A 115,343-nucleotide genomic window follows, 5' to 3' on the forward strand; every position below is an offset into this window, starting at 1 on the left:
AATAAGATAAATAACTTAAGTAGAGAAATTTGCAATGGAGACTCTATTGTTGTTGGCACAATTATATATAAAGAACAAGGCACATATACACAAATATTAAAATCATCAAAAGGTTGTGATAGTACAGTAAATTTAGACTTAATTGTACATCAACACAAAACTACATCAATAGATACATCAATATGTTTTGGAGATTCAATATTAGTAGGAAATAATTATTACAAAACAAATGGTCAGTTTATAGAAAATCTTCAAACATCTAAAATGTGCGATAGTATTGTTACACTAAACTTAAATGTATATCCAGAAATAATAATTAATGCAACAACAGACAAAGCAATTATTGAAAAAGGAGAAGTTGCTCAATTAAATGTAGAAGCTAATCAAGAATTAGGATATCTTTGGTCACCATCAAATACATTAGATAATTCAATAATAAAAAATCCAATAGCATCACCAACTACGCCAACATGGTTTGTTGTGGAGGCAACTAACACAAGTACAAATTGCAAAGTATCAGATTCAGTATTTGTAGATATTTTAATTTTACCATGCAATGAAGAATATATATATATACCAAATGCATTTACGCCAAATGGAGATAATGTTAATGATGTATTTATAGTAAGATCTAAAAACTTAACTAGTGGCACTATGCTTATTTATGATAGATGGGGAAATAAAGTTTTTGAATCTGATGATATTAATGTTGGTTGGAACGGAATGTACAAAGGCGAAATGCAACAACAAGAAGCTTATGGATTCTATTTTACTGGCATTTGTGATGGTGGTGCAACAATTACAATTAAAGGCAATGTTACACTATTAAAATAATCAACAAATAGCGAATAACTAATGCGTAGCTATCTTAGCTAATAAAATATCTTTGCATTATGCAAGATACATTTAGACATCAAGGATTGAGAAAACAATTAGTAAGAGAACTTAAAGAATTAGGAATTAAAGATGAAAAAGTATTAGCAGCAATTCAAAATATTCCAAGACATTGGTTTATCGAGGCATCATTTGAAGATAGAGCGTATGAAAACTCTCCATTTCCAATAGGTTCAGGACAAACAATTTCAAATCCATACACTGTTGCATACCAAACAGAACTTTTAGATGTACAAAAAACAGATAAAGTACTAGAAATTGGAACAGGTTCTGCCTACCAAGCTTGTGTATTAGCATTATTGTGCAATGAAGTACATACAATAGAAAGGCACAAGCCATTGGTGCAAGATGCGACAACAATTATTCAAGATTTAATTCTCAAAAATATATTTCAATATTATGGTGATGGTTTTGAAGGCATAGAAAGTCAAGCACCATTCGATAAAATAATAATTACTGCAGCAGCACCAGAAATACCCAAAAAGCTACTAGAACAACTAAAAATAGGTGGAGTTTTAGTCTTACCATTAGGAAAAGATGAAACACAGCAAATGCTTAGAATACAACGAAAAGATAAAATAACATTTGAAAAAGAATATTTTGATTATTTTACATTTGTACCAATGTTGAAAGGCGTGAAATAATTTCGTTTCTTAATTCATTGATTATAAATTATTAAAGTATATTTTAAATGAAAAATTATTCTAAGTTATTAGTATTTATATTTATTATTTTAATGTGCAATATCACATATGCACAAAAAGATTTCTCGAAAGATTTGAACAAACAAAGTTTAGAAGAATTTGGAATCAAAAAAGATAGCATCAAGAAAAATTTCAATTTACCAAAGGCAGAACAGCCAGTAATTGGAAATAATCAACAAGACTTGAATAAGCAAAGCTTAGAACAGTTTAAAAATATAAACACCAAACAAAAAAATACTACAAATGCCGATTCTTTACAAAAAATAAATGCAGAACAAATAAAGAAAAATTACGCAGATTCTATCTTAAAAATTAAACAAAGACACATTGAAGATTCTATTAAAAATATTAGAATAAAACAAGTAGCAGATTCAATCAAAAATTTAAAAACATCTATAAAAGAAGAAAAAATACCAGAACCACCAAAAAAACCAGAACCAGCAAAAATTATAAACACAGAGCCAATTGCAAAACAACCTGAAAAACAAAAAAATGATGTCGTTATAGAAGCACCAAAAAAATCAGAGTTTAGCAATGAGCCAATTGTACAGCCAGTACAAAAACCAAGCAAACCAACTGCTGTAGTAGAAACACAACCAACTATAAAACCAAAAATAAATTATGATTCTTTGAAAAACAAACCAATCAAAGAATTTTATATAGAAACACAACCATTGGTTACTCAAAACGGAAAAGTGGTTGCAGTAGAAGAAGCTAAACAAGCTGAAGTAAAGAAACCATCAGAAACTGTATATAAATACTCTGAAAAAGAAATTGCAGAAAAACAGAAAAAAGCAAGTTATAATCAATATCAAAGAGAAGCAGATTCTATTAGAAATAAAAATAAACTATTGTTAGATAGTCTTTTAGCCACATTAAATGTAGATGTTCCAGTGCAAGTTGGCGTAAATGATTATATAGAAATTTATGTAAGTGGTGGAGGATTATTTGGTGGCGTAAATCCAAAAGAATATGACAGAACCATGATTTTTAATAATGGATTAATTCAAAGAGAATACAAATCAAAAATTGGTGGAATAGAAAAATATGAGAAAAAAGTATCAAGGGAAGATTTAATAAAACTAGCACAATTTATTGTCGACTTAGGCTATTTTAATTTCTATGAAGAATACGAATGTGCATCAGATGATGTTGCTTGCAAACAAAGAATGAAGCAAGCACCAACACCAATTCCATTGAGCATTTCAGTTGCTATTGGTGTGAGAAGAGAAAAAATAGACATAGATTTTTATGCACCTTCCATTGAAAAAAATTGGGTAAAATATCCAGAAAATATTGTTAAGATTCTAAATGCTATCTACGCAATTGCAGAAAAGTAGCAGGTAGATTTTATATAAATAGTTGTAAAAAAAATACTAATTTTACGAAAATACTTTAGCCATTAATACTCCAATTGAATTATTAAAAAAGTTTTCTGATATAGAACTTTGGATACACATTCATCCATTTGCTATTTCATATTTATTATTTGATAATCAACAGAAGAAAGTTTATGAAGTAGAATATCAACATTTAAACCTACATTTTGAAGATACAATTACAATTGATTCAATTAGCTCAATGTTTACTAATACTAATGAGGTTTTTGATTTGAATTTTAAAAATGTAAAAGTGGCATTTGCAACAAATAAATTTACTATTCTACCAACTACAACCAATCAAATAAACACTGTCTTTCAAAATTTAGGAATTGATATAGAAGAAGATGACTGCATTGAAACTTTTGAAATTTCAGACAATAAGATATTGTATTTCAATATTGATAAACAAATAAAAAATTATTTCGAACATAGATTTAGAAATGTGTCTTGGTATTTTGGCGATTATGGTATTATACATTACAAGAACAGTAAATTAGCATTCCAAAATCATTTGGCTGTAAATATATATGGAAATGATTTGACTATCGCATTCAAAAAAGATGATGAATTATTATTTTTTAATAAATTTTATATCGAACAAAAAGAAGATTTATTATATTATTTAAAATTAGCTTACGAGCAACTTAATTTAGATGCCAATCAGTTTGCAACCTATTTGTATGGATTTGTAGAAGAAAAATCACCCATGTACACTTATAGTTTTTCTTATATCAGAAATTACGAAATAGACAGAACACTAAAGCATGCATTAGCATATATGTTTACATACAACGAGCACCAATTACATTATTTTTATAATCTTTTAGCACTAGGAAAATGAGAATTATAGCTGGAAAACTAAAAGGAAAACATTTTTATCCACCAAAAAATATTCCTGCAAGACCAACAACAGATATTGCAAAAGAAGGATTGTTTAATATATTAACAAATTACATAGAATTTGAAAATATTGATTTTTTAGATTTATTTGCAGGAACGGGAAATATAGGCATGGAAATGTTTTCTAGAGGTTGCAACAAAGTTACCTCAGTAGATTTGTCTTCCATTAGCATCAAATTTATTCAAGAAATGAGCAAAATGGCAAACATACCACAACACCAAATTATTAGAGCAGATGCCATTCATTTCATCAAACAATCAAAACATCAATACGATTTAATTTTCGCAGGACCACCTTATCCATTAGAATGTATAGACGAAATTCCAAATTTGGTCATAGAACATAAACTATTAAAAGAAAATGCTTGGTTTATTTTAGAAACATCACCAAGACACAACTTTTCAGAACATCCAAATTGTTTTAATCTTAGAAAATACGGACAAACGCATTTTTGGTTTTTTAAAAATTAGAATAAATTTATAATATGAAAAAAGTAGCAGTATTTCCAGGCTCATTCGATCCAATTACTATTGGACATGAAGATATTGTAAAACGAGCGACTCAAATATTCGATGAAATAATTGTAGCAATTGGTGTTAATACACAAAAAAATATTTATTTGATTTAGATACTAGAATCAGTTGGATAGAAAAAGTATTTGAACCATATTCCAACGTAACAGTAAAGAGTTACACAGGATTAACCATAAACTTTTGCAAAGAAATAGACGCAAAATACATCATCAGAGGCATACGTTCTTCAGCAGATTTCGAGTACGAAAAAACCATTGCGCAGCTCAACCAAATGATGCAACCAGAAATTGAAACATTCTTAATACTTTCTTCGCCAGCATTATCAGCAATATCATCAACCATTGTCCGAGAAATTATTATTGGCAAAGGCGATATTAGCAAATTTATACCAGCATCAATCGTCGAAGACGTATCAAATATTCAATAAATACATTTTCGTATAACAAACCAAGTGATGTAATCTAAATTTATGTTATTATATATATAACTACAAACAAGTTATACATAAAACTCAGGATTAAGTTGTTGTTGTAGTTCCGGATGTTTTTTTATATATGCACCAACAAAAGGGCAGTACACCATAACCATTTTCTTATGTTGTTTAGCATATTTAAAAGCAAATTCAGCTAATGCAGTTGCAATGCCTTTTCCTTTTAGTGCATCAGGCACAACAGTATGTACAAATGCAATATTTTTTTGCTTGTAATATTTATATTCTAAATAAGCAATGATGCCATTGCTGCGATATTCAAAACGCAAAAGTTCTTTATTATCTATTATTTCCAAAATATTGTGTTAAAGTTCGTCGTATGCTTTAAAACGTTTATCTACTATGCGTTTCCATTCTGGGTGCTTCTGAATATATGCAAAAACATAAGGACAAAAGGGAGCAATAATTGATTGTTTGCCTCAATATATTCTAATGTTTTCTCTACCACAGCTTGTCTGCACCACTTCCTTTTAGTCGTTGCATCAATTTCTGTGTGTACAAGTGCAATTTGTTCGCCACGTTCTCCATAGTTTATAAATGCAAAATGACCATTTACTTCTATTTCAAATCGTTTCTTTTCCTCATTCTTTACCAACGGAATATTTAAAAATTCTGCCTTCATATTTCAAATGTATTTGTTTAAATAATAAATTGAAAGTATGAATATTTTTGCAGAAATTAATTTTTTATGCTTTTGTACATATTTTTATATTATGTTAATATAAGATAATTCCATTTTGCTGTATAAATAATTATCTTAGCCAACTCGTAATTTTATAATATACATAGTGAAAAGTTATAAGATAGAATTTATTTCATACAACCAAGCAGTACTTATTGGCAGATTTATGCTCATTTTCTCTCGTCGCAGAATTGATGTAACCAATTTTGGTTTCCAAAAAATAAACGAAGAAGATGGACTGTTCTCCATCGAATTTAATTCAGATGAATGGCAAGCACAGAATTTACTTAAACAAGTAAATAAACAAATTGATGTTTTTGGTGCAAAACTTATTAATTAACATATATTATTCATTAAATAAAAACTAATAAAAATGGCAGTATTGAACTTTGGTGGACACGACGAAAATGTAGTAACTCGTGAAGAATTTCCACTTGCTAAAGCAAAAGAAGTATTAAAAGATGAAACAATTGCTATAATTGGATATGGCGTGCAAGGTCCAGGTCAAGCATTAAATTTAAGAGATAATGGTTTTAATGTTATTATCGGACAAAGAAGACCATCAAAATCTTGGGATAAAGCAGTGGCTGACGGTTTTGTTGAAGGACAAACTTTATTCGAACCAGAACAAGCTTTAGAAAAAGCTACTATCATCATGTATTTATTATCTGATGCTGCTCAAATAGAAATGTGGCCAACAGTAAAAAAACATTTAACAGCAGGAAAAGCATTATATTTCTCTCACGGATTTGGCGTTACATACAAAGACAGAACAGGAATCATTCCACCAGCTGATGTAGACGTAATTCTTACAGCACCAAAAGGTTCTGGAACTTCACTTCGTAGATTATTCTTAGAAGGAAAAGGACTAAACTCATCTTATGCTATCTTCCAAGATGCTACAGGAAATGCATATAATAGAACAATTGCATTAGGCATTGGCATTGGCTCTGGTTATTTATTTGAAACTACTTTCCAAAAGAAGTTTATTCAGACCTTACAGGCGAGCGTGGCGTTTTGATGGGTGCATTAGCAGGAATCATGGAAGCACAATATAATGTATTAAGAGAAAATGGTCATTCACCATCAGAAGCTTTCAACGAAACAGTAGAAGAATTAACAGAATCATTAATAAAATTAGTTTCTGAAAATGGAATGGATTGGATGTATGCCAACTGTTCTACAACAGCACAACGTGGTGCTTTAGATTGGAAAGGTCCATTTAGAGAAGCAACATTGCCAGTATTCAAAGAATTATATGCAAAAGTTGCAGCAGGAGAGGAAGCACAACGTTCTATCGATACAAACTCTCAACCAGATTATAGAGAGAAATTAGAAGTAGAATTAAAAACACTAAGAGATAGCGAAATGTGGCAAGCAGGTAAAACTGTTCGTAGCCTAAGACCAGGAAAATAATCAAACTGGATAAATTTAAAAAATGCCTCAACAGATTGTTGAGGCATTTTTTGTTATTAGTTATTAGTTATTAGTTATTAGTTATTAGTTATTAGTTATTAGTTATTAGTTATTAGTTATTAGTTATTAGTTATTTGTTAAAAAACACATTAGAAATAGTTATAAATATACAAATTAAAACATTCCATTTTCGTTTATCATATCTGGTGGTACTGCTTGACCAAAATCCCAAAGTTCAACAATCTTATTGTTCTCAAATCGGAAAATATGCATTACAGCAAAAGTATTATCTATAATACTAACACGAGAATGAACAGCGACCAAGTTTCCATCTTCTAATATTCTTTGTATTGCAAAAATTTTATTTGGATTTTTTTGAGCATTTTCTTCCATTGCAAGCATTAATGTATTACCATCACCTTTAAAATATGCATTATGATGTTTGAAATTATCACCAACATAAAATTCAAATGCTATTCTAGATTCTCCTTTAGATGAAAGTTTTAAAAATTCTTGAGCAATATCTTTTTTAGTCATATTCAAATGTAATAAAAAATGCCTCAACAATTTGTTGAGGCATTTTTTGTTATTGCATATTTGTTACATTATTTACATTCTCAAATCTTCCACATGCACACCAGGATGTTTTTTAGCATCAAAAATAAATGTAGCATCATCTAATTTCTGACTAGTATTCATTGTATTTACTTTATAGATATATCTTGTTCCATTTTTATCAAACATCTTTAGTTGTTTGATATTATTCTTAGCATCAACCCAAAGTCTAATCTTAAAATATGGTTTAGTTTTATCTTTTGGCATTAAATCCACAGTTTTGCAAGACACGTTGCCTATATTTTCGTTAGTGTTTTGTTGATAATAGAAATCAGAATGATAAATAGTAAACATATTTGCTGGTGTTATTTCAGTTTGGCTAGGTTCATAGTCATTAATTTGTACCTCATTTATATCTTTTAAAAACGTCCAAATAGAGCTTTTATCACAATATACTTCCTGATTGCCTAATAATAATTTATATTTATCACCTTTGATTAAAACTTGTCCATTTTGTGTGCTGCTTTTTCCTTGCGGATATTCAGTCAATATAGTAAAAGTCACTTGGATAGATGGATAAGATTTATAAGTCTTAGTTACTGCATCTAAAATTAATTTTGCATTTGGATCATTTAAATTTTTAGAATTATTAGGTTGAGTACCAACCAGAGATAATAAAAAGGAGAAAAATACTACTAATACCATAGGTTTTATATATAAATATGAAATTATTTGTACAAATGTACAGATAATCTTTATCAATTTTCGTTCCACAATTCACAATGTATTTGTCTTTTCTATTGATATGTTTGAAATTTTTAGTGTTAAATATTTCATAAAACTATTTTATTTTTTATTTTATATTGTAGTGCATAAAATGCTTATTATTAATTAGTTGAATCTTTTTATGTAAAGTATTTATTCTTTCAAATCATACATATTATTATTTTTTACTTTGATTTTTAATTTTATGTATCTATATTTGTTATTAAGAAATGTTAATAACTATCTTTTTATTGTTAATAAAACTGAATATATGCAATATATGAATAATATGGAACACAAAACTAAAACTAGCTTGAGTATGAATAAGAAGAGCCTACTTGTTTTTATTTTATCACTCTTTTCAGTTGCATTTTTATTTGCAGTTGATAAAAGTGATTCGCAAACAATTTGTAGAGGAACTACAATTGCTGTAGATGGCATTAATTATACACCATACAATGATACAACTATTGAATATACCATTCCTGATATATTAATGGTAGAAGATACAAATGTTATTCTCAGTGTAACAGTATTGCCATTACCAACCAAATCAATAGACACAGCAATTTGCGTAGGTGCTACTATCAATATAGATGGCGTAGATTACACACCAGCAGCAGACACAGCAGTAGAATATACAATCTTAGGTGTTGATGACGAATGTGATACACTTGCAACAGTAAATATTACACACAAAGAAATACCAACCAAAACTATAGACACAGCAATTTGCGTAGGTGCTACCATCAATATAGATGGCGTAGATTATACACCAGCAGCAGATACAGCAGTAGAATATACAATCTTAGGTGTTGATGACGAATGTGATACACTTGCAACAGTAAATATTACACACAAAGAAATACCAACCAAAACTATAGACACAGCAATTTGCGTAGGTGCTACCATCAATATAGATGGCGTAGATTATACACCAGCAGCAGACACAGCAGTAGAATATACAATTTTAGGTGTTGATGACGAATGTGATACACTTGCAACAGTAAATATTACACACAAAGAAATACCAACCAAATCAATAGACACAGCAATTTGCGTAGGTGCTACCATCAATATAGATGGCGTAGATTATACACCAGCAGCAGATACAGCAGTTGAGTATACAATTTCAGGTGAAAATTTAGAATGTGATACACTTGCAACAGTAAATATTACACACAAAGAAATACCAACCAAAACTATAGACACAGCAATTTGAGTAGGAGCTACCATCAATATAGATGGCGTAGATTACACACCAGCAGCAGACACAGCAGTTGAGTACGTAATTCTAGGCGTAGATGACGAATGTGATACACTTGCAACAGTAAATATTACACACAAAGCAATACCAACCAAAACTATAGACACAGCAATTTGCGTAGGAGCAACTATCAATATAGATGGCGTAGATTACACACCAGCAGCAGACACAGCAGTAGAATATACCATTTTAGGTGTTGATTACGAATGTGATACACTTGCAACAGTAAATATTACACACAAAGAAATACCAACCAAATCAATAGACACAGCAATTTGTGCTGGAACAACTATTAATATTGATGGCGTAGATTACACACCAGCAGCAGACACAGCAGTAGAATATGTAATTTTAGGTGTTGATGACGAATGTGATACAAATGCTACAATGAATATTACAATTAGACCGTTGCCAACACTTACAATTGACACAACAAATAATATTGGCGAAATTATTACAATAGATGGTGTAGATTATTCTCCAATAAGCGATACTTCAGTTGTATATATCATTCCAGCAGCAGTTATCGAAGACTGTGATACCGTAGTTACTGTAAATATTGATGCAATTTTATTGCCACCTACTGTTACTCCAACTGATGATACAATTTGTATTGGTACTAAAACGTCTTTAGATGCATCAGGAATAGATAATGCAATAATTAAATGGTACAATAATCCAGCACTTACAAATCCAATTCAATTAGGTAGTACATTAATTACACCTATTTTAAATTCTACAACAACATATTATGCTACACAAACAGTTTATGGTCTAACAAGTGAACCAACTGAAGTTATAGTTACAGTACAAAGTCAAAGTCCATTACCAACTTTAAGTATTCCAGCAGGACTTATATGTCAAGCTACAGATGTAGTTGTAAGTTCTTCATCAAGTGCTACAATATTCTATTCTGATGCTGGCTATACAGTTATTGGAAATGGTTCAGAATTAACTTTAACAAATATCCAAGCAACACAAGTAATTTATGCAAAAGATACCACTAATGCTGGTTGCCCAAGTAATATTACAAGTATTAAAATAACAGTTGAACCTAAACTAACAAAACCAAAAGTAAAAGGAACTACAATTTGTAGTGGCAATACAGTAACACTTGTTGGTGCATCAGATTCAACTCGCTGGTATGATGATTCATTATTAACGAATGTAGTTAATATAGGAAAAACATTTATCACACCAGTTTTAGATACAACAACAATGTATTATCTACGTAACGAAGCTGAAGGCAAATGTTCAAGTGATTCTATAATTGTTACAGTAACAGTAAATGAAACACCAGACAAACCAATAGTTGGTGAAGCTTCAACTTGCTACGGACAGTTTGCAACAGTAGTTGTGGAAGGAGAGAATATAAAATGGTATTCAGACCAACAATTAACTAATTTAGTATTCTTTGGTTCTACTTTAAATACACCAATTTTATATAGAGATACAATCTATTATGTTACACAAACCAAAAATAACTGTGTAAGTGATAGTGCAACTGTAAATATAAAAGTATATACTAAACCAGATAGACCAATTATCAATTCAATACCAGTTATCTGTGAAGGAACTGAATTAGTTATTACAGTGAAAAATGAAGGAGAAGGTCAAACTTATAATTGGGTAGAGACCAAATAACTTTACATCTAGTGATATGAATCCAGTGATTGAAAATGTAACTTTAGCTAATGCTGGAACATATACTGTTTATGCATCATTAGGCAATTGCAAATCTGAAGTGGCAACAACAATAGTATATGTTGATAAAAACCCAGTTGCTGATGCTGGTGCTGATGTTACAATATTCCAAAATCAACCAACTGTACTACAAGGTACTGGAGGTCAAATTTATTCTTGGACACCAGATGATAATTTAAGTACAAACAATATTAGCAATCCTACCTTTGTTAGTGAAGATACAGGTGTATTTGCAATAGAATTAACAGTTTGGGACGGTGGTTTCGGTTGTTTAGACAAAGATACAGTTGTAATTACAGTTGTTCCAGTAGAAAAACTTATTATTCCAGATATTATTACACCAAATGGTGATGGCGTAAACGATGAATGGTATATTCAATATTTAGAAAATGTCAATTCACCATACACATTAAGTGTATATGCTCGTGGTGGTGCTTTAGTAATGAGTACTTCTAGCTACAACCAACAGTGGAAAGGAACTTATAAAGATAAGGAACTACATGATGGAGCATATTGGTATGTCTTAGAATTTGAAAATGGTGTGATTTATAAAGGTACATTAACCATTAAAAGATAATCTGTAAATATTAAAATTATATATAAACATTAATTGCACAATATGAATACTCTAAAATATATTTCCGTTTTTATCATCATAACAATAAGTTCTATTTATTCTGCATATGCTCAACAATTGCCAGTGTATAATAACTATACAGTAAATCCTTTTTTTATACAATCCAGCAAGAGCAGGCGATAATCCAGATGGTGGTGTTATAAACTTAGGATTTAGAAAACAATGGGATAAAATGCCTTATATCCAATTACTGGAGTCGCTTCTTGGGATTCAAGAATTAAAGAAAGTAATAGTGCATTGGGTGTTTCTGTAATACATGACAGAAATGGAAAACATATCATGAACACATTTGCAAATGTTGCTTATGCGTATAGAATACCATTTAACAAAGATAAAACTCATGGATTGTCTATTGGTGTTCAAGCTGGCATTATAGCAAATAAATTAAATATTTCTGAAGCCATAGCGACACATGATATTTCAATGGATCCAGCTTTGTTGGGTAATAATGCAAAATCTGTTGGTTTTGATTTGAATGTGGGAATTAATTATTTCTTCAAAGGATTGAATGTTGGTTTTTCTGTACCACAAGTAATTGGTGGAAAATTGAAATTTAGAGAAAATGGAGACCAAACAGATAAAAATTCTATTTTTCAAACAAGAAGAGAATATATAGTATTAGTAAGCTACGAAGCAAGATTTGGAGGAAAAGATAAAAAAACTTGGATGATTACACCATCAGTAATGATGAGAAAATATGAGGCTATCGACCCACAATTAGACTTCAATTTAATGTTAGGCTATAAAAAACTAATTTGGCTAGGTGGTGGATATAGAACTGGTGGCAGCATCAATGGTATTATTTCTCCAAATGCAGCAGGATTTCACGCAACAGCAGGTGCTGGTATCAAAGAAAGAGTAAATCTGTTTTATACTATGGAATTGCCATTCAAAAATGTTAGAAATAATTTTGGCTACACACATGAGGTTACAATACAATGTAACCTAACACGTAAGGTAGATAAAAAAGATTATGAGAAAGACAAAAAGAAAATGGAAGATGATATTGCAAATGTTGATAAAAAAGCTGATAGCGTTGCAAGTGTTGCAAATGATGCATTGGATAAATCAAATACAGCGATGGATAAAACTCAACAGAATGCTGAGAAATTAGACAAAGTTGAACAAAAAGCAAACGAAGCATTTGATAAAGCTAGCACAGCAACAAATACTGTTGATAAATTAGAACAAAGAGTAGATAATATCATGTTTAAAAAACTGACTTCAGTATACTTTGACCATGACCAAAATGCATTAACACATGAAGCAAAAGACATCTTAGATGCTTTGAAAGTAAAACTTTCTGAAATGCAAGGTAACTACTTTATTTACTTAGCAGGAAATGCATCACAAGAAGGCGATATAAACTACAACCAAGCATTGTCTGCAAAAAGATGTGATGCAGTAAAACAATACTTAGAAGGAATTACATTGTCAGAAAGAATATTGTTATTGCCATATGGCGAAAATAGTACAGTTACAAATTCACAATCTACAGAAGCAGAAAGAGCAAAAAATAGGAGAGTTGATATCTTTATTTCTGGACAATAATAGAAATAAACAAACAGCATATTTAATAGCCAAGTATTTTATACTTGGCTATTTTTTTGTGCATTTTGAACAAATTTGTAGCGTTTTTGTTCTAATGGTTGATATGAAATTAATTTCTATTTTTATATATAATGAATCGGAAAATATTTTTAAAAATTCTTGGTCTAACACCATTTTTGTATAATATGAAAATCTAAGATGTTGCACATACCTAAGCCTAAGTTTTTGTGCTTGTAGTGCTATTTGTTTTTGATTTTCAAACCAGTAATAATATCTGCTTTGACGAAGTAAGTAGTTTGTTACTCAAGAAGACCAACAATGGTGAGGAGCTGTGGTGGTATTATTTTTTCAATTTATCTATTAAATAATAGTTCAATACATTCGTTACATAGAAATCTTCTTTCATATGTTAGTTCTTTATTACGTTTTTCTGATTTAATTTTTTGTTTTCTTATGTTAACACTTCTATTCCAAAATAATAAACCTTTTTCTTCTTTTATTGCCTTATCTATATCTTCTTTTGCAACAAATGAAGTACGATTATTCTCATTTCCAATTTGAAAATAATGGTCACAAAATTGACATTTTGCATAATTCATCATGTATATTAATTGCATGTTGAATTTCTTTATAGGATTATAATATGGAGACGTTAGAATTTCGTGGCACTTATTTTTATTGTCAATTTGTATTAAACCGACACCGATATGATTAGCAATCATAATTTCATCTTGAGTAAAACCATTGTTTCTTATGTCAGCAAGATAAACACGATTACCATAAATTGTATAACCAAATGCTTGTCCAGATGCAGTAGCAAATGCTTCTTTATCTCTTTTTACTTCTATAATAATAGTTTCAATTTCACCACTAAAGTCTCCACCAACATCTCTTAATCCAACTACGTCTGCTCTACTTTTAATTGTTCCAATATTCGTTTTTGTTTCAAAACACAAATATTGATTCTTTAACCATTTTTCCACATTTGGATAATATTCTTTTTCTAGTTTAACATCATTCATATTTTTAATCTTTTACCATTAAAACTAACTTTGTTATATGCGCTACTTTATAGCATCAATCAAATATAATTTTATTTTATAAAACATCAAACTTACTATTAAAAAAAATCACAAACTAAGCTATTGTTTTATATTTAGTTTTATTCCATTTTTTGGTTTTAGGGTAACTAATGGTTCGAGTATTACTTCGTGGTTGGTGTCTATTTCAAAATCGAAATGATAGAGTAGTTGTGCTAAGACTATCGTTATTTCCATGGTTGCAAAATTAAATCCTATGCACATTCTTGGTCCTGCTCCAAATGGATAATAGGCATTCGTATTTAATAATGGGTTTTGCTTTCCTATAAATCTTTCTGGAATAAAATCATCTGCTTGTTGCCAATACGCTTTGTGTCTATGTAAATGATAAAGACTTAAAAATAGCACTGTTTCTTTTGGTATTGTTGTATCATTTACTATTGCAGCTTCTTTACTTTCTCTACTTAAAACATATGCTGTTGGATACAATCTTAATGTTTCATCAATCACTGCTTTTATATAGGTTAGTTGCTTGTAGTTTTCAATAGAAAGTTCGCCATCTTTCATTATGCTTTGTACTTCTTCTTTTGCTTTCTTATATTTTTCAGGATGTTTGCACAAATTATACATTGCCCAAGATATTGCATAACCAGAAGTTTCATGTCCAGCAACATATATCGTTAATAGCTCATCACGTAGTTGTGTATCGCTCATGCCTTCGTTGGTGTCTATATCACGAGCATCCATCAACATACTTAATAAATCATTTTTAGCAGCTTGTTTTTTTCTTTCGTTAATAACATGGTATAGAATTTTATCTAAGCTTGCTACTGCGTTCTCAAACTGATTGCGTTTGCCATTCAACTTAGACCAAGTTTTATACATAGGATTGCGCATACAATTCATCATGTACAATTGCAAGTCATAAATATGTTTTTGAATTGGATTTAATTGACCTGCAACATCAGCACCTAATAGTGTTTCTACTACAATTTTAGAAGTGAGTTGCATCATTTCTACATCAATAAAAACATTTTGTTTATTGTTTGTTTTCCATTCTTGTAGTTCATTTTTTGTCATGCTATTCATCACATCAAAAAAACCTTCTAATCTATTTTTATAAAATGCTGGTTGCGCTAAACGTCTTTGTTTAAACCAAGATTCACCATCATTTGTAAGCAAACCATTGCCTAAAGTCATTTTTAATTTATTGGAATCATAATCTTTTCTATAGTTTTTGTGATTCGAAATTAAAATATGCTGAATGACTTCTGCATCGCAAGTAGTGAAAATCTTTCGCATAGGCAATTTAAAAATAAAAGAATTACTCGATTTAAAGTGTTCGCTAAAAAATGGAATAATTCCTTTAGAGATGTCTAGTGCATTGCCTAAAATGGGTAAAGATTTTATGGTAGGTGTACTCATAATTATATAAATATACGAAATATGAATAATGATATATTCGTGTTTGTTTTCATTTTTTAATGATTAGTGTTTTTATTTACTTTCTTTCCCTTGATGGAAGAGTGTAATATTACTTTTTTCTTGATAAAAAAGTAACAAAAAATCAAGGCTTACGAAAAATAACGCTAAAAATATTCGTCTTCGCTAATAGTTTTTAAACTTGTTCTGCTTCTTCTAAGGAGAAATTCAAATAGAAAAATTTCTTTTACGCTCGACGCTTATTTTCTTAACACTATTTTTTTAATGTCGTTTTTTTAATAAGAAATCTAAGATGTTGCACATACTTATGTCTAAGTTTTTGTGCTTGTAGTGCTAATTGTTTTGTTTTTCAAACAAGTAATAATATCTGTCTTAGTAGATGTATGTAGTTGTTGGACAAGAAGATCTATTAGATTGAGTTTTTAAATTGTTTTTTATTCTTGGTAACTCATGCTTCTTGTCTTTGCCTATACCATCAAAGGCGAGATTTTGGCGTGCTGCTTAGATAATTTTACACCAAACAATTGAATTATCAACCATTTAATATGTAAGTTATATAAAACACCAACAAAAATACCACTTTGTTCAACTGCCACAGATGTTATCGGTAGTGCTAATTTTATCCATACAGTTCTTCAAGTTCTAATTTTTTAATTCTTGATGTAATTGCTCCTTTTGTACGTCCGAAATGTTTTGCTATATCTTTTGGATTTACTCCTTCGCAATACATTGTTGTAAGTTCATTGTCAAGTTCTGGTGTCCAAGGTTTATAAGCATCTTTATGCTTTGTTCTTATTTCGTCAACGGAATAAATCTTTTCAGTTTTGTTTTCTTTTTTGTCTATTTTTATTTGTTGTTTTTCTTCTTTGCTCACAACTTTCATAATGTGAATTTGTGTCGATTTTGGAAAGTCAATTGGCATTAAACTTTCGGGGATATGAATGCTGTTTCTAGCCCGAGTTACTGCGACATAAAGCAGATTAATTTCTTCATTCAGCTTGGTTGCGTTTATTTCTTCCGCTTTCTTGTCTTCCTTTAATTTCTCTAATTTTTCTTCTGAAATAAAGTCGTTCACAAGTTGAATAGCATCGTATTCCATTCCTTTACAACGATGAACTGTCGAGAAAATCATTTCAGCTTTTTCTTTATCGTCATTGTCAACGTGTTTTTCTTTAATGGCTTTGATAATGTTAGGAATTTTGTTCCCATATTCTCTAACGATTTCAACCATAATTGCAAGTTGAACATCTTCTGTCTTTTCAATGTAATCTTCTAACTCGTCAAGGTTCTTCATTGCCTTAATAAGTTTGTCTTTTATCAAATGTGTCTTGTTGTTGTAAAGATTGAGAACGTCATAAAGCGATGCTCCTTCGTCTGCGTATGTATATGAGTTGATGTTACCTTCAAAGTAAATGTGTTTTACCTTTTTCTTTTCGGTTATATATTCAATTGCTTTTAGCAAAAGTCCAAGATTTGTTCTTGCAAGCACTGCTTTGGTCTTTATTTCTTTATTGTTTCCTTTCCCTATAATTGGAATTGCTTGGTGTTCGTTAATATGTTTTTTAAATTTCAAAACTTCCATTGCAAGATTTGCAATGTCTTGACTAAACCGAAAACTTGTCGAAAGATTATATGTTCTGAAGTCCGCTTTTTCAAGAGAGTTTACGGCAAAACGCCAACCATAAATTTGTTGATGAGTGTCGCCAACGATTACTTTTATCGCTGGTTGTTTGAAGAAAACGTCAAGCATAGCTGGTGAAGCGTCTTGTCCTTCGTCAAAAAGTATGTAGTCGTATGGAAGTTTTGGATTTGAAAGCTGAAACTTTTTAAGATAAAATTCATGGGTTACTTCAATTTCTCCTTTGTCCATTTTACTCAATAAAAGTCGGGATTGAGAAACTATGTAGTCGTAAAATGATGATACGAAAATTTTGGCTTTCGGGTCAGTAACTGTGTCAAGATAGTTTAAGTCCTGAACCTTTTGTTTGTCGCTGTTGCAGAAATAAGCAATGAATTTATTGATGTGGTTTGCAATTACATATTCTGTGTGTTTTTCTTCATTGCCTTGCAAGTTTAAAAGTTCTGCAATTTCATTTGTCTTGTAACCTTGTCCTCTTACTATGTAGTTGTTTTGAAATACTATATGTCTGTATGCAAGTGAATGGGCTGTTTCAACTTTCACGTTGTTCAGTCCTTTGTTGGCAAATTTTTTAGCGGCTTCAAGTTTTACTGATTTGTTGAAAGCTAAATATAAAATTTTACTTGTCGCTGTTCGTGTCTTAGCGTATTCTATAACGGTTGTGGTTTTACCCGAACCAGCAACAGCATTTATTTTGATGTTTCCAGATGAATTGATTATGTCATGTTGTTCGGGTGTCAATTCCATTTAACTCTATAAAGATTTCGTCAGAAAGTTATGTTTTTTTGTTTTTGTCTGTTCGTTAATTGCACAAAAGTTTCAAGTTAGCACTGTCGTCAAAGCATTACCTATAACATGCGGCGACTTTGCGAAGTTACGAATCTTAAACCAAGTTTGCAAGTGAAGTAATTTATTATATATTATACAACGACCATCCTAAATACCAAGTTGTGCAACTGACACGGCTGTTAGCAGTAGTCGTTATTTGATTGTTTTTAAGTAAGTTTCAGGTGTCATAATAGACAATTTACTTGTTTTATAGTCTTTGATATTTCTCGTAATAATGACTTTAATTTTATTTTGATTTTGTACTGAAAAATTCTGCAATGCATCTTCAAAATCCTTGAAATCAGAATTTAGTGCATCAATTATTGCTTTTTTATCAGTAATTATGACATCAATAAAACGCATTAATATTTTTAAATTTTCAATTACTTTTTCGTGTTTTGCAGTCTTTCGTAGTAAATAATAAATATTACTCAGCATAATAGAAGTGATAAATCCTTTTATTTTGTCTTTTTCACAGAGATTTAAAATTAGAGAAGCTTCTTCAGAAAATGGTTTTCTATCAAAAAAGAAATCAAGAATTACGTCTGTATCGATAAGAACTTTATCCATTACAAGTATTTTTCTGTCAAACGATTTGTTAATTCTTTTTTATAATCAAAATTTTTGGCATTTTGAAAGAGCCTCTTAATGATTTAATTGTCGATGTTAATTCAGTTTCTTCTTTTTCAATAATTTCGTTGTTTGTCAAGGCTTTAAGATAATTTTCAATTAAATCAGAAAGACTTCTTTCTTTATTTCTTGCATATTTTTTTGCCTTTTCAATAACTGATTGTTCAATTGTCAAAGTCAATTTTGTATTCATAATTTCATATTTAAAACAAAGATACAAAATTTTAAATTACACGTGTAAATTGTGATTTTTTTATACGTATTTTTTCACGATTACCGTAAACGATTCACTACTACAGCTGGTTTGGGACTAAATTTTGCCCATTCCTTGTATTTGCCGAATCATTCAAATACAAAAAAGTCGGTTATATTTGTGTACAAACTATAGGGAGACTTACACGTTATTTTCTTTATGTTATTTTTCAAATGCAGTTTTTATTTCTTATTAGAATGTGAGAGTTGCTATCTAAAAGTGTAATTCTAATTATTCTATATTAAAACTCTTTGTATAGGTTTCCCATTTTTGGAGCAATTGCTCAAAGTTGTCTGGCAGCTTTTGTTCAAAATACATGTATTCTTTTGTAACTGGATGTATAAAGCCTATGCTCTGTGCATGTAATGCCTGAAATGGCATTAATTCAAGGCAATTTTGAATAAATTGTTTGTATTTGGTATAGACAGTGCCTGCTAGTATTTCGTGTCCACCATAGTCTTTATCGCCAAAGAGTGTATGCCCAATATATTTTAAGTGTACTCTTATTTGGTGTGTTCTACCTGTTTCTAATTTGCATTTTATTAAGCTTACATAGCCATATCTTTTTATTACTTCATAGTTGGTAGCTGCATATTTTCCTGTTCTTCCATCAGGTACTGTTATAAATAGTTTTCTATGATATGGATTTCTTGATATATTGCATTCTATCCTGCCTTTGTCTTGCTCAACATCACCCCAAACTAATGCTATATAATGTCTATTGATGGTTCTGTCGTAAAATTGTTTAGAAAGATGATTGATAGCATATTCAGTTTTTCCAATAACCATCAATCCTGTTGTATTTTTATCAATACGATGTACTAATCCAGGTCTTGTATCGCCAGTTGTTTGTGGTAAATCTTTGCAATGCCACAATAATGCATGTGCTAATGTACCAGAGAAGTTTCCATGTCCTGGATGCACTACCATACCTACTGGCTTGTTGATAATCATGACATCGTCATCCTCATAAATAATGTATAATGGAATTTCTTCTGCTTGTACTGTATATTCATAACTTGGATTTGGCAATACAATTTCTATTCTTTCGCCACCTTTTATCTTGTAATTTGCTTTTATAATTTTATTATCTACAGAAATATTTCCAGCTTCTATAGCTTGTTGTACTTTGTTTCTTGATGCAAAACTTAGCTTTTCAGTAATGAATTTATCTATGCGTATTGGCTCTTGACCTTTGTCTATGTCAAATATAAAGTTCTTATATAGTTCGTCTTCTTCTTCGTCTGTGGTATGCATATTTTTTAATATAATGGATGGAATAATAGGCGAGTACCTTTATGTGTTTCATTAAATACATCGTTGTGGAATATCAAATTTCCATTGACAAAAGTATGTGTCACTTTTCCTTTAAATGTTTTATTTTCTAATGGACTCCAATTGCATTTATATAGTATATTGTTTTTTGTGATTGTTTGTTCTTGATGTATGTCTACAATTGCAATGTCTGCAAAATAACCTTCTCTAATAAAACCTCGGTTTTGTATTCTAAAACAAATAGCAGGAGCGTGGCACATTTTTTCTATTATTTTTTCTAATGTTATTTTTTGTTGATGATAGAAATCTAGTAATAAACTTAAGCTATGTTGTACTAATGGTAACCCAGATGGTGCTTTTAAGTATGTGTTGTTTTTTTCTTCTAAGATATGTGGTGCATGGTCTGTTGCAACTACATCTAATTTGTCATCTAATAATGCATTAAATAGCGCATCTTTATCTGATTTGTATTTTATTGCTGGATTGCATTTAATTTTACTGCCTAATGTTGCATAGTCAGTCTCGTCAAAGTATAAATGATGTACACAAACTTCTGCTGTGATTTTTTGTCTTTTAATGGAATGTTGTTTTGAAATAAGGATAATTCTTTTGCAGTGGAAATATGAAAAACGTGCAAACGTGTATTGTGTTTTTTTGCTAAGTCTGTTGCTAGTTTTGATGATATGTAGCACGCCTCATCATTCCTGATTATTGGATGATAATTCATTGGAATATTATCGCCAAATATACTATGGTAGTTTTGTGTGTTTTGTTTTATTGTTTGTTCGTCTTCGCAATGTGTTACAACAACAGTTGGTGCATTGGCAAATATTTTAGATAATGTTGCTTCGTTGTCTACCAACATATTTCCTGTTGATGAACCCATAAAAGTTTTATAGCACCAATTTTTGTAGCATCAGTCTTCATGAGTTCATCGTAGTTATCATTAGTGCCACCCATAAAAAAGTATAGTTTGCCAATGATGTGTTGGCTGCAATTTGATATTTGTTTTCTAATAATTCTTGAGTTACAGCATTAGGTACAGTATTTGGCTGTTCCATAAATGATGTAACACCACCAGCAATTGCTGCTTTACTTTCTGTATATATATTAGCTTTGTGTGTTAAGCCTGGTTCTCTAAAATGTACTTGGTCATCGATAATTCCAGGAATGATGTAGTTCTGTTGTGCATCAATTATTGTTGCATTAGGTTCATTGATGGTGGTATCAATTTTTTGTATGATTTGATTATTAATAAGGATTTCTTTTGCTTCTATTTTTCCTTCATTGACAATAAATCCGTTTTTAATAATATACTTCATTTGTTATAGATGATTGATTGCAAAAGTAAATGTATTTGTTGTAAAAAAAAAGTTAGTGCATATGCACTAACTTTTAGAAATATTCAATTGATTGAAAGAAATTATTCTCCTTCTTTCATATTTACTGGTTTAAAATCAACTCTTCTGTTTACTTGGTGCTCACTTTCGTTCTCAGCATTTTTTACAGTTGGGTCTATCATACCTAATGGTAGTTTTTTGAATCTACTTGCAGAGATACCAAAGTTTTTAACTAAGTAATTGATTGCAGAATTTACTCTGTTTTCCGATAGTTTTTTGTTGTATTCTAATGAACCTCTTGTGTCAGTATGTCCTTGAACTTCTACAATTAAGTCTGGTTTTTTCTTCATTACTAAAGCAACTTTTTTCAACTCAGTTGCACCAGCAGGTGTAATGGCGTATTTATTTAAGTCGAAGTAAATAGAAGTTAATTTCCATGTATCATCAGTTACTGTTTCTTTTACAGTTTCTTTAATTGTTTCTATTGTATTAGTTTCAATTACTTTTTCTATTTTTTCTACAATTCTTGGTGTTGTGTCTATGATGTTTACACAATTCTCTATTTTAATTCTAGGATTAGAATAAGGTTCTGGATCTTTGTGGTCTGGACAGCCATCGCCATCGCTATCTAAAGTTCTACCTTTTGTATCTACTTTTGCACCAAGTTCTGTGTTTGGCTCTTCATCAACAATATCCAATACTCCATCTTGGTCTGTATCTAACAATGGTGGTGGTGGTGCTGGTTTGTTTGCTTCTTGGTATACCATTATCATTTCCATAGGATTTACCCATTCTACGTGTTCTTTTTGAGAACCAATTCTACCAAATTTGTAGGTTAGATTTACATTCATGTATAAGTAAGCATCTCTGTTTATTTTCGATAATGAGTTTACTGTTTGACCTGTAAATGAATTGTGTGTAGATTGGAAATTAAAGGCATCTAATTTGTCTGAATTCATAAATACAAATGTTCCTTCTAAGCCTAAATCAAATGCTTTAGAAACTTTGAACTTCATTCCTGTTGTAATTGGAAATACTACTTCAGTAAATTTGTTGGTATAACCTCTTGTATATGCACTACCATCAATCGTTTTGTCGTCGCTGGCATTGTATATGTTTGATTCGCCTCTCCAAAATCCTACACCTATTTTATTGTACAGTGCAAAGATTCTTGGTTTTACTGGTTTATTTTTTATTTGAGACTTGATGAATTTATTATATCCAAATGAAAGTCCTAACCAATCTATGTAAAAGTTTATTGTTCCTTGATGAAAAACATTTGTTCTAAAATATACTGGTTCATTGAAGCCTAATTGTTTCCAATATTGTCTGTCCTCAGCAAATCCTCCTTCTTCAATTGTTCTTCCTGAAACTCTACCTAAGGTATAATCTAAGTTGATACCAAAGGCTGAACCAAACATTTTGGTAATTCCTATTCCTGCGCCCCATTGCAGTTCACTTGGTTTTTTTGTTTGTCTTACCCAGTCATAACTTCTAATGTCTGTGAATGGCGAAGTGGCACCACCATGTATGATTAATGCCCAATCTTTTAGATATTTTTTTGTTTCTAGTTTGTATAATGACTTTGTCTTTTTTACATCGTTTTTATCTTTTAAGGCTACTTGCACGTTCTCATTTGCAAAAGTAAAACCTGAAAAAAGAATTAGCATTAAATAAATTATTTGTTTCATAAGGAATAATTTTATACGAAGATATTAAAAAATTAGTATTAATTAACTAATGTTCTGATTATTATTTTTCTATATAGTCTAAATTTTTCCCGAATGTTTCGTCAATTCTTGTCCATGCTAATAATGCCAATCCAATACATATGATTCCAACAAGTATATTTGCGTACATTGTTGAGCCTGTAGAACTTTTGAAAGTTACGTACAGGAAGTTGATAATAATTACAAATCCGCGTACGAAGTTTGGTGCTGTATTGGTTACTGTAGAACGTATATTGATACCAAATGATTCTGATGCTGTACTCATAAATACTGCCCAATAGCCAATTCCAAATCCTAAAAGGAAAATCATACTATAAAAAATAGTAAAACTCAGATGTGCAATTTGCCAAAATATGATGATAAATATTATTAGCATACATAAATATGTAATTATGGCTTTTTTTCTACTTTTTACAATATTTGAAAATATGCCACAACTTACATCACCTAAGGTTAGTCCTGAATATACTGCCATGATTGCGTAGACAGCGACGTCTTTCTTGTTGGTAACTACTAACCCAATTGCTTCTGCTAATTCTGGTGCATATTTTGAATATAATTGCACGATATACCAAATTGGAACTGCAATTAGTATGATTGAAATGTATTTTATAAATGTTTCTCTGTCTTTTACTAAAATCTTTAAATCGCCTAGTTGGTTTGATTTTTCTTTTGCTGCTTGGTACATGCCTGATTCGTAGACAGAAACTCTTAATAATAATAGTGCTACACCCATAATGCCTCCAATTAGGTAACACATTCTCCAATCTTTTATCCATAGCACTAATAAACAGCCTAATACTGCGCCTAAAACACCAAAACCTGCTACAAATGCAGTGGCAATACCTCTTTTTTCTTTATTCAAAGATTCGTTGACTAAGGTAATACCTGCACCTAATTCACCAGCTAACCCAAAGCCTGCTATTAATCTTAGAATTGCATATTGCGTAGTGTTTTCGATGTATGCATTAAGAATATTTGCAATAGAATATACTAATATAGAACCAAACAATACAGAAAGCCTACCTTTTTTATCTCCAATAATGCCCCAAGTTAGTCCACCAAGTAGCATGCCAATCATCTGTAAATTGTCTAATCTTATTCCTACACTTTCTAGGTTGGTATCTGTAATGCCTAAATCTTGTAAGCTAGAAATTCTAACCATACCAAATAGTAGTAAATCAAATACATCTACGAAGTATCCAAGTGCAGCAACAATAATTAATAGCGTTACATTTTTTTGTTTATTCTGTTGGTCTTCCATCTTTCTTAATTGCCATTTTAATGATTTCTATATAGTTTGGTTTTAGTAATGCATGTTTGTAGAATCCTCTTTCTTTAATCATTTTATGCATTGTTGGTGTATTGTAGCTTGGTATGTTTTGCAAAAAATGATGTTCTAAATGGTAATTTACATTTAGTGGTGCGAATAATATTTTTTCGATAAAGTTTGCATAAGTGGTTCTGGTGTTTTTGTATGGGTCGCTGGTGTCTTCGACTACACTATGCTCAGCAATAGAACGTACTCTTAAACAAAAATTGTATGTTGTAAGCATGGCTGCAATCCATAGTAAATATAAATATGGTTTTCCAATAAAAAATAGAATTAAAAACATTGTAAGATTTACAATGATTGGTCCTCTTAAATTATAATAGGCATTGCTAAATATTTGCTTCCATGTTCTTTCTTCTTTAGGTATTTTTTCAATTAAGTTTCCAAGGTTGTATTTTAGAAATCCTAAATGCATTGCCATTAATCCAAACTCAGTTTTAATACCAGTTAGTCCGATTAAATCTCTTACAAATTTTCTAAGTAGGCTTAACATTTTGGTAGGGTAGGCTTTTACTAAGTTTAAGTCTGGATCTTCGTAGGTGCCAGTTGCTAAATGATGTTGGAAATGGTATGGTCTGTATTGTTCTACATTATGAAAGATTGGATAGGCACCAAATATGTTTCCAATCCAATTGTTTAGTTTTTTTGTTGTGAATAATGAATAATGTGATGCATCGTGCATGATGATGGCGCAACCTAACTGTTTGCCACCAAGTATGAATAATGCAATTATAATAGTGAATATATTTGGAAATATTGCCACTAAAGCAAAAGCGAAAATTATCCAAAGCCAAACAGAGAGTATTGATAGTGTGGCTCTGAAATTTGATTTTGCATGAAGTTTTTTTATTTCTTCTTTGGATAGATATTCATTTATAATCTGTTTGTATTTAAGTGCCTGATTGTTTTCTGGTAACACACTTATATTCCAATAGTTTCTTTCCATTTGTTACCAAATATAAGAAATCTATGTGATTGACAAAAGTATCTTAAGTATTAATTCAAAGATTTATAAATGGTATAAGCACTTGTGATTATTATTAATATACCTACTGATCTTAGAATTGTTTTTGGTTGTAAGAATTTTAAGATAAATGCTCCAATTGGTGCAGCAATTACGCCACCTAAAATTAATGCTAAAACTGGTTTCCAAGAATCAATGCCTAAGAAATAAATAAATATTCCTGTGCTTGTAAATGTTACAAAAAATTCTGCTGTATTTACTGTACCTATTACTTCACGTGGTGAGTTTCCTTTGTCTATTAAATTTGAAGATACAATTGGTCCCCAACCACCACCACCAATGGTATCGAAGAAAGCACCAATAAAACCTAAGATAGGTGCAAATCGCCAATTGCTCTGTTTTGCTGTAAAGTTTCTAAAACTTTTGATTAGGATAAATATTCCAAGTATAAGTAAATATGCTGCAACATATGGTTTTACAGTTTTACCATCAAATACTTTTGAAATAAGATAGGTTCCAATAATTGCACCTAAAACGCCTGTGAATACTAATTTAAAAAATAATTTTTTATCTATGTTTTTCATAAATATATGTGATAAGCCAGAAACACCTGTTGTAAATACTTCTGCTGTATGTACACTTGCTGAGACAATTGCTGGCGACACCTATTGTAAGTAATAGCGTAGAACAACTTACACCATATGCCATACCTAATGCACCATCTATTATTTGTGCTGTAAATCCTGCTAAAACTAATAATACAAATTCTCTATCTATAGAAAATGTGAGTAATGGATTTGGTGATGTATGAAATATTTTATACAACAAATATCCAATTAAGCTGAATTTTAGTAGAAGTATAATGCCTGCTACGTATTTAAAATTTGTTTTTTCCATGTTGTTATTATTTAGATTTATCTTTTTTATTAATAGTAAAATTATTATAGAATGTACACCTTAGAATTTGTCTGTTATAAAAATCTGTACCGTTTGCTCTTTGTTGTAACCAATTGAAATAACTCATTTCTAATCCAAACATTTTATTGAAATTGTAACGTACTGCAACTCCAACTCTATTTTGATCGAAAATATTGTTTTGTATATTTTTTCCTGCATTGATAAGAATTTCATCAAACACACTTAGTCGTAATTCTTTTTCTTCTTTTTTGAATGGAATATAGGTTAATGCAATTTGATATCTAAATCTAAATGTGTGCTTGTAACCGGATTCTAATGCTGTATATTCTTTGTTTGTGTTATGAATAAATCTACTTTCTGCTCTGTATCTATGTTGTATTGAAAATTTATCACTTATTTTTTGTTGATTTGATATTTCTAATTGTGTTCGCCATTCTGGAGCTACTAAATTTGTGTTTGATAATTCATTATTACTGCTTGCCCAGAAATTTACGAACCCAAGTCCAATGTTCCAATTTTTCGGAAATTGTTTGTCTACAGAAATTCTATAAATAAATTGATGTTGCTTGATGTTTTTAGTCATAAAAAACCTTTCTTCTGTTTCTGCTTTCAATAAGAACTTTTTTGGTAGTTGTATTTGTGCATTGTATCTAAGCCAGACCAAACTCTGGTTGGTTTTATTTTTTGCAAACATATTCGTATTTAATTGTAAGAATATGATTGTAACTAAAATTATTTTGCTCTTTGCCATGTTACAAAACTACATAATCTATTGTGTATATAGACTATGTAGTAATATTATTAATATTAATTTAAAATTGAAATTATTTATTATTAAATAAAATAGTATTTGTTTATTCTTTTTTGAATTTTAGAATGTCTTCTTTTATTTGGTAGTTCCAAATTGTATTGCCATTATTATCTTTAATTTCTAATGTACACGTTCTATAGTTGTGTATGCCAGCAATTGATATTTTAGCATAATTATAATCTGAATAATATGAGTTTGCATAGTTTGGATTTATTGCTTCTTCTGCTTTGCTTTTCTTGACTGGATACATACTTAATGGTGATATTGTAAAATCATATAATGGATACAAATCAGCATATGATTTTTTATTTAATTCTGAAAAATGTCTATCGCCACTTAGAAATAAAATGCCTTCAATTTTATTGTCTTTAATAAATTGCAATAGTTCTTCGTATTCTTTTTTAGCTTGATAAAAACTTTCCTTTTCTTGGTATGGATTGATAGCTTGCATGCCAAGCCCAATAATTTTGAATGTTGCATCTGATTGTTGAAGCATTGTTTTTAACCATTGGAGTTGTTGTTTGCCTAAGATGCTAGAGTTATCTTCTGTTTTGTAAAATCTATTATCTAACATAAAAATTGCACATCACTTTTTTTAAATGTGTAATAGTTAAAAGAATCATTTTCAGGATTGCACCAAAATTGTTTAAACACATTTAATGATGAATTTTTGTTTTTAAAATCTGATCCACTGTTGTTTGAACCATAATCATGATCGTCCCAAATAGAATATTGTTGTTTGGAACTTATGAAATGATTTAGCTGTTCGTTATGTCTTACATTTATATTTCTTTTTAATTGCTTTTTGTATGATTTATATTCAAAGATATAATATACATTATCACCTAACCAAAGCATCAGATTTGCTGTGTCTTTCGCCATGGCATCAAAAATCTTTAGATTATTGAATGGTTTTACTAATTTATTTATTCCTGTTCCAATAAATGCACATGAGCCAGCTAGAAATGAAATATCTTCAAGTGTATTGTCATCTGTCTTACCTTGAAGTAAATATGTGTAATTTATTTTATCTAATGAATAATAAAAGTTGTAATTTGTATTTTTGGATAAGTTCTCAAAAATTATATTGACAGGAAAGAAATTTTTGTAGCTAGTACTCTTATCAAAGTACATAGTTTTTGATTGAATGAATTGGTTGTTGCTATCAGTTATTTTTATAGATACACTGTCTATGTTTTTAAACATACACCACATATGTATTGTGTTTGTATCTGTATGTGCAATAAATCCATTAGAAATTAATTTTTGTGCTTCAACATAATTTGATGCCAATAAAAGCAACAGAAAAATTAATCTACAATGCATCTATATTTTTATTTCTCTGATGTATGTATCAAGGTCTTTGTCGCCTCTTCCAGAAAGATTTAATACAACAGTATCGTTTTGTGTTGCACCAATTCTATCTAAAACGGCAATGGCATGTGCACTTTCTAAAGCTGGAATAATGCCTTCTAATCTTGTTAATAATAAAACTGCATCTAATGCTTCTTGGTCTGTAGCTGATAGAAATTTTGCTCTACCAATATCAAATAAATGTGCATGTATTGGTCCAATTCCTGGATAGTCTAAGCCAGCAGAAATTGAATGTGGTTCTACAACTTGTCCATCTTCTGTTTGCATAAATAATGTTTTGCTACTGTGTAAAACACCAGGTTTCCCAAGCACTGTAGTTGCTGCGCTTTTTCCAGAATTTATTCCTTCGCCAGCTGCTTCAACAGCAATAAGTTGTACCTCTTTATGATCTAAAAAATGATAGAAAGCACCAGCTGCATTGCTACCACCACCAACACAAGCAACCACAAAATCTGGATTTTCTTTTCCTGTTTTTTCTATTAGTTGTGCTTTCATTTCTTCAGAAATAACACTTTGAAATCTTGCTACCATATCAGGAAATGGATGTGGACCAACAACACTACCAATGATATAATGCGTATCTGTTGGATTTGCAATCCAATCGCGCATAGCTTCGTTTGTAGCATCTTTCAATGTTTTACTTCCACTAGTTGCTGGTCTTACCTCTGCACCAAGCATTTGCATACGTTTTACATTTGGCGCTTGTCTTGCAATATCTACTTCGCCCATGTATACTACGCAAGGTAAATTCATTAACGCACATACTGTTGCTGTTGCAACGCCATGTTGTCCTGCACCAGTTTCTGCAATAATTCTCTTTTTGCCCAATTTTTTAGCTAATAGAATCTGACCTATGGTATTATTTATTTTATGTGCACCTGTGTGACATAAATCTTCTCTTTTTAAATATATATTAGTATTGAATTTTTCACTTAGTCTTTTTGCAAAATAAAGTGGTGTAGGTCTTCCAACATAATCTTTGAGTAATGATTTGAATTCTTTCTGAAATTCATCAGCATAAATAATTTTCAAATAATTGTTTTGCAATTCTTCAATGTTTTTGTGTAACATTTCTGGTATATACGCACCACCAAATTTTCCGTAGTATCCAAATTTATCTGGTTGGTATACTGTTGTTATTGTATTCATATTTATTATATATTTGATAAATTTTTTGTATATTGTTTTGTCTACGTAACAAATTAATTACTTTTTTGAAAAAAAGCATTATCATATTCATCAAATAATGATTAAATAAAATTAATAGATTTCTAGAGAATCTTTGTGGTCTTGTGATGTATATAAGTAAAAAGCTTTTACAAAGTCTCCAATTTTATGTATTGATTCATTTGCTTCAGGCATTAATCCACCTAAATATTGAAAAACATGCATTTGATTTTTAAAGATTTCGAACTCAACTTTTACACCTGCATTATTCATTTTTTTGCTAATCGAGTAGAATCATCTAATAGTACTTCGTTTCCACCAACATGTATGAGTGTTGTTGGGAAATTTTGGAAATCGCAAAGCAGTGGAGAAATTAATGGATCTGATGGATTTGAATCTTGTACATATTTTTTAGCAAAGAAATTTAATAGGTGTGGAGCAATCAATGGGTCTTTGTCTGCTTTTTTTTGAATACTATCACCACTCATTGTTAAGTCTGTCCATGGAGAAAGTAGAACTAATGCAGCAGGCATTGGTAGATTAAGCATTTTTATTTTTTGTGTTAATGCTAATGCTAGTCCACCACCAGCAGAATCGCCACTTAGAATAATATTTTCATATCCATCTTTTAGCATTTGTTGGTACACATCTAGCACATCATTAAGTGCAGCTGGGTAAGGATGTTCTGGTGCTTTTCTATAATTTGGTGCTAAAACTTTATAGCCAGTTGCTCTTGCAATTCTTCCAATTAATGCTTTGTGTGTATTGTATGAACCTGCACAATAGCCACCACCATGTATGTATAATAATACTCTTGATTTTCCGTAACCATTGGGTGTGAACCACGCAGCTGGTAGATTTGCATATTCGGTGTGCTCAATTTTTACAAATCTCGGAAATTTGATGATGTTTGCTAATCTTTCGAAGTTTTTTCTATGTGTTGTTGTTTCTGTTTTTTGAATAAACAAACCATTCCTAGCTATATTTACGATAGATTGTACTGTTAAACTTTGCAGACTTTGCATCAGTAGATAAATTGATTAACATTAAATTGATAATTATAAGTTTATTATAAACTTATTTCTATTCTTTTCTTTAGTTCTTCAACTGCTTCTTTAAATTCCTCATCAGTATCGATTTGGTTTCTTACTGCTTGGCAAGAGTGAATAACAGTGCTATGGTCTCTACCACCAAATTGTTGTCCTATACTTTTTAATGATGCTTTTGTAAATTCTTTAGCAAAAAACATAGATAATTGTCTTGCTTGTACATATTGACGTTTTCTAGTAGGTTCTTTAAGTTTTTCTACTGGTACTTCAAAATAATCGCAAACAGTTTTTTGTATCATGTCTAATGAAATTTCTTTAGTTGCATGTTTTACAAAATTCATTACTGTGCGTTTAGCTAAGTCTATATTTATTTCTTGTTTGTTTAATGTTGCTTGTGCTAGTATGGTAGTTAATGCACCTTCCAGTTCTCTGATATTTGATTTGATATTTGTTGCAATAAATCTAATTACATCATCATTCATTTCAATACCATCTGCATGGATTTTTTTCTTTAAGATTGAAATTCTTGTTTCAAAATCTGGTGTTTGTAAGTCTGTTGTTAAACCCCATTTGAATCTTGAAAGCAACCTTTCTTCCATGCCTTCTAAATCTTTTGGAGCTTTGTCTGATGTAAGTATAAGTTGTTTGCCACTTTGGTGTAAGTGATTGAAAATATGGAAAAAGATATCTTGAGTTTTTGCCTTATTTCCAAAGAATTGAATGTCATCAATAATTAATACATCTATTTGTTGATAGAAATGTATAAAATCATTTGTGCTGTTGTCTTTTAAAGCACTTAAAAATTGGCTAGTAAATTTTTCTGAACCTACATACAATACGGTTTTGCCTGGTGTATGTGTTTTTATATAATTTCCTATTGCTTGAGCTAAGTGAGTTTTTCCAAGACCAACTCCACCATGAATTACTAATGGATTAAATGCTGTGCCACCTGGAGATTTTGCAACTGCTTTTCCTGCGTTTCTTGCAAATTTATTACAGTCACCTTCAATATAAGTTTCAAAAGAATAGTTTGTATTTAATTGTGAGTCTACGTGTATTTTTTTAAGACCTGGAATTACAAATGGATTTTTTACCATTGGAGTAGAAAGCATAGTTGGTAATGAAACTTCATTTACACCATAGATTCCTTCTCTGTTATTTGGTAAGTCTATTGTTTTAGGATTGTCGTTGTTAGCATTTTTAGATTCCATTAAAACTCTATACTCTAACTGTGCGTTTTCACCTAATTCTCTTTTTATTGTTTTTCTGAGTAATGATACATAATGCTCTTCAATCCATTCATAAAAAAATTGACTTGGTACTTGAATTGTTAAAACATCATTTTCAATCTTAATTGGTTTAATAGGCTCAAACCAAGTTTTAAAACTTTGTTGATTTATGTTGTCTTTAATAATCTTGAGGCAATTCTCCCACACAAGTTCATGCTTGCTATTCATATTTTGCAAAAGTTTTTAAGATTTGTTGATAATTATTTTGCTAATATGGAAAACTTTTTTGTAAAAAAAAAATTATTTCTAGCTTGCATTTCTGCCAATAATTACAATATGACTTTTAGAACTTATTTTTTTTGTTTTTTTCTCAAATTTAATATCAATTTTTCCTAAGTATAGTCCAGCCCAACCAACTTGATTGATTAAAACATCTTTTTGCGTTTTGTTTTTTATTGTTTTTGCTTCATCCAAAAAAGTGTGTGAGTGTCCACCAATGATGATGTCAATGTTTTCAGTTTGTTGCGCTAATTTTATATCAGAAATTTTTTCGTTCTTATATTCATAACCTAAGTGAGATAATACAATGATTAAGTCACATTTTTTATTGTTTTTTAATATGTCTACTTCATGTTGTACTGCCAGAACAGGATCGTTATATACAACACCTTCACATAGTTTTTCTGGTACTAAGCCATTGAGTTCTACACCACAACCAGTGATGCCAATTTTTAATTTTCCTTTATGTATGATAATGTGTTTGTGTACTACATTATTTAAAATAGATTTTGAGAAATCATAATTGCAATTTACAAACGGAAAGTTTGCTTTTTTTATTTGTTGTTTTAGATTTTCTATTCCACCATCAAAATCATGATTGCCTATAGTTGCACAATCGTAGCCCATAGCATTCATTAATTCTATTTCAACACTTCCATTGAAGAAATTAAAATATGGTGTACCTTGAAATATATCACCAGCATCTAATAATAATGTGTTTTTTGCTGTTGTTCTTATTTGATTTATATATGTTGAGCGCATTGCAGCACCACCCATTCCTGGATATTTTTTATCTGTTTCTGGAAATGGCTCTATTCTGCTGTGTACATCATTGGTATGTAGAATAGATATTTCTTCTTTAAAATTTTCTTTTGCCATCAATGATGAATTACTAAGTTGTAACCAAGCAATTGTAGCCAAAGAATGTTTTAAAAATTGTCTTCTATTTTGCATACAAAATTCTGTTTTCGTTATTTGCTTTTATATTTTTATTTAGATTCTTCAAGTGCTCAATAATGGCATCTCTAAATAATATTCCTGCATTGTTGTATGGTATAGTTTTTAGCATGCTCATGCCATCGCCACCATTTGCTATATAATCAATGATTGCAACATTATATATTTTGTTTGCATCTAAATTTTTGTTGTTGATTATAATATCTTGTGCTTTGTTTTCTTTGCATGTAAATGTAATGTGACTTACTGGCCATCCACCTTTGTAACAAACAGAATCTAACATAGATTGAATTTGATATGCATCTAATTTCATATAGCCAATGTAGTTGTCAAAAGGCATTACATTGTAAATGTCTGAAATTGTAATATTACCTTTTGATAATGATGGTACTCTAATTCCACCATAGTTTAGTATAGAAAAATCGATTAATTGATTACTGTTTTTTATAGTTGATTCTTGCAAAATATCAGCCATAAAATTTCCTAAGGTAGAGTTTGGTTGTTGTTTAAGAAAATCATCGTCTAATACAGCAATGTTTTTAAACATTATTTTGTCAAGTGTGTCTTTATATTGTTTGTATATGTTGTAAATATTGCTATCGACATCAATATTTTTAATATTTATTTTTGAATTTGTACTTTGCGCAATTTGTAATTGTTTGCATGAAATTGAAACAACTAATAAAATAAATATGCTAAAATATTTAAAATAATTTTTTGACATCTTCTTTAAGAAAGTTAATTGCAATTTGTGCTGGATTTGCTTTGTTTGTTTCTGAAAAATAATCAAAAATTGCTTTTACTAATAATGAACTTCTTTCGTCGCTTGGTAGTTGCAATGCAATAGAATTAAATTGCTTTATTGTTTCTTCTTTGGCTGTGTTTAGCAAAGTCCAAGCTTCGTTGCTAAGATACATTTGTTGTGATAAGTTATATTCAAATTCAGTACGAATGGTTTGATTAATTAATAAATTAAATTCTATTACACTCATATTGCCATCTCTTAATCTTTGTACTAAATGAAATGGTTGTATTCTTTCTAGAAATAGAATAGCACGTTCGTATGCTTGTAATCTTAATGGAAGTGTAATTTTTCTATTTTCTAGTATTGTAAGTTTTTTTAATTCAAAGTTTTTCTGTTCATTGTCTTTATCAAAGAATGACTGAATGATAAAGTACACACCAAACAACATAATAGTTGATGGTAATGTATATTTTAAGATTTCTAAAAATGTTGTGAATGCCATGTAATATATTTTTACAAAAATAACATTTATAATCATGATAAAGAATACTATGTTCTTTCTCTTTAATTCATTTAACGTATATTTGCATTGATTTAAACAATATCGTTAATTTTTTGTTTTTACTACAATGCAAACAATAACAGAAACACAAATTCCTGTAAATATTACAGCAGCAGCAATGCAAGAAATACATCAATTATATTTAAAAGAAAATAATAAAGAGAATATAGGATTGAGAATTGGTGTAGAAGGTGGTGGCTGTGCTGGTTTTTCTTATGTATTAAAGTTTGATACAAAGACAGAACATGACCAAGTTTATTTTCTAGATGATATAGAAATATTCATTAACAAAACAGAGCAAATATATCTATTTGGTACTACAATAGACTTTAAAACTGGTTTAGAAAACAGAGGATTTGTATATGAGAATCCAAACGCAAAGAGTACATGTGGTTGTGGAACGTCTTTTTCTGCGTAATAATCAATGTTTACTGGTGTTTTTGCCAAAAATTATTCACAAATACTATTATTTATTAACATTTTGGTAAATTAGCATTGTAGAATATGCATATACATTTATATTTGTCACGAATAAAATTAGTCAAACAATTAAATAAAAATTGAAATGAACAAAGGAGATTTAGTAAAAGTTATCGCTGAAGCTGCAGGCGTAACAAATGCAAAAGCAACAGATGCTTTAAATGCAATTTTAGACAGCGTAGGAAAAACATTAAAGAAAGGTGATAAAGTTACTTTAGTTGGCTTTGGTACTTTCTCTACAAGCAAAAGAGCTAAGAGAGCAGGTAGAAACCCAGCTACTGGTGAAAAAATCACTATTCCTGCTAAAACTTTAGTAAAATTTAAAGCTGGTAAAGAATTATCTGATTCTGTAAATAAAGTAAAAAAATAATTTACAATTATCAGAAAACTAGAAATGGCTACTCAATTGAGTAGCCATTTTTTATATAATGCATATCGCATATTATTTTCTGTTTTTTGTATTATTATTTTATTTTAAAACATCACCCAATGCTTGTATAAATTCTTCATCATTAACAGAAGTTCTTGGACTGATAACACAATTTACAAAACCATTTTTATCGATAATAAATTTTTGATAATTCCATTTAATTGGAGCATCTACAACGCCATTTTTACTTTTATCTGTTAAAAAACTATAGATAGGTGCAATGTTATCACCTTTTACAGCAATTTTTTCAAACATCAAAAATGTAACACCATAATTTTTAGAACAAAATGCCTTTATTTCATCATTTGCTAATGGCTCTTGCGATAGAAAATCATTGGATGGAAAACCAAGTACAACAACACCTTTGTCTTTGTATTTTTGATGCAGTTGTTCCAACTCTCCAAGTTGTTCAACTAATCCACACTTGCTTGCAGTATTTACAATTATCAAAACTTTTCCTTTAAATGTAGAGAAATTAACTACATTGCCATCAATATCTTTTGCAGCATAGCTATAAATAGATTTTGCATTTTCTGAATTTAGTTGATAGTTTTTTGCATTGCTTTGTTGGCAAAATGGAGCAATAGCAAATGTTATTACTATAATGCTTATTAGATATAATTTTTTCATACTTAAAGTTAATAAATTATTTGAATTTAATAAAAAAACAAATTTTCTATTATTTGTGTTGTTTAGGTGCACAAATAGTGTATAATTTGTGAATATAGTATGAATATTATAACTTTGTGCCATGACAAAGAGAAAACGGAATAACTTTGACGATAACTTGGAGCTTATGGAGCAAAATTATTTAGATGTAAAGAAGTTTAAGATACTTGTCATTGATAAAGATAAAGAAAGTGTAGCGCACAATATTGCAAGATTTAAAAATTCTGAATACAAATTTATTGAGTGTTATAAATCAAAAGATATATACAATGCCTTGAAAAAAGAACAATTTGATTTGGTATTGTTAGAAGTTGATTTGCCAGATTTAGATGGTGTTGAATTATGCTACGAACTTAAAAATGATGTATTGTACAAAAAAATACCAATTGTTTTTTTAGCAGAACGCCACGATGACTATACACAAATTGCAGCATACGATGCAGGTTGCGATGATTTTATTGCAAAATCTTCAAAGTCTAGATTGTTGGTAGCAAAAGTAAAAGTAATATTGAATAGAATTTATGAGTATCGTGATGATAAACAAATATCAATAAAAAAATATGGAAATCTTGAAATAGATGAAGACCAAGTAATGGTATACAAAAAAGGTGTTCCACTAAAATTATCAAAAAAAGAATTCCAGCTTATTTTATTATTGACATCAAAACCAGGAAAAGTATTTAGAAGAACATTTATACTTACAAAAGTTTGGGGCGAAGATATTATTGTTGGAGATAGAAATATTGATACACATATCAAAAAATTAAGAAAGAAAATAGGCAAAGATCATATACAAACTGTACGTGGTATTGGCTATAAATTTCAAGTCTAAGAATTAAAATTTATCGATTTGCATTTAATTGTTAAAATGCTTTTGTTTGAAAATTATCTAACAAAAGCGAAAAAGTAAATAACAAATTGGAAAAGTTATCTAACAAAAGCAAAAAAGCATTTGCTTTTTAAAAGCTTTAAATTCCTTGAGTAATTTGCTTTATAATATTTTTTCCAGTAATGGCTGATGCTGTTACAACACCACTCATCAATGCGCCACCAATACCTACTGTAATGATATCTTGTCCAGTAAGGTATAAGTTTTTAATATCAGTTTTTGGTTGCAAATAGTCAGCATCAAATCTTTCAGGATGATGGTCTAAACCATAGATTTCGCCTCTGTTGTAGTTGCAAAATTTCTTGGTAGATAGTGGCGTAGATAACTCGTACATGTCAATTTTTCCTTGTACCTGTGGTTCTACTTTGTACAAATGTGCCAATAGTCTTTGCGCTATTTTTTCTTTAAATGCTTCGTAGTCTTCACCACGTTTTTTCCATTTTGTATCTTCCCATTCTTTAAACCAATCATAGTTTGCCACAGAAATAATTTCTATGGTTGCTCTATTGGGATATTTTTCATTAAATACTGGATTTTTGCTGATGGAAACGATATATACACAACTGGAAATTCTTCATTTGGGTTTTGTAAAAACTTTTCAATTGCTGCATCATGGTTATTTCCATTTGGGTATATCCAATAGTTGGCTTTTGGTAAGTTTAGTTCTTCTGCTGTGTGTTGCAAACCAATGTATAAACTAAAATGTCCATAAGATGCTGGTAGTTCTTGTACTTTTTTAAGATAAGAAATGTATTTTTTATTTTGGTCACTTAGTAGATTGCTAAATGTAATATGCGCGCCAGCACCACTTACAACACAGTCTGCCAATATTTTTTTATTATCCGCCATTAACACGCCAATAGCTTTTCCATCTTCTATTAAAATTTCTTTTACCGCAGCACTAATTATTGTTTTTCCACCACTTTTTATGATGCTTGGTGCAATGGTATTGAAAATTTCTTCTGAACCACCAATAGGGTAGAAGCCACCATTCATATAATGCAAAGCCACAGCAAAGATGAATAACAAAACTACTTTTTGATGGCGGTAGCCATAATCGCCAAATTGTGCTGATAATACTGCCTTCAATTCTTCATTATCTGATATTTCATCTAAAGTTTGTTTGGTTGTTTTTTTATAGAATTTTTCATACGGTTTGTTGAGAAATGGTGTTGCAAAAAATTGAACAAATTTTGGCAATGCTTTTTGCATAAAATAGCCTTTGCTGGTTTTATTTACTGCAAATAATAATTCAACATATTTATCAATTGCTTTTGCATCTGCTTCTGTAGGAAAATACAATTTCATCTGTGCTTTCCAATTGCTCAATCCTTTTTTGTACTCAAATAGTTTATTGTTTAAAATCACATTGTCGTAGACATCGCCCATGTCATGCCATTTTAAATTTTTATCAGTAATATGTTCAAAAACAATTCTTAAAATTGAGCCTTTTCTGTCCATATCACCAACATAATGTAAGCCAACATCCCATTCGTAATCATTCCTTTTAAAAACATGTGTATAGCCACCTGGTGTATAATGTTTTTCGCATACTAAAACTTTTTTGCCTTGTCTGGCAAGTAATGATGCAGTTGTGAGCGAACCTAAGCCTGAACCAATACAAATTACATCATATTTTTCATCAAGTTTTGGTCTTTGTTTATACGATTCAAATAAATGTTCTGATGATTCTTTATTCATGAATTCTATTTTTAAAATCTTCTATAATTTGTTGTCTTACTGATTCTGGTAGCTTATCTAATAGTTTTATTATTCTATTGAGTTCTGATTTTGATAGATGAACAAATACAGCAAGAATTACTTCTTGTTTGTCGTTGCTATATGCAGTTTTAATAATTTCTAATGTTCTATTGTCATTAAATTGTTCTATTATTTTTGCAATGTGCGCTTTGTTCTCAACAAACTCAGCAATTAATATTAAATCTAATTCATTGTAAATTACTTCAGATAGTGTAATGATTCTTTGTATTGGTAAAGCATTTACAAAATTAGAGGCTACAAAATATTTTTTTTGTTCTACCAAACTTATAGTTACTTTTTTCAAAATGTCTATCGGAATATTATCTATTAGTTTTACACTTTTTTCAGGAATCATATATCCAGCTACTTCCGAAAGAAATGTGGTAGAAAGATTTTTAAGAATAGCAACAGCATCTTTAATTGGTACATGGTTGGCTAAGTTTTAGCAATCATTGATCCAAGAATAGTTTCTGCAACTTTTGCATTCAAAAATTTGGCATAAAAGAAGCTACCTTTCCAATTCTTGGCCAAATATCAACTTGTTCTAAGTCTATAATTTCTGAAATCCTAATTCTAAGATTTTTTAAATCTGTATCAGAAATTTGTTTTAGAAAAGTAAAATCATCTTGCTCATTTAATTGTAGTACTTGTCTTATTTTCTGATATTCAATTTTATTGGTTGGATGCATCCTAGAAATTTTAATATAAGCAATCTAACAAAATACAATTTATTATTAGAAAAATATCAATTATGTAACTAAAAAAAATTAACCATAAATAGTGATTTTTTGCTTTAGGTATTTAAATTAATTTATCATTAATATTAGAGTAATTTATAATATCTATTTTTGTGTACATTATGAGTACAAATAGTGAATTAAATAATAAAAAATCTCAGATTCAAAGAGATAGAGTGAATTTGCTAAGGAATTTAGAGCAACCAACTTTGTTGTTCTTGTGTAGAATTTTACCCAAGCAAATATCGCCAGATATGCTCACATTTATTGGGTTTTTGGGTACTTTAATGATATTTGCTGCTTTTTATTTTGCAAAAATTTGGGATAATAGAATTTATTTATTACTAGCAATCTTTGGCTTTGCACTCAATTGGTTCGGCGATTCATTAGATGGTAGAATTGCATACTATAGAAATATTCCAAGAAAATGGTATGGCTTTGCTTTAGATTGTGTTATGGATTTAATTTCTCTAATTTTTATGGGATTAGGATTTTTTATATACATCGAAGATGAGTATAAAATATTTGTATTCTTGTTTTGTTGCCAATATGCTTGGGCAATTTTATTAGCTCAATTAAAATACAAAATTACAGATAAATATTCGATAGATCCTGGTCCACTTGGTCCAACAGAAACCAGAATGATTTTGTGTTTGGTAATCTTATCAGAATATATTTTCGGTAATGTATTAATCTATTTTTCTATTGCAGTAAATATTTTAATGCTAATAATTAATCTGGTAGATACCTATAAAACTTTACAGTTTGGCGATGAAAGAGATAAGTTAGAAAAACTTCAAAAATCAACAGAAAAGTAATAATATGCAATTGGCAAAAGTATTTATTAAAGCACAATTATCAGCATTTCTTGGTGGTGCGTTTGATTATTGTGTAATGATATTTTGCACAGAGTATTTGCATATTCATTATACGCTTTCAATAGTTATTGGTGGAATTTTAGGTGCAGTTGTCAATTTTTCTATCAATAAATATTGGACATATAGTGATGATTCTAAAAATATACAAACACAATTATTCAAATTTTATTTAGTTGTTGCAGGAAGTATTATGCTCAAAACACTTGGTACCTACATTTTTACAGAAGCACTATATTTTGATTATAAAATAAGTAGAATAATTGTAGATTTATTTGTTTCCATTGGATTCAATTTTACCTTGCAAAAATTTTGGGTATTCAAACCTACTAGTAGACAAAATATAAAGTAATCCAACAATATTTGTTTATAGTGTAGTGTGTTTTTCTAATATACTAATGAAATCTTTTCTTTCAATATGCTTTGCACCCAAGCTTTCTAAATGTGGTGTGTATACTTGACAATCTATAATAGCAAAATTTTCTTCTTGTAGTTTTTTTACTAAACTTATAAAACCATATTTGCTGGCATTGCTTTTTGTATGAAACATAGATTCGCCAAAAAAACATTTGCCAATTTGCACACCATACAAGCCACCTACCAATTCATCTTTTTCCCAAACTTCAACAGATGTTGCAAAGCCTTTTTTGTGTAAGTTATAATACGCTTCTATCATGTCATCAGTTATCCAAGTGCCTTGTTCATCTTCCGTCTGATAATTTCTTTTTGCAGCTGCGCAAGCTTGCATTACTTGCACAAATACTTGATTGTAGGTAACATCAAAAGCATTTTTATTCAACAACTGTTGCATAGATTTTGATACTTTCAACTCAGTAGGAAAAAGCACAAAACGTGGATTTGGTGTCCACCAAATAATTGGCTCATCATCAGAATACCATGGGAATATTCCAGATTTATAAGCTAGCAATAATCTTTCTTCAGATAAATCGCCACCTACTGCGAGAATGCCTTCCTTTGTAGCGCTTTCTACATTTGGGAAATAAATTGCTTCATCTAAGATATAAATTGGCAAGGTTATGCGTTTGATTCGATTGTTGCTGTAATTCCTCTATCCAATAAAGCTTCTTTCATTGGAATAAGCTCTGTTTCTGTACCATGTTTAACAGCGTATTTCCCTTTAAAATGTATGAAATAAGCACATTGTTCAGCTTGTTCAGATGTATGTCTGCAAATATCTACTAATGATTCTATCACCCATTCAAAAGTATTTACATCATCATTGTGTACTACGAGTTGCCAACCTAAGTCTACTTCTGTTAGAATATCTACATCAAGTTCTGGATTTTCTTTTACTTCAGTTAGGTTTCGTATAGTATTGTACTTGCTCATCAGTACACAAAAATAATAAAAAAATATTTGGATAATCAAATAAATGTCTTAATTTTGCACACCGAAAATGGCGGGGTAGCTCAGGTGGTTAGAGCGCAGGATTCATAACCCTGAGGTCCGGGGTTCAATTCCCCGCTCCGCTACATAAACAGATAAAATGACTTGTATAACAATGATTTTTATCTGTTTTTTTATTTTAAGTAAATTCAAATGAGTTTATTTTTTTGTAGATATATTCTAATATAAACTATCTATGTTTCTTTTTTACCATAATGATTTATTCAAGTCAATAATTTTTCTATTATTTGGTACTTGTTTTGATATTGCTTGATATGGTTCTTGTAGTATTTTGCATTTATTAAAATCTCCAATGTAATTAATAATATAATTTTGTTCTTTAAACATTCTTGCTCTTCTTGAGGACATAGAAAAATCTGTTTTCCCATTAATTTTTATTTCAATTGGCTTGTTGATTTTTATTTCACATAGTTTATGATTTTCACGTTCGGGTATGCCAATTTCAAAATAGTTATAAAGTAAATGCAAATCAATGCTTGTGTTTTCCTTTATCTCAAAAATATGATACTTGTTGTTTTGAGTTGTTCTAAAGCAATAGATATATTCATTATTTGAATTTGAAATTTTTGTGTAGTTTGTATCTGTCCTTACTAATGTTTCTGCTTGTTTGTTGTCTTCCAGAATAATCAAATCACAGTTTTTAAAATTAGAATTATTTAGGATACATTCAGGAAGATAAAGTTCGTTGTTAGAAACATAACCTGTTTTTGAATGAAAGTCAGTCCAATTCATTTCGTTTTTTCTATCATCAAAAGACTTTTGTGACTTATCATAGATATTTATATTCCGAAATACTTGAAATAATTTTATTGGTCTATCAAAGTTAATTTCTACTTGTTTCATCTTATATTAGTATTAATGTATTTGAGTTTTATAAATTATAAATTAATACTTGACTTATAAGCTATATAAAAAAGTCTGGAGCAAGTTGTGTGCCTGGTTTTACTGCATATTGGTCTAAATTTGTAATGCCTTCAGATTCCAAAACTTCGTCATCTACAAAATAGTTGCCTGTTGTTATCTTAGCATCTCTTTTTAAAATATAGTATGCAGCATCAGCCAATATTTCTGGCTTTCTTGATGCATTCATAATAGAATCGCCACCTAATAAGTTTTGTACAGCAGATGTAGCAATTGTTGTTCTTGGCCATAATCCATTTACACCAATTTTACCTTTAAATTCGCCACTCATGCCTAATACACATAAGCTCATGCCAAATTTTGCAATCGAGTAGCCAACATGGTTTTTAAACCAATGCTCGGTGATTGATGTTAATGGTGGTGATAAATTTAAAATATGTGGATTTTCTGATTTTAATAAATATGGAATGCATTTTTGTGAACAAAGATAGGTGCCTCTTGTATTGATGTCTTGCATTAAATCGTAGCGTTTCATATCCAATGCAAGCGTAGGTGTTAGGTTGATAGCAGATGCATTATTAATTAAAATATCTATGCCACCAAAAGTTTCTACTGTTTGTTGTACAGCATTAATTACTTCATCTTCATTTCTTATATCACATTTTATAGCTAAGCCTTTTCCACCTGCTTTTTCCATATCTTCGGCTGCAATAAATATAGTACCAGGCAATTTTGGATGTGGCTCTGTGCTTTTTGCGGCAATGACTATGTTTGCACCTTCTTTAGCAAGTCGCATGCCTATAGCGTGTCCAATTCCACGTGTTCCGCCTGAGATAAATACTGTTTTGTTTTTGAATGACATTGTTTTGAATTTTATTTAGTAATAATTTTTATTTGATTTGATATTCTGCACGCACAGTGATTGATGCAGTTTTGTTTTTACTAGAAGTATTAAATGTTCCACCATAGCTATAATCTTCATCAGAATTTTGTCCTGTAATTTGAAAAATACCCATGCTTGCTTTTATTAATTTTCCTAAAGATGATTTTGAATTGTTTGCTATTGTTTTTGCTCTTATGTTGGCATCCTCAGATGCTTTTGCCAATAAATCTATTTTTAAGTCTTTTAGTTTGGTGTAATAATATCTTGGCGCATAAGAATTTATTTCAATGCCTTGGTCAATCAATTGTGCAATGTCTTTATAGATGTTTTCTACTTTGCTAATTTCTTTAGATTCCACAATTACATCAGAAGAAAGATTGTATCCATTAAAACGTTGCGTGTAGTTGCCATACTCATCTCTAGATGAAACAAAATCTTTGTTGATAGTGATAGCTGAAAACGTAATTTCTGATGGGTTTATTTCTTTTTGAGTTAAATAGCTTTTTACTTTTGCTTGGTCAGCTTTTAATGATGCGTAGGCTTCTTTCATATCAAACGATTGTCTATTGAAACTTCCTTCCCAAACAATCAAATCACTCACAAAATCATGTTCTGCCAATCCTGTTACTAAGATTGTTTGTTGTTTCTTTGTTTTGTATTTGAAAGCATTAGCTACCATAAAAGTACCAATGATGAACGATAGTCCAATTATGAGTGCAACTATCTTTTTTGTATTTTCCATGTTTAATGTTATTTTATGGTCTAAGTTAATTAATTTTGATGATTTTAAATATTAGCAACAATATAATTCTTAATTTTTAATTTTGCACATGCACGATAAAGTTATCATCTTCGATTTTGGTTCTCAATACACTCAGTTAATTGCACGTAGAATTAGAGAATTGAGTGTTTATTGTGAAATTGTACCATACAATACATCAATAGATAAGATAGTTACATCAGATGTAAAAGGTGTTATTTTATCAGGTAGTCCTTTTTCTGTTTTACAAGATAATGCATTGTTGTTTCCATTATTAGAATTATTACAACAAAAGAATCAATTGCCAGTTTTAGGTGTTTGCTATGGTGCACAATATATGGCAAAAGTATTTGCAGGAAAAGTAGAGAAATCTGCAAAAAGAGAATACGGTAGAGCAAATTTGATTATAAATAATGATGAAAATCTATTAAAAAATATTCCAAATAACAGTCAAATATGGATGTCGCATGGAGATTCTATCTTAGAATTACCAATTGATGCAGAATTGTTAGCATCTACCCACGATATTCCTGTTGCTGCTTTCAAATTGATAGATAAGCCAGTTTATGGTATTCAATTTCATCCAGAAGTTACTCATAGCTTAGATGGTTTGCAAATAATCAAGAATTTTGTAGTTGATATCTGCCAATGTAAGCAAGATTGGTCAGCAGAATCATTCATTCAAGAAACGGTACAAGAACTAAAAAATGTAGTTGGCACGGAAAATGTAGTATTAGGTTTGAGTGGTGGAGTTGATTCAAGCGTAGCTGCACTATTATTACACAAAGCAATAGGAAAACAATTGTATTGCATTTTTGTAAATAATGGGTTGTTGCGATATAAAGAATATGAAAATGTATTAGAAAGTTATAAAGAATTAGGATTAAATATTATTGGTTGTGATGTGTCTGAAAGATTTTATAGTGAGTTGGAAGGCATAACAGAACCAGAAGCAAAAAGAAAAATTATAGGTAAGGTGTTTATAGATGTATTTCAGGAAGAAGCAAGTAAATTAGAAAACGTTACTTATTTGGCTCAAGGTACCATTTATCCAGATGTGATAGAGTCAGTTTCTGTACACGGACCATCAGCAAAAATAAAATCGCACCATAATGTAGGTGGTTTGCCAGAGAAAATGCATCTTAAAATTATCGAACCACTTAGAAAACTATTTAAAGATGAAGTAAGACGAGTTGGTAAAGCACTAAAATTACCAGACAATATTTTGAATAGACATCCATTTCCTGGTCCAGGATTAAGCATTAGAATATTAAGTGATATTACAGCAGAAAAAGTAAAAATGCTACAGCTGGCTGATGCTATTTTTATGGATAGTTTAAAAGAAGATAATTTATATAATGAAGTGTGGCAAGCAGGCGTAATGTTGCTTCCAGTGCAATCAGTTGGTGTAATGGGCGATGAGCGTACCTACGAAAATGTAGTTGCACTACGAGCAGTAAGTTCTGTAGATGGAATGACAGCAGATTGGTGTCATCTGCCATATACTTTTTTAGCAAAAGTTTCAAATAAAATAATTAATAACGTAAAAGGAATAAACAGAGTAGTCTATGATATTAGCTCAAAGCCGCCAGCAACTATTGAATGGGAATAAATTAATGTTATTTTTATTTTCTATTATTTTACTCATCACATCTTGTGGTGCTGGAAAAAGATTGCCTGGCGATAAGTCTAAAAAGAAAGATGCAGAAATAGTAGAGATAAATGTAAAAAGAGATTCAGTTGCAAAATATACAATTCCAGTAGATATTTTGGATATGGATGATGCAAAGCCATCAATACCAGAAATCAATATAGAAAAAGAATCTATAATCAATACTAAGATTGATAGTTTTGTAACTGGAATAGACAATAATATAAAAAATGATTACAGAATTGCTGTAGTATTGCCATTTATGCTCAATCAAATTCCAATTAGTGGTGTTTATGTTGATGATTCTTCTAAGCAATTATTGCCTGATTCTAAAAAAGCTATGGATTTTTATCTTGGATGTAAATTAGCAAAAGAAGAAAATGAGTCTTATAACAAAAATGTAAATGTATATTTTGTTGATGATAAAAATAGTAGTGATGAGTTGAATACATTAATGCAATCGCCAGTACTTAAAAATGCAGACTATATTGTAGCACCATTTAATGCAACACAAGTAAAATTATTGTCAGAGTTTGCCAAACAAAATCAAAAACCATTGTTTTCTCCAATTACAAATTCTATATATTCAGTAAAAAATAATCCATTTTTTTACAGTGTCACTCCAAGTTTGTATGCACAATACCAATATATCATTCAAACAATTCAACAAAATCAGCTAAATCAAAAAATAGAAATAATATATGATGACGCTGATACTGTTTCTGAAAAAATCGCATTCTTAAAAAATATTATCGAACAAAACAGTACTTATCCAAATACTTCTATCGACTATGTAACTTATAATTTGAAATCATCAGATAATATAGCACAAAAATTGTATACTACTGATACAATTTCTAAAAGGAATATTGTTATACTTTCATCAAATGAATTGTACATAAAGAATGTTATTAATAAATTAGCTTCAATAAAGAATCCATTAGATATTTATGCAAATTCAAAAATTAAATTTTCAAAATCATTAATTACAGCAAAGAATTTTAAACACAATTTATATACAATCTACGCTTATAATACCAATACAGATACCAAGCTATTCAATCAAAAATATCAAGATAATTTTGTTAAAGAACCAACAGAGTTATCCTATTTAGGCTACGATTTATTACAGTTTTTATTGATGAGAATTGAAAATAATAAGAGTTTCTTAGAAAAAGATGATTTATCGTATTCAACTTATCTACAATCAGACTTTAATTTTATACCAAGTATAAGTAATTCAAAATCAATAGATTATTATGATAATTTAAGTCTTAAGCTATATAAATGGAATAGTGGCGCTTTTATTAAAAACGAATAGTAACCATTTTTAGTGCATTTTTAATATATTCCGAAAATCTTTATCTTTTTGTTAATAAAATAATAGTGTTATTTTATACGAAAATGCTATATTTGCACCTCGTTTAAAAAAATATCATGAGCAAAGGTACTAGAATTTTTATTGTTGCATTTACTGCACTTATTGTTTTATTATGTGTTTATTACCTATCATTTACCTTCAAAGTAAATTCTATAGAGAAAAATGCAATGAAAATTGCAGAAGAGAAAGTAAAAATGGATGATCCTAAATTAAGATATCCAAATAATGAATTAATGCAGTTTTTATATCAAGATACGATAAGACAAGAGCGTATAAACTATAAAAACAGATATTTAGATTCAATTCAAAATGAAAAAGTATACTTAGGTAGCACTTACAAACAAGCAAAAGAACAACAATTAAATCTTGGTTTGGATTTGCAAGGTGGAATGATTGTTGTACTTCAAGTTTCATTCAAAGAGTTATTTACTTCAATGTCTGATGATAACAGAGATCCAAACTTTGTAAAAGCATTAGAACAAGCAGAAACAAAAATGCAATCTAGTCAAGATGACTATATTAGTTTGTTTATTAAAGAATACAAACAACTAAGTCCAAGTTCTAAATTAGCACCACTTTTTGCAACCAGACAATATGCTGATAGAATAAAACACACATCATCAGATGGTGATGTAGAAAAAGTAATTAGAGAAGAAGCATCTTCTGCAATACAAAGAACTTATAGTATCATTACATCAAGAATTGACCAATTTGGTACTAAACAACCTACAGTAAGTTTAGATCCAAATAAAGCACGTATAACAGTGGAAATTGCAGGTGTTGATAATCCAGCTCGTGTAAGAAAATTATTACAAGCAACAGCTAACCTAGAATTTTGGGAAACATACAAAGCAAACCAAATCGGAAACTCATTAAATAAAGCAAATGATGTTTTAAAAGTAGTTTTAGGTAATCAAAAATCTTCTACAAAAGATACAACTAAAAATCTATTAGATAATATATTAGAATCAGGTTCAACAACAGAACAACAAAGCACTGATACAACAAAAGATATATTAGGAAATGTAGGTAAGAAAAATAATGCAAGTACAGATACTTCACAAGCTGCAAGAATTGAAGAATACAAACAAGACAATCCATTGTTTAGTATTTTATTTCCGTCTGTAGACCAAAATAATAGATACAATGAAAGTCCAATGATAGGCTATGCAAGAGCATTAGATACTGCATTGTTAAATCAATATTTAAGTTATCCAGAAGTATTAGATGCATTTCCAAAAGACATCGCATTCATGTATAGCTTAAAGCCACTTGGTGATCAAGATGATCCAAAAAATAAAGTGAAAGTATTTGGTTTATATGCAATCAAAAAAGGTTCAACAGATGGTGATGCACCATTAGATGGAAGTGCAGTTACTGACTCTAGAAAAGACATTGACCAATCTGGACAAGTAGTTGTAAACATGCAAATGAATGGCGAAGGCGCAAGAACTTGGAGTGATTTAACTAAAAAGAATATTGGGAATCATATTGCAATTGCTGTAGATAATCAAGTAGTTTCGGCACCAATTGTAAATACACAAATTGATGGTGGAAATTCAGTAATTCAAGGTGGATTTACACAAGAAGAAGCACAAGATTTATCAAACATGCTAAAAATTGGTAAGTTACCAGCATCAGCAAAAATAATTGAGGAAGAATTAGTTGGACCATCATTAGGTGAACAATCTATCAGAGCAGGATTAATAGCATTAGGAGCAAGTATCTTATTAATATTTATTTTTATGATGGTTTTCTATTCATCAGGTGGTTTAATTGCCAGCTTAATGATGATATTAAACTTATTCTTAATCATAGGTTTAATGGCTGGTCTACCTTTCGGATTTACATTAACACTTCCAGGTATTGCTGGTTTAGTACTTACTTTAGGTATGGCAGTAGATGCTAACGTAATTATCTATGAGCGAATAAAAGAAGAAATAAGATCAGGAAAATCCTTGATTGCATCGATGAAAGATGGTTTTCAACATTCACTTGCAGCAATCATAGATGGTAATATTACAACATTAATTACAGGATTAATTTTAGGTGCAATAGGTATGGGACCAATCACTGGATTTGCTGTTACATTATGTATTGGTATTTTAACTACATTATTTACAGCAGTATTGCTAACAAAATTATTTGTAGATTTTCAAGCTGATAGAGGTAAAACATACAACTATGTTACATCGTATACAAAAAACTTTTTACAAGGATATAATTTTGATTTTATAGGTAAAAGAAAATTTGCATATATTTTATCAACTACTATCATCGTTTTAGGTATTGTATCTATGGTTACTAAAGGCTTTGATTTAGGTATTGATTTTGAAGGTGGTCGTGAGTATAGAGTGCGTTTCGAACAACCAGTCAATACGACAGATATTAGAAATGAATTAGATAAAGTACTAGGAAATGGTACAGTTGTAAAGCAATTTGGAGCAGCAAATCAAGTAAAAATTACAACAAAATATTTAATTAAAAAGAATAACAAAGAAGCAGATGAAAAAGCAGAAAAAGCTGTATATAATGGATTGTCTAAGTTTATTGGAAATACAACTTATGAGAATTTTAAAACAGCTAATGTATTGAGTTCTACAAAAGTAGATCCATCAATATCTGTAGATTTTAGAAATAGCTCTATTAAAGCTACAATATTGTCATTGTTAGCAATATTTGTATATATATTTATAAGATTTAGAAAGTATGGATATTCAGTAGGTGCAGTAGTTGCAACCTTACATGATGCTATCATTGTAATATGTATATTCTCGATATTCCATGGAATATTACCTTTCCCATTAGAAATTGACCAAACATTTATTGCAGCAATTTTAACGATAATAGGTTATTCAATAAACGATACAGTAATCATCTTTGACAGATTGAGAGAGTATTTAAAAGAAAATCCTAAGGCAGATATGAAAGATACCATGAATGCAGCTATCAATAGTACATTGTCAAGAACATTTAATACTGCATTTACAGTGTTTATTGTGGTATTTATCTTATTCTTGTTTGGTGGTTCAGTATTGAAAGGATTTTCATTCGCAATGTTATTAGGCGTAATTATTGGTATCTACTCATCAGTATTTATTGCTTCACCAATTATGTATGATATAGATAAAGGGAAAAGTTTAGGACATAATACAACAAGTGTTGCATCAGCAACTAATACAAAGAAAAAGAATAGCAAGTAAATAACTTTTACTCAATATTAATAAGGCAAATCTATTTAGATTTGCCTTATTACGTTAATGATAAAGTTGTCTTATTTCTTTATTTGAAATTTTATTTTACTTGGATCTATTATAAGTGAATCCATTCCAGAAACACGTAATGGTTTGTCAAATTTAGCTGTTGTATTTAAGTTAGTATTAAAGCTCGTTTCAATATTCTCATTAAGCGTTTGTACCTCAGCAGTAAATGGTTTTGTAACAGGTGCAGAAATTAATTTCTTTAAAGGAATACGCACATTTTGATTTACAGGAACTTCCAATTCTCCTTGTATTTTTACTTTCTGTTTGATAGGCACTTGAGCGACAACAGGAATTATAGTTTTAAAAGGAATAGTATAATCTTGTGCATCCAAAATTAATGTGTCATTTACTTGTAATGGTTGATTGATGGGTATCTTTACTTTTACAGGAATTTCGGCTTTTACAGGCAATGAAATATTGAAAAATCGTTTAAAATTAGTTCTAATTTTTGTATCTAATGGAATCGAAAAGTCAACATCTAAAGAATCTTCAATTTTAAGTTTTTTATTAAATGGAATCACTAAGTTGTTCAATCCAATTTCGCTTTCATCTAATATAATATCAACTGGCAGATCAAATTTTAAATCTAATACTTGATCCATAAAAATTTCAGTATTCAAAGGTACAGTTAAATTCATTTTTAATGGTACATCAATTACTTCATTCAAATTTATACTAAGTGGTTCGCTCACATTTATTTTAGTATTCAAATTGCTTTTTAGTTGTATGCCAATGTTGTCAGTCACATTTACACTTAATGGTACCTCATCATCAATTTTGATATTCATTGGTTTATCTACATTCATCATCACTTGAGTTTTTTTCATCAAAAGTATACCAAGTAAAATTCCAATAATAAGTAGCAAAATAGGTGTAGTAAATTTTTTCATAAGCATTAGAATTTATTATCTTAACAATATAGCAATATTCTGTTGAATATACTATCAAGCAATATTATATAAATTTAGTATCAGTGACTAGAAAGATTGTATATAATTTTGAAGACGTAGACTATTATAGATTTAGCGTTTATAGAATGAGCAAAAATGTTCAAACTGTATATACTTATCTTATTGATGATGTGTTGATAGATACAGCACAAAGACATAATAGAGATAATTTATATTCAATTCTAAAGGACAAAAATATTTCAAAAATTTTGCTCACGCATCATCACGAAGACCATTCTGGGAATCTTGGTTATCTAATAAAAAAATTACAAATTCCAGCATATGGTCATCAATATGCACATGATATTTTAAAAAATGGATACACAATTTCGCCTTTGTCTGCCATGCTGAGTGGAAAAGTAGATAAAGCAAATATTAATGTAATTCATGATAATGAAATAATAGAAACAGAAAATCATCAATTAAAAGCAATTTATACACCAGGGCATTCGCCAGACCATTTTTGTTATTATGAACCAAATAAAGGTTGGTTATTTAGTGGAGATTTGTATGTAGCAGATAAAATAAAATATTTTGCAAGATTCGAAAGTTTATTAACACAAATTGAATCATTAAAGAAATTAATACAATTAGATTTTGATGTTTTGTTTTGTTCGCACAATCCAAAAGTAGAACATGGCAAAGAAAGATTAACACGGAAACTAGAGTTTTTCCAAGACTTTGCACAAACAGTTACAAGCTATCACAAACAAGGATACACACAAAAAGAAATTTTCAGTAAAATGGATTTGAAGGAAAATTATCTAAATAAATTCATCACATTTGGTGGTTTCTGTGCCGAAAATATGATATACAGTGTGTTACGTGACCTAAGAAACAAGCAATAATACTATTATTGAATTATCATTTTTTCTGCTAACATATTGTAAATATGCCATTTGAATTTTATTTCTGAAAAAAAATTCTTTTATTTGTGCAGATTTTAAAGGCAATTTTATTTTATAATTGCCAATAAGATATTTTGTACAATCAAATCCTATATTATGACAAAAAACTTACTGATAGTAGAGTCACCAGCAAAAGCAAAAACTATTGAAAAAATTTTAGGCAAAGATTTCACTGTAAAGTCATGCTTTGGACATATTCGCGATTTAGCTAAAAAAGATATGGGTGTTGATATTAATAATAATTTCGCACCTAAATATATAATATCAGAAGACAAAGAAAAAGTCGTTAAAGAATTACAGAAATTAGCGAAAGATGCAGAAGTGTGGTTAGCAACGGATGAGGATCGTGAAGGTGAAGCCATTTCATGGCATTTGTGCGAAGTATTAAATCTTGATATGAACACAACCAAACGAATTGTTTTTAATGAGATTACAGCACCAGCAATAAAAAATGCAGTAGCACATCCAAGATTGATTGACCAAAATTTATTCTATGCACAACAAGCACGTAGAGTTTTAGATAGAGTAGTAGGTTTTGAGTTGTCACCAGTATTATGGAAAAAATTAGGACGAAGAACATTATCAGCAGGAAGAGTACAATCTGTGGCTGTTCGATTAGTAGTAGAAAGAGAAAGAGAAATTATACATTTTAATTCAGAATCATTCTATAAAGTAGTAGCCTATTTTATTTCTGATAAAAAAGTATTTAAAGCAGAATTGTCTGAGAAATTTAAAGAAGAAGCAGTTGCTAAAGATTTCTTAGAAGCATGCAAAGATGCAATATTTAAAATCAAAGACATACAAGTAAAGCCAACACAAAAAAGTCCATCAGCACCATTTACAACATCTACATTACAACAAGAAGCATCACGAAAATTAGGATTTTCAGTTTCAAGAACAATGCTTGTTGCACAAAAATTGTACGAAGCAGGTAAGATTACTTACATGAGAACTGACTCACCAAACTTATCTGAATTAGCATTGAATTCAATCAATTCGTACATCAATAAAGAATTTGGAAATGAGTATGCAAACAAAAGACAATACAGTAGCAAAAACTCAAATGCACAAGAAGCTCACGAAGCAATACGACCAACATATATAGAAAATACTAACGAAGGTAGTAATAGAGACGAAGAAAAATTATATCAACTAATTTGGAAAAGAACTATTGCATCGCAGATGAGTAATGCAAGACTAGAAAAAACAGTAGCAAAAATTGATATATCAAACAGAAAAGAAATTTTTTCAGCAGAAGGAGAAGTGCTAAAATTTGAAGGATTCTTAAAAGTATATATAGAAAGTACAGACGATGAAGAGCAAGAAGAAACAGGTATGTTGCCAGCACTTAATGTAAATCAAGTTTTAGAGTACAAAAATATAGAAGCAAGACAACGATTTTCGCAACCACCATCAAGATATACTGAAGCAAGTTTAATTAAGAAATTAGAAGAATTAGGCATTGGTCGTCCATCAACTTATGCACCAACAATTTCTACCATACAAAATAGAGAATATGTAAGCAAAGGCGAAGCTGAAGGCAAACCAAGAGCATACAATAAATTAGAACTCAATCAAAATAAAGAAATAGTGTTAGAAACTTTGTCTGAAAATACAGGCTCATTAAAAGGAAAATTAATTCCAACAGATATTGGTTCTTTAGTTTGCGATTATCTAGTAAAACATTTTCCAAAAATTATGGATTATTCTTTTACTGCAGATATGGAAAAAGATTTTGACTTAATTGCTGAAGGTAGTAAAGAATGGACAAAATCATTAACACAATTTTATACACCATTTCACAAAGATATTGAAGCATCAGAAGGTACAGATTATGTAACAGGAGAAAGAGTATTAGGTGTTGAATCAGAATCAAAAAAACAAATCGTTGCAAAACTAGGTAGATATGGCCCAATGATACAAGTTGGAAGTGTAGATGATGAAGAAAAACCAAAATACGCCAAACTAAGAAACGGACAAAGTATAGAAACGATTACATTAGAAGAAGCATTAGAATTATTCAAATTACCACTTTCTTTAGGAAATTATAACAACGAAGAAGTTATAGTAAGTGATGGTAGATTTGGACCATATATAAAATATAATGAACAATTTATTTCGTTGCCAAAAGGAGAAGAACCTACAGAAGTAACTTTAGAAAGAGCAATAGAATTAATACAACAAAAACAAGATGCTGACGCACCAATTGCATACTATCAAAACTTGCCAGTGTCAAAAGGAAAAGGCAGATTTGGTCCATACATTAAATGGAATGATATGTTCATCAATATTCCAAGAGCATACAATTTTGATACACTAACGCAAAAGATTGCGATGAATTGATAGAAAAAAATTGAGAAAGAAGCCAATAGAGTAATACTCAGTTTTCCTGAAGAGAAAATAAATATAGAAAATGCACGTTGGGGGCCAATTATCAAATTCAATAAAAAAATATTAAAACTTACAGGAAAAAAATACACAAGCGAAGAAGCAGCTTTATTGACATTAGAAGAAGTGAAAAAAATGATAGAAGCACAAGTGCCAAATGCTTTTGAGAAAAAAACAAAGAAAGCACCAGCCAAAAAAGCGCCAGCAAAGAAAGCAGCAACCAAAAGCACAAGTAAAAAATAAAAAACTTTTTTGAAGATATAAATGTTATAGACAAATGAAAAAACAAGCTACAGTATTTGATGAAATAGTAAATAGTAGACGTTCTGTAAGAATATATGATGCCAATGCACCTTTTGATGAAGAAGTTGTAATGAGAAGTTTAGAAAGAGCAACATTAGCACCAAACTCAAGTAATTTACAGCTTTGGGAATTTTATAGAGTAAAAACACCAAGCAAAAAGAAAGAATTAGCAAAATATTGCCTTGGACAAAGAGCAGCTACAACAGCAAATGAATTAATTGTTTTTGTAACTCGAAAAGACAAATGGAATAAACACGCAAAATTTGTTTTAGAAGAAGCAAAAAAACAATTCCCATCAAAAATTGGCAAAAAAGAACAATTGATAATTGACTATTACAGCAAAGTAATTCCAACACTATATTTTTCTGATCCATTAGATCTGGTTGGTGCATTTAAAAAAGTAGCAGCAAATGTTGGCGGAATGTTTCAGCCATTGCCAAAACAAGTTACAGCAACAGACATAAGAATTGTAGTGCATAAAAGTTGCGCACTTGCAGCACAAACATTTATGTTGAGCATGTCTGCCGAAGGTTATGATACATGCCCAATGGAAGGTTTTGATTCTGATAAAGTAAAGAAATTCCTAAACCTACCAGCATCAGCAGAAATTTGTATGGTAGTTTCTGTAGGCAAAGCAGCACCAGAAGGTATTTATGGAGATAGAGTACGTATTCCAAAAGAAGAAATAATAAAAGTGATATAAATTTGTTTTTTTTATGCTTTTTATCATTTTAAATATGACTATTTTGATATAAATTCGCCACAAATAAAAAATTATATTATGTCAGAATTAAAGTATCTACAAGAACTACATGCAGAGCATAAAGCATGGTTAAACACTATCAAGTTTTATGATGATGATTTGAAAGTATTGCAAAATAGATTATCAGAAGTATCTATAAAAAATACAGACAAAGAATTCCATGCAATGATTGAGCGTTTCCAAAATAAATTAATTATTCAAAAAGAACAAATTGATATTTTGACACATGAAATCAATCAACATGAACAAGAAATTCTAAAAAATATAGAAGAAAATCCGATTGCCACAGACCATAGAAAAGTAAATGACCATGCAGACACAAGAGATAAAGTTCAAACATTTGAACTAATTTTTAATAATCTTAGAAAAGATTTAATAAAATTTACATCAACTTGGATGTAAGTAATTACATTATTTTATAAGAAGAAGGCATTGTAGAAATACAATGCCTTCTTTGATTTATGAGAAAAATATTCTAGTGAATATTAAACACAAATGGAATTCTTGCTTGTGGTTTGGTGTATTGTTTTAGCTTCTCAATTTCTTTATAAGAACTAATTTCTTTTCTAAAAAACTTTGCAACCCTTTCACAGCAGGATACTGTACAACATTTATAGCGTTCAATTTTGCCAATTTTTTTGCTTCCGCAATGGCATCATCAAGCGTACCAATATTATCAATCAATCCAATAGCTTTAGCATCTACGCCACTATAAATTCTTCCTTTTGCAATATTTGTCACTTGTTCTGCGCTCAGTTTTCTAGCATCAGCAACACGTTTTTTAAATAAAGTATAAATTGCATCAATATCACGTTGCATGGCAGCATTTTCTATTGGTGTCCATGCTCTTGTGCTGTTGCCAAAATCTGCATATGGATTTGTTTTTACTACATCAGTAGTAATGCCCAATTTATCATTAAACAATTTTTGTGTATTAAATAACATGCCAAAAACGCCAATAGAACCAGTAATTGTATTCTGTTGTGCAAATATCTTATCACTTGCACAAGCTATATAATAGCCACCACTTGCAGCCACATCGCCAAAAGATACTACAATAGGTATTTTCTTTTTCAAATTACTCAAAGCACGCCAAATCTGTTCTGATGCAAAGGCACTGCCACCACCAGAATTTACACGCAATACCAAAGCTTTTACTTCGCCACTATTTGCTTTTTCTTGTATTTCATAAATATGTTTCAAGTAAGTATCTCCAGCTATTGTACCAGATTCAGCATTACCATCTATAATTTCGCCTTCAGCAAACAATACAGCAATTTGATTGCTAGCACTTGTATTATCTTCAGGCGTTATAGATTTTTTGTATTTTTTATAAGATACAAAATTTAGATTCTCATTTTTGCCATAGCCAAGTTTTGTTCTTATTTCATCTAGCAATTCATCTTGATATTTAAGATCATCTACCAAGCCATATTTCTTTGCATCTATAGCTTGAGTAATTTGTAATTGATTGGCAAATCCTATTAATGAATCTGTGCTGATGTTTATTTTTTTAGATAATTTTGATAAATACTCAGCTTGAATGTCTTTTAATAGTTCAGTAAGTTGCAATTCATTTTCTGGACTGTTTTCTTTTAATCTAAATGGTTCTGTGGCACTTTTAAATTCGCCAGCATAGAAAATATTAGGTTGCACACCAACTTTCTCCATTAAGCCAGTAAAAAACATATTTTCTAACACAAAACCATTGAACTCGCAACCAGCAATTGGATTAAGATACATTTTATCTGCATATGCACCAACCAAAAATGTTTTTTGAGTTGCACCGTTGCTATACAAATAAACCAACTTACCAGATTTCTTAAAATCTTCAATAAAATCTAAAAATTGATTTAAAGCAGCAATGCCAAAACTAGCTTTGTCAATATCAATTAATAGTATTTTTATTTTTTTATCAGCTTTCGCTTGCTTCAATACTTCTTGAATGTCAAATAAACCAATAGAACTTGTTCCAGAACTAAATGAAAAGTTCAAGAATGATGCATCATAAGTTCTGTCTGTAATTTCTCCTTCTAAGTTTAAATGTAGTACGGAGTTGCTTTTTATTGCTGTATCTTCACTTGTAGTTGCGCTACTTGCTAGGCTACCTATCATTCCAGTGAGAACAAAAAATAAAATGAACAAGCCTACAAGCACGCCCAAACAAGAGCCAAAAAATATTTTAAAAAAAGTTTTCATATGTGATTAATAATATTTTATTTTCGTAAAAGTAATTCTAATTTTTAATATTTCAATTTGCATACTCTATTTATTTTATTAGGCGACAACAAAGGATATAGATATAAACATATGCTTTTGGCACAATATTTTATTCAACATAAAATTGGAGAAATTGTTTTGAGTTCTTCAATATACGAAACTGCACCATGGCAAGTGAAACACAAAACAAAATATCTCAATCAATGTTTGATGGTAAAAACGCAACTAAGTATTTTCCAATTGCTTAATGCCACTCAGAAAATTGAAAAAATATTAGGCAGAACAAACAAAAGCCAACTGTCATCCAGAACGATTGATATAGATGTATTATTTTATGATAATACTATTGTAGAGACAAAAAATCTTACAATACCACATCCACGTTTGCATCTAAGAAAATTTACATTAATACCATTGAACGAAATAGCAAGTAAAATTGTACATCCAAAATTTAACGAAACCATACAAAAGCTACTAGAAAACTGCGATGACACATCTGTCGTTGAAAAATACAGTATAACCTAAAAATTGCTTATAAGAGCCAACAAAGTTCAAGAGTCAATCCATGGCTGACTGTCAGCTGTCGACTGCCATGCGTTCAAGTGTCAGCACGAGGCGAAGAAAAATCGAAACGGCTGAAATCATATTCTGATAAGAAAAAGAAATTGGCATCAGAAAAATAGCGTTAGAAGATAATGTTTTTATCATACAGAAGCGTAATTGTCATTACCACGAAAGTGGTAATCTCATTATTACTTTGATTTAGGAGATTGCCTTTTACATGGCAATGACATTAAACAATGTCAGCAAAATAAGCAATAAAACGTTCAAGTGTCAGCACGAGGCGAAGAAAAATCGAAACGGCTGAAATCATATTCTGATAAGAAAAAGAAATTGGCATCAGAAAAAAAGCGTTAGAAGATAATGTTTTTATCATACAGAAGCGTAATTGTTATTACCACGAAAGTGGTAATCTCATTATTACTTAGATTTAGGAGATTGCCTTTTACAAGGCAATGACATTAAATAATTTCATTAAGAAAATAGGAAAAAGCGTTCAAGCGTCAGCACGTGGCGAAGAAAAATTGAAACGGCTGAAATTATCGTGCAAAATATGACACAGCAAAATATTTATGTTATAATACAAACTATAAACAAGCACAAATAAAACCAATAAGATGATTTAAAGAAGAGAGATTTTTCGAGCTGAAGCCAATAAGCATGGCAAAGTGCCTCAGTTTGAACTTGATTTTTTTATTACTTTTTTTATCAAGGAAAAAAGTAAGTAAAAGATAAAGCGTAATTTTTCGTAAGCCTTGATTCCTCCTTGTTACTTTCTTTGTATCAAAGGAAAGAAAGTAAATAAAATAAAGATATATAAAAGAATATATTTTATAAAACACCTAACTGCGTTTATGCTTAATACACGTTATAGTAGAAAAATACAATGATAATGCTGTAGATAAAAATATAGTCGAATCTAAATATTACTTACAAAATGCCAAACAACAATGCCAGCACAAACAGAAACATTTAAAGAATGCTTGCTGCCAAATTGTGGAATTTCTATACATGTATCACAAGTATTCATAAATTCCTGACTAACACCATCTACTTCATTGCCAAATATTAAAGCATATTTTTTATCATCTTTTACAATAAAATCTTGTAAAAAGGTAGAGCTATCACTTTGTTCTATGCATATAATTGTATAACCTTTTTCTTTTAAATTTTGTATGCAAGTCTCTTTTTCTTCAATATAAGACCATGTTACAGTTTCTGTAGCACCTAAGGCAGTTTTTTGTATTTCTCTATTGGGTGGTTGCGCTGTGATGCCAACTAAAATAATTTCTTCAATCAAAAAAGCATCTGAAGTTCTAAAAAAAGAACCAACGTTCATGGCACTTCTAATGTTATCCAACACCAAAATGATATTGTGTTTTTTCGCATCAATAAATTCTTCTTTTGTCAGTCTATTGAGTTCAGCTAGCTTTAATTTTTGCATGGTGTATAGAAGATTTTTGCAAATATAACGCATTTTTTTACTGTGGATAATCTGTTGTGTCTACTTTAATATTTATTTTGCTTTGTTCGTATCTTTAGCCAATAATACAAAGCATCATATAAATTCATGAGTACAGCAAAAGTTGAGAAGGAAACGCCATTAATGCAACAGTTTAATAAGATTAAACAAAAATATCCTGATGCTATTTTATTATTTAGAGTAGGTGATTTCTACGAAACTTTTGGCTCAGATGCAGTAAAGGCAGCAGATGTTTTGGGTATTGTGCTTACCAAACGCGCCAATGGTTCTCAAAAAGATTTAGAATTAGCAGGATTTCCTTTTCATGCTGTAGATACTTATTTACCTAAGTTAGTAAAAGCAGGTTATCGTGTAGCTATCTGTGAGCAACTCGAAGACCCTAAATCTACTAAAGGTATTGTAAAAAGAGGCGTTACTGAGTTGATAACGCCAGGCGTTACCATCAATGATAAAATATTAGACCATAAGAGTAATAATTTTTTAGCTTCAGTATTTTATGAAAATGAGCAAGTAGGTGTTGCATTTTTAGATATATCTACTGGTGAGTTTTTTGTAGCACAAGGCAATGTAGATTATTTAGACAAACTATTGCAAAGCTACACACCATCAGAAGTTGTTTTTCCAAAACATCAACAGAAAAAGTTTAATGCAAACTATGCCAATAAATACCATATCTACGCCATTGATGATTGGGTATATCAAGATGATTTTTTAGAGAAAAAACTATTGCAACATTTTCAAGTACAAACGCTCAAAGGCTTTGGTTTAGATAATATCCCAATTGGCATCAAAGCAGCTGGCGCATGTTTGCATTATTTGAATGAAGCTGAGCATAAATCTTTAGAACACATTACGCAGATAAATAGAATTGAGAACAACAATTATGTTTGGCTAGATAGATTTACAGCACGCAACTTAGAACTAATACATACCATGCACGAAAATGGCGTGTCTTTGTTAAATGTTTTAGATAAAACTGTTGCGCCAATGGGCAGCAGAATGATGAAGCGTTGGATAGCCATGCCTTTGAAAAATAAATCATCAATAGATGAAAGATTAAATGCTGTAGAATTTTTAATAAAGGAACAAGAAATTGCTCATCAATTAATTCAAAATATTAAGATAATCGGAGATTTAGAAAGAATCATTTCTAAAGTTTCTTTATCTAAAATATCGCCACGCGAGCTTAATCAACTTAAAAAAGCATTGTTTGCCATTGAAGATATTAAGAATACATGTACGCAAACAAAGCATATCACATTAAATAAAATTGGTGAGCAAATCAATCTATGTACTTCAGTAAAAGAAAAGATTGATAGTACGATTGAGGAACAAGCACCAGTTGCTATTCAGAAAGGAAATACAATAAAGAATGGCGTGTCTAAAGAATTGGATGAGCTACGTGTTATATCTACTTCAGGTAAAGATTATCTTACACAATTACAAAATTCTGAAATAGAAAAAACAGGAATATCTTCTTTGAAAATTGGTTTTAATAATGTGTTTGGATATTTTTTAGAAGTAAGAAACACACATAAAGATAAAGTGCCAACAGAATGGATACGCAAGCAAACATTGGTAAATGCAGAAAGATACATTACACCAGAATTGAAAATTTATGAAGAAAAAATTTTAGGAGCAGAAGAGAAAATATTAAATATTGAAGAAGCTATTTTTAATGAATTGGTGCAATACATTAGTGATTATGTAAAAGTAATACAACTTAATGCATATCTCATTGCACAATTAGATTGTTTGTTGTCATTTGCACATATTGCTCAAAAAAATAATTATAGAAAACCTAATATTAATGATGATAATACTTTAAAGATTAAAGAAGGTAGGCATCCAGTTATTGAGCAACAATTACCTTTGGGCGAACAATATATTCCAAATGATGTGTTTTTGGATAATGATTCACAACAAATTATTATCATCACTGGACCAAATATGAGTGGAAAATCAGCGATACTCAGGCAGACAGCATTGATAGTTTTGATGGCACAAATGGGAAGTTTTGTGCCTGCACAATTTGCAGAAATTGGCATTATAGATAAATTGTTTACTAGAGTAGGTGCAAGTGATAATCTATCTTTGGGCGAATCTACATTTATGGTAGAAATGATAGAAACAGCAAGTATTATTAATAATATCACAGAAAAAAGCTTGGTGTTGCTAGATGAAATCGGTCGTGGTACATCTACGTATGATGGTATTTCTATTGCTTGGAGTTTAGTAGAATATCTTCATAATAATAAGATTGCAAAACCTAAAACTATGTTTGCAACACATTACCATGAGTTGAATGAATTAGCTGATAAATTTGAACGTATCAAAAATTATAATGTTGCAGTACAAGAATCGAATAATAAGGTTGTTTTTCTAAGGAAATTGGTAGAAGGTGGAAGTGGACATAGTTTTGGTATACATGTAGCAAAAATGGCTGGTTTGCCAAATAGTATCATCAATAGAGCAAATGAAATTTTACTTGAATTAGAAAATAATAGAAATATATCTTCTGATATTTCTCAAACATTAAAGAAACTACCAGAAAATCAGAATTTCCAATTGAATATGTTTTCGATGGATGATCCACGATTATTGAAACTCAAAGAAGTAATAGAAAAAGTTGATATCAATTCAATTACACCAGTTGAAGCTTTACTTAAGCTAAATGAATTGAGAAAATTACTTTAATAAAAATATGATGTATTTATTTTAATACTTTTTCGAAAGCTTTTCTTGCAGAACCATTAAAGAATACTTCGCCACAATAAGTATAGCCTAGTTTATCTAATATTTTTAGCATAGGAATATTATCGAAATTGGTGTCCACTTTTATACTAAAAATATTGTTGTTTAGAGCCATTGCTTCAATTAAACCAAAGAGTTTAGTAGCAACACCTTTTCCTTTTACTGAGTTTGCAGTAGCCACACGATGAATAACTACATATTTTTCGTTGCTTAGCCATTGTCCAACTATATTATTGTATGCTGGTTCTATATCAAATATTATTGCAGCATAGGCAATAATTGTGACATCTTCAACAACTACATAGCCATTGTTATTTTCAATGTCGTTATATATTGTTTGCTGATTTGGATAGCCATTTTGCCATTGTTCACTTCCATCTAACCGTCTTTGTTCAATTGCCTGTTGAAGAATTTCCCAAATTTTGTCAGCATCAGCATGACTTGCTTTTCTGAGTTGCATTTTTAAACGAATTATTTTAATCTAAATGTAAATTTAGATATTTGTATTTATTCTTTTTTTTAATTTATTGTTTAGTTCAGATTTTTGTTTTAAATTTGTAACCATTGTATAAGGTTGTATAACTTAGAATATGAGTGAATATTTAACATTGTCAGAAACAGCAGAACTGCTTGGTAAAAACAAGGAAACATTAAGGCGTTGGGATAGAGAAGGTAAATTATCTGCATTTCGCGAACCTATCAGCAATTATCGAGTGTATAAAAAAGTAGATGTAGAAGCAGTGTTTGCTGACTTTTTTTAAGAAAGATTTTGTAGAAACAATTTCAAACTATGTGAAACCAAATTATGAATATAAAGTCTTGGAGTTATTTGCAGGTGCAGGTGGTTTAGCTATTGGTATAGAAATGGCAGGTTTGAATTGTGTTGCACTAAATGAGATTGATAAATTTGCTTGTCAGACTTTGAGGAAAAACCGACCTGTTTGGAATGTTTTAGAAGGTGATATTAAGAATTTTGATTTTTCGGAATATAATGGAGAAGTTGATGTTATTACTGGTGGATTTCCATGTCAGGCATTTAGTTACGCAGGAAAAAAATTAGGTTTTGCTGATGCGCGTGGAACACTTTTTTATGAGTTTGCAAGAGTTGTAAAAGAGGTAAATCCTCCAATTTGTATTGGTGAAAATGTTCGTGGATTATTGAGTCACGAAAATGGAAAAACATTGCAAGGAATGATTTCTATATTAGATGAAATAGGTTATAATGTAGTTCCTGTTCAAGTTTTGAAAGCTATAAATTATAAAGTACCACAGAAACGTGAGCGTCTAATTTTGGTCGGAATAAGAAAAGATATTGATATAAAATATAATTATCCAGAACCATATAAGAAAATATATTTTTTAAAAGATGCTTTGAAAAAAGGAGAGTTGTTTGATACAAATGTTCCAAAATCAAATGGTGCAAAATATCCACAAAGTAAAAAAGATGTTTTGGATTTAGTACCACCTAAAGGTTATTGGCGTGATTTGCCTTTGGATATTCAGAAAGAATTTATGGGTGGAAGTTTCTATTTAGGTGGCGGAAAAACAGGAATTGCACGAAGAATTGGTTGGGACGAGCCTTGTTTGACCTTAACTTGCAGTCCTGCACAAAAACAAACAGAACGTTGCCATCCTGAAGAAACACGACCATTTACGGTAAGAGAATATGCAAGAATACAGACTTTCCCAGATGATTGGCAATTTGTTGGCTCTTTAGCTCAACAATATAAACAAATAGGAAATGCTGTTCCAGTTAATTTAGGTCGAGAAATAGGCTATTCAATTGTTAAGTTTTTAAATGATTATTATAGCTTGTCAAATCCTAAATAATAGCTGTAATTCTCAAACGTAATTTGATCAATGATTGAACGTTTGGATTTTTCGATTTCAGTAGTTATTTCCTCCAAAGCTGAATTTTCTTTTACTTTGTTTTCATCTTTTGCTAATTTTAAATAGTCATTAATTGCTGTTGGTAATGCTTTATATAGTTGAAAAAGTGCATCATCTTGTTTGGTAAGTAATGCGTAAAATTGGTCACCAGAAATTTTATAAACACGACTATGGCTATATTCTTTACCATTTATTTCACCTTTCCAATGTTCGTTAAAACTTCCTTTTGCTAGTATTTGAACCCAATAACATTTGGCTTTCTTATTATCGTCTGCATAACGAGCTAATTTTTGAAATAATGCTTCAGCAGAACTACTATTCATAGTGTTATGCTTGTTTTTAATATCAGCAAAAAGTGTATTGTCAGTTGCTTTAATATCAAAACCACTCATATTGCCAACTTCATAGCCATTTATTCCACCTAAAATTTGTTCATGAAATGTTCCTATTGAATTGTTTATTGATTTATCTATCTGACGAAGAATTTCAGATTGGATTAAGTTATTTTCACTAATGCTGTTAAACTTTGCATCAAAAGTCAATTTGATAATATCTATTTTATTACTATAAAAACTCTTTTTTGATATATTATTTTTAGCTTTCAAATAAGCTTTGTGTAAATTCTCAATGGAATACAACAAATGTTCATCTGAGATAAAATTCACATATTTATTTGCCATTTTTTTATTCTTGTCCAATTTATTATAAAGTTATAAATAATTTTTATTTTCTAAAGAAAAGCTTTGGATTTTTGCTAAAGTAGTAATGCTTGACTTTGCTATATATCTAATATAGAACTTTTAGGATTGTCTATATTATATTGTATTTGTATCTTTTGTCCAATGCTATAGTTAATTGTACCATTGACTAATAACTCATTTGTTCTTGTGTATTTTATGTTGTTTATATAGTATTCGTATGTAATGATGCTGATAGTATTTGTATCTATTTTTCTTTTTGTAGGTTCTATATTAATGATAGTAGCCTCAATTGATTTTGTTTGTATAGAATCATTAAACTTCATGTTGTAAAAATGACCAATAAATGTTGTTGGCTCTCTTGTATTGTATACAATCTCAATTTGTTCATTTACTTGGAACTGACTACTTGGAGCACTTGTTCTGTCTAGATATTTTTTATCATCTACAAAATATTCAATAGAAACAAAATTGCCAATATCATTTTTAAAACCACAATACAATATGGTAGCATAAGTAGTAGCACCATTGTCTAAGATTTTATGTTCTTTGTCTTTTTTATTTGTATTTGCATAAAATATTATAAGTGAAAAAAGAAGAACAATTACAGCTATTGTTATGATAATATTTACGATATTTTTCATGTGCTATTTGTTTATTTGTTCCAAGTCAGGTGCGCAAAGTTGTTGTGTAATGAATACTTTGACTTTGTTTTTATTATTATAATTACTGTCAATGCTAAAAATGAGCAGTTTACTTTGTGTAGCTAATATACGAAAAATGAATTAAAATGCAATAAAACACAATCTGTTAAATAGTATTAAGAGTATATAGAATCAGTCTATCTTTTGTATCTTGCTGTTTTTATATTTAATATTATTAATGAAATATAGTTTTGTTATATTATGTATGATATTTCTTAGTGCTTGTAGGACAATAAATACAAAAACAGAAATCATACATAATATTGTCGATTTTAATGGATACAAAAAATACATTGAAGAACAAAAAGATGTTTTACTTTTGGTAAATTTTTGGGCAACTTGGTGTAAGCCATGTGTAGAAGAACTGCCATATTTTATAAAAGCCAATCAAACCTATCAAAACAAAGATTTTAAAATATTATTTGTATCATTAGATAGGGCAGCAGATTTTGAAACAAGAGTGTTGCCATTTGCGCAACAAAAAAAAATGCAAACAGATTTGCTTTTACTCAATGATGTGAAAAATATGAATACTTGGATAAGTGCAATTAACCCAAATTGGACTGGCGCCATTCCTGCAACAATTTTATACCAAAATGGAAAGCAAATTTATTTTCATGAAGGTCAATTATCAGAAAAAGAACTAAATCAACTAATTAATAAATTTTATAAGATGAAAAAAGTACAATAATTTTAATGACATTGTTTGTTGTGTTGAGTGTTGCAGCATGCAAACCAAAAACAGAAAAACAAACAGCAGAAACAAAAACAGCAACAGTAGTGCCAACTGAAGGCTATAAAATTGGTGATGAAGCTACAGATTTTTCGCTTAAAAATATTGATGACAAAATGGTTTCTTTAGCCAATTACCCAGATGCAAAAGGATTTATTGTAATTTTTACTTGTAATCATTGTCCATATGCTATTGCCTATGAAGATAGAATTATTGCATTAGATAAAAAATATAAAGCATTGGGCCATCCAGTTATTGCCACCAATCCCAACGATCCTGAAGCACATGAAGAAGCTAGTTTTGATAAGATGAAAATAAGAGCCAAAGAAAAAGGATTTACATTTCCATATTTGTTTGATGATGGACAAACAATATTTCCACAATATGGTGCTACCAAAACACCACATATCTTTGTGTTAAATAAAGAAAACGGAAAAAATATTGTGAAATATATAGGAGCAATAGATAATAACTATGAGAATGCTGATGATGTAACAGAGAAATATGTAGAAGCAGCAGTAGATGCATTGATTGCAGGACAGCCAATAAAAACAGAAACTACTTTAGCAGTAGGTTGTAGTGTTAAGACAAAATAGATATTGCTTATTTTGCTTTATTGGAAAATAATAGGTGTTTTTATATTATATATAAATTACGCTTGAAAACTTTGTTAGCAGTGTACTTCTGAAATCTGATGTACATTGGGCGTAATATGCAAAAGCATTCACAATTATATTAATAAAAACAAGAAAATGGAAATAATAAACCCAAATGAAATTGGCGTAAAAATTTCAACTTTAATTAAAGAATCAAATGAAAAATTTTATGCAATAACACCATTTGTAAAAATTGCAGACTGGAAAAAGATAATAATTAGCATTGAGCAAGCAAAAAAGAAAAATGTTTCAATTAAGTTTTTCATACGAGAGATTGACCAAGAAAACTATGAGATATTGACAAGTCTTGGAGTTGAAATATTCAAAATTACAGGACTGCATACTAAATTATACTTTAATGAAACAGAAGCAATTATTAGTAGTATGAATTTGTATGAATTCTCAGATTTGCATTCTATTGACATAGCCATTTTATACAAAGACAGAGAAAGTTATAATAAAATTTATAACTATTATCTAAAATACATAAAACCTCATGATACTAAACATTATCTCTCAAAAACGACTGAAAACAATTTGATTAATATTCAAGAGTACTTGGTTGATAGGTTTTCAAACACTAGAATTAGCTTGTCTGGCGACTACTTGTTTTCAAGAAACTTAATACCAAAATTCGACGTATTTATTAGACAAAATGAAATGACATTAAAATTACCAAAGAAACAAGTGACAGAAAATGAAATCGATGAATTAACAACAAATATTGAAACAAATACTAAACACAAAGTCAAATTGAATAATCCAAATGAAAGCTATAAATATTATACTTGGGACATACAACTTGCAGATTTGACAAAATTTGAAATTATAGAACTTATCAGTAATCTTAGTGAGATTTAGTATTACACCCAAATGGCATGGCAGTTGCATAACGTGGTTTTTTATTTATTAGTGGGGTGAAAAATATAAAAGATAACCAAATTTATAAAAATATATCACTAAATCAAATTCATATTTCCCATTATTTACTGCACTAACACCAGTACCACAAATTATATGATTACTTTCGTCTTCTTTTAACCCTTTTATATATCCTTTTATTTTTCCAAATGGTACTTTGCCCTGAAATTTTATTTCTTTCCAATTTGAAAGTATTAATATTGAGTCTTTCTTTATATCACCCATATATACATCACTGAGTCTTAGATATTGTATGTCAAATCCTGTTTTGTTATAGATTTTTATTTGCAATTTCTCGCATTTAGAAATCCTAATTGATGTGAAAAAAAACAATATATAAATTATAATTTTCATTTATCTGTTTGACTTTAGTCTAAATCTATTTTAAATATATAACGCTTATTTAACCAAATTATTGATTTTGTTATCTAATATGTTTTTATGCAAATATTACATGCTTGGCTTTGAAAATATACACAAAATGCCTGTCTTTTCAGACAGGCATTTTTGTGTATTAGCTATAATCAAACAAATGATTAATCTATGTAGTTGTATGCTTCTAAAGTTAAGAACTCTTCAAGTGTATCTTGTAAGCTCATTTTTGTAAATAGTTCTGTTGCTAAATCAAATTTAGAATCTGCATATTTATCGCCTAAAGTAGCTTTGTATGCTTGTTTTTGTTCATCAATTAGTTTTTGAACTAACTCTGCAGTAACTTTTGTTCCATCATCTAATTTTGCATCATCATGGTGTACCCATTGCCATACTTGTGTTCTAGAAATTTCTGCTGTTGCAGCATCTTCCATCAAATTATGAATAGGAACGCAACCATTGCCACGCAACCATGCTTCTAAATATTGTATGCCTACATCGATGTTATTTTTTAATCCACCTAATGTGATAGTACCTACTGGTACTTGCAACAAATCTGCAGCAGACACATTTACATCTTCTCTTTTTACATGGATTTGATTTGGTGTTGGCATGTATTTATTAAATTCATCCATGGCAATTTGTACCAATCCTGGATGTGCTACCCAAGTACCATCGTGTCCAGCTTTTGCTTCTCTTTCTTTATCTGCTCTTACTTTTGCCAATGCTACTTCGTTTGCTTCTGGATTGTCTTTAATTGGAATTTGTGCTGCCATTCCACCCATTGCAAATGCACCACGTTTGTGACATGTTTGTATTACTAATTCTGAGTATGATTTTAAGAAATGCGTAGTCATTGTTACTTGCATTCTATCTGGTACTAAGAATTGTTTGTTTTTTACTGTACGTTTGATGAAAGAGAAAATATAATCCCAACGTCCACAATTTAAACCAGCAGAGTGGTCTCTTAGTTCATATAGTATTTCGTTTAGCTCAAATGTTGCAACGATAGTTTCTATTAATACTGTTGCTTTAATAGTGCCTCTTGGTACGCTTAAATCATCTTCAGCGTCATTAAATATATCATTCCATAATCTTGCTTCTAAATGTGATTCCATTTTTGGAAGATAGAAGTATGTGCCTTTTCCTTGCTCTAATCTTTGTTTTGCATTGTGGAAGAAATATAATGCAAAATCCCAGATACCACCACTTGCTTCTTGACCATCAACGATTACATGCTTTTCTAATAAATGCCATCCACGTGGACGAACAAATAATGCTGCATGTTCTGGATTTAATTTATATTCTTTTCCGTTTGCTTCGTTTACAAATGAAATTGTGCCTTTGTTCGCATCTCTCAAGTTCACTTGTCCTTGGATATTGTTTTCCCAAGTTGGTGCATTTGAGTCTTCAAAGTCTGCCATGAATACTTTAGCACCTGAGTTTAACGCATTGATAATCATTTTTCTATCAACTGGTCCTGTAATTTCTACTCTACGGTCTTGGATATCAGCAGGACAAGGCGCAACAGTCCATTCTGTTTCTCTGATTTCTTTTGTTTCTGGTAAAAAATCAGGTAATTCTCCTGCGTCTAATCTTACTTGTCTGTCTACTCTTTTTTGCAAGAGTTCAAGTCTTCTGCTGTTATATTTTCTTTGTAATTTAACAAAAAATGCTAATGCTTCAGGTGTGATAATTTCTGCCCATTCTGGTTTGTATGCACCTTTAATTTCTACACCTTCTAAAGTTGGATATTGTGCCATGATTTTATTTATTTTTTACGAAGATAATGAATTTATCATGTTTATCAAAACTTGAAGATGTTAAGTGAGTTTTAAACTTGGAAAGATTATAAAATACTATTTTATATTAAGTTTTTGTGGATTTTGACGTGCATCCCAAAATAAGTAAATGATTAATACATTACCTTCTATTTTGAATAACATTATAATTTGTTTGGAAACTAATGCACGCTGTGCATCTATGAATGGCGATACTGGAAAGCTTTTTGGAAATTTTTGTATTCTTTGAATTGTAAGTTGAATGTTAGATATAAATTTATCAATTACATTTTGATTCCAATGTATTCTTAAGTATTCAATAATTTCATCTAAAGATTGTTCTGCTTCTTCAGTAATAATTACTTTCATACTAAATATTTGCTGATAATAGTATTGAATTCTTTTGTGTTATTTTCTTTTGCTTGTTGAATGCTTTTTTGAAGCCTTTTTTTTACTGATTCAGGCATGTCATTGTACCAATTTTCATTTGGATTTAATTCATTTTTCAAAAATGCTTCATAGTTTTGTAAGACTTCCTCATCTTCAATCTTATCAATCAATAAATGCAATTTATCTTTTAAAATTTTTATGTCTGACATATTTAAAATTAAATCTATTTTTTCAAATATACAATAGAAAATACTATTTTATGATTAGTTTGAAACAGATTTCTTTTAATATTTTTGGCGCATGAGTATAGATAAATTTGTTTTGTATTGGATAATTTTTGGAATCATATTGTTTCCTGTTCAATTTTTTATTTCTGCACCTTATGGCCGTCATACTAATAAATCATTTGGATTACTAATTCCAAATAAAATAGGTTGGTTTTTTATGGAATCTTGGGCATTGCTCACTTTTATAATTGTGTATGCAAAGTATTTTAATACAAATATGTATTCCTTGTTTTTTGGTGCAGTTTATGCTTTGCATTATGTAAATAGAGGAATTATCTATCCATTGCGAACAAAAACTGATGGAAAGAAAATTCCGTTGTCTGTTTCATTATCTGCTATGTTGTTTAATTCTGTGAATGCTGCCTTAAATGCATATTTTTTAGGTGTGATTTGCAAATACGCTGATAATTATTTTTTGAAATGGAATTTTATTGTAGGATTGGTGCTTTTTGTTCTTGGTATTTATATTAATAATAAATCTGATAATATGTTGATTGCCTTGCGTAAGCCTGGAGAAACTGGTTATAAAATTCCTAATGGTTTTTTGTTTAAGTATATTTCTTGTCCAAATTTATTTGGAGAAATGGTGGAGTGGTTAGGTTATGCATTAATGACGTTCAATTTAGCTTCTTTATCATTTTTTATTTGGACTGTTGCCAATTTATTGCCACGTGCATATCATCATCATAAATGGTATTTAGAGCATTTTAAAGATTATCCTAAAGAAAGAAAAGCGGTGTTTCCTTTTGTTTTTTAGTTTGCAATGGAATAAAAAATAACAGCCATTTCAAGAATGAAATGGTCGCAACATTAAAACAAACAAACAATATCTATGCCTTTTGCATAAACAGGATAATTACTTCTTATTTTTTATTTGATAAGATTGACTTTTTGAACTTTTTTGCATGAATTTTATTTCATCAACACTCATGCTTTCTGCTTCTTTTACACGAGAATCATAGTTTAAGTTCACATCATTTAATTTTTGTAACTCTTCTGATTTTTCAACTAATCCTTTTTTTGTAGAAAGATAGGTCTTGTTGGTTTCCATTATTTTCTTAGCTTCTTCGTAGTTGCCTTTATCTACTTCTCTCATTGCATTTTCAAGATTTTCATTTGCCTCAAATAGTGTAATTTGTTGATGGATTTTTTCTTGGTTGCTAGCTATGTATAATTTGTTGTTTTCTGTAAATTGTTGTGCTATAGTGATGTTTAAGTTTTCATTTTTAAATGATGTTGCATCATCATAAGCTACTTTTGCTGTAAACGAAATAGGATTGGTTGCGTTGTTTGTAATTTTGTATTTAATCAATATTCCTTTTACTTCTTCTGAAAAAACATCTCTGAAATTCACTTTCAATGTGTTGCCCGTTTTTTCGTATTTGTAACCATATACTTTTTGTATTTCTACATTTGCTGGAATTTGAATTTCTAAAGAAACATTTTGTGCAACTACAGTCATTAAACCTTTCAGTTCTTTTTCAAAAATACTTGGAATTTTATCTGGAGAATCTATGAAATAATAATTTCCTGTACCTTGCTCAGCCATCGATGTCATTAAGTCTTCGTTGTAATCATTGCCAACGCCAAATGTTGAAAGTGAAATGCCATCTTCTTTATTTTTTGTAGATACAATTTTCTGAATTTGGATAGGATCTGTAATGCCTTCGTTAGCTAAACCATCAGATAATAAAAGTACTCTGTTGATGTATCCTTGTTTGAAATTTGATTTTACTTCGGCATATCCTTTTAACATTCCACCAGTAAGGTTGGTAGAGCCTCTGTCTGTAATTGTATTTATTTTATTTTTTATTAATTGTTTATTTTCAACTTTTGTAGCAGCTTGTAATACTTCTACTTCGTCATCATAAATTATTATAGATACAATATCATCTTTTGTTAAGTTATCAATCACAAATTTTGCTGCATCTTTTACATATCTAATTTTATCGCCACTCATAGAGCCACTTCTATCTATTACTAAAGAAATATTTAGTGGTAATCTTTTATTGTTTTCGTTTACAAATTTATCTGCTTTCACTTCAGTATAGAAAAAACCTTCTTTTTGGTCATTCATATAGTAGTCGTTTTGGAATCCTGCGCCTAAGTTTATTTTGCCTTTTTTTGTTTCAGCAAAGTTTTTTCCGTTGTACACTAAACTATCAGATACAGTAGTATTTACCGTAACTTTATTTTGTTCATCATTGTTGTCTGGTGTTTGCCTTGTTGTGCTAGATTTTTTTGCGCTTAATGTAAAAAACATTAATGCTGTTGCGATAATACTTAAGAATAAAAAATTTGATTTCTTCATTGTGATATTTTATGTTCCAATATTGCACATAAAATATTTGTGTAACAAATTAATTAACATCTCTTGAGTTAATATGTGTTATATTTTAATTTTATTAACTGTTTTTTTGAATAACACGTTGAACAAAAGAATAAAATGCTTTTTACGCATCTAATTCTCCTGCAATTACATTCATACTACTCATGGTAAGTATGGCATCACTTAGCATACCACCTTTTATCATTTCTGTATATGCTTGGTAGTATATAAAGCATGGCCTCCTGATGTGAAAACGATAAGGTGTTCTTCCACCATCAGAAATAATATAGTAACCAAGTTCTCCGTTTCCACCTTCTACGCTATGGTAAACTTCGCCTTTAGGTATATTCATTTCGCCCATTACAATTTTGAAATGATAGATTAAAGCTTCCATTTTACTATATACATCAGTTTTTGGTGGTAAGAAAAACTCTGGTAAATCTGCATGCACAGCACCATCTGGTAGGTTTTTTATGGCTTGTTCTATGATAGAATAGCTTTGCCACATTTCTTCCATACGCACCATGTATCTGTCATATGTATCGCCTGATGTGCCTACTGGAATATCAAATTTAAAATCTTCATATGAAGAATATGGATTGGCTACACGTACATCATAATCAACACCAGCTGCTCTTAGATTTGGTCCTGTAAAGCCATAATCTAAAGCCATTTCTGCTGAAATTGAACCTACACCAATTGTTCTATCCATGAAAATTCTATTTCTATCTACTAGTTTTTGAAATTCTTTTAGATGTTTTGGAAATTCTTTAATAAAAGTGTGAATTCGATTCCAAGTTTCATCAGAAAAGTCTTGTGCTAATCCACCAATTCTTCCAAGATTTGTTGTAAGTCTTGCACCACAGATTGATTCAAAAATTTCGTATATTTTTTCTCTTGATTGAAATAAATGTAAAAAGCCAGTCATGGCACCAGTATCTACAGCAATTACAGTGTCACACACAATATGGTCTGCAATACGTGATAGCTCCATAATAATTACACGTAAGTATTGTGCTTTTTTTGGTATTTCTGCTTTGATTAATTTTTCTACAGTCATAAACCAGCCTAAATTATTGATAGGTGATGAGCAATAGTTTAGTCTGTCTGTTATTGTATTGATTTGATTGTATGGTCTACGTTCTCCAAGTTTTTCGAAAGCTCTGTGTATGTATCCTATTGTTGGTACAGCATCAATGATTCTTTCGCCATCTAGTGTAAGAATATTTTGAAAAATTCCGTGTGTTGCTGGATGTGTTGGTCCTAAATTTAATTTAGTATAATTGTGTTTTTCTTCTTTTATGGTATTGTCGATATCGTAATTCATATTCTTAAATAATTATTTTATCTTCCAAACATTTTATCATCCTTGTCATCGCGTTGTAAGTCTTCGAGTGGATATTCTTTACGCAAAGGAAAATAGTTCATTTCGTCCATATTTAATATTCTACATAAATTTGGATGTCCAACAAAATTAAATCCAAAGAAATCGTATTCTTGTCTTTCCATCCAATTTGCAGTTTTCCATAAGTCCGTAACTGTTTGTATGTTTAAATCAGATTTTGGCATAAATGCTTTAATTCTAATTCTCCAATTTTTAGGCATATTATGTAATTGGTACATAATGCCAAATTCTTGCTCGTAAGAATTGTCTGGAAAATGTGTACCACACATGGTAGTTAAAAAATGAAAGTTTAATTCCGTATCTGTTCTTAATAATTGTAATACGTTTTTTAGATATTCTTTTTTTATTATAATATTAGAAAAGTCGTATGCTTGCTCAGTAGCAATAATGGCATCAGGAAGTGAGTTGTTTATTTTTTGTTGTATTAGTTCTATCATAATCGAATATTATTCTATTCCATATTTTGCTAACATGTCTTTGTATTCTTGTGTATCTCTTCTTCTTATAGATTCAGATTCTGCAATTTTTTGTATTTGTAAGATGCCATCTAGTACTTGTTCTGGACGTGGTGGGCAACCTGAAATGTACACATCGACTGGAATAATTCTATCAATGCCTTGTAATACACTGTATGTATCGAAAATGCCTCCACTGCTTGCACACGCCCATGCATAATACCCATTTTGGTTCTGCCATCTGCTCATATACTTGTCTAAGTACTGGTGCTAATTTCTTAGAAATTGTTCCCATTACCATCAATAAATCTGCTTGACGTGGTGAGAAAGAAAGTCTTTCTGAACCAAATCTTGATAAATCGTAGGTTGAAGCCATTGTTGCCATAAATTCTATACCACAACAAGAAGTTGCAAATGGTAATGGCCAAAGTGAATTTTTTCTTGCCATACCTACAACTTTATCTAATTGTGTGGCAAAGAAACCTTCACCTTCTAACCCAACTGGTTTGTGTGTGATGTCTATGTCTACTGAAGTTGAACTCATTTTAAATTGTTTAATTTATTCTATATGATGAAGAAATTAAATTTATTCCCATTTTAAAGCACCTTTTTTGTAAATGTATAAGAAGCCAACTAGGAAAAAACCAATAAATATAAACATCTCAATCAAGCCATATAAGCCTAATTTTTTGAAATTTACTGCCCATGGGTACATAAAGATAACCTCAACATCAAATAATACAAATAAAATAGCAACTAAGAAATATTTAATAGAAAATGGTAGCCTTGCATTCCCTTGAACTTCAATTCCACATTCAAAAGTATCTAATTTTATTTTTGATTTCTTTTTAGGACCAAGTAGGTGCGTTGCAATCATTGTGGTTGCAATAAACCCTAAAGCTACGATAAGCATAAATATTATTGGCAAATATTCTTGCATACTTTTTTGTACAAATATAGCAATTTCTATAAGAAATTGAGTTATATTCTTGTTATATTATTTCTGATTTTTAATTATGGAGCAAGTCGTTGCTTAGTCCATAAATTTTCTTCATAGATATATTCAATTCTATCATGTAGTCTGTTTTCTCTACCTTGCCAAAATTCAAAAAGATATGGTATGAGTATATAGCCACCCCAATTTGTAGGAAATGGAAATTTTATTTGACTATATTTTGCTTGGTATTGTTCATACAAATCATCTAAATATTTCCGATTTGGTATCTTTTTACTTTGTGGTGATACAGATGCTGCTAGTTGGCTACCTTGAGGTCTGGAATAAAAATATTTTTTACTTTTTTCTACATCATACTTTTCTATCACACCTTCAATACGCACTTGTCTTTCATGCTCTCGCCACCAAAATACAACAGCAGCATGGTTGTTCTCAGAAAGTTGTATGCCCTTTTTGCTTTCATAATTTGTATAAAATACAAAACCTTTATCTGTGATTTCTTTTAAAAGTACTGTTCTTACTGATGGCATGCCATTTTTTCCTACAGTAGCTATTTGCATTCCATTTGGTTCAAAAAGTTTATCAGTTAATGCTTGATTGAGCCAAGTTTGAAATTGATTGAATGGATTGCTATCACAATCATTTATGTCTAGTGTTCCAAGTTTATAGTTTTCCCTTAAATTACTAAGATTTCTGTTTGGCATGGTGTTTTATTTTTTGTAATCTAATTAATCATTGTTACAATGATTAATTAGAATGTTATCCTTCGTCATAATTTATTACAACATCATCTGATGTTGGATGTGATTGGCATGTAAGTACAAATCCTTCATCTATTTCTTCTTGTGTTAGTGGTTCATCATCATCCATAATGACTGTGCCTTGTACTAATAGTGCTTTGCAGCTGCAACATGCTGCTACTCTACATGCATGTGGTGGATCTAGATTTGCATCTATTGCAGCATCTAGTATTGTTTGGTCGTCATGTACTGTGATGGTGTGATTCTTTCCGTCTAAGATAATTTTTACATTTTTTGCCATGTGCTATAAATTACTACTGCAATATACTATTTGTTTGTTATTTGAAGAAAATTTGCAGTATTATTTATCTGATGTTAAAATCTTTGATAGGATATTGTTTTGCTGGCATATCCGCCCCAAATTCCCATTCCACCTACAATATTGCTCTTGATTACCACAAAAGAGCCAAATGGATTCCCTTGGCTATTTCTATTGCTTTCCAATGTACGCCAAAAATCATAATGAGCTTTGTCAATAATAGATAGTTTTATAAATAAAGTAGAATCATTTTGATTCCAATAGCCATCTGTTTCATCGAAATTTTGTCCATTTTGAAATCCAAAATTATACCCTTTTGGAATAAATATTTTAAATTGTTTGCCATTGAAGAAAGCATCATCAAATACTGAACTTTGTGCTACTAACCATGGTTCATTATCAACTTTTGTAAAATATCTATAATAATCTGTAGTGCTACTGTCATACAAAATGCCAGTTACTTGAAATAGATCAGGAAATTTAGATGGGTTTGGATGAGTTTCTAACCAAAGTGTATCAAAATTTTTGGTATAATTTGGAATAGTTGTAACACTTGTTAATGTTTTGTCTTCAACTTTTATATTTAAATTATATTTTTTCCCTAATTCTCCAATAAATATGTTTTCTTCATCGAATGGAACTGTGTAAATGCTAATATTTTGTGGTAGATTTCCTTCAAATTTACTTATATCGATACCGAATCTGTGTGCTAGCTGTGTTTGGAAAGTATCTGGAATTTCATCGAAATTTGTACTGTTGTATTCTTTTAGCTTTACAGAATCTGTTCCTGTACTTACCCAAATTTCGGCACCACTAATTATAAAGTTTGATAAGTCGCCAACATTTAAATCTTTGTAAATAGAAAAAGTTCTTGTAAGTAATAAGTATGGTGGGAAATCATTTTCAATTTTACCATCTACAACAATGTCTTCTTTATCTACATCAATATTTAAGTCTATTTCTTTTTCGCAAGATAAAGAGATAATAAAAATAACTAATAAATATATTATTTTTCTCATATTTTAAAATTTAAAATTCCAAGTGAATGATGGTATAATTGGGAATAATGATACACTAACTGTTTTTGCACTTGTACTTGCATTTTCAAGTTTATAATATATAAAGTATGTGTTTTTTCTACTATATACGTTGTAAATTGAGAAGTTGTAACTAGATTGCCATCTTCTGTTTGGTTTTCTTTTTTTAATAGGTGTGTAGTTTAATGATAAATCTAATCTGTGATATGCTGGAATTCTATAAGAATTTCTCTTACCATAAATAAAAGCAAACGCACCTTCTATATTCATCATTCTCTCAATTGGCGTAAATGCATTGCCTGTTGCGTATACAAATGTTGTGCCTAGTTGCCATTCTTTATTTAGGTTGTAGGCAAGATTGATTGATAAATCATGTGGTCTATCAAATTTTGCAACAAATACTTTTCCATCATTAAGTTCGCTAAATTTTCTATCACTTCTTGAAATTGTATAACCTATCCAACCATTTAGCTTGCCTTTGTTTTTTCTGATAAAAAATTCTGCACCGTATGCTTTTCCTGTTCCAAATACATAGCTTTTTTCAGGATCTTGATTTAATTCATTTACATAATATTCAGAATATTCTATTTGGTTGAATAGATGTTTGTAATATACTTCTACAGATGTTTCAAACATATTGTCTTTAAAATTTCTAAAATATCCAACACTTAGTTGCAATGCTTGTTGTGGTTTTACATTTGCAGAACTTTGTACCCAAACATCTGTTGGTAGTGTGCTATTGGAATTGGAAACTAAATGTATGTATTGATAGTTAAAACTTAGTCCAGCTTTGAGTGAGCTAAATTTATCTAGATTGTAACGCATGGCTATTCTTGGCTCTGCACCAACATATGGTTTTATTCCTTTTCCTTTTGCATACTTAATGGTGTCTGTTCCATAGTTTTCTTGATATGGTCCAGTGTGATGGAAATAACTTAATCTAAAGCCAATATCTAATTTTACTTTTTCAGTGATATTCCATTCATGTTGTACATACCAAGCCATTTCATGGCTGTATTTTTTAAATACATTGTTTGTTTCAAAAGTAGTTGTGTCAGATTGTGCGGATGCAATGGTTGGTGTCATTTTGTGATGAGTGTATATGTACCCAAATTTTAGTAGATGTTTATTATTGATGAAGTAATCAAAGTCTACTTTTGCGTTAAAATCTCTAACGCCAGAATTTACATCAAACCCAAAGTCTAGTTGTTTTCCTGTGAATTGAAATTTATAATCATTAAAAATGAAAGATGCATTCATGAATAATTTTGAGTTAATAACATGATTGTATCTTGCTGTTGCTGTAATATTACCCCATGGAATTTTTACATAAGTTTGATTTGCAGATGAATTATATACAAAAACATCTCTACCAAAATATCCACTGATGTATAATTTGCTTTTGTCTGAGAAAATATAATTTGCTTTTACATTAAGGTCATAAAAGAAATAATTTGTTCCAGCAAAATCTGTTTTTTAAGTGCTGGCTGTGCAATATCAAATGCATATGTTCTTCTTCCTGAAATTAGAAATGAACTTTTGTTTTTTTGAATAGGTGCTTGTAATGTAAGTCTTGAACTTATGATGCCTATTCCACCTTCCATTTGGAATTTTTTATTGTTTCCTTCTTTCATTTGCACATCAATTACAGAAGATAAACGACCACCATAATTTGCTGGCATAGTACCTTTTACTAAAGTTACATTTTTAATTGCATCAGTATTGAAGACAGAAAAGAAACCAAATAGATGTCCTGGGTTGTAGACAATTGCATCATCTAGTAATACTAAATTTTGGTCTGGACCACCACCGCGCACATAAATTCCAGAATTTCCTTCTCCTGCTGCTTGTACACCTGGCATCAGCTGTAATGCTTTGATTACATCTACTTCGCCCATAAATGCTGGAATAGATTTTATTCTCTCTGCGGATAATTCTACAGTTCCCAATTTGGTACTTTTTACATTTTCATCTTTTCTTTCAGATGTAATGATGACTTCTTGTAGAATATTAGATTCTTCTGCAACCTCAAAATTAAGCACTGTGTTTTTTGTTAGATTTATCTTTTTGATTTGTGTATTATAACCTATGTATGATGTAGCAATTTCAATATCACCACTGTCTACTTCTAATGAATAATAGCCATATAAATTTGTAACTGTACTTTCGGTAACATTATTTGCTAAGTATACTGTAGCACCAATAAGTGCTTCGCCGTTTTTTGCATCTTTAATATATCCACTAATTGTAAATTTCTGTTGTGCAGATATATTGGAAATGCATAAAGTTAATAGTAAAATAGAAAAAATATTTTTCATACGTAATTGACAAAAATACAATATTGAATGATAATAGATAAGTTTTTGTGTATTACTGCTTTATTACTTTTTTTGTTATAGTATTTTGCTCTGTAATTATTTGCAATAAATAGACATTGCTTTCTAAGTTATCTAAAACAATTGTTTTGAATTTTTGTTCATCTACAGCTAACCTATCTATAAGTCTTCCAGTTGTTGTATATATGTTTATTTCCTTAATATTATTGTTAGATGATATGTTTATTTTATCAGAAAATATAGTAGGGAAGACTTTTATTTCATTATCTATATTATAATCTATTTTAGTCATTTCTGCTAATGATTTATATGCTTTTTCAAAATCTGGAATACCATAACCTAGTCTTTTGTTATCTGTATTTGGATAAAGATGTGCACTTTGTTCAATTGCTGTTTTTATTTCCCAATTTGTTTTTTCTGGAAACGCTTGCCACAAGCATGCTGTAAGTCCTGCAATAACTGGTGTTGAGTAAGATGTTCCATTGCCAGAACTTATAGTATTTGCACTATTCAAATATTGAGTTGCAGTGCCCATTGCAACCACATTTGGTTTTACTTTTGTAGTATTTTCAAATTGGTAGCTAGTGAAGCTAGATGTATCACCGTTTGCATCTACTGCACCAATTGTAAATGCACTGTCTGCATCAGCTGGTGTGCCTAAATATTTCCATGTTTTATTTCCTTCGTTTCCAGCTGATACACAAACTATCATTCCTTTTGATGCTGCAATGTTCACCGCTTTAGCCGCAATTGTTGTTTTACCATCAAGTTCAGCATAGGTGTGATTGTTTGTACCATCATCAAAACCTTCTGTATAACCTAATGAAATACTTGCAACATGTACACCACTATCATATGCTGCTTCTAGTGCCTGACTAAGTAATATTTCTTCTGTTTGTCCTTCTATTGCATCAACTTCTGTTCTGAAAAGATAGAACGATGCTTTTGGAGCAGAACCTGAAAAATTAGACAACAAACCACCAATAATACTAAAGCAATTGCTACCATGATTTGAACCAGAACTGTGATAGACATTGTCACTGTTTGTGTAAAAATTATATGTACCCAATAGTCTATTTTCGTTGTATATGTGTTGTAAACCTTCAATGATATTTGTATTTGGGAATCCATTGTCAATGACTGCAATTTTCATTCCTTGAGCTTTGTAATTTAGATTCTGAATATAGTTACCTTTTACTTGTAATATTTGTTGATTATAAATTGTATCAATATTAGTTTCTTGGTTTTCTTCTGTTTTGCTTAATTCTTCTGTCTCAAATTTTGAATAGTTTGTATTTGTTCTTTGCGGATTATTAATACATCCAAAATCTACTTTTTCAACAAAATCTAATTGTTTGATGCTATTTATTTTTTCTACATCATTGTAAATAAAAATTGCAGCATTTAACCATCTTGATGAATTTTTATATTCTAATCCAATAGATTCAATTTTTTGAATGTTGTTTTTATTGACTGGCGCATCTAAACTTATATTTTTATTTTCTTTATCTTTAAAAAAGACTAATGCTAAGTTTGAGCATTCTGAAAAAGTATGAAAGTAACAAAAAATAGTACAAATGATAAATAGACTATTCTTTACCATATTGCATTGCTTCTAATTTTAAGTAAAATCCTAATCTGCCTTTATCAATCCAAGGTAATGACTGGTCAGTATTTGGGTCTTTAGCAATTACATTCCATCTTTCTAAATATACTAAGCCAATATTTTTAGCATATCTTTCTGTAAGTTTATACAAATTTATAGCACTTGAGTCTATCAGATTTGTGGTGGTAAGTGTTGAATCAAAACTTTTAAAACTATTACTGTAATTAACATCTTTTGATGTTACAATTGCTTTACTATTAATGATATTTAATGATGTATCTAAAGTAAAAATATAAGGTATTTTTTGTGTAATATATTTGTTTGGGTTCCATTGTGTACCTAATTGGTTTGGAAAGATAAGTTTGATATATCTCAGATTATCTTCAACTCTTTCAATTGTGGTTTTTGTTGGTACGATGTAGTGAATTTTTTCAACGCCCCAATTTTGAGTTGTATCATATCGCATTTGAACACTTATTTCATATCTAAGTCTATTCAAATTATCTCTTGATGTGTCTTTGATTGTTTCTTTAAGATAGAATGAACTACTTCTTTTTACTTGAGCGAAAAAATAATTATAGATAATTGAATCACCTTTGTAAATGATATAATTGCCAATTTCTAATGGAAGTAAATTGTATTCATAATTAAATGTTACTGTTTCAGTTTCTTTTTTGCATGAGAATAATAATGCACAAAAAATAACTATAGTACAAGAAAATAATTTCATATCTAAATTTACAATAAAGATGTGAATTTTATTAATTTCGTTGTATTAAAATTTAATAATATTTCTATATGCCTACTTTAAAAGATGAATTTAAACCTATACAAATTGTACATATGGCACTTTGTGCAGGTTTGTTTTTTATTATAATTCTATTGAAATATATATCAGACAAACAAAAAATAACATCTGATGATGATAGTTTTATACATTACATTGGCGTAGGTATTGGCGTAATTTCAATCGTAGGTTCAAGAATACTTTTTATGAACAGTATTCAACAAGCAAAAGTAACATCAGATTTTCGTTCTAAAATTAATTTTTATAGAACGGCAATAATCCAACAGTCTGCAATGTTGGAAGGTGCAGGAATGATAAATATTATATTATATTTTATTTTTGGAAATGAGTTGAACTTTGCTTTCAGCTTAGCAATTTTATTCTTAATGATTTTTAGAAGACCAACCATAGAAAATATGATAAAATTTACCGTTGATGAATATTCAAATCAACAAAAAATCAATGAAAATACTATTGTAGATTAAAAAAATATCTAATCATTTATTAGTATAAAGGAAAGTCTTCTGTAAATTGGTTGACTTTCTTTTTTATATCTAATAATAAATCTGTATTGTCTTTATTCTGTAAGATTTCATCAATCCAATCTACAATTTGCTCACAATCTTGTTCTTTAAATTGTCTTGTTGTAATAGCTGCTGTTCCTACTCTTATTCCAGATGTAACAAATGGTGATTTGTCATCAAAAGGCACCATATTTTTATTTACAGTAATATCTGCAACACCCAATGCAAATTCTGCTTCTTTTCCAGTAATGTTTTTATTTCTTAAATCAATCAACATTAAATGATTTGAAGTACCACCAGATATTATTTGGTAGCCTTTGCTTAAAAATGCATTTGCCATTGCTTGTGCATTGTTGATGACTTGTGTTGTGTAATCTGAGAAATCACTTGTTAGTGCTTCGCCAAAAGCTACCGCTTTTGCAGCAATTACATGCTCCAATGGTCCACCTTGCATACCTGGAAAAACACCAGAGTTTAATACTTGTGACATCATTTTTAATTCACCTTTTGGTGTTTTTTCTCCAAATGGATTTTCAAAATCTTTGCCCAACATAATTATTCCACCTCTTGGTCCACGCAATGTTTTATGTGTTGTAGATGTAACAATATGGCAATGTGGTATTGGGTCATTTAGTTTTTTTGTAGCAATTAATCCAGCTGGATGTGCAATATCTGCCATAAGTAATGCACCTACTTTGTCTGCAATTGCTCTAAATCTTGCATAATCCCAATCTCTTGCATATGCAGACGCACCACAAACAATTAGTTTTGGTTTGTTGGCAACTGCCAATGCTTCAACTTTATCCATATTTATTAATCCAGAATCTTGCTCAACGCCATAAAAAACTGGATTAAAGAATTTGCCAGAGAAATTTACAGGTGAACCGTGAGATAAATGCCCACCATGAGATAAATCGAAGCCTAAAATAGTATCTCCAGGTTTTAAACATGCTAAAAATACTGCAGCATTTGCTTGTGCACCAGAGTGTGGTTGTACATTGGCGTATTCTGCACCAAATAATTGACAAAGTCTGTCTATGGCAATTTGCTCTATTTGATCTACAACTTCGCAACCACCATAGTATCTTTTTCCTGGATATCCTTCTGCATATTTATTAGTTAAGCAAGTACCCATTGCTTCCATTACTTGTTTAGATGTAAAGTTTTCAGATGCAATAAGTTCTATACCACTTGTTTGTCTGTGCAATTCATCGTTTATTAGGCTAAATATTTTTTTATCTCTTTCCATAAAAGTATTAATTCAGTGTAAAAATAAAAATTACTTTGAATGAATGAAAAAAACTTAACAGAATTAAACAAAAAGCAACACTAATAAATATTTTACACAGATTTTAAATTAAATCATTAAAAAGATTAAAAAATAATTGTATCTTCGCATTCCATTCTGAAAATGATAGAATGATATTAATCAAATAAACAGAAAAAAGTAGAGGATATGCCAAAGGTAAAAACAAATTCTAGTGCTAAAAAACGTTTTAAAGTAACAGGTTCTGGTAAAATTAAAAGAGCAAAAGCATACAAAAGACATATTTTAACTAAAAAAAGCACTAAGCGTAAAAAGAGATTAACACACGCTGGTTTAGTACATACATCAGATATGAACAATGCTAAGAAGTTATTAGTATTGTCATAATACAAACAATTTAATAGTATAAGGTAGGGCAAGCACCGATGACTATTTGTGAATAATTATTATTAAAAAAATTAAAATTTAAAAGTCATGCCACGTTCAGTCAACTCAGTAGCAGCAAAAGCAAGAAAAAAGAAAGTCTACAAATTAGCCAAAGGCTATTTTGGTAGAAGAAAAAACGTTTGGACAGTAACTAAAAATGCTGTTGAAAAAGGTTTAACTTACGCATTCGTAGGTAGAAAATTAAAGAAAAGAGATTACAGAAGTTTATGGATAGTAAGAATTAACGCAGCTGTAAGAAATTATGGTATGTCATATTCTGTATTTATCAATAAATTAAGCAAAGCTGGTGTAGAAATTAATAGAAAAGCATTAGCAGATTTAGCTTTAAACCATCCAGAAGCTTTTGAAGCTGTGGTAAATAAAGTAAAATAATTGCCAAAAATTAATAAAAATTAAGACGTTTCATTTTGAAACGTCTTTTTTATTTGCACAGAAATCAATTATTTTTGGAATAAAATTTGCACATCTATCCAAGACTTAATTACATATTATGAAAGTAAAAAAATACATTAGCATACTCTTATTTATTATTGTTTGTCAGGTATCTGTCTTTGCAGCAGATAGAGTGTTTGATATTAAAATCCAAGTAAAAGGAATAAAAAACGATACAGCATTGTTGGCGTATTATTATGAAGCTAATAAATTTATTCAAGACTCAATATATTTTAATGATAAAGGAATTGCCTATATAAAAGGAAAGAAAGATTATGCAAATGGTGTTTATCTATTGGCTTTTCCAAAATTAGGATACAAAAGTTTTGATTTAATTATCAAAGAATCACAGTTTAGTATGACTACAGATACACTAAATTTTATAGCCAATATGAAGATTGTGAATAGTGCCGAAAATAAAGCATTATATGACGATGTTTCTGCTACAGTTTTGATAGGACAAAAAATGGATTCTTTGAGAAAGATATATAATACATTAAAAGAAACAGATTTGAACTATTTGCCAGTGAAAAACCAAATAGATAAACATGCAGATGAAATAAGAACACATAGACAGAAAATTATTACCAAATATCCAAATACATTGTACACATCATTATTAAGTATGATGTTGTCGCCAATAGTGCCAGAACAACAAAAAAATGGAAAAGAATGGAAGGATACAACAACAACAGTTAGTTATATAAAAGAAAATTATTTTAATATAATAGACTTTAAAGATTCTTCGTATGTGCGTTCGCCAATTCTAAAAACATTTGTTCATCAATATTTTGACCAATTCATCTATCCAGCACCAGATTCTTTAATTATTTATGTAGATAAATTAATTGATAAAGCATCTAATGGTTCACACTTAATGTATAGATATGTGTTGAATTTATTGTATGAAAAGTATTCTAAAAGCCAAGTAATGGGCTACGATAAAATATTTGTACACTTAGCAGAAAAGTACTACCTAAGTGGCAAAGCACCTTGGAGCGAAGAAGAAAATCTAAAGAAAATTAAAAGCTATGTAGAAGATATAAAACCAACATTATTAGGCAGTCCAGCACCAAATTTCTCATTCAAAGATTCAAATTTAGTAGATTTGAATTTCCATACATTATTGGATAAAAATAGATACACAGTTTTAGTGTTTTGGAACTCAGATTGTGGACATTGCCAAAAAGAAATTCCATTGTTAAAAAGTGTTTATGATACACTCAAAAACTTAGATGTACTAGTAGTTTAAATATCTACAGAACAAACAGATACAACATTTAAAAAGTTTGTAAAAGCAAATTGTCATCAAGATTGGGTAACAGGTTGGGATCCAAATGGAACAAGTGCATTTAGAAGAGAATATAATGTAGTAACAACACCACGAATATTTATTATAGATAGAAAAGAGAAAAAGTTAAGAGCTAAAAATCTTCCAACAAATGATATATATGGTTATATTCAATTTCTTATTAGAAATGAGGAGAAATAAGCAAGAAATGCACTTTGTTTAGATAGGGTAGTGCGTTCAATGTAAAATTTATATTAATATATTAATTGTTCAAAAAAAAATGCTACCTTTGCAACCTTAAATTAATTTATTATATGAACAATTACGAAACGGTTTTTATTACAACGCCCGTACTTTCTAAAGAAGAGTACACAAGAACCGTAAAGAAGTACACCGACTTCATTGAAAAAAACGGCGGCGAGCTTGTAAGCAAAGAAGATTGGGGAATTAAGCAATTAGCTTATCCAATCCAAAAGAAAACAACAGGGTTTTACACTTTGTTAGATTTTAAACTTGACCCACTTTTGGTGAAAAAGTTTGAAGTTGAATTTAGAAGAGATGAAAATGTAATGCGTTTTCTAACTACTAAATTAGACAAACATGCATTGGCTTATTCAGTGCAAAGAAGAGAAAAACATAGTAACAAAACTCAAAAAACGGAGGCTTAATCATGGCAACACAAGACGAAATTAAATTTTTGAATGCTCCAAAATTAGGAGAACAAAAGAAAAAATACTGTCGATTTCAAAAAAATGGGCATTAAATATATCGATTACAAAGATCCAGATTTCTTGTTGAGATTTGTAAATGATCAAGGTAAACTACTTCCACGTAGAATTACTGGAAACTCATTAAAATTCCAAAGAAAAATATCTCAGGCTGTAAAAAAAGCAAGACATTTAGCTTTATTACCTTACGTAACAGACTTATTAAAATAAATAGCCATGGAAATTATATTATTACAAGATGTTGACAAATTAGGGTTGAAATTTGACGTAGTGAACGTAAAACCTGGCTACGGAAGAAACTATTTAATACCTAAAGGTTTAGCTAAAGTGGCTAACACATCAAATAAAAAACATTTAGAAGAAATACTAAAACAACGCTCTGCTAAGATTGCTAAATTGACTGAAGAAATGAAGCAATTAGCTGAAAAATTAGTTGCATCTAAAATTACAGTTGGTGCAAAAGCTGGTACTAGCGGAAAATTGTTTGGTAGTGTTACTAATATCCAAGTTTCTGATGCACTTAAAAATCAATTTAATTTAGAAGTTGATAGAAAGAAAATCCAAATACTTGGTGAAGTAAAAGAATTAGGTACATACAAAGCAAACGTAAGTTTGTACAAAGAAATTATGGCTGAAATTCAATTTGAAGTTGTTGCTGAATAATATTTCAGTACCTAAATAAATGAAAGCTCTACATTTTGTAGAGCTTTTTTTATGTCATTGACATTTTCAGAGAATAGTTATACATTTAAGTACATGCTTGAAAACAAAATTCTCAAAAAAATAAAATCACTCAATCCAGAAAAAGATTATTGGGAGATTGTACAACTTTCAATTTGGTACGAGTTTCCTTGGGATTACAATAGAGCATTAGAATTGGCATTGTACAAAACATTTGCAGTACCATCAATATCCAAAATATTATTTCAATCTAAAGAATTTGAACATCATACACAAAAAAGATATGACGATACAGATATTTTATTAAGTAATATTATTGATTATGGTTTGAATCACAGAAAAGGGCAGGAGGCATTACAACGTATTAATTGGATACACTCAAGCTATAAAATATCTAACGAAGATTATTTATATGTATTAGCCACATTTGTTTTTGATACAGGCAATTGGATTAACAAATATGGCTATCGGAAATTGACTGCAAACGAAGAAATTGCTGGATTTAAAGTATGGCAAGAAATTGGCAAACAAATGAATATTAAAAATATTCCTGATACTATTGAAGAATTAGAAACTTACTATAATAACTATGAAAAAGAACATTTTATATACAACAAAACAAATGAGGCAATTGCAAAAGTAACTGAAGATTTGATGTTGGGTTGGTATTTGCCAAAATATATGTTTGATTTTGCTCGTCCAATTTTACATAGTGTCATGCAACCACATTTATTAAAAGCATTTCATTTTTCAGAACCACATCAATTGTTAAGACTTTTAGTAACTGTTGCACTAAAAATGCGAAGTATTGTTGCTAGCCTAAATCCAATACAAAAGCCATTTTATAGAAGCACAATGAGCAAATACAGGTACTACGAAAATGGTTACGAAATAAAAGATTTAGGACCAAATAAGTTGAAGAAAAATTGTCCATATCATGCTGTGCAAGAAAAATTAGCACATCTAAAAACTTAGTTTTTTTGTATTAATTGTAGCTTAGAAACAATAGAAAATTTGTTGTTTCGGATTGATTTTTCGTAGAAATAATTCCAAAGCTTGTTTCATGTCTTCATCAAGTTTGTATATGATGTTGTCTGTCCAATAGTTTAATACATCAAACGAATTTGTATTATATGATGCATATTGCTCAGCTAAAATATTTTTGTGTTGTATGCCATATTCAAGCGCATGATTAAATTCTAATAAAAAATCATTGTCTAATATTTTATTACTTACCCACGCAGCAAAAACAAAAGGTAAGCCAGTGTGTTGTTTCCAAGTATAAGATAAATCATAATTATAAACGTATTTATCAATAAGTTGTATACATCTATCGCCAATAACTACAGCAGCTTCATAGTTTTTTATATTGTTTTCATAGTTTGGATATGCTGGCAAAAATTGCACTTCTTTTTTCCAGTATTCTTTAAATAATATTTGTACCAACAAAACAGAAGTTCTTGATTGTTCGTCAAGATATACAGTTTGTATCTCGTCAATAGGTACATTAGCATACAAAGAGACCGTTTTTACATATCCATTAGCACCAATACAAAATGGCGAAATAATATGTGCATTGCTGAGTAATGGGATAATGGCAACAGGCACCAATCCAATATCTATTTTATTGTTTAATAAATGAATGGCACATTGTGCTGGATTGTCTTGTGATAACCTTATTTGATTTTGTATAGATGATGCTTGAATGCCGTATAAAAATGGCTTGGTATTTAGATATGATACAGCTGATATATGATATATTTTTTCTTCCACTATTAATAACCGTTACACTACCAACTGATATGCAATTTTAAATTAAATCTTCTATTGGTTAGATAATTTGGAATTGCCCATTGATTATTATCTATATCTTTTATCCATCTATAAGATAATGTATTGTATATTCCAATTATATTAAATACTTCAAAGCTTGTCCATATTTTATCGAATTTTGCGCCAAAGCTTTTGGTTTCTTTTGTACGTTTATCTCCATCAATTATTAAGTAAGAAAAGCCTATGTCTAATCTTCTATATGGTGGAATTTTAAGTACATCTTTATAGCGTTGTCTATCTGGTGGTCCAAATGGCAATCCAGTACCTACAACTAAATTGAAATGCACTTTAAAACTTTTATTCTTTACTAAATAATCTTGAAAATATAAGTTAAAAAATAATGTTTGGTCTGTTGGTCTTCTTATTTTTCCTGGATATACAATTTGCGAATCTATGTCACCACTATTATTTGTTGATGTTTTATAATAGAAATCATCATTCAAATTTTCTTTTGTACTTAAATAAGATATGCTTACCCAAGAATCTGTGCCTTTTACCAATTCTCCAAAAAATCTAACATCAACTCCAGTTGCATAACCAGTTGCATTGTTTTTTGCAAAGTATCTTATTCTTATGTCTTCAATTTCATATGGATTGAGCTGCCATAGATATTTGTAATATGCTTCTGTTGTAAGTTTAAAGTTTCTATTTCCCCAAGCTTTAAAAACATAATCAGCACCTAATACAATTTGAGCAGATTTTTGTGCCTTTACTTGTTTGTTGATATTGCCATCAAAATCTCTTAGTTCTCTGTAAAATGGTGCTTGTTGATACATACCTAATGATGCTCTTAAGGTAAGATCGGCTTTTATATTTGGTTTGTACACCATTTGCATTCTTGGCGAAACTAAAAACTCTTTATTCACATTCCAGAAATGATATCTTATGCCTGTTGTAATAAATAATTTTACAGAATCATCTCTGATATTCCATTTGTGTTGCACATAACCATGTGTTCTTACTGATTGTAACTCAATAGTTGATTTTAATCTATTTTGAATAGTTATATAATTTCCAGAATATGGTACTGCATATCCAGCTGAATCTATACGTGTCCATTCACTAAGCTTATCATTTATTTTTTCGTATTGTACAGTATTTCCAAACTCTAATAAATGTTTTTTAAAAGCTAATTTTCCGTTCCATGCAGTGTTGAACACAATAGCATCTAATTTGTTTCTTGCCCAATCTTGGAAAGTTCCAGCACCTAAATTTTCTTTTACATTGCCAAAATTATCTTTATTTGGGTCAATCTCAATTTCATCTAATGAATAATAACCAGTGATGTTGAATTGCTCTAATTCTTGCATCTTCCAAAATGCAGAATTTATCTTCATACTAAAAGTAGAATTTGGAACAAATTTGTATGCAATGCCAGCCATTGTATTGTTGAACTGTGAATTTTCGCCACCTTCAAAATCTACTAAAAAACGAATAAGTTTATCGAATGTTCCTGCTCTTGTTTCTTGCAAATCTGGCGTGAATTTGTATTTATTAAAAGCATGATAGGCTAAAATTTCAATATCATTTTTGTTGTTTGGTTTGTAATGGAAGTTACCTTGAACATCAAAGAAATTTGGATTGTATTCGCCTTTTGCATCCAACGTGCCTAATAAGTATGCGTTTGATTTATAACGAACACCAGTTAGAAATGTAAATTTTTCATTTTTTGTAATGCCTTCTATATGTGCATTTACACCTAATAAACTTGCCATCACACTACCTTTGAATGCAGTTGGTGTTTTATATTTTACATTTAAAACAGACGACATCTTATCGTTGTATTTTGCTTCGAAACCACCTGCAGAAAATGATAAACTTTCTACTAAATCTACATTGGCAAAACTCAAACCTTCTTGCTGTCCGCTTGATGTAAGAAATGTTTTATAAATTTCAAAATCATTGACATAAACTAAGTTTTCGTCATAATTGCCACCACGCACATTGTATTGTCCAGTAAGTTCGTTATTTGACTGTACACCAGCAAACGTTTTTACAATTGTGCCTATATCATTCGTTGGATTTGGAAAATATTCTGCACTTTTTGCATCAAGTTTTTGTTCTGTATTGCCTTTGCTTTTAGATACAATTTCAATAGAATCTATTTCATTAACATTAGATGTCATAAAAACATCTACTTCTTTTTCATTTTATTAGAAGAAAAAACTTTTATGGTTTGCAATGCAAATTGTATATGCTTGAATTCAACTTCACAAAAATTATCATCAAAATCTAATCTTAAGCTATATTCTCCATTTTCGTTTGTTGTTGTAGAATTGTTAGTTCCTTTTTGTATGATATTGACATTTGCAATTGGTAAATTCTCATTGTCGCGCACCAAACCTTTTATAGTAATTGTATGCTGAGCAAAAGTACTTAGAAATAAAATAATAAAACAATATGTGAAATTGAGTTTGAGCATGAATAGAATAAATTATATTGCTTTTAGGTTTGCAATGGTCTGTATTGGATTTTCTGAGTTAAATACTGCATTGCCTGCAACTAAAACATTGGCACCTGTGTCTATTAATTTTTTAGCATTGTGTAAGCTTACGCCTCCATCAATTTCTATTAATGCTTTGCTATTCTTTTGTTCAATTAATTGTTTTAATTCTGATATCTTATTGTAAGTATTTTCGATAAATGATTGTCCGCCAAAACCTGGATTTACACTCATCATACATACTAAATCAACTTCTGCAATTATTTCTCATAAAAAATGTATTGGTGTGTGAGGATTAATTGCTACGCCAGCTTTCATACCACATGATTTTATATGTTGTATAGTTCTGTGTAGATGTGTACACGCTTCTATGTGTACCGTAAGAATATCTGCGCCAGCATTTTTAAATTCTTGGATGTATTTTTGTGGTTCAACTATCATTAAGTGTACATCAAAAACCTTAGTAGATAGTTTTCGCATGGCATCTATAACTAAAAAACCAAAAGAAATATTTGGAACAAAAACACCATCCATCACATCAATATGAATGTATTCAGCATCACTCTGGTTGAGCATTTCAAAATCTTTGGCTAGGTTTGCAAAATTTGCAGATAAAACTGATGGTGCAATTATCGTTGAATTCATAGTTTCAAATATAAATGAATTTATTGGCTCATTTTTAATATTTCTTCAAATTCTTCTTTAGTAATGTCTATCACAGAGAGTCTGCCTTGCTTTATCATCTTGATTTCTTGTAGATTAGGATTTGCTTTTATCTGTGCTAAGCTCACTGATTTTTTTAATTTTTTAAATGGTGCAACATCAACACATACCCATCTTTCGTCATCAGATGTTGGGTCTTGATAAGCTGTCTTTACTATTTTCATGATGCCAACAACAGCTTTATCAATATTTGAGTGATAAAATAACGCTTTGTCACCAACTTTCATGGCTTTCATATTATTTCTTGCTGTATAATTGCGAACACCATCCCAATGTTCTTGTCCTTTTTGTACCAAATCATCGTAACTAAATACATCAGGCTCAGATTTCATTATCCAATATTGCATGTTATTCTATTAATTTTAAAATTTTAGTATATTTAATATAGTTGATACCTAATTGCTCAAATCTTTCAAAATCTTCTTTCATTTGTTGCTTCCAAGTAACTTCTGTATTGATATTTTCATTTTTATGCTTAATATAAATTCCTTTTGCTTCTTCGTATTTATTATTAAGTAATAGTGCATGTGCAAAATTAATTTTCACAGCTAAGTTATCTGGCATTTCGTTATTCAACTTAGTCATGATATTTAATGACTTGGTAAATTGTTTAGTATCTAAATATAAGATGCCTAAAAAATGCTGTAAATCTTTATCTTCTTTCTTAGTTTTGTATAGATTTTCTATTATGAATAATGCAGAATCATATTTTTTAAAATTGTATAATGCAATCGCTTTGTTATATTGATTAGTATAATCTTCCAAATTTACTTTTTCTGGATTTACACAAATATTGTAATTGTTTTTATAAATATTATTTTTTTCATCAATATTCAATTTATTGTATTCAGATACAGAATATTTTTCTTGCACTTTATCTAATACACATAAACAGTCTTCATTTATATTTTTATTTGATTTTGAATTAATGTTTTTGCAATTATTTAGAAATACAGTTTTATTATTCTCGTTCCAACCTCTTGAAACCATAAAATCTATTTTTGGAATAGCTTCAAACACCACAAAGCATTTTCAATCAAATTAGTATTTTCAATTACAATGTATAGTTTTTTTATATTCTTATAACATGGTTGTCCAAAATCCAGCACACTATATTGTTCAACAATTTTTTCACCTGAATAACAAATGTCACTTGTAGTATTCTTATTACTTATAAATGTATTTGCTTTTTGTTTGTCATTAAAAATATAATAATTACACTTACTTGTTCCACTAATACCAGAAAGAAGATTAATGCTACCACCAAATATTTTTGCAGGAGCATAAGGTACATTTCCTAAAATATCAGCCAAATTATTAGAAATATTTTTATTTATTTCTAAGATTGAAATTCTGTAAACCAATTCAAGAGTTCCATTAGGTATATTCATTTCTATTAACTTCTTCTCTCTAGCTGGCAATTCAAATTTTTGATAAAATTGTTTTGTCGTGTCCCAATATTGTTTGTTTTGTGCAAATAAAATGCCCACATTTAAGCATACAGCAAAGATCAAAATAATATGTTTTTGCATTGGATATACCATGATGTATAATTTTTTACAAGATAATGCAAATTAATTGATGTATATGCTAATATTATTTAAAAAAGAAGTACCTTTGCACTCGAAAAACAAATTATTTTATAACTAAATAAATCCAAACTCCATGATTTTTGATTTAGATATGATTAAAAAAGTGTATGCTGAGTTTCCAGCTAAGGTGGATAAAGCAAAAGCACAATTAAACAGACCATTAACTTTAGCAGAAAAAATCTTATTCGCACATCTACACGAATCTCAATCTTTAGAAGATTTTCAAAGAGGCACATCTTATGTAGATTTCGCACCAGACCGTGTAGCTATGCAAGATGCAACAGCACAGATGGCATTATTACAATTTATGCAAGCTGGTCGTAAAAAAGTTGCAGTTCCATCTACTGTACATGCTGACCACTTAATTCAAGCAAAAATTGGAGCAGATAAAGATTTACAAGATGCAATAAACACAAACAACGAAGTATATAACTTTTTAGCTTCAGTATCTAATAAATATGGCGTTGGTTTTTGGAAACCAGGTGCTGGTATTATTCACCAAGTAGTATTAGAAAATTATGCATTTCCTGGTGGAATGATGATTGGTACAGACTCACACACTGTAAATGCAGGTGGATTAGGTATGATTGCTATTGGTGTTGGTGGTGCAGATGCTGTGGATGTAATGGCAGGAATGCCTTGGGAACTAAAATGGCCAAAACTAATCGGTGTAAAATTAACAGGTAAATTAAGTGGATGGACTTCTCCTAAAGATGTTATCTTAAAAGTTGCTGGTATTTTAACTGTAAAAGGTGGTACTGGCTGTATAGTTGAATATTTTGGTGAAGGTGTTACAGCAATGTCATGTACAGGAAAAGGTACTATTGCAAACATGGGTGCTGAAATTGGCGCAACAACATCAACTTTTGGATACGATGCGTCTATGTCTAGATACTTATCAGGCACAGGTAGAGCAGAAGTAGCAGCATTAGCAGATACTATCAAATCTTACTTAAATGCAGATCCAGAATGTTATGAGCAACCAGAGAAATATTTTGATCAAGTACTTGAAATTGACTTAAATACATTAGAACCACATTTGAATAGGCCATTCACACCTGATTTAGCAACACGTATTTCTAAATTGAAAGAGGCAGCTGATAAAAACGGTTGGCCATTAGATGTACAAGTAGGTTTAATTGGTTCTTGTACCAACTCATCTTACGAAGATATTTCACGTGCTGCATCATTAGCAAAACAAGTAAAAGAAAAAGGACTAAAATCCAAAGCACAATTTACAATTACACCAGGTTCTGAGCAAGTTCGTTTTACGATAGAAAGAGATGGCTTTATTGAGTTATTTGATGAAATTGGTGCTAATGTATTTGCAAATGCTTGCGGACCATGTATAGGACAATGGAGTAGAGAAGGAGCAGACAAAGGCGAGAAAAATACTATCGTTCACTCATTTAATAGAAACTTTGCTAAACGTGCAGATGGTAATCCAAATACATATGCATTTGTTGGCTCTCCAGAAATGGTAACTGCATTAGCAATTGCAGGACGTTTAGATTTTAATCCATTAACAGATACATTAATCAACGAAAAAGGAGAGGCTGTTAAATTAGATGAACCAACTGGTTTCGAATTACCACCAAATGGCTTTGCTGTAGATGATCCAGGTTATCAAGCACCAGCAGAAGATGGTAGCGGTGTAGAAGTAATTATCAATCCAAATTCAGATCGTCTACAAGTGTTAAATGGATTTAAACCATGGGAAGGCGATGATATTAAAGGATTAAAATTATTAATTAAAGCAAAAGGAAAATGTACAACAGACCATATTTCTATGGCTGGTCCATGGTTACGTTTTCGTGGTCACTTAGATAATATTTCTAATAATATGTTGATTGGTGCAGTAAATGCATTTAATGACAAAACAGATAATGTATTGAATGAACTTACTGGCGAATATGGTGCAGTGCCAGCAACAGCTAGAGCTTACAAAGCACAAGGTTTAGGTTCAATTGTATTTGGTGATGAAAATTATGGAGAAGGTTCTTCAAGAGAGCATGCTGCAATGGAGCCACGTCATTTAGGTGTACGTGCTGTTGTTGTAAAATCTTTTGCTCGTATCCACGAAACTAACTTGAAAAAACAAGGTATGTTGGCTTTAACTTTTATCAATAAAGACGACTACAATAAAGTTCAAGAAAACGATACAGTAGATATAGTTGGATTAACAGAATTTGCACCAGGCAAAAACTTGACGATAGTATTGCACCACAAAGATGGTAGTACAGAAAGTTTTGATGTAGCACATTCATACAATGAGCAACAAATTGGATGGTTCAAAGCAGGTTCTGCCTTAAACTTAATCAAACAACAAGTTGCTAATTAAAATAGCAAGCTTTTTATAAAAATTTAAAGTTGACCGCCAAGAATTTCTTGGCGGTTTTTGCATTAATAAGGAAAATGGCATCAGAAAAATAGCATAAAAAAGTTTCGTCATTGCGAACGAAGTGACGCAATCAAAAAACTGATGATTATAATAAAATGCGTTCAAGCATCAATGCCACAGCTGACTGTCGACAGACGACTGCCGACCATCACGGCATTAGAAAAATAGCGTTAAGAAAATAAGCGTCGAGCGTAAGGAAAGTTTTGCTGTTTGAAGTTCTGCTTTGTAGAAGCAGAACAAGTTTAAAACTTTAGCGAAGACGAATATTTTTAGCGTAATTTTTCGTAAGCCTTGATTTTTCTTTGTTACTTTCTTTGTATCAAGACAAAGAAAGTAAATACACTATTTTATCAAAAAAAAAGTAAATGTAACACTCTTGTATCAAGACAAAGAAAGTAAATACACTTTTTCATCAAGAAAAAATAGCTTTACTGTCATTACCACGAAAGTGGTAATCTCCTAAACACTTAGAAATATGAGATTACCTTTTTCAAGGCAATGACATCAAGCAATTTTATTAAAAAAGTAAAAAGCGTTCAAGCATCAATGCCACAGCTGACTGTCGACAGACGACCATCACGGCATTAGAAAAATAGCGTAAAGAAAGTTTTGCATAAAGAACGTTCAAGCGTTAGCACGCGGCGAAGAAAAATCGAAACGGCTGAAATCATCGTGCAAAAAGATATAGAGCAAGATATTTATGTTATAATACAAACACTAAACAAGCACAAACAAAACCAACAAGATGATTTAAAGAAGTAAGATTTTTCGAGCTGAAGCCAAGAGCATGGCAAAGTGCCTCAGCTTGAACTTGATTTTTTGTTACTTTTTTATCAAGAAAAAAAGTAAGTATTACACTCTTGTATCAAGACAAAGAAAGTAAATGCACTTTTTTATCAATAAAAAAATAGCCTTACTGTCATTACCACGAAAGTGGTAATCTCATTATTACTTAGAATTAGGAGATTGCCTTTTTCAAGGCAATGACATAAAACAATTTCATCAAGAAAAAATAAAAGAACGTTCAAGCGTCAATCCACGGCTGACTGTCGACAGTCGACTGTCGACTGCCATGCGTTCAAGCGTCAGCACGTGGCGAAGAAAAATCGAAACGGCTGAAATCATAATCTAAAGAGAAATAAAAAACGGCATTAGAAAAATAGCGTTAAGAAAATAAGCGTCGAGCGTAAAGAAAGTTTTGCTGTTCGAAGTTCTGCTTAGAATAAACAGAACAAGTTTAAAAACTTTTAGCGAAGACGATTATTTTTAGCGTGATTTTTCGTAAGCCTTGATTTTTTCTTTGTTACTTTCTTTGTATCAAGACAAAGAAAGTAAATACACAAACTTATAAAGAAACCACAAAACACATATCCATTAATATAAATTAACAATAATAGAATGTAATATTTAGATATTTTAACAAACAACTATTAAATATCTATATTAATTTAGTTCTAATTAAAATAATAATCATGAATAACTTTATTGTAAATCAAATCCCAACGGCTACATTGCAAGCCATTAAACAAGCAGTAGCCAATCAAATTACAGCTGCCAACCAATATAAAGTTGGACTCTCAGACGCAGAAAAAAGTGGTTTGCGTACCATGGCATTTGGCAGAGAAGGCTTTGCACGTACGGTAAACAAAATTGCACAAACACATGTAAACAGCTTAGCCAGAGAACTAAACCCAACTGATTTAGATGCCAAACTAAACTACGATGCAGCTTTGGAAGACATTCGTCAGCAAACCATGGCACTCTTAGAGCTAATTACAGAAACCCAATTAGCCAACAGTGCAGACATCATGAGTTTGGTAGACAAGATGGTTGCCAATTTGCAAACCAGCCGTACAGGCAATGCCTCTTTAGACTTGGCAATGCGCGAAGTAGATGAGTGGAATAGCAGATTTTCTAACTCGGGTAATACCACCGAAAAGAAAAATACAGCAGAATAAACTAACACCATTATGGTAAAACATTTTATGCATCTCTTAGTAGATGCATTTTTTTATGTGGATTAGTAATGTAGAAGCAGAAACATAAAGTATTTTTTTAGGAATAGAAAATACAACAACAAGAAATAGGAATAAGAACCAACAGTAAATAAAAACTAGGAAAAATAAAGAAGCTGTAACGCAAAAATAAGAATAAGCAAAAACAAAGACAGAAAAACAAAGCATAAGCAAAAAATATGTCAAGTAAAATTAGGAATAGGCAAGGAGCGCCTACGGTTTAGCTAAGTAATCCTGTCAGTTTTGCAGGGTTGCCTACGATTTAGCTAAGCAACCCTGTCAAGTTAGCAGGGTTGCCTATGGTTTAGCTAGGGTTGCCTACAAATTAGGTAGAAGCGCCTACGGTTTAGCTAAGCAACCCTGTCAGTTTTGCAGGGTTGCCTATGGTTTAGCTAAGCAACCCTGTCAAGTTAGCAGGGTTGCCTATAGTTTAGCAAGGCGAGCCTATGTAAAAGATAGAAAAAAATCACATCATTTATGCTTAACCAATTTATCTAACGGAGATGCTACATTTTGCAAGGTAGACTTTGAGATATGCGTATAAATTTGAGTGGTTTTTATACTATTATGTCCTAATAATTGTTGTATAAAAGCAATATCTGTACCACCTTCCAACAAATGAGTAGCGTAGCTATGCCTCAAACCATGAATACCTATTGTTTTATTGATATTAGCTTTTTTCATAGCATTTTTAAAAATAGACTGTACACTTCTAATACTATATTGTTCGCCATACTGCCCTTCAAACAACCATATTTTCGGTTGGTATGAAAAATAATATTGCTTTAACAATGGTAAAATGCTATGTGGCAGATTTACATATCTGTCTTTCTTACCTTTAGCACCTTGTATATGTACTTGCATAGATTTAGTACTTATATTTTCAATTTTTAATGCTATCACTTCACTCACTCTTAAGCCCATGCCATAGCATAACTGTAAAATAAGCAAATGCTTTGTATTAGTAGTAACTTTAAACAGTTTTTCAATTTCTTTAGTAGATAATTTTTTAGGTAGTGTTTGTGGCTTTTTGGGTCTGGGTATATCAAAAAACATACGAGGTCTGTGCAATACTTGCTCAAAATAAAATTTAATAGCATTAATTTTAATGTTTACATTTTGCTCTTTCTGACTTTCCTCAACAACACAATAAATAAAATAATCTTTCAATCTGTCAGGCGTAAGCTCATCTATAGAATGATGTTTTAATAAAGCAAGTAAATGAGCAAAAGCATGTATGTAATTTTTAATAGTACTTTGGCTATAAGCTTTAAGTTGTAGTTGTACTAAATAATTATCTAATGCCTGATGATTGACAAAATGAATGATAGCTTTATAAGCTGCAATACTATTTTTAGGAGCTAATTGCAATGCACTTCTAATAGAAGGCAAATCTGGTAAATGCCATTTTTTATTTGATTGGCTCCACTTAACAGACGGAAATCTTGTTTTTAAATCTTTAATAAGTTGTAGGTTATAAGGAAATGCAATCCAAATTACATTTTTATTATTATGAATACCAAAAGAGAAAGTGTATAATTCATTATTCATATTGCGTATTTTAAGTATAAAGATGCAATATAGACAAAAAAATTTATTGTAGTATATTTAAAATGCGCAACAATGTATTTGTTATACAATATTGATAATAAGAAGATTATAAAGAAAAAATATTTTTAACAAAAAAATATACGCAATTCAATTTATTGCGTATATTTGTGTGTTGGTAGCAATTTGAGAAAAACCAAAAAATAAAATGAGTTTATTTAAAAAAGATATTTATAAAAATTTAAGACCAAAAAAGACTAATACTTTTATGGGAATGAATTTACCTGACTTTCCTTCAATAAAAGATATTGAATATAAAGATGCTCTTATTTATCCTCGATTTGTTTTCAAAGATGAAGAAGAAAAACCGATTTTTGAAACTTCTGATTACAAAGAAATATCATCCATTTTAGGAAATACAACTTTAAAAACTGAATCAATATTTAATTATAAACATAGACAATATAAAATTTCTGAAATTTCAGTTGAAGTATTAGACATAGTCATAGATTACTCAAATGGACATACAGAATATTATATTGGAAAACCAATACCATTTCATCTTGAAATACGAGTAAAAGTTAAACATACAAATTTGTTCGAAATTGCAAATGAAAATGCTATTAAATGTGCTGAATTAATTGAAAAAGGAAATTTGACAACTATAGAAGAATTAAGATTAATTGAATATAAATCCGAAGCAGAAACTTGTTTTCAAAAATTAGTAAATAATATCGATGACATTCCTGAAATATATTTTAATTATGGATTATTTAAATACACTTTTGAATTAAACGAGGAAGCAATTAATTTAATTAAAAAAGCTATTAAAATTGCACCTACAAATGCTCAAATAATTTTTGAATTAGGTTGTATTTATGGTGAAATAGACGATGCAGAATTAGAATATAAGTACGTAAAAATGGCTTCTGATTTGAATCTTGAAGAAGCGAAAGAATACTTAATAGACAATTTTGAAAACTAAAAAAACTGCTACCAACAAAGTATAAAAATAATTGCGGTTTAGTGCTTAATCAAAGGTCGTTGCGTGTTTGTAACGTCTGATTTTCCTTCGGAAAATCCTCGCATACAAACCCGCAACTATTCTTATACATAAACGATGTGCAAAAGTCTTCGCTACGCTTCGCCTTTTGCACATCGTGCGGCGGATTACATCCGTTGATGCGTTTAGGCTCGCTACGCTCGACCTTCAACACATCAACGGATTTGCAAAATTACTTCACTTGCAAACTTCGTTTGCAGTTCGTAACTTCGCAAATCCGCCGCACGTTATGGGCAAGTTAAAAACTGACACAGCGAAATGACACAGACAAGAGAACCACCGATAATTGATACATCTTGACAGATTTGAATTTGAAAAAGAGTAATTGTTATAAAAAAAAGTGAAGTCCAGAAATCACTAAAAAAAACGGGGCGTTATCTGAAAAGCCTTATGAGTAGGAAAAAATAATAAAATCCAATATTATGTTTAAAAAAGTGATTTTTAGTACAGCCATTTGTCTTGGCTTAGTTTTTTCATCGCAACAAAATTGTTTTGCACAAGAAAAAACAAAAGATGAATTAAAAGCAGAACGTGAAGTTTTGAAATCAGAAATGAAATCAAAAGAAGCAGAAGAACGTAAAGCTAAATTTGAGAAACTCGAAGCTCCAAAACCTTCAGGTGTGGCAAGTGTTGACCAATTAGCAACAAACTCAACGTCAATTTTGACATCTACAAAATCAATTAACGCTCAAATTCCTGAATTATATAAAAGGACTATTGGCGAAACTGTTGATGGTGTAACTGATGTAACTGTAAAAAAACCAACAGTAGAGGAATTGGCGGCATTAGCTTTGACAATAACAACACAAATTAAAGCAGTAGCTGACGCTTCTACAGCTGTTACGACTGCATCTGCTGATATTAAAAATGCATCTCCAATGCAAGCTCCAAAAGCAACTAAAGCTTTAAATTATTCAAAAGATGCACTTGCACTTGCAGGGCCTGAATTGCAATTGAATTTAAAAGTTATCAATAATTTAATTGCAACTTTAAAATCAGCTAATAATAATTAGTATGAGAAGGTATATAACCTTGTTAATCTGTATAGTGAGTAGCCTAATCGGCTACTCACAGTCAGATTCGAAACCTATTATAGGTGTCGCTGAATTTACTAAAGAAGTAGATTCTAAATATGCTAGTGCTGTAGCTGAAAAGGTAGTTCAAATAGTAACAAATACTAAAAGATTTACTGTTGTTGACCGTACAAGCTACGATAAAGTAAAACAAGAACTCGAATTCCAAAAAACAGAAGCTTTTATTGATAGTAAAAATACAGTTAAACAAGATGTAGCATTAGCAGCACAATTTATGATTGTAGGACACATTGTAAAAATGAGTGTGTATGCTATGAAAAATCCAGATGGTACAGTTAATGGCTATAAAGCAAGTGTTGCTTTTACAATAAAAGTTAATGATGTAGAAACTGGAAAAACAACAGAAGCAGAAAGTTTTCAAACAGAAGTTAGTCCTTTAATGTTATCTCCTGAAAGTGCTGTTAATGAAGCGTTGAAATCTGTAGAACCAAATTTGACTTCATACTTTATTAAGAATTTCCCTTTGACAACTAAAATAAGTAAAATCCTAACTTCTAAAAAAAAAGGCGAGAGTTACTGTTTTAATTGCAGGTGGTAAATCATTTGGGTTTAAAGAAGGGACAAACTAATTGTTGAGAAAAATGAGTTGATTGACGGCAAACCATACCCCTCTCAAATTGGTGAAATAAAAATAATAAAAATGGCAGGCGATGACTTTTCAGAATGTACTGTTTCCGATGGTGGTAAAGAAATACTATCAAGATTTAATGCTGCCGAAAAGTTGACTTGTAAACTAATCGTAAAATAATATTTATGAAAAAAATCAATAAAATAAGCTCTTTAGTAATTGTATCACTGTTATTAATTACTACTGGCTGTAGTATGAAAACCCTACCGTCTGCCGAAGTAAATTATCTTTCGGGCAAAGAAGGTACTATAACAATGAGAGCAATAGGTATTGGCTCAAATCAAGAAGATGCAATAGTTGATGCTGAAAAAAATGCGTTCAATGTAATATTTTTCAGAGGTCTGCCAGAGTCAGAACAAAAAATTGCCCTAATAGGAACAAATGAAACGGAAGAAAAAGAAAAGAACAAGGATTTTTTTAATAAGTTTTATAAAGATAAAAGATATAAAACTTTTGTAATGTCTTCAATCCCTACAAGTGATTTAACTAAGCATAAAGGAGGCAAAAAAAGTATCGCTATTGATGTTAAAATTAACTTGGTAGCTTTAAGAAAAGATTTAGAACAAAATAACATAATCCGTAAATTTGGATTTTAAAAATCAAATACTTATGAAAAATAAATATTTTATATTGGCTATACTGTTATTACAGACAAGCCTAATTAATACTGTCTTTTGTCAAAATTCCGCTACAAATAGCGGAGGGCAAGTAGTATCAGTTCAACCTAAAATTATGGTTATCCCATATACAAAAGAGGGCGAAGACCTTCGCACAGTATTGGAAAACGATGAAAACAAAAGAATAGCAATTGCTAAAATTAAAGAGGGGTTTGATAGCAGAGGTTTTACGACAGTTGATTTTGTTGCAAAATTGAAAGCTGCAAAAGACAATAATGCTTTTACCTCGGATAATCAAACAGACATAAAATCACAAATAATTCAAATGTCTGGAGCCGATGTTTATGTGCAAGCAGAAGTAATAGTGGAAAAAGGGCAATCGGGTAACTCGGTAAAGTTAATTCTTACAGCCTATGAAGCTTCAACAGGTAATTCGTTGTCCAACAAAGTAGGTGAAAGCGGTAAATTTTACACGGAAGATTTTAATAAGTTGGCGTCTAAAGCGGTTGAAAGTTGCGTTGAAGATTTTCTCAATATAATGCAGATTAAATTTACTGATATTGTAAATAATGGTAAATCTGTAATTGTTGATATAAGTTTTGATGCTGGTTCACAGTATAAAATGTCATCTGAAATTGGTTCAGATGGTTTGCCATTGTCAGACCAAATAGAAATGTGGATGGAGAAAAACGCATTTAAAAATAATTATCATATTCAAGGAACAACAGATTTGAAAATGATTTTTGATGATGTAAAAATCCCATTAAAAGACCAAGCTACTGGCAACAATTATAATCCAAATAAATTTGCTCTTGAATTATTCAAGTTTTTCAAAGGGTTAGGTTTGCAACCAGGTAAAGACGTAAAGGGAAGCACAATCTATATAACAATTAAATAGTATAAAGATGAAAAAAATATATTTCGCACTAATCATATTGGCATTGTCATTACCTTCTTTTGGACAAACAACCAATGATGTTGGAAAAATTGCACTTTCAGTTGTAATGCCTGAAAATGTTGATGGTTTAGACATTTCGCAACTTTCTAAACTTCAAACAAAAATCTCTCAAATCGTTACAGTCTCGGGTTTAGCTTCATCAGGTTATAACAATAATTTTGTAGTTTATCCAAAGTTCGCAATATATGAAAGTAATATTGTAGAAGGTGGAATGCAAAATATTACTGTTGTAACAGCTGAATTAAGTTTGTTTATAAAACAAGTTGACAATAATTTGTTGTTTTCTACAATTAGTAAACCTCTTAAAGGTAGCGGCAGTAGTAAGGAATTAGCAATTACAAATGCAATTTCAAAAATAACAACAAATGACCCTGATTTTAAAACTTTCATAGAAACTGGAAAATTGAAAATAATAGCATATTATGAAACAAAGTGTGTTGATATTATTAAAAAATCTGACAGTTATGTAAAAATGCAACAATACGAACAAGCTTTAGGTTTGTTAATGTCAGTACCCGAAGAAGTTTCAAGTTGTTACAATCAAATACAGTACAAAGCTATTGAAGCATATAAAGCTTATCAAACACAAAAATGTTCTGAACTTATACAAAAAGCAAAAACTTCTCTTGCAGGTAATGACTTTGTAGGTGCATTAAATATTCTATCGGAAATTGACCCTTCTGCAACTTGCTTTAATGAAGCACAAACAATTGCGAAATCAGCCGAAACAAAAGTTAAAGCCGAAGAAAAAAAGCAATGGGATTTTCAGATGAAACAGTATAATGATGCAGTCAGTTTAGAAAAGCAAAGAATTGAAGCAATTAAAGAAATAGCAGTTTCGTACTATAAAAGTCAGCCGACAAGTGTAAATTACAATTATATTGTGAAATAGAATGACTGTTGGACAAAGAAAACCTGCCCATAACAAGCGGTATAAAACATTGGGGTTTAGGTGGTTATGCAAGCGTTCTGCCCCGCATCAAGTTCAGTGTAACTGGACAAGATAGTAGCCCGCAATCCCCAACGTTTCATACCGCCGCACGATGTGCAAAAGTCTTCGCTACGCTTCGCCTTTTGCACATCGTGCGGCGGATTACATCCGTTGATGCGTTTGGCTCGCTACGCTCGACCTTCAACACATCAACGGATTTGCAAAATTACTTCACTTGCAAACTTCGTTTGCAGTTCGTAACTTCGCAAATCCGCCGCACGTTGGCTGTAATTTAGCGACCAGAATCACATTAAATAAGCTTTATGAAATATTTTATTTTTATTCCTTTAATTATACTTGTTATGAAATTCGGAATGTTTTCATATAAACAAGGTGACAGACAAATTCCAACTATTGCGACAATAATTGCAATTATATTATTAATTATAATGCTAAATATATAGTTATGCTTTCTAAGTATGTAGGAAAAAATAAATTTGGTGGCTATACTTACCAAATTAAATTAGACTCATTATTTCATATTTACATTAACGAAACAGAAAATAATTTGTTTCTTGTAGAATTTAAAGAATTTAAATGGATTAGCTTTAAAACTCATTTTACATTTATTTCTAAATCTAATATTGAGGAAACGATTATAGATACGTTTGAAAAAGTATATGAATTCTATGACAATCACCCAAAATATGAATGGTCAGAACAAGCATGTAGGAATAAATTAAATCATGTACTTGACTTATTAGACCGCATTGAAAAATAAACTACAGCCAACAAAAAATTGGCACTAGTTGTGGTAGATTTGGTAAATTAAGTATTGTGTATTATATTTAATTTGTAAATAAGTGTTGGTTCGTGCTATACACGCACAACCAGCGCCAATTTTCAGCCGATGTGCAAAAGTCTTCGCTACGCTACGCCTTTTGCACATCGTGCGGCGGATTACATCCGTTGATGCGTTTAGGCTCGCTACGCTCGACCTTCAACACATCAACGGATTTGCAAAATTACTTCACTTGCAAACTTCGTTTGCAGTTCGTAACTTCGCAAATCCGCCGCACGTTAGCGGTCAGCTTAAAAACGACCGTGCTAAAATTAACGACTGACAAATAATGGAATTTATAACAATTGACTTTGAAACTGCAACAGCACAACGAGACAGTCCTTGTGAAATTGGCTTGACATTCGTTCAAGGCGGACAAATCGTTGATACAAAATCCTGGTTGATAAAGCCAATGTATAACGAGTTTGACTATTTCAACATTTTAATTCACGGAATAAGACCAGAACACGTTGCTGACAAACCAGAGTTTAACGAACTATGGGCAGAGATAAAACCGCTTGTTGAAAACAAATTTTTAATCGCACATAATGCAGGTTTTGATATTAGTGTTTTACGCAAGACACTTGAAGCGTATCAATTACCATTTCCGACACTAAATTATTCTTGCAGTTACATCTTTTCAAAGAAAGTTTGGCAAGGACTTCCAGCATACGACTTAAAGACACTCTGTAAAGTAAATAATATTGCCCTTAAACATCACAGAGCAGGTGCAGACAGCAAAGCAACGGCTGAACTTACTTTAAAGGCTTTTGAAATAGCGGGCATTTCATCGATTGACGACTTTCCCGAAAAACTTAAAACAACTATTGGACAACTTTATGACGGTGGTTATAGACCTTCTGAAACCAAAAGAATTTACAAAGCCAAAGACTTGACAAAAATTGTTGGCGACCCAACAAAGCATAATGCTGACAGTATATTTTACGGCAGAACAGTTGTGTTTACAGGAGCATTATCATCAATGGTTCGTGCAGAAGCACAACAAACAATTGCAGACATTGGTGGAATAATCGGAAATAGCGTAACAAAGGACACAGACTTTTTAATTGTTGGACAACAAGATTACCGAGTTGTTGGAGATGACGGAATGAGTAGTAAACAAGAAAAAGCAATTAAGCAAATTGAGAAAGGTTCAACACTTGAAATCCTGTCAGAAGATGACTTTTTAAAGAACTTGTAATGACAACAAACTATGACAGAAAAGAAAGCCGAACCGCTAACATCGTATTGGCAATAGTGGGGCTGACAGTTGTAAACTCAACATTTGTAATTCTATTGGGCATTTGTGCAAATGTTGGGCTGACGTTTTTCAAATGCCCCACCATCGCCAATACGTAAACCGATGTGCAAAAGTCTTCGCTACGCTTCGCCTTTTGCACATCGTGCGGCGGATTACATCCGATGATGCGTTTAGGCTCGCTACGCTCGACCTTCAACACATCAACGGATTTGCAAAATTACTTCACTTGCAAACTTCGTTTGCAGTTCGTAACTTCGCAAATCCGCCGCACGTTGTGCAACATTTGAAAAATGAAAGCAGGAGTACATTGGAAAATATTAATCCCATTCGTTTTAACGCCAATTTTGGCTTTAGGACTTTTCATTCCTGTTTATCTGAAAATAAAAGCAAGTGGTGAGATTCCAGAAGACAACATACTGATACCACTTGGCATTTTCGGGCTTTTAGGAGCGTGGCTGCTTTTGACAACTATACTAAGAGCAAAGACCATTCGATTAGCAAATAACAAGCTGACAATCTTTAGAATTTTCACATTTCAAAGACTTGAATATGAAGCGGAAGACATAGTTTCTCATTCTATTTCAGGACATATGAATCCTTGGGACGACTATGCTATTTTGCAGTTTAAGACTAAAGACGGTAAGACACATTCCGTTGTTAGCTATGAATTGAGACATTTCGACAAAATTGTTGCTTGGGTTGGCAAGACAAACGCCAAGTACGAGAAAATTGGAATGATGAGTTTTGTGACCAAAGAATATGGAGTTCCATTTCTAATCGGACTAACGATTATTGGCGGACTTCTTATTGAACTGAAATTAAAATAAAAAACGTTGCACAACAAAGCATATAGCTTATGGCGGGTGAACGGCTGCTAGCAAGGTTTTTGCTTCTTAGTCAGCTTTGGTTTCGTGGGACACTAAAGTACTTCGAAACCGCCACAAGCCATATGCAAACCGATGTGCAAAAGTCTTCGCTACGCTTCGCCTTTTGCACATCGTGCGGCGGATTACATCCGTTGATGCGTTTAGGCTCGCTACGCTCGACTTTCAACACATCAACGGATTTGCAAAATTACTTCACTTGCAAACTTCGTTTGCAGTTCGTAACTTCGCAAATCCGCCGCATGTTACCTGCAACCGTTTCCGAACATAATCACAACAAAATATTTTGATTTAATACCAATACTTGGTATATTTGAATCAAATTATAAATAATGGCTAAAAATACATCGATTTTATTGGGAGATTATTTTGACAATTTCATTAATCAACAAATTAAAAGCGGAAAATTTTCTTCGGCAAGTGAGGTTGTGCGAACAGCTCTAAGAATGTTTGAATTTGAAGAACCTAAAAAATCTGAATTAATAAACGAACTGAAAAAAGGAGAAAAATCAGAATTTGTAAAAGATTTTAATCGTGAAAATTTTAGAAAAGAGCTTCATCAAAAACATATCGCTGAACAATGAATTATAAAATAAGTATTGAAGCGAAAAATGACATTGAAAAGATTTGGCTTTACACTTTCGAGAATTGGTCGCTTGAACAAGCAGAGCGATATTTTGATTTGATAATGGATGAAATTGAATACATTGCGGAAAATCCAAATTCTGGAAAAGATTTTAACGATATAAGAAAAGGATATTTAAGAACTCGAATAAAATCACATTTCATTTTTTACAAAATAAATCAAAAACAAAACGAAGTGGAAATTATCAGAATTCTGCATCAAAGAATGGATATTGAAAACAAACTAAACGAATAAAGTATGGCTACATACAACATCGGTGGCAGTTGCACAACGTGGTATTTTTTGAGGTCGTTTTACACAACTTATTTTGTTCGTAAAATCTTTTCTATGGCTTTGCCTTTAGCTAATTCATCTACTAGCTTGTCTAAGTATCTTACTTGTTTAGTTAGTTCATTATCTATTTCTTCTATTCTATAGCCACAAATAACACCAGTTATCAAATTTGCATTTGGGTGTAATTTTGCTTGCTTAAAAAATACTTCAAAAGTTGCTTTATTTTCTATTAGTTGTTGCAAGGCTTTGTCATCAAAGCCAGTTAGCCATTGTATTACATGGTGCAACTCATCTTTTGTTCTTCCTTTGCGTTCAACTTTTGCAATATAATGTGGATATACAGATGCAAAAGTTAGCTTTGCAATTTTTTCATTATGTGCTGTTGTTACTTTCATTTTTGAGATGCTTGTAGGTTTTCTTGTACTCTAAATTTTACGATTTCTGCAATAAGTTCGTACGGAATTGCTTTGTTGTATGGAAATTGTACAGAGCCTTTTCCGCATTTGTATTGCGAAAGTTTTTCTTCAAATGCTATATGTCCTGTTGGTGTAGCATAAAAGCCAATGTGTTTTGAAAATCTTGCAAAATAGACCAATACTTTTTTGTTTAGTTTGTAAGCAGGCATACCATAAGCTATTTCTTCTATAGCTGTTGGTGCGTTATTAATTATTGTTTTTCTAATTTCTTTTAATATTTCTTGAATATTAATGGGAAATGCATTTATGTATTCATCAACAGTATTGTATTTTATTTCCATTGTTGTTGCTATATTTTATGAAGATAAAAAAGAATTGTAAGTTGAGCAATATACATAACGTACAAATTTCATTATATAATAAAGTAGTTAATTAGGAAATAAAATTACATAGCTATCAAATATATTTTATTTAGTAAAGCATTTATTCTAAATATTTTTTATATTTACTTTACATTAAATGGTTTATGAGAAAAATCTACATAGTATTATTATTCTTTTTTGTCTGTTCAGGTATTTTTGCACAAAATATTACAGAATACACTTTGCCACCAGCACCATTATTTAGATGTGGCGATGCACCAGCAAAACTTAATCAAATTGTATATGGTGCAACACCACCTAATAGTGCAGACAAACCAGTAGTTGTATTCATACATGGCTGGTTTGATAATGGATATAGTTGGTTCTATGCAAAAAATGAATGGTATCAAAAATTGTATAATCAAAATATTAGAACAGCATATTTATTTCAATCGCATTCTGGTTCTTTTCAAGAAAATGGAAAGGTAGTAGCCAATATGATAAGAAAAATATGTGCTAAATATAACACCAACAAAGTAGTTGCAGTTTGCCATAGCAAAGGTGGTTTTGATATAGAATGGGCAATGTATAATTATGGTATTCATGATTCAGTATCAAATGTTATTACATTAAATACACCATATTACGGTGCTCCAATAGTAGATTTAATTGCCAATCCATTTGTTAGGTTAATTACAGAAGCATTACCAATAGTTGGCCCAATTTTTCAAGGTGCAGGCACTTATCAAATGACGCCAGCGTATATGAAAGGTGTTGTAAGACCAATGATGGACAATCATCCAAAAAATGAACCAGAAAAATTTAGATGTTATGGAACTTGGGGCTATCAGCATGCTACTCAATTGCCAAATCCAATTTCAGACGATTTATTGAAAGTTGTATTGTATGATTATAAACCATTGTGTTTTGATATTCCAGGAATGAGCCAAATTGCAAGTGGATTAATGAGTTTTGCAATGGGTTCGGCTGCATTGATAACAATTATAATGCCAGTACAAGATGCGTATCAAAATCCAACAAAAAATACATCAATAAATGATGGATTAGCACCATACTATTCAAGTTTTAGACCAGGCTCTATTGAAATTTCTGAAAGACCAAATGCAGAAAGTACAAATTTGAACCACATAGATGTATTAATGACTAAATACACTTGGAATGTAGTAAATAATGAATTGCAAGATATTATTTCTGGTGGACAAAGTAGTAGAAAATCAAAAGATATCTTTTCAGAAGGAAGTAGAGAATCAACAAATGTACAATCTGCCATGCAATGGATTGATGCAGATAATTTTGATTTTAATATAACAGAAAATAAACAAGTTGGAATAATGTTGTTAGGTAACTACAAAAATGTTGCATTATCAATATTTGATGAGAATAATAAAAAAGTCTATACAGAAAATATTAATCACGAAACAAAGACATTCTGGGAGTTGTTTAAGGTTATTGATGTAAAAAGTTTGAAATCAGGAAAGTATACTGTAAAAACGAATGAAAAGATAAAGGCAATTGTAATTGATGAAAGTGATGCAAAATTAGAATTGAAAATTGAGCATAATAAAATTTATTTGAAAACAATTGCTTGGAATACAAATGCAGCATCAATTGATTTGCAAGTAAATCTGAATAGAAATATTGATGAAAATGGACAATTAATTTGGGATAGAATTATTCCGATTAAAATGAAATATAGTGTTGAAGATGATTTGTTTGTGTCTGATGAATTAAGTGGATTGGAGACAGGAAGCTATAATGTAAGTGCGTATGCAAAAAATACATCAACTCAAAGATTTTTGAGCACTAGTTATTATGTCAATAAAGAAAATAAACAACTACATAACAAAATTAAAATCTATCCAAATATTGCAAAAGACAATTGTACAATAGCATGGGAAAATGCTCAAGCTATCAATTCAGTTGAAATTTACGATATTCAAGGAAAATTGATGCAACAAATAAAAGTAGATAATGAATCAAATTCATTAGATATAAATCTAAAGCAGTTGAACATCAACCAAGGAATGTACATTGTAAAAGTAGGTAATGTAAGTGCTAAATTGATGGTTGCACCATAGTTTATCTGCGTCTATTAATTCCAATACCAAAGCCAATATTTAGCATTAATGGTATTTTGCCAAAAGTACCTTGGTAAATTGATTCATCACTTCTAATTACATTATACATTAATGAAAAATAGAATGATGCAGCATCACCAATAGGTTGTGCATATCCACCACCAATTAGTAAATGATGTACATTTACACGTTTATATTCAAAATAAGACTCTTTGTTTACAAAATCGTACTGTGCTTGAGCAAAAATTCCTTTCCAAATATATCCACGTCCATATAAATCAGCACCATATACAAATGATTTCTGTCTGTAATTGTTTGCGTATCTAATACTTTGATAAATAAATATTGGACCAGCACCAACTTCCAATCTATCTTTTAGAAATAAATAACCAGCAGTTGGTGAAATATTTACAAATGTATATGAGCCAAATTGCAAACCAAATCTACCACCAATTCTGAGTTTACTTGGGTCAAATTTTTTAGGTATTTCTTCTTCATCAGTTGTATTTTCATCTTCAGAATTAGTATTATTTGTTTTGGATTTTGTTGATGAATTGTCACTCGGAAGCTCGTCATAGCTTTCAGTATCACTATTTTTCCTTCTGTTTTTATTGACATCATCATATATTTCTTCTTGAGCAAAAGAAACATAGCACAATTGCAGTACCAAAGTAATTAATAGAAAAGTCTTTTTCATGTTGTAATTTACGTTATAAAATTTATTATTATTGCTAAATATTATTAATGTATGACAAAGATACTCAAAGGTTGCATATTGTATTTTATAATAGAGTTAATATCTTTCCAGAATATTTATGCACAACTTACACTAGAAAATATTTTTATAAAGCATGAATACTCACCAGACGCACTAGATGATGTGGCATTCTATTCCAAAACTGAGCAATATGCCATGCTTGAAGATTACTCAAAATATCAGAAAATTGTAACCTATAACCACAATGCACAAAAACTTTCTGAAATTAACTTAAAGAAGGAATTTATAAAAAATGATATTGATTCATCAAAAAGAATAGGTCAATTTAGTATCTCAAATACAGATAAGTATTTCTTATTAGCTTCAGATTTTGATTATCATTATAGATATTCTTTCTCAGCAAACTATTATGTTTTAAATAATCAATCAATTACAAAAATAGATGATGAAAAAATTGAACATCCAAGTTTTTCTAATGATGATAGTAAAATTGCATACATAAAAGACAATAATTTATTTTATTTTAATTTGAAAAGTAATACATCAACGCAAATTACCAATGATGGAGAGCAAAATAAAATTATCAATGGTAAGTCAGATTGGGCATATGAAGAAGAGTTGATGCTCACACAAGCATATATTTGGAATAGTGATGCATCTAAAATTGCGTATTTAAAATTTAATGAATCGAATGTAAAAGAATACAATATTCCATTGTATTATGGACTAACTTATCCAAAGATATTTACATACAAATATCCAAAAGTAGGCGAGGAGTGTA

The 115,343-nt window shown here is 30.3% G+C and carries 109 protein-coding genes, 1 tRNA gene and 14 pseudogenes (2 of these 124 running past the window's edge); 56 read left to right on the top strand and 68 right to left on the bottom strand.

The window, feature by feature from the left end:
- The 6 genes and pseudogenes from IPK18_11865 to coaD form a co-directional block, all read left to right on the top strand.
- Nucleotides 1–834, top strand: partial view of a gliding motility-associated C-terminal domain-containing protein gene (locus IPK18_11865; GenBank protein ID QQR97539.1) — the end only. Its footprint begins 2,178 nt before the window's first position; only the last 834 of its 3,012 coding nucleotides appear in the window; its start codon lies off the left edge, out of view; its stop codon occupies nucleotides 832–834.
- Nucleotides 835–893: 59 nt separating this feature from the next.
- Nucleotides 894–1,538 carry a protein-L-isoaspartate(D-aspartate) O-methyltransferase gene (locus tag IPK18_11870; protein ID QQR97540.1) on the top strand — a complete coding sequence of 215 codons (645 nt, stop codon included), beginning with the start codon at nucleotides 894–896 and terminating at the stop codon, nucleotides 1,536–1,538.
- 47 nt (nucleotides 1,539–1,585) lie between these two features.
- Complete coding sequence (locus IPK18_11875; protein ID QQR97541.1) at nucleotides 1,586–2,938, top strand: hypothetical protein; 1,353 nt, start codon at nucleotides 1,586–1,588, stop codon at nucleotides 2,936–2,938.
- 61 nt (nucleotides 2,939–2,999) lie between these two features.
- Entirely contained in the window at nucleotides 3,000–3,821 is an 822-nt protein-coding gene (locus IPK18_11880; protein QQR99349.1) for a DUF3822 family protein, read from the top strand.
- Nucleotides 3,818–4,351 carry an RsmD family RNA methyltransferase gene (locus tag IPK18_11885; protein ID QQR97542.1) on the top strand — a complete coding sequence of 178 codons (534 nt, stop codon included), beginning with the start codon at nucleotides 3,818–3,820 and terminating at the stop codon, nucleotides 4,349–4,351. Before IPK18_11880 ends, IPK18_11885 begins: the two co-directional genes overlap by 4 nt.
- Before the next feature lie 14 nt (nucleotides 4,352–4,365).
- A pseudogene (gene coaD, locus IPK18_11890) lies at nucleotides 4,366–4,841 on the top strand (pantetheine-phosphate adenylyltransferase).
- 71 nt (nucleotides 4,842–4,912) lie between these two features.
- Here the strand turns inward: coaD and IPK18_11895 are convergent.
- On the bottom strand, nucleotides 4,913–5,203 hold the full coding sequence (locus IPK18_11895) for an N-acetyltransferase (GenBank protein QQR99350.1): 291 nt from the start codon (nucleotides 5,201–5,203) through the stop codon (nucleotides 4,913–4,915).
- 6 nt (nucleotides 5,204–5,209) lie between these two features.
- Nucleotides 5,210–5,526, bottom strand: a pseudogene (locus tag IPK18_11900) (N-acetyltransferase).
- A gap of 166 nt (nucleotides 5,527–5,692) precedes the next feature.
- On the opposite strand from IPK18_11900, the gene IPK18_11905 reads away from it, so the two are divergent.
- Together IPK18_11905 and ilvC are read left to right on the top strand one after the other, a co-directional pair.
- Nucleotides 5,693–5,926 (top strand): hypothetical protein, encoded by a 234-nt coding sequence (locus tag IPK18_11905; protein ID QQR97543.1) that lies wholly within the window; start codon nucleotides 5,693–5,695, stop codon nucleotides 5,924–5,926.
- Between the two features lie 33 nt (nucleotides 5,927–5,959).
- Nucleotides 5,960–7,002, top strand: a pseudogene (ilvC, locus tag IPK18_11910) (ketol-acid reductoisomerase).
- Between the two features lie 174 nt (nucleotides 7,003–7,176).
- On the opposite strand, the gene IPK18_11915 reads toward ilvC, so the two are convergent.
- Complete coding sequence (locus IPK18_11915) at nucleotides 7,177–7,539, bottom strand: nuclear transport factor 2 family protein (protein ID QQR97544.1); 363 nt, start codon at nucleotides 7,537–7,539, stop codon at nucleotides 7,177–7,179.
- Nucleotides 7,540–7,611: 72 nt separating this feature from the next.
- The gene (locus IPK18_11920; GenBank protein QQR97545.1) at nucleotides 7,612–8,262 is read right to left on the bottom strand and encodes an outer membrane lipoprotein carrier protein LolA; all 651 of its coding nucleotides are present in this window, start codon (nucleotides 8,260–8,262) and stop codon (nucleotides 7,612–7,614) included.
- Nucleotides 8,263–8,641: 379 nt separating this feature from the next.
- Here IPK18_11920 and IPK18_11925 point away from each other — a divergent pair, with 379 nt between their 5' ends.
- Nucleotides 8,642–9,544, top strand: coding sequence for a hypothetical protein (locus IPK18_11925; GenBank protein ID QQR97546.1), 903 nt, complete (start codon nucleotides 8,642–8,644; stop codon nucleotides 9,542–9,544).
- A gap of 32 nt (nucleotides 9,545–9,576) precedes the next feature.
- Here IPK18_11925 and IPK18_11930 read toward each other — a convergent pair whose 3' ends face one another.
- Nucleotides 9,577–9,723 (bottom strand): hypothetical protein, encoded by a 147-nt coding sequence (locus tag IPK18_11930; protein QQR97547.1) that lies wholly within the window; start codon nucleotides 9,721–9,723, stop codon nucleotides 9,577–9,579.
- 253 nt (nucleotides 9,724–9,976) lie between these two features.
- On the opposite strand from IPK18_11930, the gene IPK18_11935 reads away from it, so the two are divergent.
- The 3 genes from IPK18_11935 to IPK18_11945 all read left to right on the top strand — a co-directional run bounded on the left by IPK18_11935 (nucleotide 9,977) and on the right by IPK18_11945 (nucleotide 13,481).
- On the top strand, nucleotides 9,977–11,233 hold the full coding sequence (locus tag IPK18_11935) for a hypothetical protein (protein ID QQR97548.1): 1,257 nt from the start codon (nucleotides 9,977–9,979) through the stop codon (nucleotides 11,231–11,233).
- Nucleotides 11,234–11,249: 16 nt separating this feature from the next.
- Entirely contained in the window at nucleotides 11,250–11,870 is a 621-nt protein-coding gene (locus IPK18_11940; GenBank protein QQR97549.1) for a gliding motility-associated C-terminal domain-containing protein, read from the top strand.
- A 339-nt stretch (nucleotides 11,871–12,209) separates the two neighbouring features.
- Nucleotides 12,210–13,481 carry a PorP/SprF family type IX secretion system membrane protein gene (locus IPK18_11945; GenBank protein QQR97550.1) on the top strand — a complete coding sequence of 424 codons (1,272 nt, stop codon included), beginning with the start codon at nucleotides 12,210–12,212 and terminating at the stop codon, nucleotides 13,479–13,481.
- 353 nt (nucleotides 13,482–13,834) lie between these two features.
- On the opposite strand, the gene IPK18_11950 is transcribed toward IPK18_11945, so the two are convergent.
- The 21 genes and pseudogenes from IPK18_11950 to IPK18_12050 all read right to left on the bottom strand — a co-directional run bounded on the left by IPK18_11950 (nucleotide 13,835) and on the right by IPK18_12050 (nucleotide 34,987).
- Nucleotides 13,835–14,503, bottom strand: coding sequence for a hypothetical protein (locus IPK18_11950; protein QQR97551.1), 669 nt, complete (start codon nucleotides 14,501–14,503; stop codon nucleotides 13,835–13,837).
- 120 nt (nucleotides 14,504–14,623) lie between these two features.
- A complete protein-coding gene (locus IPK18_11955; GenBank protein QQR97552.1) occupies nucleotides 14,624–15,946 on the bottom strand; it encodes a cytochrome P450 in 1,323 nt (440 codons plus the stop codon).
- A 637-nt stretch (nucleotides 15,947–16,583) separates the two neighbouring features.
- The gene (locus tag IPK18_11960; GenBank protein QQR97553.1) at nucleotides 16,584–18,350 is read right to left on the bottom strand and encodes an ATP-dependent helicase; all 1,767 of its coding nucleotides are present in this window, start codon (nucleotides 18,348–18,350) and stop codon (nucleotides 16,584–16,586) included.
- A gap of 234 nt (nucleotides 18,351–18,584) precedes the next feature.
- Complete coding sequence (locus IPK18_11965) at nucleotides 18,585–19,001, bottom strand: PIN domain-containing protein (protein ID QQR97554.1); 417 nt, start codon at nucleotides 18,999–19,001, stop codon at nucleotides 18,585–18,587.
- A pseudogene (locus IPK18_11970) lies at nucleotides 19,001–19,254 on the bottom strand (hypothetical protein). The gene IPK18_11965 and the pseudogene IPK18_11970 overlap by 1 nt, the downstream one beginning before the upstream one ends.
- Before the next feature lie 291 nt (nucleotides 19,255–19,545).
- Entirely contained in the window at nucleotides 19,546–20,571 is a 1,026-nt protein-coding gene (locus IPK18_11975; protein ID QQR97555.1) for an RluA family pseudouridine synthase, read from the bottom strand.
- A gap of 5 nt (nucleotides 20,572–20,576) precedes the next feature.
- A pseudogene (locus IPK18_11980) lies at nucleotides 20,577–21,911 on the bottom strand (dihydroorotase).
- Nucleotides 21,912–22,012: 101 nt separating this feature from the next.
- A complete protein-coding gene (locus IPK18_11985) occupies nucleotides 22,013–23,620 on the bottom strand; it encodes an OmpA family protein (protein ID QQR97556.1) in 1,608 nt (535 codons plus the stop codon).
- Between the two features lie 61 nt (nucleotides 23,621–23,681).
- Nucleotides 23,682–24,923: an MFS transporter gene (locus IPK18_11990; protein QQR97557.1), complete on the bottom strand. Its 1,242-nt coding sequence runs from the start codon at nucleotides 24,921–24,923 to the stop codon at nucleotides 23,682–23,684.
- Nucleotides 24,904–25,938 carry a fatty acid desaturase family protein gene (locus IPK18_11995; protein ID QQR97558.1) on the bottom strand — a complete coding sequence of 345 codons (1,035 nt, stop codon included), beginning with the start codon at nucleotides 25,936–25,938 and terminating at the stop codon, nucleotides 24,904–24,906. Before IPK18_11995 ends, IPK18_11990 begins: the two co-directional genes overlap by 20 nt.
- A 50-nt stretch (nucleotides 25,939–25,988) precedes the next feature.
- Nucleotides 25,989–26,853: pseudogene (locus IPK18_12000) on the bottom strand (sulfite exporter TauE/SafE family protein).
- A 7-nt stretch (nucleotides 26,854–26,860) separates the two neighbouring features.
- The gene (locus tag IPK18_12005; protein ID QQR97559.1) at nucleotides 26,861–27,625 is read right to left on the bottom strand and encodes a DUF2490 domain-containing protein; all 765 of its coding nucleotides are present in this window, start codon (nucleotides 27,623–27,625) and stop codon (nucleotides 26,861–26,863) included.
- Nucleotides 27,626–27,728: 103 nt separating this feature from the next.
- The gene (locus IPK18_12010; GenBank protein ID QQR97560.1) at nucleotides 27,729–28,259 is read right to left on the bottom strand and encodes an alkaline phosphatase D family protein; all 531 of its coding nucleotides are present in this window, start codon (nucleotides 28,257–28,259) and stop codon (nucleotides 27,729–27,731) included.
- Complete coding sequence (locus tag IPK18_12015) at nucleotides 28,253–29,011, bottom strand: hypothetical protein (protein QQR97561.1); 759 nt, start codon at nucleotides 29,009–29,011, stop codon at nucleotides 28,253–28,255. Before IPK18_12015 ends, IPK18_12010 begins: the two co-directional genes overlap by 7 nt.
- Entirely contained in the window at nucleotides 29,012–30,208 is a 1,197-nt protein-coding gene (gene trpB, locus IPK18_12020; GenBank protein ID QQR97562.1) for a tryptophan synthase subunit beta, read from the bottom strand.
- 111 nt (nucleotides 30,209–30,319) lie between these two features.
- On the bottom strand, nucleotides 30,320–30,499 hold the full coding sequence (locus IPK18_12025; protein ID QQR97563.1) for a hypothetical protein: 180 nt from the start codon (nucleotides 30,497–30,499) through the stop codon (nucleotides 30,320–30,322).
- Nucleotides 30,496–31,251: an alpha/beta hydrolase gene (locus IPK18_12030; GenBank protein QQR97564.1), complete on the bottom strand. Its 756-nt coding sequence runs from the start codon at nucleotides 31,249–31,251 to the stop codon at nucleotides 30,496–30,498. The genes IPK18_12025 and IPK18_12030 overlap by 4 nt, the downstream gene beginning before the upstream one ends.
- Before the next feature lie 44 nt (nucleotides 31,252–31,295).
- Nucleotides 31,296–32,732 carry a chromosomal replication initiator protein DnaA gene (gene dnaA / locus IPK18_12035; GenBank protein ID QQR97565.1) on the bottom strand — a complete coding sequence of 479 codons (1,437 nt, stop codon included), beginning with the start codon at nucleotides 32,730–32,732 and terminating at the stop codon, nucleotides 31,296–31,298.
- A gap of 78 nt (nucleotides 32,733–32,810) precedes the next feature.
- Nucleotides 32,811–33,737, bottom strand: a complete 927-nt coding sequence (locus IPK18_12040) for a metallophosphatase (GenBank protein QQR97566.1) — start codon at nucleotides 33,735–33,737, stop codon at nucleotides 32,811–32,813.
- A complete protein-coding gene (locus IPK18_12045; protein ID QQR97567.1) occupies nucleotides 33,727–34,464 on the bottom strand; it encodes a 5'-nucleotidase C-terminal domain-containing protein in 738 nt (245 codons plus the stop codon). The genes IPK18_12040 and IPK18_12045 overlap by 11 nt, the downstream gene beginning before the upstream one ends.
- Nucleotides 34,445–34,987 carry a hypothetical protein gene (locus IPK18_12050; GenBank protein ID QQR97568.1) on the bottom strand — a complete coding sequence of 181 codons (543 nt, stop codon included), beginning with the start codon at nucleotides 34,985–34,987 and terminating at the stop codon, nucleotides 34,445–34,447. Before IPK18_12050 ends, IPK18_12045 begins: the two co-directional genes overlap by 20 nt.
- 127 nt (nucleotides 34,988–35,114) lie before the next feature.
- Here IPK18_12050 and IPK18_12055 point away from each other — a divergent pair, with 127 nt between their 5' ends.
- Nucleotides 35,115–35,465 (top strand): iron-sulfur cluster assembly accessory protein, encoded by a 351-nt coding sequence (locus IPK18_12055; protein ID QQR97569.1) that lies wholly within the window; start codon nucleotides 35,115–35,117, stop codon nucleotides 35,463–35,465.
- Between the two features lie 147 nt (nucleotides 35,466–35,612).
- Nucleotides 35,613–35,897, top strand: coding sequence for an HU family DNA-binding protein (locus IPK18_12060; GenBank protein QQR97570.1), 285 nt, complete (start codon nucleotides 35,613–35,615; stop codon nucleotides 35,895–35,897).
- Between the two features lie 99 nt (nucleotides 35,898–35,996).
- Here IPK18_12060 and IPK18_12065 read toward each other — a convergent pair whose 3' ends face one another.
- Complete coding sequence (locus IPK18_12065) at nucleotides 35,997–36,587, bottom strand: glutathione peroxidase (GenBank protein QQR97571.1); 591 nt, start codon at nucleotides 36,585–36,587, stop codon at nucleotides 35,997–35,999.
- 121 nt (nucleotides 36,588–36,708) lie between these two features.
- Between IPK18_12065 and IPK18_12070 the strand changes: the two genes are divergently transcribed.
- The gene (locus IPK18_12070) at nucleotides 36,709–37,458 is read left to right on the top strand and encodes a response regulator transcription factor (protein QQR97572.1); all 750 of its coding nucleotides are present in this window, start codon (nucleotides 36,709–36,711) and stop codon (nucleotides 37,456–37,458) included.
- A 136-nt stretch (nucleotides 37,459–37,594) separates the two neighbouring features.
- On the opposite strand, the pseudogene IPK18_12075 reads toward IPK18_12070, so the two are convergent.
- Nucleotides 37,595–39,216, bottom strand: a pseudogene (locus IPK18_12075) (NAD(P)/FAD-dependent oxidoreductase).
- Nucleotides 39,209–39,580: a hypothetical protein gene (locus IPK18_12080; GenBank protein QQR97573.1), complete on the bottom strand. Its 372-nt coding sequence runs from the start codon at nucleotides 39,578–39,580 to the stop codon at nucleotides 39,209–39,211. The pseudogene IPK18_12075 and the gene IPK18_12080 overlap by 8 nt, the downstream one beginning before the upstream one ends.
- A gap of 1 nt (nucleotide 39,581) precedes the next feature.
- Between IPK18_12080 and IPK18_12085 the strand changes: the two genes are divergently transcribed.
- Nucleotides 39,582–39,722 (top strand): hypothetical protein, encoded by a 141-nt coding sequence (locus IPK18_12085; protein QQR97574.1) that lies wholly within the window; start codon nucleotides 39,582–39,584, stop codon nucleotides 39,720–39,722.
- A gap of 39 nt (nucleotides 39,723–39,761) precedes the next feature.
- On the opposite strand, the gene IPK18_12090 is transcribed toward IPK18_12085, so the two are convergent.
- Nucleotides 39,762–39,965 (bottom strand): hypothetical protein, encoded by a 204-nt coding sequence (locus IPK18_12090; GenBank protein ID QQR97575.1) that lies wholly within the window; start codon nucleotides 39,963–39,965, stop codon nucleotides 39,762–39,764.
- A gap of 170 nt (nucleotides 39,966–40,135) precedes the next feature.
- Here IPK18_12090 and IPK18_12095 point away from each other — a divergent pair, with 170 nt between their 5' ends.
- The gene (locus IPK18_12095) at nucleotides 40,136–40,831 is read left to right on the top strand and encodes a CDP-alcohol phosphatidyltransferase family protein (GenBank protein QQR97576.1); all 696 of its coding nucleotides are present in this window, start codon (nucleotides 40,136–40,138) and stop codon (nucleotides 40,829–40,831) included.
- A 4-nt stretch (nucleotides 40,832–40,835) separates the two neighbouring features.
- Entirely contained in the window at nucleotides 40,836–41,240 is a 405-nt protein-coding gene (locus IPK18_12100) for a GtrA family protein (GenBank protein ID QQR97577.1), read from the top strand.
- 15 nt (nucleotides 41,241–41,255) lie between these two features.
- On the opposite strand, the gene IPK18_12105 is transcribed toward IPK18_12100, so the two are convergent.
- Entirely contained in the window at nucleotides 41,256–41,921 is a 666-nt protein-coding gene (locus IPK18_12105; GenBank protein QQR97578.1) for a leucyl/phenylalanyl-tRNA--protein transferase, read from the bottom strand.
- Nucleotides 41,922–41,923: 2 nt separating this feature from the next.
- Entirely contained in the window at nucleotides 41,924–42,238 is a 315-nt protein-coding gene (locus IPK18_12110; protein ID QQR97579.1) for an ATP-dependent Clp protease adaptor ClpS, read from the bottom strand.
- A gap of 69 nt (nucleotides 42,239–42,307) precedes the next feature.
- Between IPK18_12110 and IPK18_12115 the strand changes: the two genes are divergently transcribed.
- Nucleotides 42,308–42,381, top strand: a tRNA-Met gene (locus tag IPK18_12115).
- 121 nt (nucleotides 42,382–42,502) lie between these two features.
- Here IPK18_12115 and IPK18_12120 read toward each other — a convergent pair.
- The 3 genes from IPK18_12120 to IPK18_12130 form a co-directional block, all read right to left on the bottom strand.
- Complete coding sequence (locus IPK18_12120) at nucleotides 42,503–43,159, bottom strand: hypothetical protein (GenBank protein QQR97580.1); 657 nt, start codon at nucleotides 43,157–43,159, stop codon at nucleotides 42,503–42,505.
- A gap of 61 nt (nucleotides 43,160–43,220) precedes the next feature.
- On the bottom strand, nucleotides 43,221–44,039 hold the full coding sequence (locus IPK18_12125; GenBank protein ID QQR97581.1) for an NAD(P)-dependent oxidoreductase: 819 nt from the start codon (nucleotides 44,037–44,039) through the stop codon (nucleotides 43,221–43,223).
- Between the two features lie 28 nt (nucleotides 44,040–44,067).
- A complete protein-coding gene (locus tag IPK18_12130) occupies nucleotides 44,068–44,802 on the bottom strand; it encodes an SIMPL domain-containing protein (protein QQR97582.1) in 735 nt (244 codons plus the stop codon).
- Nucleotides 44,803–44,890: 88 nt separating this feature from the next.
- Here IPK18_12130 and guaA point away from each other — a divergent pair, with 88 nt between their 5' ends.
- The 3 genes from guaA (at nucleotide 44,891) to secDF (ending at nucleotide 51,055) form a co-directional block, all read left to right on the top strand.
- Nucleotides 44,891–46,432 (top strand): glutamine-hydrolyzing GMP synthase, encoded by a 1,542-nt coding sequence (gene guaA / locus IPK18_12135; GenBank protein QQR97583.1) that lies wholly within the window; start codon nucleotides 44,891–44,893, stop codon nucleotides 46,430–46,432.
- Entirely contained in the window at nucleotides 46,389–47,792 is a 1,404-nt protein-coding gene (locus IPK18_12140) for an amino acid ABC transporter substrate-binding protein (protein QQR97584.1), read from the top strand. The genes guaA and IPK18_12140 overlap by 44 nt, the downstream gene beginning before the upstream one ends.
- Before the next feature lie 116 nt (nucleotides 47,793–47,908).
- On the top strand, nucleotides 47,909–51,055 hold the full coding sequence (gene secDF / locus IPK18_12145) for a protein translocase subunit SecDF (protein QQR97585.1): 3,147 nt from the start codon (nucleotides 47,909–47,911) through the stop codon (nucleotides 51,053–51,055).
- A 71-nt stretch (nucleotides 51,056–51,126) separates the two neighbouring features.
- Here the strand turns inward: secDF and IPK18_12150 are convergent, their stop codons facing one another.
- Nucleotides 51,127–52,005, bottom strand: a complete 879-nt coding sequence (locus IPK18_12150; GenBank protein ID QQR97586.1) for a hypothetical protein — start codon at nucleotides 52,003–52,005, stop codon at nucleotides 51,127–51,129.
- An 83-nt stretch (nucleotides 52,006–52,088) separates the two neighbouring features.
- Between IPK18_12150 and IPK18_12155 the strand changes: the two genes are divergently transcribed.
- From IPK18_12155 to IPK18_12170, 4 genes and pseudogenes are all read left to right on the top strand, one after another.
- Nucleotides 52,089–52,913, top strand: a complete 825-nt coding sequence (locus tag IPK18_12155) for an MBL fold metallo-hydrolase (GenBank protein ID QQR97587.1) — start codon at nucleotides 52,089–52,091, stop codon at nucleotides 52,911–52,913.
- A gap of 156 nt (nucleotides 52,914–53,069) precedes the next feature.
- Nucleotides 53,070–55,604 (top strand): annotated as a pseudogene (gene topA, locus IPK18_12160) (type I DNA topoisomerase).
- Between the two features lie 34 nt (nucleotides 55,605–55,638).
- Complete coding sequence (locus IPK18_12165) at nucleotides 55,639–56,367, top strand: nitroreductase family protein (protein QQR97588.1); 729 nt, start codon at nucleotides 55,639–55,641, stop codon at nucleotides 56,365–56,367.
- A 78-nt stretch (nucleotides 56,368–56,445) separates the two neighbouring features.
- Nucleotides 56,446–56,829 (top strand): hypothetical protein, encoded by a 384-nt coding sequence (locus IPK18_12170; GenBank protein QQR97589.1) that lies wholly within the window; start codon nucleotides 56,446–56,448, stop codon nucleotides 56,827–56,829.
- 126 nt (nucleotides 56,830–56,955) lie between these two features.
- Here IPK18_12170 and sppA read toward each other — a convergent pair whose 3' ends face one another.
- Nucleotides 56,956–58,626: a signal peptide peptidase SppA gene (gene sppA, locus IPK18_12175; GenBank protein ID QQR97590.1), complete on the bottom strand. Its 1,671-nt coding sequence runs from the start codon at nucleotides 58,624–58,626 to the stop codon at nucleotides 56,956–56,958.
- A 57-nt stretch (nucleotides 58,627–58,683) separates the two neighbouring features.
- Between sppA and folK the strand changes: the two genes are divergently transcribed.
- Nucleotides 58,684–59,172, top strand: coding sequence for a 2-amino-4-hydroxy-6-hydroxymethyldihydropteridine diphosphokinase (gene folK, locus IPK18_12180; GenBank protein QQR97591.1), 489 nt, complete (start codon nucleotides 58,684–58,686; stop codon nucleotides 59,170–59,172).
- 955 nt (nucleotides 59,173–60,127) lie between these two features.
- On the opposite strand, the gene IPK18_12185 is transcribed toward folK, so the two are convergent.
- On the bottom strand, nucleotides 60,128–60,652 hold the full coding sequence (locus IPK18_12185; protein ID QQR97592.1) for an RNA methyltransferase: 525 nt from the start codon (nucleotides 60,650–60,652) through the stop codon (nucleotides 60,128–60,130).
- 126 nt (nucleotides 60,653–60,778) lie between these two features.
- Here IPK18_12185 and mutS point away from each other — a divergent pair, with 126 nt between their 5' ends.
- Entirely contained in the window at nucleotides 60,779–63,388 is a 2,610-nt protein-coding gene (mutS, locus tag IPK18_12190; protein QQR97593.1) for a DNA mismatch repair protein MutS, read from the top strand.
- A 16-nt stretch (nucleotides 63,389–63,404) separates the two neighbouring features.
- Here the strand turns inward: mutS and IPK18_12195 are convergent, their stop codons facing one another.
- Nucleotides 63,405–63,905: a GNAT family N-acetyltransferase gene (locus IPK18_12195; protein QQR97594.1), complete on the bottom strand. Its 501-nt coding sequence runs from the start codon at nucleotides 63,903–63,905 to the stop codon at nucleotides 63,405–63,407.
- Nucleotides 63,906–64,035: 130 nt separating this feature from the next.
- On the opposite strand from IPK18_12195, the pseudogene dcm reads away from it, so the two are divergent.
- Nucleotides 64,036–65,275, top strand: a pseudogene (gene dcm / locus IPK18_12200) (DNA (cytosine-5-)-methyltransferase).
- Here dcm and IPK18_12205 read toward each other — a convergent pair.
- Complete coding sequence (locus tag IPK18_12205; GenBank protein QQR97595.1) at nucleotides 65,251–66,015, bottom strand: Eco47II family restriction endonuclease; 765 nt, start codon at nucleotides 66,013–66,015, stop codon at nucleotides 65,251–65,253. The pseudogene dcm and the gene IPK18_12205 overlap by 25 nt on opposite strands.
- Before the next feature lie 98 nt (nucleotides 66,016–66,113).
- A complete protein-coding gene (locus tag IPK18_12210; protein ID QQR97596.1) occupies nucleotides 66,114–66,677 on the bottom strand; it encodes a hypothetical protein in 564 nt (187 codons plus the stop codon).
- Between the two features lie 265 nt (nucleotides 66,678–66,942).
- Here IPK18_12210 and IPK18_12215 point away from each other — a divergent pair, with 265 nt between their 5' ends.
- The 3 genes from IPK18_12215 to IPK18_12225 all read left to right on the top strand — a co-directional run bounded on the left by IPK18_12215 (nucleotide 66,943) and on the right by IPK18_12225 (nucleotide 68,987).
- Nucleotides 66,943–67,428 (top strand): TlpA family protein disulfide reductase, encoded by a 486-nt coding sequence (locus IPK18_12215; protein QQR97597.1) that lies wholly within the window; start codon nucleotides 66,943–66,945, stop codon nucleotides 67,426–67,428.
- A gap of 5 nt (nucleotides 67,429–67,433) precedes the next feature.
- Entirely contained in the window at nucleotides 67,434–68,066 is a 633-nt protein-coding gene (locus IPK18_12220) for a thioredoxin family protein (protein QQR97598.1), read from the top strand.
- 156 nt (nucleotides 68,067–68,222) lie between these two features.
- On the top strand, nucleotides 68,223–68,987 hold the full coding sequence (locus tag IPK18_12225) for a hypothetical protein (GenBank protein ID QQR97599.1): 765 nt from the start codon (nucleotides 68,223–68,225) through the stop codon (nucleotides 68,985–68,987).
- A 48-nt stretch (nucleotides 68,988–69,035) separates the two neighbouring features.
- Here the strand turns inward: IPK18_12225 and IPK18_12230 are convergent, their stop codons facing one another.
- The 4 genes from IPK18_12230 to IPK18_12245 all read right to left on the bottom strand — a co-directional run bounded on the left by IPK18_12230 (nucleotide 69,036) and on the right by IPK18_12245 (nucleotide 71,799).
- Nucleotides 69,036–69,338, bottom strand: a complete 303-nt coding sequence (locus tag IPK18_12230; protein QQR97600.1) for a hypothetical protein — start codon at nucleotides 69,336–69,338, stop codon at nucleotides 69,036–69,038.
- Between the two features lie 245 nt (nucleotides 69,339–69,583).
- Nucleotides 69,584–71,182 carry a malate synthase A gene (gene aceB / locus IPK18_12235; protein QQR97601.1) on the bottom strand — a complete coding sequence of 533 codons (1,599 nt, stop codon included), beginning with the start codon at nucleotides 71,180–71,182 and terminating at the stop codon, nucleotides 69,584–69,586.
- Between the two features lie 96 nt (nucleotides 71,183–71,278).
- Nucleotides 71,279–71,569: a type II toxin-antitoxin system RelE/ParE family toxin gene (locus tag IPK18_12240; protein QQR97602.1), complete on the bottom strand. Its 291-nt coding sequence runs from the start codon at nucleotides 71,567–71,569 to the stop codon at nucleotides 71,279–71,281.
- Nucleotides 71,566–71,799 carry a hypothetical protein gene (locus tag IPK18_12245; protein ID QQR97603.1) on the bottom strand — a complete coding sequence of 78 codons (234 nt, stop codon included), beginning with the start codon at nucleotides 71,797–71,799 and terminating at the stop codon, nucleotides 71,566–71,568. The genes IPK18_12240 and IPK18_12245 overlap by 4 nt, the downstream gene beginning before the upstream one ends.
- A 91-nt stretch (nucleotides 71,800–71,890) precedes the next feature.
- Here IPK18_12245 and IPK18_12250 point away from each other — a divergent pair, with 91 nt between their 5' ends.
- Nucleotides 71,891–72,634: a DUF1295 domain-containing protein gene (locus tag IPK18_12250; GenBank protein ID QQR97604.1), complete on the top strand. Its 744-nt coding sequence runs from the start codon at nucleotides 71,891–71,893 to the stop codon at nucleotides 72,632–72,634.
- Nucleotides 72,635–72,733: 99 nt separating this feature from the next.
- On the opposite strand, the gene IPK18_12255 is transcribed toward IPK18_12250, so the two are convergent.
- The 11 genes and pseudogenes from IPK18_12255 to IPK18_12305 all read right to left on the bottom strand — a co-directional run bounded on the left by IPK18_12255 (nucleotide 72,734) and on the right by IPK18_12305 (nucleotide 83,789).
- Nucleotides 72,734–74,188, bottom strand: a complete 1,455-nt coding sequence (locus IPK18_12255; GenBank protein ID QQR97605.1) for a VWA domain-containing protein — start codon at nucleotides 74,186–74,188, stop codon at nucleotides 72,734–72,736.
- Nucleotides 74,189–74,330: 142 nt separating this feature from the next.
- Nucleotides 74,331–75,533: an NADH-quinone oxidoreductase subunit D gene (locus IPK18_12260; protein QQR97606.1), complete on the bottom strand. Its 1,203-nt coding sequence runs from the start codon at nucleotides 75,531–75,533 to the stop codon at nucleotides 74,331–74,333.
- Between the two features lie 17 nt (nucleotides 75,534–75,550).
- Nucleotides 75,551–76,048 carry an NADH-quinone oxidoreductase subunit C gene (locus tag IPK18_12265; GenBank protein ID QQR97607.1) on the bottom strand — a complete coding sequence of 166 codons (498 nt, stop codon included), beginning with the start codon at nucleotides 76,046–76,048 and terminating at the stop codon, nucleotides 75,551–75,553.
- A 9-nt stretch (nucleotides 76,049–76,057) separates the two neighbouring features.
- Nucleotides 76,058–76,610 (bottom strand): annotated as a pseudogene (locus tag IPK18_12270) (NADH-quinone oxidoreductase subunit B).
- Nucleotides 76,611–76,652: 42 nt separating this feature from the next.
- Nucleotides 76,653–77,006 carry an NADH-quinone oxidoreductase subunit A gene (locus IPK18_12275; protein ID QQR97608.1) on the bottom strand — a complete coding sequence of 118 codons (354 nt, stop codon included), beginning with the start codon at nucleotides 77,004–77,006 and terminating at the stop codon, nucleotides 76,653–76,655.
- Nucleotides 77,007–77,080: 74 nt separating this feature from the next.
- Nucleotides 77,081–77,725 (bottom strand): pyridoxamine 5'-phosphate oxidase, encoded by a 645-nt coding sequence (gene pdxH, locus IPK18_12280; GenBank protein ID QQR97609.1) that lies wholly within the window; start codon nucleotides 77,723–77,725, stop codon nucleotides 77,081–77,083.
- A gap of 55 nt (nucleotides 77,726–77,780) precedes the next feature.
- Nucleotides 77,781–78,062 carry a 2Fe-2S iron-sulfur cluster binding domain-containing protein gene (locus IPK18_12285; protein ID QQR97610.1) on the bottom strand — a complete coding sequence of 94 codons (282 nt, stop codon included), beginning with the start codon at nucleotides 78,060–78,062 and terminating at the stop codon, nucleotides 77,781–77,783.
- Nucleotides 78,063–78,136: 74 nt separating this feature from the next.
- On the bottom strand, nucleotides 78,137–79,099 hold the full coding sequence (locus IPK18_12290; protein ID QQR97611.1) for a DUF4249 domain-containing protein: 963 nt from the start codon (nucleotides 79,097–79,099) through the stop codon (nucleotides 78,137–78,139).
- A 3-nt stretch (nucleotides 79,100–79,102) separates the two neighbouring features.
- A pseudogene (locus IPK18_12295) lies at nucleotides 79,103–81,435 on the bottom strand (TonB-dependent receptor).
- Nucleotides 81,436–81,487: 52 nt separating this feature from the next.
- The gene (locus tag IPK18_12300; GenBank protein ID QQR97612.1) at nucleotides 81,488–83,056 is read right to left on the bottom strand and encodes a S8 family peptidase; all 1,569 of its coding nucleotides are present in this window, start codon (nucleotides 83,054–83,056) and stop codon (nucleotides 81,488–81,490) included.
- Entirely contained in the window at nucleotides 83,043–83,789 is a 747-nt protein-coding gene (locus tag IPK18_12305; protein QQR97613.1) for a hypothetical protein, read from the bottom strand. The genes IPK18_12300 and IPK18_12305 overlap by 14 nt, the downstream gene beginning before the upstream one ends.
- A gap of 68 nt (nucleotides 83,790–83,857) precedes the next feature.
- On the opposite strand from IPK18_12305, the gene IPK18_12310 reads away from it, so the two are divergent.
- Nucleotides 83,858–84,331 carry a hypothetical protein gene (locus tag IPK18_12310; protein QQR97614.1) on the top strand — a complete coding sequence of 158 codons (474 nt, stop codon included), beginning with the start codon at nucleotides 83,858–83,860 and terminating at the stop codon, nucleotides 84,329–84,331.
- A gap of 19 nt (nucleotides 84,332–84,350) precedes the next feature.
- On the opposite strand, the gene IPK18_12315 is transcribed toward IPK18_12310, so the two are convergent.
- Complete coding sequence (locus IPK18_12315) at nucleotides 84,351–85,619, bottom strand: serine hydroxymethyltransferase (GenBank protein QQR97615.1); 1,269 nt, start codon at nucleotides 85,617–85,619, stop codon at nucleotides 84,351–84,353.
- A 207-nt stretch (nucleotides 85,620–85,826) separates the two neighbouring features.
- Here IPK18_12315 and rpmI point away from each other — a divergent pair, with 207 nt between their 5' ends.
- The 7 genes and pseudogenes from rpmI to IPK18_12350 all read left to right on the top strand — a co-directional run bounded on the left by rpmI (nucleotide 85,827) and on the right by IPK18_12350 (nucleotide 90,191).
- Nucleotides 85,827–86,024, top strand: coding sequence for a 50S ribosomal protein L35 (gene rpmI / locus IPK18_12320; GenBank protein QQR97616.1), 198 nt, complete (start codon nucleotides 85,827–85,829; stop codon nucleotides 86,022–86,024).
- An 87-nt stretch (nucleotides 86,025–86,111) separates the two neighbouring features.
- Complete coding sequence (gene rplT / locus IPK18_12325; GenBank protein QQR97617.1) at nucleotides 86,112–86,456, top strand: 50S ribosomal protein L20; 345 nt, start codon at nucleotides 86,112–86,114, stop codon at nucleotides 86,454–86,456.
- Nucleotides 86,457–86,574: 118 nt separating this feature from the next.
- Nucleotides 86,575–87,768 (top strand): DUF5106 domain-containing protein, encoded by a 1,194-nt coding sequence (locus tag IPK18_12330; GenBank protein QQR97618.1) that lies wholly within the window; start codon nucleotides 86,575–86,577, stop codon nucleotides 87,766–87,768.
- Between the two features lie 353 nt (nucleotides 87,769–88,121).
- Nucleotides 88,122–88,475, top strand: a complete 354-nt coding sequence (locus IPK18_12335) for a 30S ribosomal protein S6 (protein QQR97619.1) — start codon at nucleotides 88,122–88,124, stop codon at nucleotides 88,473–88,475.
- Nucleotides 88,475–88,745, top strand: a pseudogene (locus IPK18_12340) (30S ribosomal protein S18). Before IPK18_12335 ends, IPK18_12340 begins: the two are co-directional and overlap by 1 nt.
- Nucleotides 88,746–88,751: 6 nt before the next feature.
- Nucleotides 88,752–89,198, top strand: coding sequence for a 50S ribosomal protein L9 (locus tag IPK18_12345; GenBank protein QQR97620.1), 447 nt, complete (start codon nucleotides 88,752–88,754; stop codon nucleotides 89,196–89,198).
- A gap of 51 nt (nucleotides 89,199–89,249) precedes the next feature.
- Complete coding sequence (locus IPK18_12350; GenBank protein ID QQR97621.1) at nucleotides 89,250–90,191, top strand: DUF2236 domain-containing protein; 942 nt, start codon at nucleotides 89,250–89,252, stop codon at nucleotides 90,189–90,191.
- Between the two features lie 21 nt (nucleotides 90,192–90,212).
- Here the strand turns inward: IPK18_12350 and IPK18_12355 are convergent, their stop codons facing one another.
- The 7 genes and pseudogenes from IPK18_12355 to IPK18_12385 all read right to left on the bottom strand — a co-directional run bounded on the left by IPK18_12355 (nucleotide 90,213) and on the right by IPK18_12385 (nucleotide 95,705).
- The gene (locus tag IPK18_12355; protein QQR99351.1) at nucleotides 90,213–90,992 is read right to left on the bottom strand and encodes a menaquinone biosynthesis protein; all 780 of its coding nucleotides are present in this window, start codon (nucleotides 90,990–90,992) and stop codon (nucleotides 90,213–90,215) included.
- Nucleotides 90,993–91,006: 14 nt separating this feature from the next.
- The gene (locus tag IPK18_12360) at nucleotides 91,007–93,175 is read right to left on the bottom strand and encodes a TonB-dependent receptor plug domain-containing protein (protein QQR97622.1); all 2,169 of its coding nucleotides are present in this window, start codon (nucleotides 93,173–93,175) and stop codon (nucleotides 91,007–91,009) included.
- 8 nt (nucleotides 93,176–93,183) lie between these two features.
- A complete protein-coding gene (locus tag IPK18_12365) occupies nucleotides 93,184–93,471 on the bottom strand; it encodes a carboxypeptidase-like regulatory domain-containing protein (GenBank protein ID QQR97623.1) in 288 nt (95 codons plus the stop codon).
- 12 nt (nucleotides 93,472–93,483) lie between these two features.
- Nucleotides 93,484–94,137 (bottom strand): annotated as a pseudogene (locus tag IPK18_12370) (ribulose-phosphate 3-epimerase).
- 20 nt (nucleotides 94,138–94,157) lie between these two features.
- A complete protein-coding gene (locus IPK18_12375; protein ID QQR97624.1) occupies nucleotides 94,158–94,562 on the bottom strand; it encodes an EVE domain-containing protein in 405 nt (134 codons plus the stop codon).
- 1 nt (nucleotide 94,563) lies between these two features.
- A complete protein-coding gene (locus IPK18_12380; GenBank protein QQR97625.1) occupies nucleotides 94,564–95,235 on the bottom strand; it encodes a hypothetical protein in 672 nt (223 codons plus the stop codon).
- Complete coding sequence (locus IPK18_12385; GenBank protein ID QQR97626.1) at nucleotides 95,211–95,705, bottom strand: hypothetical protein; 495 nt, start codon at nucleotides 95,703–95,705, stop codon at nucleotides 95,211–95,213. The genes IPK18_12380 and IPK18_12385 overlap by 25 nt, the downstream gene beginning before the upstream one ends.
- A gap of 175 nt (nucleotides 95,706–95,880) precedes the next feature.
- On the opposite strand from IPK18_12385, the gene IPK18_12390 reads away from it, so the two are divergent.
- Nucleotides 95,881–98,148 carry an aconitate hydratase gene (locus IPK18_12390; protein QQR97627.1) on the top strand — a complete coding sequence of 756 codons (2,268 nt, stop codon included), beginning with the start codon at nucleotides 95,881–95,883 and terminating at the stop codon, nucleotides 98,146–98,148.
- Nucleotides 98,149–99,680: 1,532 nt separating this feature from the next.
- Nucleotides 99,681–100,166 (top strand): hypothetical protein, encoded by a 486-nt coding sequence (locus IPK18_12395; GenBank protein QQR97628.1) that lies wholly within the window; start codon nucleotides 99,681–99,683, stop codon nucleotides 100,164–100,166.
- 528 nt (nucleotides 100,167–100,694) lie between these two features.
- Here the strand turns inward: IPK18_12395 and IPK18_12400 are convergent.
- Nucleotides 100,695–101,774, bottom strand: coding sequence for a tyrosine-type recombinase/integrase (locus IPK18_12400; GenBank protein ID QQR97629.1), 1,080 nt, complete (start codon nucleotides 101,772–101,774; stop codon nucleotides 100,695–100,697).
- A 205-nt stretch (nucleotides 101,775–101,979) separates the two neighbouring features.
- Between IPK18_12400 and IPK18_12405 the strand changes: the two genes are divergently transcribed.
- The 11 genes and pseudogenes from IPK18_12405 (at nucleotide 101,980) to IPK18_12455 (ending at nucleotide 110,928) form a co-directional block, all read left to right on the top strand.
- The gene (locus tag IPK18_12405) at nucleotides 101,980–102,756 is read left to right on the top strand and encodes a hypothetical protein (GenBank protein ID QQR97630.1); all 777 of its coding nucleotides are present in this window, start codon (nucleotides 101,980–101,982) and stop codon (nucleotides 102,754–102,756) included.
- Between the two features lie 500 nt (nucleotides 102,757–103,256).
- Nucleotides 103,257–103,847, top strand: a complete 591-nt coding sequence (locus IPK18_12410; GenBank protein QQR97631.1) for a hypothetical protein — start codon at nucleotides 103,257–103,259, stop codon at nucleotides 103,845–103,847.
- A 1-nt stretch (nucleotide 103,848) separates the two neighbouring features.
- Nucleotides 103,849–104,676 (top strand): annotated as a pseudogene (locus IPK18_12415) (penicillin-binding protein activator LpoB).
- Nucleotides 104,677–104,681: 5 nt separating this feature from the next.
- Nucleotides 104,682–105,152 carry a hypothetical protein gene (locus tag IPK18_12420; protein ID QQR97632.1) on the top strand — a complete coding sequence of 157 codons (471 nt, stop codon included), beginning with the start codon at nucleotides 104,682–104,684 and terminating at the stop codon, nucleotides 105,150–105,152.
- Between the two features lie 13 nt (nucleotides 105,153–105,165).
- Complete coding sequence (locus tag IPK18_12425; GenBank protein QQR97633.1) at nucleotides 105,166–106,071, top strand: hypothetical protein; 906 nt, start codon at nucleotides 105,166–105,168, stop codon at nucleotides 106,069–106,071.
- Nucleotides 106,072–106,078: 7 nt separating this feature from the next.
- Entirely contained in the window at nucleotides 106,079–107,023 is a 945-nt protein-coding gene (locus IPK18_12430) for a hypothetical protein (protein ID QQR97634.1), read from the top strand.
- A gap of 505 nt (nucleotides 107,024–107,528) precedes the next feature.
- Nucleotides 107,529–107,843: a hypothetical protein gene (locus IPK18_12435; GenBank protein QQR97635.1), complete on the top strand. Its 315-nt coding sequence runs from the start codon at nucleotides 107,529–107,531 to the stop codon at nucleotides 107,841–107,843.
- Between the two features lie 349 nt (nucleotides 107,844–108,192).
- Nucleotides 108,193–109,104 (top strand): DNA polymerase III, encoded by a 912-nt coding sequence (locus IPK18_12440; GenBank protein QQR97636.1) that lies wholly within the window; start codon nucleotides 108,193–108,195, stop codon nucleotides 109,102–109,104.
- Between the two features lie 350 nt (nucleotides 109,105–109,454).
- Nucleotides 109,455–109,991 (top strand): hypothetical protein, encoded by a 537-nt coding sequence (locus tag IPK18_12445; protein QQR97637.1) that lies wholly within the window; start codon nucleotides 109,455–109,457, stop codon nucleotides 109,989–109,991.
- 389 nt (nucleotides 109,992–110,380) lie between these two features.
- Nucleotides 110,381–110,632, top strand: a complete 252-nt coding sequence (locus IPK18_12450; GenBank protein ID QQR97638.1) for a type II toxin-antitoxin system ParD family antitoxin — start codon at nucleotides 110,381–110,383, stop codon at nucleotides 110,630–110,632.
- Complete coding sequence (locus IPK18_12455) at nucleotides 110,629–110,928, top strand: type II toxin-antitoxin system RelE/ParE family toxin (protein ID QQR97639.1); 300 nt, start codon at nucleotides 110,629–110,631, stop codon at nucleotides 110,926–110,928. The genes IPK18_12450 and IPK18_12455 overlap by 4 nt, the downstream gene beginning before the upstream one ends.
- A gap of 68 nt (nucleotides 110,929–110,996) precedes the next feature.
- On the opposite strand, the gene IPK18_12460 is transcribed toward IPK18_12455, so the two are convergent.
- Both IPK18_12460 and IPK18_12465 read right to left on the bottom strand, forming a co-directional pair.
- A complete protein-coding gene (locus tag IPK18_12460; protein ID QQR97640.1) occupies nucleotides 110,997–111,362 on the bottom strand; it encodes a DUF2200 domain-containing protein in 366 nt (121 codons plus the stop codon).
- The gene (locus tag IPK18_12465) at nucleotides 111,359–111,724 is read right to left on the bottom strand and encodes a DUF1801 domain-containing protein (GenBank protein ID QQR97641.1); all 366 of its coding nucleotides are present in this window, start codon (nucleotides 111,722–111,724) and stop codon (nucleotides 111,359–111,361) included. Before IPK18_12465 ends, IPK18_12460 begins: the two co-directional genes overlap by 4 nt.
- A 185-nt stretch (nucleotides 111,725–111,909) precedes the next feature.
- Between IPK18_12465 and IPK18_12470 the strand changes: the two genes are divergently transcribed.
- Nucleotides 111,910–113,844 carry a T9SS type A sorting domain-containing protein gene (locus IPK18_12470; GenBank protein QQR97642.1) on the top strand — a complete coding sequence of 645 codons (1,935 nt, stop codon included), beginning with the start codon at nucleotides 111,910–111,912 and terminating at the stop codon, nucleotides 113,842–113,844.
- A gap of 1 nt (nucleotide 113,845) precedes the next feature.
- Here the strand turns inward: IPK18_12470 and IPK18_12475 are convergent, their stop codons facing one another.
- Complete coding sequence (locus IPK18_12475; GenBank protein QQR97643.1) at nucleotides 113,846–114,541, bottom strand: hypothetical protein; 696 nt, start codon at nucleotides 114,539–114,541, stop codon at nucleotides 113,846–113,848.
- A gap of 51 nt (nucleotides 114,542–114,592) precedes the next feature.
- Between IPK18_12475 and IPK18_12480 the strand changes: the two genes are divergently transcribed.
- Nucleotides 114,593–115,343, top strand: the 5' end (the start) of a protein-coding gene (locus IPK18_12480) for a DPP IV N-terminal domain-containing protein (GenBank protein QQR97644.1). It continues 1,412 nt past the right edge of the window; only the first 751 of its 2,163 coding nucleotides appear in the window; its start codon is at nucleotides 114,593–114,595; its stop codon lies off the right edge, out of view.

The sequence above is a fragment of the Sphingobacteriales bacterium genome (assembly GCA_016699615.1).
GTDB lineage: Bacteria > Bacteroidota > Bacteroidia > Chitinophagales > JADIYW01 > JADJSS01.

What these genes read in the sequence shown, in the direction of transcription:
- IPK18_12140 (QQR97584.1), top strand. Translation starts at nt 46,389, where the DNA reads ATGATATTAGCTCAAAGCCGCCAGCAACTATTGAATGGGAATAAATTA.
- IPK18_12070 (QQR97572.1), top strand. Translation starts at nt 36,709, where the DNA reads ATGACAAAGAGAAAACGGAATAACTTTGACGATAACTTGGAGCTTATG.
- IPK18_12450 (QQR97638.1), top strand. Translation starts at nt 110,381, where the DNA reads ATGGCTAAAAATACATCGATTTTATTGGGAGATTATTTTGACAATTTC.
- IPK18_12215 (QQR97597.1), top strand. Translation starts at nt 66,943, where the DNA reads ATGATATTTCTTAGTGCTTGTAGGACAATAAATACAAAAACAGAAATC.
- IPK18_12015 (QQR97561.1), bottom strand. Translation starts at nt 29,011, where the DNA reads ATGCATTGTAGATTAATTTTTCTGTTGCTTTTATTGGCATCAAATTAT.
- IPK18_11870 (QQR97540.1), top strand. Translation starts at nt 894, where the DNA reads ATGCAAGATACATTTAGACATCAAGGATTGAGAAAACAATTAGTAAGA.
- IPK18_11945 (QQR97550.1), top strand. Translation starts at nt 12,210, where the DNA reads ATGAACACATTTGCAAATGTTGCTTATGCGTATAGAATACCATTTAAC.
- IPK18_12030 (QQR97564.1), bottom strand. Translation starts at nt 31,251, where the DNA reads ATGCAAAGTCTGCAAAGTTTAACAGTACAATCTATCGTAAATATAGCT.
- IPK18_11920 (QQR97545.1), bottom strand. Translation starts at nt 8,262, where the DNA reads ATGGTATTAGTAGTATTTTTCTCCTTTTTATTATCTCTGGTTGGTACT.
- IPK18_11995 (QQR97558.1), bottom strand. Translation starts at nt 25,938, where the DNA reads ATGGAAAGAAACTATTGGAATATAAGTGTGTTACCAGAAAACAATCAG.
- IPK18_12040 (QQR97566.1), bottom strand. Translation starts at nt 33,737, where the DNA reads ATGCAAAATAGAAGACAATTTTTAAAACATTCTTTGGCTACAATTGCT.
- rpmI (QQR97616.1), top strand. Translation starts at nt 85,827, where the DNA reads ATGCCAAAGGTAAAAACAAATTCTAGTGCTAAAAAACGTTTTAAAGTA.
- IPK18_12090 (QQR97575.1), bottom strand. Translation starts at nt 39,965, where the DNA reads ATGCATCCAACCAATAAAATTGAATATCAGAAAATAAGACAAGTACTA.
- IPK18_12475 (QQR97643.1), bottom strand. Translation starts at nt 114,541, where the DNA reads ATGAAAAAGACTTTTCTATTAATTACTTTGGTACTGCAATTGTGCTAT.
- IPK18_12285 (QQR97610.1), bottom strand. Translation starts at nt 78,062, where the DNA reads ATGGCAAAAAATGTAAAAATTATCTTAGACGGAAAGAATCACACCATC.
- IPK18_12460 (QQR97640.1), bottom strand. Translation starts at nt 111,362, where the DNA reads ATGAAAGTAACAACAGCACATAATGAAAAAATTGCAAAGCTAACTTTT.
- IPK18_12120 (QQR97580.1), bottom strand. Translation starts at nt 43,159, where the DNA reads ATGAAACAAGTAGAAATTAACTTTGATAGACCAATAAAATTATTTCAA.
- IPK18_12240 (QQR97602.1), bottom strand. Translation starts at nt 71,569, where the DNA reads ATGAAAGTAATTATTACTGAAGAAGCAGAACAATCTTTAGATGAAATT.
- IPK18_12410 (QQR97631.1), top strand. Translation starts at nt 103,257, where the DNA reads ATGTTTAAAAAAGTGATTTTTAGTACAGCCATTTGTCTTGGCTTAGTT.
- IPK18_12375 (QQR97624.1), bottom strand. Translation starts at nt 94,562, where the DNA reads ATGCAATATTGGATAATGAAATCTGAGCCTGATGTATTTAGTTACGAT.
- IPK18_12185 (QQR97592.1), bottom strand. Translation starts at nt 60,652, where the DNA reads ATGCAAAAATTAAAGCTAGCTGAACTCAATAGACTGACAAAAGAAGAA.
- rplT (QQR97617.1), top strand. Translation starts at nt 86,112, where the DNA reads ATGCCACGTTCAGTCAACTCAGTAGCAGCAAAAGCAAGAAAAAAGAAA.
- IPK18_12110 (QQR97579.1), bottom strand. Translation starts at nt 42,238, where the DNA reads ATGAGCAAGTACAATACTATACGAAACCTAACTGAAGTAAAAGAAAAT.
- IPK18_12225 (QQR97599.1), top strand. Translation starts at nt 68,223, where the DNA reads ATGGAAATAATAAACCCAAATGAAATTGGCGTAAAAATTTCAACTTTA.
- aceB (QQR97601.1), bottom strand. Translation starts at nt 71,182, where the DNA reads ATGGCACAATATCCAACTTTAGAAGGTGTAGAAATTAAAGGTGCATAC.
- IPK18_12425 (QQR97633.1), top strand. Translation starts at nt 105,166, where the DNA reads ATGAAAAATAAATATTTTATATTGGCTATACTGTTATTACAGACAAGC.
- IPK18_12055 (QQR97569.1), top strand. Translation starts at nt 35,115, where the DNA reads ATGCAAACAATAACAGAAACACAAATTCCTGTAAATATTACAGCAGCA.
- IPK18_12025 (QQR97563.1), bottom strand. Translation starts at nt 30,499, where the DNA reads ATGAATAATGCAGGTGTAAAAGTTGAGTTCGAAATCTTTAAAAATCAA.
- secDF (QQR97585.1), top strand. Translation starts at nt 47,909, where the DNA reads ATGAGCAAAGGTACTAGAATTTTTATTGTTGCATTTACTGCACTTATT.
- IPK18_11875 (QQR97541.1), top strand. Translation starts at nt 1,586, where the DNA reads ATGAAAAATTATTCTAAGTTATTAGTATTTATATTTATTATTTTAATG.
- IPK18_12045 (QQR97567.1), bottom strand. Translation starts at nt 34,464, where the DNA reads ATGTCAAAAAATTATTTTAAATATTTTAGCATATTTATTTTATTAGTT.
- IPK18_12420 (QQR97632.1), top strand. Translation starts at nt 104,682, where the DNA reads ATGAAAAAAATCAATAAAATAAGCTCTTTAGTAATTGTATCACTGTTA.
- IPK18_12100 (QQR97577.1), top strand. Translation starts at nt 40,836, where the DNA reads ATGCAATTGGCAAAAGTATTTATTAAAGCACAATTATCAGCATTTCTT.
- IPK18_12265 (QQR97607.1), bottom strand. Translation starts at nt 76,048, where the DNA reads ATGATAGAACTAATACAACAAAAAATAAACAACTCACTTCCTGATGCC.
- IPK18_12245 (QQR97603.1), bottom strand. Translation starts at nt 71,799, where the DNA reads ATGTCAGACATAAAAATTTTAAAAGATAAATTGCATTTATTGATTGAT.
- sppA (QQR97590.1), bottom strand. Translation starts at nt 58,626, where the DNA reads ATGAAAACTTTTTTTAAAATATTTTTTGGCTCTTGTTTGGGCGTGCTT.
- IPK18_12390 (QQR97627.1), top strand. Translation starts at nt 95,881, where the DNA reads ATGATTTTTGATTTAGATATGATTAAAAAAGTGTATGCTGAGTTTCCA.
- IPK18_12130 (QQR97582.1), bottom strand. Translation starts at nt 44,802, where the DNA reads ATGGAAAATACAAAAAAGATAGTTGCACTCATAATTGGACTATCGTTC.
- IPK18_12085 (QQR97574.1), top strand. Translation starts at nt 39,582, where the DNA reads ATGTCTATCGGAATATTATCTATTAGTTTTACACTTTTTTCAGGAATC.
- IPK18_11960 (QQR97553.1), bottom strand. Translation starts at nt 18,350, where the DNA reads ATGGAATTGACACCCGAACAACATGACATAATCAATTCATCTGGAAAC.
- IPK18_12010 (QQR97560.1), bottom strand. Translation starts at nt 28,259, where the DNA reads ATGTTAGATAATAGATTTTACAAAACAGAAGATAACTCTAGCATCTTA.
- IPK18_12150 (QQR97586.1), bottom strand. Translation starts at nt 52,005, where the DNA reads ATGAAAAAATTTACTACACCTATTTTGCTACTTATTATTGGAATTTTA.
- IPK18_12430 (QQR97634.1), top strand. Translation starts at nt 106,079, where the DNA reads ATGAAAAAAATATATTTCGCACTAATCATATTGGCATTGTCATTACCT.
- IPK18_12275 (QQR97608.1), bottom strand. Translation starts at nt 77,006, where the DNA reads ATGCAAGAATATTTGCCAATAATATTTATGCTTATCGTAGCTTTAGGG.
- pdxH (QQR97609.1), bottom strand. Translation starts at nt 77,725, where the DNA reads ATGCCAAACAGAAATCTTAGTAATTTAAGGGAAAACTATAAACTTGGA.
- IPK18_12065 (QQR97571.1), bottom strand. Translation starts at nt 36,587, where the DNA reads ATGAAAAAATTATATCTAATAAGCATTATAGTAATAACATTTGCTATT.
- IPK18_12455 (QQR97639.1), top strand. Translation starts at nt 110,629, where the DNA reads ATGAATTATAAAATAAGTATTGAAGCGAAAAATGACATTGAAAAGATT.
- IPK18_12300 (QQR97612.1), bottom strand. Translation starts at nt 83,056, where the DNA reads ATGGTAAAGAATAGTCTATTTATCATTTGTACTATTTTTTGTTACTTT.
- IPK18_11985 (QQR97556.1), bottom strand. Translation starts at nt 23,620, where the DNA reads ATGAAACAAATAATTTATTTAATGCTAATTCTTTTTTCAGGTTTTACT.
- IPK18_12435 (QQR97635.1), top strand. Translation starts at nt 107,529, where the DNA reads ATGCTTTCTAAGTATGTAGGAAAAAATAAATTTGGTGGCTATACTTAC.
- IPK18_12350 (QQR97621.1), top strand. Translation starts at nt 89,250, where the DNA reads ATGTCATTGACATTTTCAGAGAATAGTTATACATTTAAGTACATGCTT.
- IPK18_12445 (QQR97637.1), top strand. Translation starts at nt 109,455, where the DNA reads ATGAAAGCAGGAGTACATTGGAAAATATTAATCCCATTCGTTTTAACG.
- IPK18_12250 (QQR97604.1), top strand. Translation starts at nt 71,891, where the DNA reads ATGAGTATAGATAAATTTGTTTTGTATTGGATAATTTTTGGAATCATA.
- IPK18_11940 (QQR97549.1), top strand. Translation starts at nt 11,250, where the DNA reads ATGAATCCAGTGATTGAAAATGTAACTTTAGCTAATGCTGGAACATAT.
- IPK18_12405 (QQR97630.1), top strand. Translation starts at nt 101,980, where the DNA reads ATGAGTTTATTTAAAAAAGATATTTATAAAAATTTAAGACCAAAAAAG.
- IPK18_12170 (QQR97589.1), top strand. Translation starts at nt 56,446, where the DNA reads ATGTCAGAATTAAAGTATCTACAAGAACTACATGCAGAGCATAAAGCA.
- IPK18_12205 (QQR97595.1), bottom strand. Translation starts at nt 66,015, where the DNA reads ATGGCAAATAAATATGTGAATTTTATCTCAGATGAACATTTGTTGTAT.
- IPK18_12005 (QQR97559.1), bottom strand. Translation starts at nt 27,625, where the DNA reads ATGGCAAAGAGCAAAATAATTTTAGTTACAATCATATTCTTACAATTA.
- IPK18_12290 (QQR97611.1), bottom strand. Translation starts at nt 79,099, where the DNA reads ATGAGAAAAATAATATATTTATTAGTTATTTTTATTATCTCTTTATCT.
- trpB (QQR97562.1), bottom strand. Translation starts at nt 30,208, where the DNA reads ATGAATACAATAACAACAGTATACCAACCAGATAAATTTGGATACTAC.
- IPK18_12360 (QQR97622.1), bottom strand. Translation starts at nt 93,175, where the DNA reads ATGACATCTAATGTTAATGAAATAGATTCTATTGAAATTGTATCTAAA.
- IPK18_12260 (QQR97606.1), bottom strand. Translation starts at nt 75,533, where the DNA reads ATGAATTACGATATCGACAATACCATAAAAGAAGAAAAACACAATTAT.
- IPK18_12125 (QQR97581.1), bottom strand. Translation starts at nt 44,039, where the DNA reads ATGTCATTCAAAAACAAAACAGTATTTATCTCAGGCGGAACACGTGGA.
- IPK18_12210 (QQR97596.1), bottom strand. Translation starts at nt 66,677, where the DNA reads ATGAAAAATATCGTAAATATTATCATAACAATAGCTGTAATTGTTCTT.
- IPK18_11915 (QQR97544.1), bottom strand. Translation starts at nt 7,539, where the DNA reads ATGACTAAAAAAGATATTGCTCAAGAATTTTTAAAACTTTCATCTAAA.
- IPK18_12050 (QQR97568.1), bottom strand. Translation starts at nt 34,987, where the DNA reads ATGGCATTCACAACATTTTTAGAAATCTTAAAATATACATTACCATCA.
- IPK18_11885 (QQR97542.1), top strand. Translation starts at nt 3,818, where the DNA reads ATGAGAATTATAGCTGGAAAACTAAAAGGAAAACATTTTTATCCACCA.
- IPK18_12310 (QQR97614.1), top strand. Translation starts at nt 83,858, where the DNA reads ATGCCTACTTTAAAAGATGAATTTAAACCTATACAAATTGTACATATG.
- IPK18_12315 (QQR97615.1), bottom strand. Translation starts at nt 85,619, where the DNA reads ATGGAAAGAGATAAAAAAATATTTAGCCTAATAAACGATGAATTGCAC.
- IPK18_12470 (QQR97642.1), top strand. Translation starts at nt 111,910, where the DNA reads ATGAGAAAAATCTACATAGTATTATTATTCTTTTTTGTCTGTTCAGGT.
- IPK18_12365 (QQR97623.1), bottom strand. Translation starts at nt 93,471, where the DNA reads ATGCTCAAACTCAATTTCACATATTGTTTTATTATTTTATTTCTAAGT.
- IPK18_11990 (QQR97557.1), bottom strand. Translation starts at nt 24,923, where the DNA reads ATGGAAGACCAACAGAATAAACAAAAAAATGTAACGCTATTAATTATT.
- IPK18_11975 (QQR97555.1), bottom strand. Translation starts at nt 20,571, where the DNA reads ATGCATACCACAGACGAAGAAGAAGACGAACTATATAAGAACTTTATA.
- IPK18_11925 (QQR97546.1), top strand. Translation starts at nt 8,642, where the DNA reads ATGAATAAGAAGAGCCTACTTGTTTTTATTTTATCACTCTTTTCAGTT.
- guaA (QQR97583.1), top strand. Translation starts at nt 44,891, where the DNA reads ATGCACGATAAAGTTATCATCTTCGATTTTGGTTCTCAATACACTCAG.
- IPK18_12255 (QQR97605.1), bottom strand. Translation starts at nt 74,188, where the DNA reads ATGAAGAAATCAAATTTTTTATTCTTAAGTATTATCGCAACAGCATTA.
- IPK18_11950 (QQR97551.1), bottom strand. Translation starts at nt 14,503, where the DNA reads ATGAATGATGTTAAACTAGAAAAAGAATATTATCCAAATGTGGAAAAA.
- IPK18_12220 (QQR97598.1), top strand. Translation starts at nt 67,434, where the DNA reads ATGACATTGTTTGTTGTGTTGAGTGTTGCAGCATGCAAACCAAAAACA.
- IPK18_12465 (QQR97641.1), bottom strand. Translation starts at nt 111,724, where the DNA reads ATGGAAATAAAATACAATACTGTTGATGAATACATAAATGCATTTCCC.
- IPK18_11935 (QQR97548.1), top strand. Translation starts at nt 9,977, where the DNA reads ATGAATATTACAATTAGACCGTTGCCAACACTTACAATTGACACAACA.
- IPK18_12335 (QQR97619.1), top strand. Translation starts at nt 88,122, where the DNA reads ATGAACAATTACGAAACGGTTTTTATTACAACGCCCGTACTTTCTAAA.
- IPK18_12165 (QQR97588.1), top strand. Translation starts at nt 55,639, where the DNA reads ATGAAAAAACAAGCTACAGTATTTGATGAAATAGTAAATAGTAGACGT.
- IPK18_12400 (QQR97629.1), bottom strand. Translation starts at nt 101,774, where the DNA reads ATGAATAATGAATTATACACTTTCTCTTTTGGTATTCATAATAATAAA.
- dnaA (QQR97565.1), bottom strand. Translation starts at nt 32,732, where the DNA reads ATGAATAGCAAGCATGAACTTGTGTGGGAGAATTGCCTCAAGATTATT.
- IPK18_12440 (QQR97636.1), top strand. Translation starts at nt 108,193, where the DNA reads ATGGAATTTATAACAATTGACTTTGAAACTGCAACAGCACAACGAGAC.
- IPK18_12395 (QQR97628.1), top strand. Translation starts at nt 99,681, where the DNA reads ATGAATAACTTTATTGTAAATCAAATCCCAACGGCTACATTGCAAGCC.
- IPK18_12095 (QQR97576.1), top strand. Translation starts at nt 40,136, where the DNA reads ATGAGTACAAATAGTGAATTAAATAATAAAAAATCTCAGATTCAAAGA.
- IPK18_11955 (QQR97552.1), bottom strand. Translation starts at nt 15,946, where the DNA reads ATGAGTACACCTACCATAAAATCTTTACCCATTTTAGGCAATGCACTA.
- IPK18_12060 (QQR97570.1), top strand. Translation starts at nt 35,613, where the DNA reads ATGAACAAAGGAGATTTAGTAAAAGTTATCGCTGAAGCTGCAGGCGTA.
- IPK18_12195 (QQR97594.1), bottom strand. Translation starts at nt 63,905, where the DNA reads ATGCAACTCAGAAAAGCAAGTCATGCTGATGCTGACAAAATTTGGGAA.
- IPK18_12305 (QQR97613.1), bottom strand. Translation starts at nt 83,789, where the DNA reads ATGAAATTATTTTCTTGTACTATAGTTATTTTTTGTGCATTATTATTC.
- IPK18_11965 (QQR97554.1), bottom strand. Translation starts at nt 19,001, where the DNA reads ATGGATAAAGTTCTTATCGATACAGACGTAATTCTTGATTTCTTTTTT.
- IPK18_12345 (QQR97620.1), top strand. Translation starts at nt 88,752, where the DNA reads ATGGAAATTATATTATTACAAGATGTTGACAAATTAGGGTTGAAATTT.
- mutS (QQR97593.1), top strand. Translation starts at nt 60,779, where the DNA reads ATGAGTACAGCAAAAGTTGAGAAGGAAACGCCATTAATGCAACAGTTT.
- IPK18_12330 (QQR97618.1), top strand. Translation starts at nt 86,575, where the DNA reads ATGAAAGTAAAAAAATACATTAGCATACTCTTATTTATTATTGTTTGT.